The following is a 115,343-nucleotide window of genomic DNA, read 5'->3' as shown; positions in this document are numbered from 1 at the left end:
TATGCAAAGGCCGGTTATGATGCCAGCGTGCAACATGATAGCAGTTCCCTCAGCTACCTCGTTAAACCGAGTCAAAAGACCTGGTTCTTAATGCTCGATTCGGCTATTTATAAGGGCAATTACCAGCAAGGCAGCTCAACTGTCGGTGGCGGGTTTACGGATGGCACCCTAGACTGGATTGCTAAAATTGGCCGTGAAGCTAAAAAGCAACATGCCACTTTAATTCCGGTCATGCACCATAATTTAATGGATCATACCATGATTCATCAAAGCTATACGATTGGCTACGCAGATCAAGTTCAAAAAGTCTTTAGCAAAGCGAATGCTAAACTAACCCTTAGTGGCCACATTCATGCCCAAAATATTAAAGCCACAACCGTCAATGGCACCAAATTAACCGAGATTGCCAGCGGAGCCTTAATCCTAGGCAATCACTATTATGGGACTTTAAAAATCGACCAAACGGCAGGAACTGCGACCTATCATGCTAAGCCGGTAAATGTGGCTAATTACATTAAGGCCAACCAAGGAACCAGTGCCGCTAACACGTATCGAAAATATGATCACGATGTCTTATATGCATCCGGCTATAATGCCGCTTTAAGTCAGTTATATGAAGACCGCTCAGAATCAAAGGTCTCAACTAAAAAGATTAAGATCTTAGCAGCCGGCATGGGGGAAGCTAATATTGCCCTCTTCAGCGGGCAACCCGTTAAAAATAGTGCCAATATCCAGGCTTGGGAAAAGATGCCGAAATCGACTCGGTTACGTCAATTTATCTTACAGACGAAGCACTTACACGGCAATGTTGATTGGTCCGGCAGTGTTCGTTAAAATCACTCGGTTAAATCCTAAGGTACACCATCGAATTGATGGTGTACCTTTTTCATCCATCATTACCCAAAATTAGGTCTGGTATAAAGTCAACCACTACCAGACTTTGTATCATACAGTTATTTAGTTGCTAACTACGAAACAAAAAATACCCGCAACCAACAAAAATGTCGGCTACGGGTATTTCTTGACGTTGTGGTTATATCAGCCTGCAGAAATGATCCTTACTAGCATCTTTTTCTGGTGCAAAACTTATATAACATCTTGAGTATACGATAGAAATATTGCTATTGTTTATTAGTTGAGTTACAAAAAGATTACAAAATTGTAACCGCCAACTAATTTTTCGGCTATGTCGCCCCTTTTTGGTAGTGCTTCGGTGTCACCCCGCCACCCGCAAGTGAGAATTTAATGGTCTGAGCCACGTTCTTGGCAATACCAAGCTTTTGAATCTCTTCAACTGGGGCTGCCGCAATCTTCGTCATTGACCCAAATTTCCGTAATAATTTATTACGAGTTTTGGGACCCACGCCAGGAATTTCATCCAACCGCGAACTTAATGAATGCTTCGTATGCACTTGGCGATGGAACGTAATCGCAAACCGATGCACTTCATCTTGAATCCGTTGTAACAAGTAAAAGCCTTGACTCTTGGGATCTAGATTCAAATGGGCATCACCCGCTGAAGCTAACAAGTCCGCGGTCTTATGATGATCATTCTTAACCATCGCCGCGACTGGTGTATCTAAGCCTAATTCGTTTTCTAAGACATCTTTAGCCGCATCTAGCTGAATATCCCCACCATCCATCAGAATCAAGTCAGGCAGCTTGGCATGCTCTTTCAGTAGTCGTGTGTAACGCCGCCGAATAACCTCGCGCGTTGACGCTGCTTCATCCGCATGATCAACGGTTCGGAGCTTAAACTTGCGGTACAACTTTTTATTCGGCTGGCCATCCGTAAAGACGACCATCGCTGAGACCAAATCGGCCCCTTGAATATGCGAGTGGTCAAATGCTTCAATCTTATGACCTGGTGGCAACCCAAGCGCATCCGTAATTTCCTTCATCGCCCCGGTAGTCTTACGTTCATCTAGCTCCAATAACCGGAACTTCTCTTCCAACACAATCCGGGCATTTTTCTCAGCTAAATCGAGCAAATCCTTTTTCTGGCCCCGTTGTGGTGTCCGCACTGGAATTCCTAGAATATCACTTAACACGGATTTATCTAAACCCGCTGGCACTAACACTTCTCGTGGTAACACATTATTTTTACGATTGTAGAATTGTAGAATAAAACTCGTCATTTCTTCCGGTGCCGTTGACACAATTGGGAATAACCGCTTCTCACGCTTCATTAAGCGTGCTTGACGGATGAAGAAAACTTGAATTGACAACCAGCCTTTATCCAAGTAAAAGTTAAATAGATCCCGCGGCGTATGATCATTTGAAATGATTTTTTGCTTTTCAACTGTCATCTCAATATAAGTGAGTTGATCACGTAATTCAGCAGCACGTTCGAACTCTAAATCAGCCGCAGCTTTAGTCATCCGAGCAGTTAATTGCTTCTTGACCGTTTCAACATGGCCGCTTAAAAAGGCTTTAATTCGTTTAATCTGGGCATCATATTTTTCAGTCGGTACCGTTTGGAAGCATGCTCCGAGACATTGTCCCATATGATAGTACAGACATGGGCGACCCTGGAAGCCGTGACAGCGCCGTAACGGATACACTTTTTGAATAAAGTTGACCGTTTCTTGCGCCGCATAAACATTCGGATACGGGCCAAAATAGTACCCACCATCTTTACGCACATCACTGACAATCAAGATTTGCGGATCACGTTCGTTCGTAATCTTAATGTACGGATAGCCGGTTCCTTTTTTCAACTTAATATTAAAATAAGGTTGATGCTTTTGAATCAACGTAATTTCCAACAAAAAAGCTTCCTTATCGGTGGAAGTGACGATAAACTCAAAATCAGCGATCTCTGAAACTAAACGTGCCGTTTTACCCGTATGACTACTTTTAAAGTAAGAACGCACCCGATTTTTTAAATTTTTAGCTTTCCCAACATAAATAATCTGGCTATTTAAATTCTTCATTAAATAACAGCCTGGTAGATCCGGCAATAACGATAATTTATGTTCAATATGTTCCGAAGCCATCCCGCGACGCCTCCCGTCTTCTAATTCAGCGCTACTAGTATACCGCCGATACTCAGGGTCTGACAAGTAAAGAGCACGTCTGTTCGGTGAATCAGCACGACCAAAAAAACGAGCTTTGACCAATGGCCAAGCTCGTTTTTTCAGCTTACATTAAAATTTTTGAAAGAAAATCTTTGGCCCGATCCGTTTCCGGATTAGCAAAGAATTTTTCTGGTGTACTGTTTTCTTGAATATACCCATCGGCCATGAACCAGATGCGATCCCCAACCGACTTGGCAAAGCCCATTTCATGGGTCACAACGACCATCGTCATCCCATCCTTGGCAAGCTCTTGCATAACGTTCAAGACTTCGCCAACCATTTCAGGATCTAAAGCCGACGTTGGTTCATCGAATAACATCACTTCCGGATTCATCGCTAACGCCCGTGCAATGGCAACCCGTTGCGCTTGCCCACCAGATAAGCTATCTGGAAAGGCATCAGCATGGTCATCCAAACCAACTCGTTGTAATAATTCATGCGCTTGCTTGGTCGCACTAGCATCATCAGCATGTTTAACCTTCATCGGTGCTAACTTGATGTTTTCCAAGACCGTCATGTTTGGGAATAAGTTGAATCCTTGGAACACCATCCCCATTTTTTCACGCAATGAGTTCACACTCTTGGTATCCATGGTCGTTAAATCATGGCCTTCAAAGGCAACTTTCCCACTAGTTGGGGTCTCTAACAAGTTCAAGCAACGCAAGAACGTACTCTTCCCACCACCGGAAGGACCGATCACGACGATCACTTGGCCAGGGTTCACTTGTTCGGTAATATCTTTTAAAACGGCATTGTCGCCAAAACTTTTGGCGAGCTTTTCAACTTCAATCACTGGTTTAGGCATGTTGCATCTTCCTTTCGAAGTAGTTCAAGATCCGGGACGCGGTAAAGGTCAAGACGAAGTATAAGACCATGATGACCACAATTGGCGCAACCCCACGATAAGTGTCAGAACGTACGATGTTACTTTGATAGATCAATTCAGTAACCCCAATGATCGACACGATTGAACTATCCTTGATCAAGGTAATAAATTCATTTCCTAATGATGGCCAGATGTTCTTCAATGCTTGTGGTAAGACCACAAAGCGCATCGTTTCACCGTTAGACATCCCTAAGCTTCGAGCAGCTTCTGTTTGACCAATATCAACAGAATTGATCCCACCACGGATGTATTCAGCCACGTAAGCCCCAGAGTTCAAGGAAATCGCAATAATCCCGGACGTTAACGCTGGTAAATTGACAAATAACCCTAAACCAAAGTAAACAAACATGACTTGTACCATCATTGGTGTGCCCCGAATGAATTCGACATAAGCCGTGGCAATCCAACGTAAGAGGCTCTTCAGGAAGTTTCCTTTAGCTAACCGGGCTAAGGCCAATAAGACCCCAATGATGAACCCAAAGAAGACGGAACAAACGGTAATAATTAACGTATATTCAATCCCAGTTAAGAAGGCTTTCCAGTAATGCCCCATCGAGGTATTAACCGTATTGGTCTTCAAATACTTCCCAGCAGCCGGCAAGTATTCTTTTTTAACTAAGTTTTCCTTTTTAATTTGGTCAACCGTCTTATTAACTTTATTAACTAGACTCGTTGATCCTTTCCGAAAGGCAATCGCGGAACTAGTCGCGGAAGAACTCATACTGAAGTCACTTGGAATGGCAGCTAATTGCTTGTTATTGGAGACATAAGCTTCAGCAGATGGCTTTTCCATGGCAACCCCATCCAACTTATGGCTTTGTAACGCCAAAATCAAATCTGATTGTGAGGTCATCCCTTTAACTTTCGTATTCTTCGTTTGCTTCTTAGCGGCGTTATATTGTGTGGTCCCAGTTTGGGCCCCTAACGTTCCGCCACTAAATGAATCTTTGTTCTTGTATTTCCCTTTATCGGTCTTATTAATGACAATCTCATAACCACCTTTATAGTAGGTATGGGTGAAATCAACATTCTTCCGCCGAGCAGGTGTGGGGTTCATCCCAGAAATGATCATATCGATCTTACCAGTCTGTAACGCAACTAATAAGGAATCAAATGACATGGACTTAATCTTTAGCTTGACGCCTAAATCCTTGGCAACCTTTTCCCCGATCTTAACATCCATCCCAACCACGGCACTCTTTCCCTTGACCGTCGCCTGGAATTCATATGGTGGATAATCTGGGGACGTCCCCATGACTAAGACACCCTTCTTTTGAATCTTAGCTAATGAGTTGTCAGCGGCTTGTACTTGCGTCGGATTACCAAAAACCCCGACCATCATCACGAGCGCTGCCAACATTGCGAGTAGCAACCCTATTTTTTTCTTCATAAGCGTTCTCCTTAATTTCATTTTACAAGAATAAAGTATAAGCGTTTATGATTATTTATGCAAGTATTTTTGATAATTTCTTTATTTTATGCATAAATTAGCCATTTATGCAGTTAATACGGCGTAATTAATGTATAAAATAGTCAAAGCTGACAAAGTCGTCAAAATTTGCTATGATTAGCGGTAATTGAAAGGAATGATTGCATGAGCTTAAAAGTCCAACGTCAAGATAACTTAGATAAACTATTCGATAAATTTGCGATTGGTCCTGATGATAAAGACAAACTGTCAACCAAGGCAATTCAAGAAACCATTGACGAACATTCAAAACGTAAAGCTGATCAAGCTAAAGACGCTAAAAAGAGCAAAGACGCTAAATAATCATTGGCGCTCAAAAAAGCCGTTAACCTGGAATTTTATCCAAGTTAACGGCTTTTGTTATCCTAATTATTAACAGATTTTAGTGCCGATGGTTTGCATCTTTTCACGCCGTTCAGCTTCCGTTTCTGGCGTGACGGTGCGCCAATCGACAACCGATAAGGCGCCGTCCAACATGCCACTGTCATCTTTTAAAGCCAAGGCATTGTGCCGACGGGTAATAGTTAAGCCATTACCCAAGAACATCGCATCGGCGGGTGTCGTGGCCATCTCATAACCGACGTTATTCTCCAATGGGGTTGTATAACTAGGATCAGCAGCTTTCAAAATGACCAATTGGAACTTATTACCAATGGCACAACTCCCACCTAAACTGGAATACTTGTTGGAGCCATCATCAGTGGTTAAGATCACCCGACTACCAGCGGGAATCTTATCAGCTAAATAAGCCTGTGCATCATCTTTGATATTAATCTTCATTATCCAACACCCTTTCGCTTATGACAATTAGATTGTGTGCAACCCTTTTACAATTACTAATATACCGCGTCCAGCACATAAATGCAATTTTACCGTTCCACATGATCAAAAAAAGTGACCTCATCACGTTTCATCACTGATGAGGTCACTACTAGTTGCCCTTATTTAGCTGGTTTACCATTCGGATACTTCTGATTTAGCTTCGCAATATTTTGCTTAGCGACTTCATCGAACGGAATATCTGCCCACTCCGCAACCTGCGATAAATACCATAACACGTCACCCATTTGCTTCGTTAACTGATCCTTATTCAAGCTTTCACCATGAAAGGTGTACTTTTTAACTAAATCCACCACTTGGCCGGTCTCTGAAGCCAAGCCTAACGATAAGTTCGTCAAAACTTGCTCATTCCCATAAAGCGTCCGGTTCGCTAAGGATTGATAGTCATTAAATTCCAAGTTACTTGCCCCCTACTGTGTGCGCCTCAATCCATTGCCAAACCGCGTCTTTACCGTCTTTCGTCTTCGCTGAAAAGGCAATAAAGTCATCACTTGCTTGGAAATGCAGCGCCTTTTTAATTAAACTCTCTTGTTTATTCCACTTACCACGCGCAATCTTATCACTCTTAGTGGCAACCACTAACAATGGCATCTTGTAATACCGCATCCAGTCATACATGGCCACATCATCTTGCGTTGGCGCATGCCGCGCATCCACCAAAATAATCACACCGCGTAACGTTGAACGGTTCGTCAAATACGTCTCGATCATTTGCCCGAACTTTTCGCGATCCTTTTTGGATACCTTAGCATAGCCATACCCTGGAACATCCACAAAGTATAATTGCTCTTCCACCTTGTAAAAGTTCAACGTTTGGGTTTTACCCGGTTGGCTTGACGTCCGCGCATAGCTATTGCGATTGATCAACACATTGATCAAAGACGACTTACCAACATTCGAGCGACCTGACAACGCAATCTCTGGAAAGCCGGTCGTGGGGTATTGGCTGGGCGCCACCGCGCTCATTACTAGTTCTACGTTATGCACTTCCATCAAAATAGCTCCCTTATCAAATAGTCTTTGTCTATTTTAACACATTTCAACTCCTAAACTCTGGAAATGGATTGGCTAATCTTGAAATCCCACCATCCCGTATTGGCCCCGCTAGTTAAGTGGACTGCCCGCAATCACGGCCTAAAAAAAGACATCACGATAATCGCATCATCGTGATGTCTGCCCCAGTCATTTGCCGTTAGCAAACTAACTTAATTTTTATGAGGCTTTTTGATCTTCAAGGACTAATTCTGGTTCAGCATGATCTTCAACGGTAGCCTTATTGATAACCACTTTCTTAACATCTTCCCGACTAGGAATGTCGAACATAATGTCACGCATTGTGTCTTCAATAATGGACCGCAACCCACGCGCTCCTGTATTACGAGCCAGTGCTTCTTGGGCAATCGCTTCTAAGGATTCATCATCGAATTTTAGCTCAACACCGTCCAAAGATAATAGGCGTTGATATTGCTTAACGAGCGCATTCTTAGGTTCCGTTAAAATCCGAACCAAATCATGTTCCGTTAATCGTTCCAAAGCCGTTAAGATTGGTAGCCGCCCGATAAATTCAGGAATCAACCCAAATTGTAACAAGTCTTCAGGAACAACTTGTTGCATCAAACTCTTGGTATCGTCTAAGACCGCATTCTTGCCGTCTGTATCGGAACCAAAGCCAATCGTCTTATCACCCAAACGACGCTTAACAATCTCTTCAATGCCATCAAATGCCCCACCAACGATAAATAAGATGTTGGTTGTGTCGATTTGAATGAATTCTTGTTGTGGATGCTTACGTCCACCCTGCGGCGGCACATTCGCAATCGTACCTTCCAAGATCTTCAAGAGTGCTTGTTGAACCCCTTCACCGGAGACATCCCGAGTAATGGAGACATTTTCACTCTTCTTAGCAATCTTATCAATTTCGTCGATATAAATAATCCCTTTTTCGGCACGCTCAACGTCATAATCAGCGTTTTGCAATAACTTCAAAAGAATATTTTCAACGTCTTCCCCAACATATCCAGCTTCAGTCAAGGTGGTCGCATCCGCAATTGCAAATGGCACATCCAAGATCCGGGCTAAACTTTGAGCCAAGAACGTCTTCCCAGAACCAGTTGGGCCGACTAAACTAATATTACTCTTTTGCAATTCAGGACCATCAGTTGTTTCATCACTATCGGCCATCGCCTTAACCCGCTTGTAGTGGTTATAGACCGCTACTGAAAGCGTCCGTTTGGCTTCATTTTGACCAATAACATATTGATCCAATTCGTCAACAATTTCCTTAGGCGTTGGGATATCTGTTAATTCGTGTGAGCGTTCTTCACTAAACTCTTCATCGATAATTTCCTTGCACAAATCGATACATTCGTTGCAGATATAAACGCCGGGGCCGGCGACAATTTTCTTAACTTGATCCTGTGACTTCCCACAAAATGAGCAGTTAACTGGGCCGTTTGTCTCGGTATTTTCAAACATTCATTCTCACCTCATCGATGTATTTACGTGAATTAATCATAACAGAAAACAAGGGCTAAAACCAGCTATGGCTGGTTAACCTCGACAACTACTATAACATGCAGGTTTGAAAACCTGAAATAATTTGTCTACTTAACTGACTAGCAACTTTCGAGCTAGCCCACTCTAATGATGACTAAGTGGCTTCACTTCAACTTTACTGGCCTGCTTAGAACGCCCAAAGCTGTGTAACCAGAGCACCCTAGTTCCCTTATCAAACAACCATCCCAGTAACAAAGTAAGTCCTAAGACGCTGATAAAATAGCTAACAGGACGATTAACTAGTCCGGTTTGTTGTAAGCCCATCATTGGGATACGTTGTAAGATATAAATTGAGAACATCGCGGGGCCACCAATATACGCTAAAACCGGATTACGGATGTTAAACCGCATGGTGAGCCAGACAAAACAAAAGGCAAACATCACGCCCGCAATTTGATAACTAACCAAGCGAACTAAGCCACTGGTCTGCGCACAAATTAAATAACTTGCAGCAAAAATAACTAACGCACTCAGGCCGACCAACAAATAACGCATCCAATTTCGACAAACGACCCGTTCAATCACTACTTTATAGTGGGCATACCCCATCCCGGCAACGTAACAGAAGACCGTATTGGCATAATATTCTGGCAGTAACCAATTAGCAATCAACATGTAAACTAGACACCCGAGGACGATAAAACCAACGGCTTGGCGATGATTAGTTGGAAATAATTCCCAGGCAAAATACGTTAACACGTATAAAAAGAGAATGATAAAAATATACCAAGCACTGTTACCGATAGTTGCTAGTCCTAAATAACTTAACAAAACATGTGGTAACGTCAATGCCCGTTTAGTCATCAACGCAATCATTAAGTACAGTGTCACCGCAAGGGCAAATTTCGACCATAAAAATAAAAGTCGATGTTTCGGAAACGTTTTTAAATACGGACGCCCACGCTTCTTTAATTGAACGTAAATGCCGTACCCGGAAAAGAAGAGAAAGGTCGTGACAATCAATTGGCCTTTTACCAACATCCAAACTTGCGTTAGCTTCGCAAAGTGCACCGGTAAGGCAATATAGGTCATAAAATGACTAAAGACCACCAACAACAAAAGCAGCCCATTGATCGTCATAGTCGTCTGACGGTCTAAATCTGCTGCGTTAGGCCCACTCGACCGATAACGCAATGACAAGCCAAAGCTTGCCATAATAAGCAACAATATGAAATCCATTTAACTGAGATCCCCCCGTGATGCAGTCGTTTGATGCCAATTTTTCAAAAAAAAGCCCGGGCCCTCAATGAGGACCCGGACTTACCGTGACTAATGTCAACTAATTTCTAAAAATTAGTCTTTATCATCTTTTTTATCGTCAGCTTTAGCATTTTGCTTAGCTGAGTCGGTAATCATATCAACGGCTTGGCGAATAGCGATATCGTGTGACAACATGTCATCAGTCAAAGCCCCGCGAACGGCACTTTCTTCCATGTTGTATTGACCTGCTAAGTCCTTAACTTCGTTGTCGATTTCTTCCTTAGATGGTTTGATATCTTCGGCTTCAACAATGGCTTCTAAGACCAAGTTAGTCTTAACTCGACGTTCTGCATCAGCAGAGAACTGCTTGTGTAAATCGTCTTCTGAAGTCCCAGTTAACTTGTAGTAGGTCTTAGGATCGATACCTTGTTGTTGCATATTAGCCAAGTATTGATCCATTTGACGATGAATATCGTCTTCCTTCATGGCATCAGGAACGGCTTCAATTTCAGCATTGTCAACGGCTTGGTTTAAAGCTTCGTCTTCAATGGCATCATGAGCAGCCTTTTCTTTTTGGTCCTTAAGTTCATCCTTGATCTTAGCTTTTAATTCTTCAAGCGTGTCAACATCTTCGTCAACATCCTTAGCGAATTCGTCGTCTAATTCAGGGAGTTCCTTAGTCTTAACTTCATGGACAGTAACCTTGAAAGTGGCTTCCTTGTCTTGTAAGTCTTCAGCTTGGTAATCTTTAGGGAAAGTTACCTTAACTTCTTTGTCTTCGCCAGCTTTAACACCAACTAATTGGTCTTCGAAGCCAGGAATAAAGGAGTTTGAGCCTAATTCAAGGGAGTAGTTTTCTGATTCGCCGCCTTCGAAAGGTTCGCCATCAACGAATCCCTTGAAGTCAATCACAACGGTGTCGCCGTTAGCAGCTGGTTGGTCTTCTTTCAAGACTAATTCAGCTTGCTTTTCACGCCGTGATTCTAATTCAGCGTCAACGTCCTTAGCGTATACTCGCGTATTTTGACGGGTAACACTAAGTTCTTTGTAGTCGCCTAATTTAACTTCAGGCTTAACGGTAACAACCGCTTTTAAGACCCATGGTTGACCCTTTTCCATGCTATCAACATCGATTTGAGGTTGGTCAACTGGTTCAATTTCAGTATCTTTAATCGCTTCTTCATATGCTTCAGGGAGCACGATGTTCAAAGCATCTTGGTAGAGTGCTTCTTCACCATACATTTGATTGAAGATTTGACGTGGAACCTTACCCTTACGGAAACCAGGGACGTTTAAATTCTTCTTAGTACGTTGGAAGGCCTTGTCGATTCCTTCTTGGATCTTATCAGCACCAATTTCGAATGTTAATTCGCCTTGGTTGCCTTCTTTCTTTTCCCACTTTGCAGCCATTGTATTCCCTCCGAAACATTAATATTTTCTACAATTCAAGTCAATTGCATACTTGATTAGTTTAACCTATCGCTCCAATAAAGTAAACCAGATTGGCTAAAAAAGCGCTAGATACTGCGTTTTATTGTTAGTTTTCTTAAAAAAAAGAGACCTGGAAGAAATCCTCCAAGTCTCTCTTAGATGAATCAATGAAAATCAACTAGAGATTAGTCATCAATTTCAGAAACAACACCGGCACCAACCGTATGGCCACCTTCACGAACAGTGAACTTAGTACCCTTTTCAATAGCGACAGGGGAAATTAATTCAACTGTAAATGTAACGTTGTCTCCAGGCATAACCATTTCAACGCCATCTGGTAATTCGATAACACCAGTAACGTCAGTGGTATGGAAGTAGAATTGTGGACGGTAGTTTGAGAAGAATGGCGTATGACGGCCACCTTCTTCTTTAGTTAAGATATAAACTTCGCCCTTGAAGTTCTTGTGGGTTTGGATCGAACCTGGCTTAGCAAGAACTTGGCCACGAACGACTTGTTCCCGGTTAACACCACGTAACAAGGCACCAACGTTATCGCCGGCTTCACCTAAGTCAAGAGTCTTACGGAACATTTCAAGACCCGTAACAGTTGACTTAAGAACGTCTTCGTGTAAACCAACGATTTCAACTTCATCGCCGACTTTAACAGTCCCACGATCGATACGACCAGAAGCAACAGTCCCACGACCAGTGATTGAGAAGACATCTTCAACAGGCATTAAGAAAGGCTTTTCAGTATCACGAACTGGAGTTGGGATGTATTCATCGACAACGTCCATTAAGTGCATGATAACCTTTTCTTGTTCTGGATCGCCTTCAAGAGCCTTCAAAGCTGAACCACGGATAACAGGAATATCGTCACCAGGGAAATCGTATTCTGAAAGTAATTCACGTACTTCCATTTCGACTAAGTCAACTAATTCGTCATCATCAACAAGATCAGTCTTGTTCAAGAAAACAACGATGTAGTCAACACCAACTTGGCGAGCCAAGAGGATGTGTTCACGCGTTTGTGGCATAGGACCATCAGTTGCAGCAACAACTAAGATCGCACCATCCATTTGAGCGGCACCAGTGATCATGTTCTTAACGTAATCAGCATGTCCTGGGGCATCAATATGTGCGTAGTGACGTTTTTCCGTTTCGTATTCAACGTGCGCGGTGTTGATAGTAATACCACGTTCACGTTCTTCAGGAGCGGCATCAATTGAGGCAAAATCTTGAGCTTCTGCTAAGCCCTTTTCAGATAATACCTTTGTGATTGCAGCTGTCAAAGTAGTCTTCCCATGGTCAACGTGGCCGATAGTACCAATGTTTACATGGGGTTTTGTTCTTTCATAATGTGCTTTTGCCATTAAATGAAACCTCCTGTGATTTTCGCAAGAATAATGTCAGGCCAATTAATGTCCCGACAATTCTTTAGTTAATATTATACTACATCCTAATGAAAAGGCCAAATGTCGCACCCATCACTAGGAATCCTTAAACATTATATATAGTGCCATCTGATTTGTAAACAGATATTATCCAAAAAGTTGAATTTTTGTAAGTAAAAGCTTATTGCTTTCAATTATTAAACTAAATTCTCATTAAATTCACGAATTTTCGCTTGATTTTCAGCCATCTTTTGACCAGCAACCGTTAAATGTCGTGGAATTGACCCACGTTGAGTCGCAATTAATAAATTTATCCAAATTTTAGCATCCGTCACAATTTTAGCCGGCGTTGGATATAAATACATTAATTGCAACGGTAACTCAGCTTGCAAGCCGGCCGCTAAAGTTGCATCAACCTGCCCGGCTTGTCGTTGAATCTCCGCTTGCAATTGTTGACTGACCCGATCACTGCCAATCACTGGCAGCTCAGCTGGCACCACCGTCTGCTCGGTCTGGTCAAACCACAAAAACTGCACCGCATCGGTCGTCCCCAAACCACGCAACGTGTATAATACTTCGACGCGCGACAATTGATGTAAGAATGGATCCACCAATAAGAATTTGGCCGCTGTTAGATATTTAGCAACCGTCAAATGTTGGGCCGCCGCTAGCCGTTCTGCCTGTGCAGCGACCGGTTGATCAGATAAGTGGTAAAACTGTCGCATCGTCGTTGTTAATGTCTGTTGCATCGTTTGCTCGGCAGCTTGTTCCGCTGTCCTGATCTGTTGATCAGCTTCAGCCAGCCAGTTAGCCGACGTCTGCCGACAAGCTTCGGTAATCAAACGTGCCTTAATAAATTGATGACTAGCCAGTAACACGGTCAAGTACAACTTAAACCGGTCAGCTGTGGCTAAATAGTCCGTTTCAAATTCAGCCGCATATGAACTGGCAAGTGTATACTTCTGATCAGCTTTTAGCGCTGTCACTAGTTGCAGGTTCAATGCTAGCGTTTGGTTAGTCTGATAGACCGTTTCGAATAGACTCGCCGCTAAAGACCATTGACCGGCTTCTAATGCTGATTGAGCCTGAGCCAGAGTTGTCGTGGACATGCAACATCCCCTCCTTTTCGATTGTAACCAAAAAGCCGGGACAAAATGCCCGGCTATCATTGGTTTTAAGCTTCAGTTTCCGCTGTTTCAGGTTCATCGCTCTTGGCTTTCTTATGCCGACGATGATGCTGATTAACTTCCATAATAACTGGCAAGATAACAGGGTGACGCTTCGTCTGATCCCATAAATAATGATTTAATTTTTCACGCACGGCTTGTTTCAAGTGCCCCCAATCAAATTCCTTATTATCCAAATTTGACTGAACGGTTTCTTTAACTAATTCCGCGCTTTCTTGCATTAAATCTTTACTGGTCTTGACGTAGACAAAACCACGTGACGTAATCTTTGGTGTTGCAATAATCTTTTTCTTCTTACGATCAATCGTGACTACGGCCACAAAAATCCCATCTTCCGATAAGATCTTACGATCACGTAAGACGATATTGCCGATATCACCGACACCAATCCCATCAATCATGGTATCGCCAATCTCAACTGAGCCTGCTAAGTGCATCTCATCACCGTCATACAACAACTGGTCGCCCTTAGCTGGAATGAAGATATGGTCATCTGGAATCCCCACTTCTTTAGCAAATTCTGCATGGCTATCCAATAATCGGTATTCGCCTTGAATGGGAATAAAGTACTTAGGCTTCATCAGATTCATCATCAATTGTAAGTCGCGCTTCGTCGCATGACCCGATGAATTCATCTCATCAGCAATGGCTTTGACATCAGCATCGGCCCGATAAATCATATCACGCGTCTTTGCCACGACCGTTTCCATCGAATGTGATGGCGTCGTCGTAATAAAGACGAGGTCACCAGACTCAATGTTCACTTTGCCTTCTTGCTTATTCGACATCCGTTGCAAAGCTTTGATGGGTTCACCCATCCGACCAGTTTGCAGAATGACCGTCTGTGACGGATCTAACTTGCTGATTGAATCAAGTGGGACAACCACATCATCCGGCACACGTAATTTACCAAGTTTTAAGGCCGTTTGAATAATGCTTTCAACATCGCCAGGCATTAAAGCCACTTTACGACCAGACTTCTCTGCGGCATCCAACACTTGTTGAATCCGTAAGATATTCGACGCCACTGACGCCACAATAATTCGACCTTCATGGTATTTAAAGGTTTCATAGACGTATGACGCAATCTCACGTTCACTCACCGGTTGTTCGAAGTTTTCTGCACTCGCTGAATCGCTTAAGAGCGCTAAGACCCCTTTTGAACCAATTTCAGCTAAGCGAGCAAAATCAGTCTGATAACTAGCAATCGCCGTCTGATCAAACTTAAAATCACCCGTATAAACAACTTCACCAACATCCGTTTGCACCACGATTCCCATTGAATCTGGAATTGAATGCGTTGTTCTGAAGAATGAGACCGTGACATTACCAAAATCGATTTCAGTCTTTTCATCGACAATGTGGAAGTCATCAAAGTTCTTCGCTTGTGGATCTTTCTTTAATTGAATTTTCGCCAATTCAATGGTTAATTCAGACCCAAAAACAGGGACTGTAAATTCATTCAAGAAATATGGTAAGGCACCAATCGCATCAGCATGACCGTGAGTTAAGAAGACCCCAACAATTCGATCAGCATTTTCCCGTAAATAACTGAAATCAGGAATGACAATATCAATACCAAGCAATTCATTTTCCGGGTATTTTAACCCACAATCTAAAATATAAATGTCACCGTCAACTTCAACAGCGTACATGTTTTTACCGTTTTCACGGACCCCACCCATGGGGGTAATTTGGACTTTACTACTCAATTATTTCACCTTGATTCATTTAATGTTAAGCGTTTGAAATAGCTTATTTTCTTGGGCAGCGGTCAATGGTAAGATTGGTAATCGCGGATTACCAACTAACTGACCGACATGATTTAGAGCCGCTTTAACCGGCGATGGCGATGGTGCACTGAACAATGCCGCCATCTTCGGGGTCAAATCACGCTGATACTTAGCTGCCATGGCAATTTCACCATTGGCAACAGCTTGATACATCGCTGACATTTCATCACCATAGATGTGACTAGCAACTGAAATGACACCAGCACCGCCAATTTCTTTAGCCGCTAAGCTTTGAGCATCTTCACCGGTATAGACTAAAAAGTCGGCTGGTGCTTGTTCCACCAAGGCGCCAAATTCTTCCATTGACGCACACTGCTTAATACCGATAATATTGGGATTCTTAGCCAATTCTAAGACCGTATCCACATCCATCTTAACGATCACACGACCGGGAATATTATAAATAATCACTGGTAAGCCGCCTTGATCAGCAACAGCCGTAAAATGAGCGATCATCCCAGCTTGATTAGGCTTGTTGTAATAAGGTACCACGACTAAAGCCGCGGTAATCCCTTCAATTTGACTAACGCGTTTGGTAAATGCAATCGTCCCAGCGGTACTGTTCGAACCCGTCCCGGCAACAATTGGCACCCGTCCCGCAACAATTTTAGCCGTCTTGGTTAACAAGTCGATCTTTTCATCGTCAGTTAACGTTGGGGCTTCGCCAGTGGTTCCGCCGACAATTAAGCCTTGGGTCCCATGAGCCAATAAGTGTTCGATCAAGCTGTGTAGCCGATCATCAGCTAATTTTTGCTGATCGTCAAACGGGGTGACCATGGCAGTCATTAAATCAACATTTTCAAAGTTCATGAATAAAACTCCTTATAATAAAAATTTACAAGTACCATTGTACTTGCGCCGAATAAGTAACTCACCCCAGTTTACCACATTTCTCAGTAAAGCAATAGCTAGACCACACACTGGCTAGGCCAGGCTGACACCTCGTTAACGTTCAGACCACCCCTGCTGGCGAAAGAAACGCCACCACATGGTTAGGACGCCCATCGCTAATAATGATAAAACTAGAAAAATTGGCTGATAACCCCAACGAGTCGCGATGACTGCCGCTAATCCAGGACCTAACACGTTGCCACAAGCTTGGGCTGATTGATTAAAGCTAAATACCCGACCAAAAACAGTGCGTGGCACCCTTTGGACTGTCAACACTTGAATTGCCGGCAAAAGTGCCGCATCAGCAACGCCTAAAATAAATCTTAAACCAGCTAACTGCCAAACTTGCGTCACTAAACTAGTTAGTAGCAAATCCAAACCACTAATCGTGAAGAAAGCAATCAAGCAACGATCCGCACCAAACTGATCAATTAACCGCCCAATCCGACCAGCCAATAAAATCGTCGCTAATCCGGGGGCGGCGGCCACTACCCCGGTGATCAAAATCAACATGGTCGTTTGACTCGGTAATAATGTTTGCACCAACAAGCTCAAAATCGGCGTGATTGCAGTCGTCGTTGCCTGAATGACTAATAGTGAGGCCAACAACGCGATAAAGAAACGATAGCCTTGCTTTTGAAGCACCGGCCTTAATGGTGGTAGGGCTGCGCGACTAATCGGCGTTACAGTCTCTTGAACGCCCCACAACGTCAAGCCAAAAACGAGTGCCATAGCACCACTAGTGACAACAAACGCCCCACGATACCCGACTGTGCTGGCCAGCACCCCACCAAGCAATGGTCCTAACAACGTGCCACTAATACTCCCGGTAACTAATTTGCTTAAGAGTTGCCCCCGATTCTCAGCTGGCGCACTTAATGAAATCAAGGCATTCGCATTATTGATATAGCCTGAAAAAGCGCCCTGCACGGCTCTTAATATTAGTAGCACCGTGACATTTGGTGCCAATCCCACGCCTAAAGTGGTCATTGTCATCATGCCAGCCGCTCGTAAGCACATCAGCTTCCGACCTTTTTGATCAGCCAAACGGCCCCAAAACGGTGCGGCAATCGCTTTGCACACATACGTAATCGCAAACGCACTCGTTCCTAGAATCGTAACCTGGTTTGTGGTAAATTGGCCTAACGTCTGGATATAGAGCACAATAAACGGTAACGTCATCGCATTACCCAAATCTGTCATTAAGCTGCCAAACCATAAAATATGAAAATTACGTGCCAATCTCGCTGTTACTTGCACCGCTAAACGCCCCATTCATTCGTTAATGAGTTAAGCATACCGAACAAACGTTTGAAAGCTGTAAATTTTATGTATAGATTTAGTATTGTTTACATCGATATGAGGGTATAAAAAAAGCCGCCAGCTGGCAGCTTTCTCAAAATCAATATTAACGACGAAGACCCAAAGCTTGGATCAAATCGCGGTAACGGTTAACATCTTCCTTACGTAAGTATGCTAACAAGTTACGACGATGACCAATTTTCTTCATCAACCCACGTTGTGAATGAAAATCCTTCTTGTGAACACGTAAATGTTCGTTTAATTTGTTGATGTCTTCAGTTAAAACCGCAACTTGAACTTCAACTGAACCAGTATCGCCTTCGTGACGAGCATATTTAGTAATAAGCTCTGTCTTCTTTTCGCGTGAAATTGCCATGTGTGTCAACCACCTTTCGTTTAATTGCCCTAAACTGAGTAAATCGTTGGTGGTCCTCGATAAACTAAGTAAAGGGTTGCTGAACACTTGATACAGTCTAGCAAAGTCATCACTAAAAAGCAAGCTAGAATACATATCAAGATAAATTACTTTACACATAACTGTTGCATTCGAGCCGGGGCTTATGTATAATAGCATTTGTTGAAAAAATGATGGAGGTGAATCTGATGCCAATTATCAAATCCGCTATTGAACGCGTGAAAACAAACAATAAAGCTAATGTTCGGAACACTGCACAAATGAGTGCAATGCGGACTGCCGTTAAAAAATTCGAAAATGCTAAAACTGCCGGCGCTGAAAACGTCGATGCTTTATACTTAGCAGCTACTAGTGCTGTTGACAAAGCAGCTTCTAAAGGCCTTATCAAACGTAACAAGGCTGCTCGTGACAAGTCACGAATGGCTGCTCGTTACGCTAAGTAATGTGCATTCCGAACTCTTAAGCCTTGGCTTAGGAGTTTTTTTGTTGTTTTGATTCCAACCGTAAAAAAATAACCGCTCAGAAATTAAATTTCTGAGCGGTTATTTTTTTATGTCCCATTTAACTTAAGCTGAGATGCCACGTTGACGGTCATTGACAAACTGAACCATAAATAATTCAAACAATAATTCTGGATCACGTTGGGTTGTCTTCATTTGAACCTCAGTCTGGAGTAAGCCTAAATAAGCCGCTCGTAAAGCTGGTTGCTTAAACTGCCGCACCGTTTGCATCGCCAACTTAACACGATACGGATGCACTTTAAGCGTACTGGCTAAGCTACCTTGACTATAACCCGCCCGTTCTAAAATCTTGACCTGCAACAACAATCGAAACTGTCCTAGCAAAATTGCATTGATCTTTAATGGCGCTTCTTGAGCCGTTACCAGATCATGATACAACTCAACAGCCGATTGCGTCTGATATCGTAACACATCCGTTACCAAATTAAACACATTTTGTGTCAATGACCGCGTCACCAGGGCATCCACCGCCGGCAAATCGATACGTTGTGACTGAGCGGCATAAATCATCAATTTAGGCAGCTGTGCCATAATTAAGCCTAATTGACCATCTGTCCGTCCCATCAACTCTTGAAACGCATCCGGAGCAATGGTGATTTGTTTTGCTTGCAAGGCTGCTTGAACATAAGCTTGCGTCTCTCGTTCTGAGACTTGATTAACTTCAACCATCGTGGCTTGTTTTTTTAATGTTTTAACCAATTTCTTACGCGCATCCAGTTTCTCATACGGCACCATTAGAACTAGAATCGTATCTGGCTCTGGATGCTCAAAATAAGTTTGCAACGCGTCTAAATCATGGTCAAGTTTATTTTTTTTAGTCTCACCCGTTAAAAAATACGGATGATTAATAAAAACTAATCGCCGTTCACCAAAAAACGGTGCCGACATGGCATCATCTAAAGCAACTGCCACGGGTGTCGATTCCATATCATAGCTGCCGACATTCATCGTTCGTTCTTCAGCTGGAATCACCTGCAGTAATTGCTGCTTTAATTGATCAGCCAAATAGTCAACCGTCCCTAAAATAACGTAGATTGACGCTAATTGTCCGCCCTTAATGGCTTTGAGTGCTGCTTGCGCGTTGATATAAATTACCTTCCTTCAAAAAAGTCGTCCAAGTCGGTACTGACCAGCCGCCATAGCGATACGTGATCATCCCTTGTTGCGCCGTTGAATACGTCAAAATTCGTTGCTGCCGCAACGTGGCTAACGTCTCCGCATTCGGATGACCATACCGATTATGCCGACCAGCCGAAATAATGCCCCGACGAACCCCCAATTGTTGTAAGACTTGAGGATCCGAGGCGGTCTTACTACCGTGATGTCCTAATTTTAACACATCTACTTTTAACTGCGGGTAGCGTTGAACGATCGCCCGCTCGCCAGCCCGGTCTAAATCACCCGTGAACATAAAGCGTTGCTTTCCAAAACGACCGGTCAGGACCAAGGAATCTTCATTTTCCGCTTTACCCGCTTGAAAAGGATGGACCGCCGTCAAACCATCTGCAAACGTTTGACCGGCCACTGCCTCAATAATTTGTGGTCGCCAGCGAGCCGGAGCCACTAACTTTTGAAACTTGGGTAGCTTAGCCATGCCGGCCGGAACCACCAGGCGGTTTACCCGCATTAAAGTCAGTAACGTCCCCAAATCGCCAATGTGATCAACATCTTTATGCGACAAGTAAACCGTATCTAAATGACTAATCCCTAATTGATGCAAATAAGCCACGGTAATCGTCGTCACCCGTGGCCGAGCTGGCGACGATTGTGCCCAAGCCGGCATGGGAAACTTTAGGCGGCCACCCGTATCAATCAAACTGACCTGGCGATTAAAGGGCTGGCGTAATAAGATCGAATCCCCCTGGCCAATATCAATAAATTGAACCGTTCCAGTTAAGGGAAAGTGAATGATCAGACCGACCGCCGCATAGGCCAATGCCAAACGACGGCGTAACCGTTGCGTTGGTCGACGCAATAACCATAACGTCATCAATCCCAAGCCCCAGCTCAAACTGGCGGGTGGTTGACCGATCGTTAATAACCCTGGTAAAGTCGCGACACCATTAATAACTTGCTGAAAATTAGCCAGGCCCAGTTCGCACAACTGTGCAATCGGTGGCCAAACTAACCCCAAGGACGTGCCAATCAACGTTAAAGGTAATAAAACCCAGCTGAATAACGGCGCGACTAATAAATTAATGCCTAAAGTGAATAAATGCCATTGCGCTGTTGCTGCGAGAATCACCGGTAAACTAATCAGTTGCACCCATAGTCCTAAGCGCCAGGCCGGCCAATCGGGCGCTAAGATTAACAATAAAGCCAAACCATAGCTAAGTTGCCCACCGAGTTGCAATAAAACTAACGGATTCAGCCAGATACCAATTAGCAACGCACAACTCCACCCGGCTAAAGCTCCCTGGGTCCGACCCGTAATTAACCGCCACACAATTGGCAACCAGGCCGTAATCACTGCCCGTTGCAAGCTGTCAGCGCCACCACCCAAAATAAGATAAAGTGGTAATAGTCCCAATAACCAGTAGTCCACTGCTACCGGACTCAACCGGCACCGTAACAGTAGCCACCGTAATAACCCCATCAGTAAAATAACGTGCATTCCTGACAAACTAAACAAATGGAGCAATCCTAATTGCTGAACCCCCGTCATTTGTTCACGAAAAGCACTGGGTCGCATACCAATTAATAAACTGACCGCATACAACTGGACTGTCGGCGGTAACCGGCGTGTCGCTATCTCAAACGACCGACGCCACCCATGTAGTTGATCGATACCACCTTGCCAACCGGTTCGCGGCGCCGGTATGACCTTAGCCACCGATTGAATCGTTAATTGTCGCCAAATTCCCTGACCACGATAATAACTTGGCGCATCAAATTGACCAGGATTGGTCGGCGGTGGTACCGGACTCAGTTCACCGGTCACTTGCCAACGTGTTCGTTGTCGTAGTGCCAATAGTTGTTGCTGGGCTGCTGGTGAAGTTAAACGACCATAGGCAATCACAGCCCCCTCACGACTCGTACCCACAAGTTGATATTGATTGCCCTTGACTTGAATTTGATCTGGTTGAACAGTCACCGTATACGTGCCGGTTTGCGGACTAGCTTGGCGACTAACTTGAAATTGCCGATTCTGCCAACTCAACCATATGGCCATCACACTAACGAGGCCAATCATGAGCCAAAAAACGGGCGGTGCTTTTAAGCGCCACCCCCGAATCAGCCATACACCTAGCAACCCTGCTGCGATCCACTGTTGTCCAATCAGCCAACTACTCAATAATCCGCACGCAATGGCGGCAAAGAATAGCTTTGGCACCTAGTTGCGGTTTAATAAAATTTGATCAAGACCTAATTTATCCAAATCAGTCTGGTCAAATTCAACTTGCTGTAACGTTACATTTTTTCGTTTAATCAAGGCCATCGCGTAATCATCATTATGATAGTTACGCAAATAATGAATCTTCGTGATCCCAGCTTGCAGCAACATTTTTGTGCATTGCAAACATGGAAAATCAGTGACATAGATTTCAGCGCCATCTGTGGCAGCGCCGAACTTGGCACATTGTAAAATTGCGTTCATTTCCGCGTGAATCGTCCGCATACAATGACCATCAACTAAGTAGCAACCCTCATCGATACAGTGCACATCACCCGAAACGGACCCATTATAGCCACCCGCGATAATCCGTTTGTCGCGAACAATCGTCGCCCCAACTGATAACCGTTCACACGTACTGCGAGTCGACAGCAATACCGCCTGCATCATAAAATATTGATCCCATGGAATTCGTTGATCTTTCATTAATTTTGCCTCGCTTTCAATAGCCGTAGTATACCAAATTGCTGCCCATCCGACTAGACCGTTAACTGGTTTCGAAATTTGGCTAACGTCTTATCACCAATTCCAGAAACTTGTTTTAAATCATCGACCGACTTGAACCCATCGTGTGTCTCACGATACTCAATAATCTTTTCGGCCTTTTTTTGACCCACACCGGCTAACTTTTGTAATTCCGTGACATTGGCCGTATTCAGGTTAATTGGGTCCTCATTGGCTGTCTGACTACTAGCGGAACCAGCCGTGGACTGATTCGTGCTGTTAGGTGTAGCGGACTTGGTTGTCGCCACCCCCGTACTATGATGATTGCTCATCACTGGCGGCTTTTCCCCTTTCACGGGCACATAGATCACTTGTTGATCCGTGACTTTCTCTGCCAGATTCAATTGGACACGATCTGCTTTTGGACGTAAGCCTTTCGCTAACGCAATGACGTCTGCCACCCGCATTCGCTCACTAACCTCATAGACACCCGGATGATTGACCGCGCCTTTAACATCGACATACATCGGGCCTTTAGTCGCGTTGCTGCTTTTTGAACTAGCAACTGCACGATTGGTTGTATGCGTGGCCAAGGGACTGCTTGTAGCGACCACTTGACTACTTGCCAATGCGGGATCAGCGGGTGCCGACGATCGATGCAAGGCTAAACTTAGTCCTAATCCCAAGCTCAAGACGCCTAACAAACCTACCACGATGATTACAGCTAGGCGCCGATGTTGGGCCAACCAACTCATCAAAATTTTTTCCATCAAAAATAACCTCCCTTATACTTCTAAGTACGCAGGCGGTTATCAAAAAATGTTATTTATTTGTGAGTTTCTAAGTAATGGACAGCTTGCTTGAACGTTGTCACTGGGACGACTTGCATCGTAGGCGCATATTTTTTAGCTGTCGCTTTTGCCAACTGGTAGTTCGTTTGGTGCTGTTCTTCTAACGCTAATAGCGCTTTGGTCGGTTTCACATACGGTGCAAAGAAGATCGTTGCGCCGGCTTTTTTAGCCGCAATAATCTTTTTATCGATCCCACCAATTTCACCGACTGACCCATCAGCGGCAATCGTACCAGTACCAGCAATCTTGCGACCGTGGCGTAAGTTTTGGGCCGTCAATTGTTGATAAATCTGTAAACTAAACATCAAACCAGCTGATGGTCCACCGATCTCGCCAGGATCAACTTTGACCGGAATCTTAGTTGTCACTTTAACATTATCAGTCAAGGTTATCCCAATTCCAGCACGGTGCGTACTAAGCTTGATCAGTGGGGCGGTCACTTTTTTAGTCGTGTGATTATGCTGATACGTAACCGTTACCTTTTGACCAATTCCTTGCTTCGCGATATAAGTCTGATACCCAGCAGCGTTACTAAAATGGCGACCATTAATTTTCGTAATTGTGTCGCCAACTTTAATTGCTGAATGAAACTTGGACTGTGACTGAACATCTAACACATAAATACCGCGATAAGTCTTATGATAGCTGGCTTTGGCCGCTCGATAAGCAGTCGCAATCGCTTCATTAATCGCACTTTGCATATAAAAAGTTTGCACTTTATTATAAGTTGCATCGTCTTGATTATCCGTCATTTCAGCAGCACTAACGACCGAATAATGCGGATTAAGTTCGGCATACAACCATGTTATCGGTCGCGCCGGCGCTGTTAAGACTGATGTCAACATGAATTTGCCACTGTGATGGTCGGGATGCCCCTTAACCGTCACAAAGGCCTTTAAATTATTAGCGCTACCTGGACCTTCAATATAATACGGTAACGGGATGAAAAATAACGCCAAAATTAGGATGACAGTTAGCAGACCAACCCAATAACGCCGCAAAAAGTCCCGCCACTTATTCATGCGCACTATCCTGCAAACGCCGGTTCAGCTCGGCAGCAACAGCGTCGGGCACGTATTCACTTACGTCGGCCCCCATCTTGGCCACTTCTTTAATTAAACTCGATGAAAAATAAGCATATGGTGGCCGTGCCAGCAAACAGACCGTTTCAATCGAATCGTTTAGTGACTGGTTCATCCACGCAATATCACGTTCGTAACCAAAGTCTTGTTCATTACGCAGACCGCGAATCAATACGGTCGCGTGTTCTTGCGCCATAAAATCCACGGTTAACCCAGTTGCAGCTTTGACTTCCACGTTTTTGAGGTCCGCAATTTCATGACGGACTAAAGCTTCTTTTTCAGCCATCGTAAATAACGGGCGTTTATTAGTGTTAACCATGACAGCCACAATTAGATGGTCAACTAGCCGACTCGCTCGGCGAATGAGATCCAAATGACCGCGTGTCACAGGATCAAAGCTACCGGGAAAAACTGCAATCGTCATGCTAATGCACCTGCCTCTAATTTCTGATAAATCGTCAAATACGTAATCCCATAAGTCTGGCGTCGAATTAATTTAAAGCCCGGAATATCATCAGGTAACTGGGCGTTGGCATCAGTTTCGCAGATCACTCGACAATCAGCATTTAGTAGTCCTAATTCCTGACACTTTAAAATATCCGCAACAATTTTTTGCTTCGCATAGGGTGGATCTAAAAAGACCATATCAAAGCGTTCCTGCTGCATGGCTAGCCGTTCCAATGTCCGTTGCGCATCGCCTTTGATAATCTCAAAGCGATCAGCGGCTTTGGTCACGGCTACATTGTCTTGAATCGTCTTAATGGCTTGGTACTGCCGATCAATCAAAACAGCCCGGTCAATGCCTCGCGAAACTGCCTCGATACTGAGACCACCGCTACCCGCAAACATATCTAGCGACTGGCCGCCATCAAAATAGGGGCCAATAATATTAAATAACGCTTCTTTGACCTTATCCGTGGTCGGTCGTGTCTGCATGCCAGGAACGGCTTTTAACCGTCGACCACCAAAATCACCTGCTACAATTCGCATCCGTTAATCACCAACTTTAATCATCATCCTCGTCTTCATCGTTTTGCGGTTTAAAAAACCCGCGGTCAACTCGTTCACCAAAGTTCATATCAACATCCGGCCGATAAGATGGTTCAACCCGCCGGACAAAATTCAACTTTTTTAATTTGGCGGTCGCTGGTTGGACTTGTGTTTCATCCAAATAAAGCACCACATAATGCATTTTACGTGATTGATATTGAATCGTCCCAAAACGCTTTAGCTGGCGCACTTGTTTCATTGAATGCAAGTACACGATCAGTGCACGTCGGGGGGTCACTGTAAATTCCATCGAACTGCCACCTCTTTCTTACCTTGATTAAGTACAGCTTTATCGCTTACCTATCTTTTAAATGTTAGGCTAGATTGCGACTTTCGTCAACTACCAGTCCGCTAAAGCACGCAAAAAGACCCGCATCCAATGACGCGGGTCTCTAAACACCTTATTGTGGTGCAATTTCAATTAATAAATCATCGGTTTGAATCACGTCACCGCCACTGACATAGATGTGTGCAACCACCCCATCAACGGGCGCTTGAATCGTTGTTTCCATCTTCATGGCTTCCGTAACAATCAACGGTTGCCCTTTCTTAACCGTGTCACCCTTCTTAACTAAGAGCTTTAAGACCGAACCGCTCATCGTCGCCCCAACTTCATTTTCGTTAGTTGGTTCGGCTTTGCGCGTGCTGGCAGCAGTCTGGTGAACCGCGTTATCCTTAACGGTGATTTCTTGACTTTGCCCGTTAATACTAAAGTAAAGGGTCCGGATCCCGTCAACATCAGGATCACTTAATTGGTTCAGCTTAACGATCATCGTCTTCCCTTTAGCAAGTTCGATGTTGACCGTTTCACCCAGCCGCATTCCTTGGAAGAACGTTGGGGTATCGAGTAAGGACACGTGCGCATAGCGTTTGTGTTCTGCTTGATAGTCTAAGAAGACTTTTGGATACAAGATATAGCTTAAAATTTCTTGCATATTTGGCTGATGACCGATTTTCGGTGCCAATTCCGCCGCAACCGCATCAAAGTCTGCTGGTTTGGCTAAACTACCAGGCCGCACGGTTAATGCTTTATGATCCTTCAAAATAATCTTTTGTAGCTTCTTCGGGAATCCGCCTACTGGTTGACCAATATTACCAGCAAAGAAGTTAATCACTGAGTCAGGAAAATCAAACTTATCGCCATGATCATAAACATCTTCCGGCATCAACTTATTTTCCATCATGAACAAGGCCATATCGCCAACAACTTTCGAACTTGGCGTTACCTTGATAATATCGCCGAACATATCGTTGACGGTGGCATACATATCCTTAACTTCCTCCCAACGATCGCCTAGCCCCACGGCTTTAGCTTGTTGTTGTAAGTTTGAATATTGACCACCAGGCATCTGGGTCTGATAAATATCAGTCTGTGGACCAGTCATCCCATTTGAGAAATCTTGGTAATATGGACGAATCCCTTGCCAGTACCGGTTAATCGCTTCAACGTTATTAATATCCACGTTTGGTTGCCGGTCATTATGGGCCAACGCATAATAAAGTGAACTCATTGATGGTTGACTCGTAGTCCCCGATAAGGCACTGGTGGCCACATCGACCACGTCAACTCCGGCAGCGACCGCGCGCGCATACGTAAAGATCCCGTTACCCGTTGTATCGTGGGTATGCAAATGAACCGGCACATCGAGGGCGTCTTTCAACGTGGCAACCAATTCATAAGCCCCTTCAGGCTTCAAGACACCAGCCATATCTTTAATCGCAATGATATCAGCACCAGTCGATTGTAAATCCAAGGCTAATTGTTTGTAATAAGCCAGATTATACTTTTCACGGTTAGGGTCCATAATATCGCCAGTATAACAAATCGTTCCTTCAGCAATTTTACCCGTTTCTTTGACCGCTTGAATACTCTTTTCCATCTGTGGGACCCAGTTCAAACTATCAAAAATCCGGAAAACATCAATCCCACTCTTAGCAGCTTCTAAAATAAATTCACGAATAACATTGTCGGGATAATTCTGATAACCAACGGCATTACTCCCACGGAATAACATTTGGAATAAGGTCCGTGGCATCGCCTTACGTAACTTTTTCAACCGACTCCAAGGGTCTTCGTTCAAGAAACGGTAGGCCACGTCAAAGGTCGCCCCGCCCCACATTTCATATGAGAACAATTGTGGTAAGGCTTTTTGAGACGCCCCAGCAACCGCCAACATATCTTTGGTCCGCATCCGGGTCGCAAATAAACTTTGGTGCGCATCCCGCATGGTCGTATCCGTTAACAAAACTTCTTTTTGTGCTAGTAACCAGCTTTGTAAGCCACTAACCCCTTGGCTATCTAGCACATCCTTCGCCGTGACAATCTGCTTATCGATCGGCTTAAAGTTATCTTGAAACTCGATGTCTGGATAATATTTCTTTGAATGTTGGGCCACATCAGCAAATCCATTAACCGTCACATTCCCGATATACTTCAACATCTTGTCTTCTTGTTGCGTATCATCAGGGAAGTGGAACAATTCTGGCGTTTGATCCAAAAAACGAGTCGTTGCTAAACCAGCTTGGAAAGTTGGATGGTCAATCACATTCAACATAAATGGAATATTGGTCTTCACACCACGAATATCAAATTCATTTAAGACCCGGTGCATCTTGTGGGCGGCGGCTTTAAAGTTCCGCGCTGCCACACAAGCTTTAACTAACAATGAGTCAAAGTATGGCGTCACGACGGCCCCTGAATAAGTATTCCCAGCGTCCAACCGTACGCCGTTACCACCGGGAGAACGGTACGTTTCAATCCGGCCAGTATCAGGCATAAAGTTATTAGCTGGATCTTCAGTCGTCACCCGACATTGAATCGCCGCCCCTTTATAAGTTAAGGCGTCCTGATGTGGCAAGTGCAAGTCTTCAAATAAATCGCCACCTTGGGCAATCTTAAGCTGTGCATGGACAATATCGATTTCGGTGATCATTTCAGTGACGGTATGTTCAACTTGAACCCGTGGATTAACTTCCATGAAGTAGAATTGGTCGCCTTCGACTAAGAATTCAACTGTCGCGGCATTCAGATAATGGACACTCTTCATCAATGCCACCGCGGCATCACAAATCTTTTGCCGTAATTCAATTGGTAACGCAACGGCCGGAGCAAATTCAATCACCTTTTGATTCCGTCGCTGTACAGAACAATCCCGTTCAAATAAATGCATCACGTTGCCATGAGCATCCCCTAAAATTTGAACTTCAATATGCTTAGGGTGCGCAATAAATTTTTCTAAGTAGATTTCGTCATCGCCAAAAGACTGCATGGCTTCTGAACGAGCCCGATCAAACGCTTCCTGTAATTCAGAGGCTTCACGAACAATCCGCATCCCACGACCGCCACCACCCATGGCAGCTTTGATCATAATTGGGAAGCCATACTTTTGGGTAAAGGTCAGTGCTTCATTCAAGCTCGTAACGGGATGCAACGTACTAGGAATCGTTTGTACACCAGCATCTTGTGCAACTTGTTTAGCAGTAATCTTGTCACCAAACATTTCCAACTGTTCCGGTGTCGGGCCAATGAAAGTGATCCCTTCCTCAGCACAGCGCCGATCAAACGTGGCGTTTTCGGATAAGAATCCATAACCAGGATGAATCGCGTCCACATGATTTTCTTTGGCAATCCGAATAATATCTTCAATATCTAAGTACGCGGCAATTGGTGCCAGGCCTTCGCCGACTAAGTATGCTTCATCAGCCTTAAAACGATGAACCGAAAATTCATCTTCTTTAGCATAAATCGCAACAGTTTGTAAGCCTAATTCATGACAGGCCCGGATAACCCGCGTTGCAATTTCGCCACGGTTAGCAATTAATACTTTTTTCACCAGAGTTCCCTCATTTCCAAATTAGATAGACTAGCTTTCTTGACGAACCGATATTGCCCGTTGTCGTTTTTCTCGAGCAGCAATATTGAGAACCAACCCGAGTGACAAGGTCAATACCATCATACTGGACCCCCCATAACTCACAAAGGGAAAAGTGACCCCAGTAATTGGGATTAGACCAACAATCCCACCAACATTAATAAACGCTTGGATAGTCAGATAAGCGGCTATTCCGTAACAAACCAACGTGTTAAACGTATTCGCTGAGCGTACCCCAATATAAATGATACGACCAACAATAACCGCTAACAGCAACATGACCAAGATAACCCCAATCAAGCCAAGTTCTTCAGCGGTGATTGACATGATAAAGTCGGTATTAGGTTCTGGTAAGAACCCTCGCTTTTGCAAGCTGTTCCCAATCCCGACCCCCGTTAAACCACCATTTGAAATTGCATAATAGGAGTTCACTAACTGCGTCCCAGCTCCCGAAGCCGTTGTAAATGGATTCATGAAACCAAGGAAACGCCGCAATTGGTAATACTTACCTAATACATGTTGCGGTAAGTGACTCACAATTGGGATCAATACCCATTCAAAAGCCACAACCGCCGCGGCAAATGACCCCACCCCAATAAAGTAGGACATGCCACTCGCAAATAAGATGACCGCCACAATCGCTAAGTTAATCGTGGCGCCCCCAATATCTGGTTGAATCACGATCAAAGCAATCATCACGGCCATCATCGCTAACTGTGCGTTAAGATCGACCATCTTGACTAACCCATGTTGCCGTTCACGACGCTCAATCGCGGCTGATAAGTAAACAATCAAATACAGCTTACAAAATTCCGCAGGTTGAACGGAGACCGGGCCTAAAACGATCCAGCCAGCCGCCCCATTGATGGATTGACCAAACAACCGTAATCCAATTAAGATTCCAATCATAATAAAGCCCATCCAGCTCCACATCGTTAGTTGCTTAAACACATTCAGGTTGATAGCCAAGACGACCCCAATAAAAACAAACCCGATAACGACCCACATACATTGCCGAATCAAATACCCAGTGGGTGACGACCCGGCACTGGCCGCAACATACGAACTTGCCGAATAAACCATCACGATCCCAATGGCACTTAATATCAAATACGGAATAAAGATTCCATAATCAAGATACGGGATTTGTTGGCGCAAGGCCTTGAACATTCTTGATCCCACCTTAAATAATCTAGCGCTACCATCACTGTTAAATAACAGTTTTCATAAAAGTTTGCTTGCAGTAATTATAGCATAGTCCGAATTACCGTAGCCTGTGAAATGTGTAATTTGTGAGACATTTTTAAAGAATGCTTTGTTGAAACCTTTTAACAGAATTCTTGAACAATTAACCGTTAACGCTTTCAATCCGTTCGTAATCCGGCTGATCGAATGTAAACTCAATTAATTGAAAATTTGTATCAGCTAACCATGACTTGCCACTCTGGTTGGGCCAGAATCGGCTGAAACGTGGTGGCCGCGTTTGGAAGCCAAAGTTCGGTCTTCCAAGCCGGGCTTTATCTAAGTCGGAAAATCACCGACCAAGATAAACGACACCACTGAGCCAATTCTGGTCCGCCCGACGTTAGCTAACGAGAAATAATGATAATCTATTGTCGACCATAAATTTAGCCGAGAGGTTGGGTTCTAAAATGCTCAGCCGTATCGTTGGCCTTAATGCAAGTAGGCTGCTCGGACTTAGGCCAACTCCGATTTCGAAGACCGGATTTGGCTTTAAAATTGCCCATGACGTTCCAGCGTTTTAGGAACCAACTGGCAGGCGACAATTCCAACTAGCACCAAACGTGTTTATTATATTTAGATTGAAGTCATTTCAGTTAGATAACTTTTTTGACCATAACTAACTAAACAATGATCACCAATACTAGCGCAAGCTGGGCTGGATGATGCTCAGTGGTGAAATTTGACTTAGCCGAGGGTTCTTCTCGGGTTAGTCAAAGCCCGGCTTGTGAGACCGCCCTATGGCTCGCAACCGTGGCCACCACGTTCCAGCATCAATCCAGTCCAACCGGAGCAACTATATACCTTCGCTAACCAAATCAAAGCACAAAAAAAGCCCGTCAGCATCTCTGCTAAACGGACTTCTTCATTAATTACTAATTATTTGTGCATCTTAAGCTTCTTAGCAACCTTTTCGCGGGCACTAGTGTTTAAGACTTGTTTACGTAACCGCACGTGTTCTGGTGTGATTTCGCAATATTCGTCACTGTTCAAGAATTCAAGTGATTCTTCAAGCGTCAAATGAGTAGGCGTCTTGATGGTAGCAGTCAAATCCTTGTTAGATGAACGAACGTTGGTCATGTTCTTACCTTTAGTGATATTAACTGAAATATCATTTTCACGGCTGTTTTGACCAACAATCATGCCTTCATAGACATCGGTACCTGGGTCGACAAAGATCGTCCCACGATCTTCAATCCCCATCGTTGCGTACGTTGTCGTCTTACCTTGGTTAATTGAAACTAAGGCACCATTACGACGACCAGGGTTCCAGTTCTTGATAACTGGCATGTACTTAGCATACGTATGGTTCATGATCCCATAACCACGTGTCAATGATAAGAATTCAGTTGAATAACCGATTAACCCACGTGAAGGTGCGATAAAGGTCAAACGAGTTTGGCCGTTACCAGTACTTTCCATGTTCTTCATTTCACCCTTACGTTGTGACAAGGTATCGATGATTGAACCGGTATATTCGTCAGGCGTATCGATTTGAACAGATTCAAATGGTTCGCTCCGAACACCATCAACATCACGATAGATAACTTCTGGACGAGATGCTTGTAATTCGTAACCTTCACGCCGTAACGTTTCGATTAAGATTGACAAATGCAACTCCCCACGACCAGAAACAACCCATGAACCTGGTTCGTCAGTGTCGTCAACTCGTAATGACACATCAGTTTCCAATTCTGACTTCAAACGAAGTTCCAATTGACGAGCAGTGACAAATTTACCTTCTTTACCAGCAAATGGTGACGAGTTGGTCCCAAAGGTCATTTGTAAGGTTGGTTCGTCAATCCGTAAGATTGGTAATGCTTCTGGATTGCTAGAATCAGCGACAGTTTCACCGACGTTAATATCTTCCATCCCAGAAACGGCAACCAAGTCACCCGCATGGGCTTCGTTGATTTCCAAACGTTGTAACCCAAAGAACCCAAATAACTTCGTTACCCGGAAGTTCTTCTTGCTACCATCAAGCTTCATGACAGCAACACTGTCACCAACTTTGATTGTTCCACGGAAAACCCGGCCAATCCCAACACGACCAACATAGTCGTTGTAGTCAAGTAAGGCTACTTGGAATTGTAATGGTTCGTCAGAGTTATCGATTGGTGATGGAATCGTCTTGATAATCGTATCGAAGACGGGTTTCATCGTATGTTCTTGCTTAGCAGGATCTGAATCATAGCTAGAAGTCCCGTTTAACGCTGAAACATAAACAACTGGGAAGTCTAATTGTGATTCATCCGCCCCTAATTCGATGAATAAGTCTAAGACTTCATCCACGACTTCTTCAGGACGGGCACCAGGACGGTCAATCTTGTTGATAACAACGATTGGTGTTAAATGTTGTTCCAAAGCCTTCTTCAAAACGAAGCGGGTTTGGGGCATGGTACCTTCAAAAGCATCGACAACGAGTAAAACCCCGTCGACCATACGCATGATTCGTTCAACTTCACCACCGAAATCGGCATGTCCGGGTGTATCCAAAATGTTAATTTGTTTGTCGCCGTAACGTACGGCCGTGTTCTTTGAAAGGATCGTGATACCGCGTTCCTTTTCAATGGCATTAGTGTCCATCGCCCGATCATCAATCTGGACGTGTTCATCAAGGGTATCCGATTGTTTAAGCATTTCGTTAACCAGCGTTGTTTTACCGTGGTCAACGTGGGCAATAATGGCAATGTTGCGGATATCATCTCTAAATTTCAAAATTGATCTTCCTTTCATCCTTCAAAAGTTCTCACTGTCCAATTGACAGCAGAAATCCTACATATATTAATACAAACTGTCGTTACTATCAAGTGACAAGTGCGCGTTAATCAACTCGTAACGACGTTTTCATTGGCTTTCATGCGTTGGCATAAAAAAACTGTGACGGATGGGTCACAGTCACATCGTTTGGGTGACGATTGCCAAAATTGCACGTTGCGCACGCTTAGTTGCTACAAGTACAGCACCAGATGATAACATATTTACAGGTGTGCCGTCAACTTGACTCACAACTAAGCCCAAGCTTTCAGCTAACACGCGCCCCGCGGCAAAGTCCCACGGCCGTAAATAAGATAGATAACCAACTAATTCACCAGCCAGGACTTGGCTGATTTGAATCCCGGCACTGCCCATGATCCGTGGCCCTAAGCTCGCATCAACGACAGCTTGCATCTGAAACCGATTATGAATCAATAACGGGGCACTGGCCCCAAATAACCCATCGCTTAACGGTAAATCAGCGGGTTTAGCTAACGGCTGACCATTGACGGTAACCCCAATTTGCGGTCCTCCCGCGTACAACCGGTTGCCCATCACATCAAAGATATAACCCAGTGTGGGTTCACCATCGACATAATAACCCGCCATAATCGCAAAGTGATTCCGCTGATGCACAAAATTCATCGTGCCATCAATGGGGTCCACAATCCACACATGTCCGGCTAAAGACGTGACGTGATCGCCTAACCCTTCTTCCGCTAAGATATGGGCTTGCGGATCAAGCTGGCGTAACTGTTGGACTAAAAAAAGTTCATTGCTACGATCAACATTAGTCACCAGATCTTTGCGACTGGTTTTTTCAGCTACGGTCAACTTCTCGCCCATCTTAGTTAAGACGTGCTGTCGTGCTTGTTGAAAGACGGTCTGCACCGCCTGATTGAGCTGTTGTAATGCTTGTTTTTCCATCCTAATCACCTAGCTTCGATAGCGAACCCGTTGCTTTGTTGTCTGCTGTGCTGCTTGCATCGTCTTATAAATGCTATAGCCAGACGCCGCTTCAAATTCACGGCCAATTTGTTTTTCCAATGATTTTGCTGGGACGATTTGCTTAAACGCCTGATAAGCCGCCAGCAATTCCGCTTTGGGCACGGTACTTTCATTCGCCGTTTCGATCAACCGATAAAAGTTGGTCACCGTAATAATTTCACTAGTCGTCCACGTTTCGTCCAGTGGATATTGATAATTCTCATTGATTGCTGTCATTTTGATCAAACTCCCCGGCCGCAACTCGGTCTAAGGATTGACGTACCTCAGCCGCAATTTCGGCATATTCTTTTTGTTCTTCATCGGATAACACCACATCGGCCAAGCGCTTAATCCCGTTGGCACTAATCAAGACTGGCGACGCTAAGCCAACTGGCTGGTCATCACTACCAGTCTGGACATTGGTAACGGTACCAATAAACGGCTGATGCTCATAAAAAGCGCTGAGAACCTGTACTAATGCTAACACACTCAACGTTTGATTGGTAACAATTGCTGGGTCGTCAACTTGGTCTTGATCAGCCGCCATCTCATCGGCGCCAAAGCTAGTATCTTGATTCGCCACATAGGTCAGTACCGGCGCTGGCCCGATGTAAGATCGGCTCCAAGAAATGAGATGGGCATTGGTCGTCCCCACGACAAAGGCCCGCACATCCGCCGTACCAACACTCAATTGATTCTGTAATAATTGTTCCAATAAACGACTTTGTGGCAAAGTCCCTAGTCCTAAGACCCGTTGATGATCGATCCCACTAAATCGAGCAGCTAACACACTCAAAACCGCATCGTTACTACCGGCTAAGAGTAATTTGCCATTAAAACCGGCCGCCATTGCGGCATTAACAAAACTACGAAATAATGGCAACGTGGCCCGTAAATCAGCATCAGCATCCCGATCGGCCGCTAACGGTACAAGGTTTCCGATAATCAAAGTATCAGCTTGCGAATAATCTGGTTTGGCTTTAGCGAGCAACGAAAATTGCCGGCAAGCCGTACTAGCAGTCATTAAAGATTGGTAACGCGGTGTCTCGTCAGCGTCGGTCGCGACGATTAAGGTCAATGGCAAATCTTTCGCCATCGCAATTAAAATGAGTTGTTGTACGAATTCGAATAATCCACGAATAATAACTGTATTGTTCATGAAATCCCTCCCAACTTTCGTTAATAATTGTACCTAAGCTGTCAAGGAATTCAAGTAAATGTTAATAAAAAGCTTAATCTTTTGTAACATAAGCAACGGGTCAGTAGGCAGCACAAGGTTTTTAAATTTGGGTAAAGTCTCAGTTAGTTGGGGGGCTCTGACTTGGTCGACGACTAAGCCCCAATTTGACGTAACCCAAAAAGTTGGCACCATCAAACTCGATGCCAACTTTTAGTTTCTAACCTAGTCCTGTTTAAATCATTAAATATGCGTTGGATAGCCCATTGCTTCATCCGCGGCCTCTTGCACCACTTCACCCAACGTTGGATGGGGATGAATCGTCAACGCTAAATCTTCAGCGTTCAAGCCACCGTTAACAGCCACACTTAGTTCAGAGATCAAGTCACTTGCCCCGGGACCCGCAATTTGGGCACCAACAATCGTGCCTTCATCTTTGGTCGTCACTAACCGGAAGAACCCATCCATTGAGTTTAAGGAAATCGCTCGACCGTTACCAGCAAATGGGAACTTTGATGTTTTTACCGATAATCCGGCTTTTTCAGCCTCTGCCTTGGTCATGCCGACCGTGGCTAGTTCTGGATCAGTAAAGCAAACTGCGGGCACGGAAACATAGTCGTTAGCCGTCTTCTTGCCGCTAATTGCACCAGCGGCTACTTTACCTTCTGCAAAGGCTTTGTGAGCCAAAGCTGGTCCAGCAACAATATCACCAATCGCAAAAATATCTTCAGCGGCCGTCCGACCTTGAGCATCGACTTCGATCAAGCCACGATCGCTCAACTTAACGTCAGTATATTCTAAGCCCATATCATCGGTATTTGGACGCCGGCCAACAGTAACCATCACATAGTCAGCCTTTAAGGTTTGGGCTTCCCCGTCAACTTCATAGGTAACCGTGACACCACTATCCGTTTGTTCAGAGTTCTTTGCCATGGCATTCGTGACTACAGTCACCCCTTTAGCCTTGAAATTCTTCAAGACTAACTGAACCATGTCTTTTTCAAAGTTCGGTAGAATCTGTGGTGTCCCTTCGAGGATGGTAACGTGCGCCCCTAAGTTCGCATAGGCCCCAGCTAATTCAGACCCAATGTAGCCACCACCGATGACCACTAATTCTTTCGGTACTTCTGGCAAGTTCAAGCCACCAGTCGAATCGACCACCCGGCCACTAAACTTAAAGCCTGGAATTTCAACTGGCCGTGAACCAGTTGCTAAAATCAAATGTTTGAATTTGTAAGTCTGACCAGTGTGATCACCATTCATGACCCGCAATGTGTGGTTATCATGCATATAGGCTTCCCCAGTCACGACTTCCACTTTATGCTTTTTGAGTAGCATCGACACACCACCCGTCAAGCGATCAACCACTTGATGGTCCTTCCAGTCTTGAGTTGTCTTAAAATCCAAGACCGGTGCCTGAATATTCTTAATCCCAAAAATCTTACTATCCTTAACTTCTTGTAGCCGATGTCCGGCACTAATCAACGCTTTAGAAGGAATACAGCCAACATTTAAGCACACCCCGCCGATATATTCTTTTTCGACGACCATGACTTTTTGGCCTAATTCAGCGGCCCGAATTGCAGCGACGTAGCCACCAGGACCCGCGCCGACAATAATGGTATCGCGTTCTTCAGCAAAATCTCCTACAACCATTCTGACCTCATCCTTCCATCAATAATAATTCTGGATCATGCAATAATTGTTTCAATAAGTTCATGGCTTTTTGAGCCGTGGCACCATCAATCAAACGATGATCAAAACTTAAGGACAACTTCTGCATCTTGCCGACAACAATCTCATCATCATCGTTGACGTATGGTTCTTTACCAATCCGGCCAACCCCTAAAATAGCGACTTCCGGTTGGTTAATGACTGGAGTAAACCAGCCACCACCAATTGAACCAATATTACTGATTGTAATGGAAGCACCACTCATTTCACTAGCTTTAAGCTTGCCGTCATAAGCTTTTTGCGTATTATCAGTAATTTCCTTAGCAATCGCAAATAGACCCTTGCCTTCAGCGTGCTTGATATTTGGCACTAACAAGCCACGGTCCGTATCAGTTGCAACGCCAATGTTGAAGTAATGTTTGTACACAATCTCTTTATTGGCATCATCAATTGAGGCATTGAATTCTGGAAATTGTTGTAAGACCGCCACTAGTGCCTTCACAATATATGGCAAGAAGGTCAAGTGAATATCGCGATCCGCCGCAATCGTCTTGTACTTCTTCCGATGCGCCATCAACGCACTGACTTCCACTTCATCAAATAAGGTGACATGTGGTGCCGTATGCTTGCTGTTAACCATCGCTTTAGAAATCGCCTTACGAATTGGGGTCATCTTTTCACGAGTCTCCAATTCAGGTGTATCTGAAACGTATGGTTTAACTGGAGTTGGTGCTGGTTCAGCTGCTGTTACCGGGGCCGCAGTTTCAGGCGTGGCGGCCGATTTAGTTGCAGCAGGGGCGCCAGTATAATTATCTATATCTTGTTTCGTAATCTGACCATGCGCCCCGCTTGGCGTCACTAAGGTAATATCGATATCTTTGTTCCGAGCATATTGCCGGACTGATGGCATCGCCAAGATCCGTTTGTTAGGATCAGCGGGCGCCATGGGAGCAGTTTCAGTTGTGGCAGCACTTTCAGCCGGTGCACTTGGTGTGGCTTGCGCTGCTGGTTCTGCCGGTGTGGCAGCGGGAGTAGCGTTATCACCAGAGCCGTCATCAATGGTGACGATCACATCACCAATTTTAGCCGTTTCGCCTTCTGGAATTAAAATTTTAATAATCTTACCATCCACTGGTGATGGCAATTCTTCAACTGATTTATCGTTTTGAATTTCTACTAATGAGTCGTCTTCTTTAACTTCGTCACCAGGTTTAACGAGCCATGATGCGATTTCGCCTTCTTCAAGGCCTTCACCAAGCTCTGGTAGTTTAAACTCGTAAGCCATGCGATAACTTCCTTTCATCACAACCGCGCGCACGGTTGTTACTCAAATGCCGTCAATCTTTAATATGTTAAGATTTCACGGGTCTTCGCTTCGATTTCGTCTTCTGCTGGGAGCCAATCATCTTCTGCTAACCCGAATGGATAAACTGTGTCAGGGGCATACACACGTCCAACTGGCGCACTGAGATAAAGGGCACCTTTTTCAGCGATCAAGGACGCCACGTTGGCTGCGATACCAGCTTGACGTTGGGCTTCTTGAATCGCAACGGCCCGACCCGTTTTTTCAACGGACTTTAAGATCGTTTCTTCATCCAATGGTGAAAGGGTCCGCAAATCAATGACTTCAGCAGAAATGCCTTCTTTAGCCAGCTTTTCAGCGACTTTTAATGATTGGTTGACTTGGGCACTGTACGCAATCAGCGAAATATCGGTTCCTTCACGAACCACGGCGGCCTTATCTAGTGGCACTGTATAGGCTTCATCTGGAATATCCGCTTTCATTGACCGGTACAACTTCAAATTTTCAAGGAAGAAAACCGGATCATTATTGCGAATTGACGCAATTAACAAACCTTTCGCATCATACGGATTAGATGGTGTAACAACCCGTAACCCAGGGATCTGTGCCAAATAACCTTCCAATGAGTCCGCATGCATTTCAGGCGTATGCGTTCCACCACCATATGGTGACCGAATCGTAATTGGCATATGCCGGGTGCCACCCATTCGGAAGCGTTCCCGTGACATTTGACCAGCGATTGAATCTAAGGTTTCAAAGATAAACCCTAAGAATTGAATTTCTGGAATTGGTCGGAAGCCTTCCAATGCTAGTCCAATTGATAAGCCACCAATCCCAGATTCAGCTAATGGGGTATCAAAAACCCGATCTTCACCGAATTCTGCTTGTAAGCCATCGGTTGCCCGGAAGACCCCACCATTTTTACCAACATCTTCACCAAATAGCAAAGTCCGATCATCTGAGCCGAGCTCCAATCGAAGGGCATCCGTAATTGCTTGAATATACGTTTTCTTTGACATGTTACTTCGACTCCTTTGCTTGATATGCCGTAATTTGTTGTTGAATGTTTTGTGGTTGTTCTTCAAAAACATTGCTCAAAAATTCGGTAATTTTTTGCTTAGGGGCATCGTCGGCTTGTTTAACGGCCGCTTTGATGTCAGCTTTAACTTGTTCAACATACTCGTCTTCTTGTGCTTGCGACCAAGCACCTTGTTCGGTCAAATACTTGCGGTAACGAATTAATGGATCGTTATCAAACCAAGGTTGTTCTTCATCCTTTGTCCGATAACGTTTCGGATCATCCCCAGCATTTGTATGTGGGCCAAACCGGTATGTTAACGTTTCAATCATGACTGGACCATTGCCAGCAATCGCATAGTCCCGCGCCGCTTTGGTGACTTCGTGAACCGCTAAGAAGTCCATCCCATCGACTTGGATACTTGGAATCCCAGCTGCCACGGCTTTTTGTGCCAAGGTGCGGGCATTGGTTTGTTTACGCCGTGGGACTGAAATTGCGTAACCGTTATTTTGAACAATAAAGACTGCTGGTGCTTGGAAAGCGCCGGCAAAGTTCATTCCTTCATAGAAGTCCCCTTGCGACGTCCCACCATCACCGGTGTACGTGTACGCCACCTTATCAGCCGTCTTATTCTTCTTAATCCCTAAAGCGACACCGGCTGCTTGGACATATTGAGCCCCAATAATAATTTGTGGTGGCATTGCATGCAAATCTTCCGGATATTCATTACCTAACACATGACCTCGCGACCAAAGGAAGGCTTTATAAACGGGTAACCCATGTTGAATGAGTTGCGGAATGTCTCGATAAGCGGGCATCAACACATCGGTCGACTTCATCGCTGAATTACTGCCCATTTCGCTGGCTTCTTGCCCTTCAGTTGGGGCATAAAAACCCAATCGTCCTTGCCGAGTTAAGGCATTTGAGCGCTGATGCAAAGTACGTTCCCAAATCATTAGTTTTAAGAACTCAACTAGTTGATCATTTGTATATTTAGCGACAATTTCTGGTTTAACGACTTTAGCCTGACCATCAATGACTTGTACGGGTTCAAAGTTTTTTCCAAGCGCATCATGGATTGCACTAAAATCGACAATTGGTTGTTCGTTGTCCATAAATGACACATCCCTTTCATGAACGTACATGTACCGCCTGCTAGCGATTGCACGTAATCGTTTTCATAATCACAAGTCTAATTTACCATTGCCTTTCAATTTTTGCAAGCCCTTTCAAACCCCAATCTATCGGCGTTTTTCGCCCTAATGATTGTGAATTTTTTCATAAACTGAGTTTACTAACACAATTAGATTTTCAAGAAACAGACTACATTTTCAATTTTAGATATGATAGACTTATTTAATGGGTGAACTGCGCTGCCAGTTCCAACTTACAGACTAGTTTTTGGAGGTAATTTGGGTTGATAAAGATGAGAGATATCATTCGCGAAGGTAACGACACGTTACGTGCGGAAGCCAAACCAGTTAAATTTCCATTGAGTGACCAAGATCAACAATTGGCCAACGACATGATGGCTTACTTAGAGAATAGCCAAGATCCAGAATTGGCTAAAAAATACGGTTTGCGAGCCGGCGTTGGTTTAGCTGCGCCACAAGTCGACGTTTCCGAACAAATGGCGGCGGTCTTAGTCCCTGGCGAAGGTGAAACTGCTGAACCAGTCTTTAAAGACGTCATTATTAATCCGGTCATCGTTAGCCATTCCGTTCAACCAGGCGCTCTAACGGAAGGCGAAGGTTGCTTATCAGTTGATCGTGATATTCCTGGTTACGTCATTCGTCATGATCGCATTACCTTGCGTTACTATAATATGGCGGGCGAACAAAAAAAGATTCGGCTAAAGAATTACCCAGCCATCGTGTGCCAACACGAAATTGACCATTTGCATGGCATCTTATTCTATGATCATATCGATGGTAATAGCCCATTCAATGCAGATGATGACTTAGTTTTAATTTCTTAAATAATAAAAAAGGGATCGACTTTTAAAAAGTCGATCCCTTTTTTTATCGAATCTGGGACACCCCCAGACTTTTTTGAAACTTCGAATATTTATAGCCGAAACGTGTGACAACAGGCTACGACAACCTGATTTTTGTTCACTCGCCTTTTTATTGATCACGATTTAAGCGGCGTAAGTCTTCTAGATATTCAAACGTGGCTTCATTCATTAAATAGGCCACATCTAAATGCAATTGACCATCACGCAGCCACGTATCCGTCACACGTAACGCTGGTCCAGCCTCATGCCAAGCACGCAATTGTTCATCTTGCGCGTAGGCCTGTAAATGATTATTTAACACTTTGCGAATTTCATGCAGATCACCAGTCGTCATCCCCGGTGCCTGAATCACATATTCAAACGCCATGACTCCCCGCCCCCACACCGTCGCAACGGGAACCGAGTGTAGTTGACCACTCACTTGTTGCGCCGCGGTCCGACTACTCAGTGCATGTAGCACCGTTGCCATCGCCGTATCCGTAGTTCGCTGACCTTGCAAGCGGATCTTAAGCGCCGTACGTTTCAGTACTTGGCGGCGTAAAACTTCATAAATGAGGACGGCTAAAATCAATCCTACTAAAATGATGAGCCATTTTTGCATTGCGCAACCCCTCTAACTTTTTGTATGGTGCTTCACAATATCTTGCTTTTATCAGCAGGTCTTCTCCAAATAGCATAGCATGATTTTAAAAACTTTTTTACCATGACTCGTTTGTTTTTGAAGAAAGTTAACATTGTATACACCTCTCGCAAATTATGCTAAAATGAAAGATAATTGTTGTGTTTACACAACCAGGTGTACGGATCAAACTTTTATTTTTGCTACTATTTAGAATTCAGGTTCTAAATAAATATTTTTTTATAAGGAGTTTTGTTAATGATTTACAAAGTCTACTACCAAGAAACCAAAAAACGGAACCCACAACGTGAAACTACCCAAGCGCTTTATCTTGAAGCTGATACCGAAGTAGATGCACGCGTGCTGGTCGAAGATAATACCAAGTACAATATTGAATTTATCGAACCGTTAGAAGGTAACTTCTTGGATTACGAACAAAAAAATCCAGAGTTTCAACTAACGGAGTTTAATAAATGAAACGCCTAAACGTTAAAAATAACGAAACCGCTGTTTTTGCAGTCGGCGGTTTGGGAGAAATTGGGAAAAACACTTACGGTGTCCAATTCCAAGATGAGATTATTCTGATCGATGCTGGTATCAAATTTCCAGAAGACGAACTTTTGGGGATTGATTATGTTATCCCGGATTATTCTTACCTAGTTGCAAATCAGCAAAAAATAAAAGCTCTGGTTATTACGCATGGGCATGAAGATCATATTGGTGGAATTCCATTCCTACTACAACAGATCAACGTGCCAATCTATGCCGGTCCCCTCGCCTTAGCCTTAATTAAGGGTAAGCTGGAAGAACACGGATTACTTAAAACCACTGAGTTGCATGAAATCAACGAAGATAGCGTTTTAAAGTTCCGTAAGACACGGGTCTCATTCTTCAGAACGACCCACTCAATTCCAGACACAATGGGGATTGCCGTACAGACCCCACCTGGTACGATTGTGGAAACCGGGGATTATAAGTTCGACCTGACACCAATCACGAATCAGCCGCCGAACTTGCAAAAGATGGCTCATTTAGGGGAACGTGGTGTCTTAGCGCTGCTCTCTGATAGTACTAACGCTGAACGACCAATCTTTACGAAGTCTGAACGCTGGGTTGCCCAATCAATTCGTAAGATCTTTGAACAAGTTGAAGGCCGGATCATCTTTGCTACCTTCGCTTCCAATATCTCACGGATTCAAGAAGCTGCTCAAGTCGCGTTAGAACATCATCGTAAGATTGCGGTCTTCGGCCGTAGTATGGAGGCAGCGATTGTCAACGGTCGCGAATTGGGATACTTAAACATTCCAGATGATGCGATGGTTGATGCGAATGACATTAAATCCTTACCAGCCAACAAAGTCATGATTCTCTGTACGGGTTCACAAGGCGAACCGATGGCAGCCCTTTCACGGATTGCCAATGGGACTCATCGGCAGATTTCAGTCCAACCTGGTGACACGGTCATCTTCTCGAGTTCCCCAATTCCTGGGAATACATTGAGTGTTAACCACGTCATCAATGAATTGGAAGAAGCCGGTGCCCATGTCATTCATGGGAAAGTCAACAATATTCATACTTCCGGCCATGGTGGTCAAGAAGAACAAAAGCTGATGCTCCGTTTGATGAAGCCGAAGTTCTTCATGCCAATTCATGGGGAATATCGAATGTTGAAGATTCATACCGAATTAGCTGAACAATGTGGCGTCCCACTCGATCACAGCTTTATCTTGGAAAACGGTGATGTTCTAGCCCTAACCAAAGATTCCGCTCGAGTCGCGGGACATTTCGGAGCTGGTGATGTCTACGTTGATGGCTCTGGTATCGGTGATATCGGTAATGTTGTCTTGCGTGATCGTCAAGTACTTTCTGAAGAAGGCTTGGTCGTGGTGGTTGCCACCATCAACTTGCAGAAGAAAGAAATTCAGGCTGGACCTGATATCTTATCACGTGGTTTCGTTTATATGCGTGAATCTGGTGATTTGATCAACGAAGCCCGTAAACATGTTTTCCGGACTATTCGCCGCAAGATGAAGAGTGACAAAGCCAGTGAAGCTACGATTCGCAATGCCATCATTGATGATCTGCAAAGCTTCTTATTTGAGAAGACTGAACGGCATCCAATGATCTTACCAATGCTTATTATGAACTAACAACCTGCCGGAACGTACCTGTTCCGGCTTTTTGTGGTGTAAGGGTCAGTCTTGAACTGACGTGAACTTTGTGAGGTGTAACTTTGACGACTGAATACTATATCATCATTAACGAATTAGCTGGGTCCGGTCACGGGAAAGCCGTCTGGGAAACGGTTAAGCCACTGCTCGAACAACGTCAAATTCAATTTGAGTATCGCGTTTCAGCGTATGCCGGCCACACCACTTATCTTGCAACGCAATATGCGGCGGCCCACCATCATCGGCAACCGGGGGTGACGCCTGTCTTATTAGTTATCGGTGGTGATGGCACGTTAAATGAGGCCTTGAACGGCTTAATGGCAGCCCATTTAACCGATCCCATTCCCATTGCCTATATTCCAGGTGGTTCCGGCAATGATTTTGCACGGGGCCTGGGGATGGCTACCGATCCAGCAATCGCCTTAGCGCAAGTTTTAAACAACATGCGCGCCCGTCCCTTAAACGTGGGCTATTATCATGAAACTTTAAAAAATGAACATCGCTATTTCGTTAATAATGTTGGCTTGGGGTTTGATGCCCAGATTGTTGACGATACTAATCGTAGCCAACAAAAAGGCCGCTTAGGTCGTTGGTCTTATCTGAGCAATACCTTAAAAGCATTTAATGAACAAGAGGGCTTCCCATTAGCCGTGCACCTTGATCGGCAACGGGATAGCTATCGCCATGCCTTTCTATGTACGGTCTCTAATCATCCCTATTTTGGCGGTGGCGTCAAAATTTTACCGGACGCCGATATTTATGATGATCAATTAGAACTAATCGTCATTGAAGAACCACATTGGTGGACGGTCTTATGGTTATTCGCCCTCTTATTAATGGGCGGTCGCCATTTGAACTCCCGCTTTGTCCACCATTACCGTGCTAAACAACTGCATCTACTCGTTAATTCAGTAGAAGTTGGGCAAATGGATGGGCAAACAATTGGTAACCGAAATTATGACCTTTACTTCGATACCTTAACCTACCCTTTCTGGATTGACACCAGTGTCCAAGGTCAACATTAGGCCATAAAAAATAGCGCTAAGCTTCCAGCACCCCGTGCTGAGCTTAGCGCTTTATTTTTTGAGCTAACATTGCTTAATCTTCCGAAGCGTTAATTGCTTCCAGAAGCATGTCAAGCTGTTCACATTTCTCCGAAAGATGACTGACCCGTTCGCGTAAATGCGGATAAATCGTCACCACTCGTGAGCGATCCTGTTGTCGGACAACTAACCCCTTTAAGTGATCTAGTTCGGAATTAGCCTGTTGGTATTCCTCCAGAATCTCAAATCTGTTACTCACTTTAACACTCCCTTAGAACAATCTAATTCTTGGCCCCGTCGACCAAATTGTAAGATTAATATAACACGTTCACGTCACTTTGTGAACGCTAAATTTCAGTATTCTGAACCGAAGACCACTTCAGAATTTCAAAACCGATTGTCTCTAATTTGTCACAATCATCGTACTGACATGGCCTTGACACAGTATGTTGGCTTTAAACCCTTAGATTAGCCGTTTAAACCGGCTTTACCTCCATCACTGTGCAATTCTACGACGTTTACACAAAAAGGGACAACCAGCATCTGCTGGCTGCCCATTTTAACAATTTCAATCACTAATTTATTTAACAGTCCCGGCAAAACTTGGTGCGAAGTACGAACTAATTGTTTGAACTTCCACGTTTTGGCCTTCAGTTGGTGCTGCCACATATTGATTGTTGCCAAGGTAGATCGCATCATGATACGTCCCACCACGAGAACCCCAGAACAAAATATCGCCTGGTTGGGCATCCTTAACTGAATGAACAGAAACATAAGCTTCCTGTGCAGTCGTACTATGCGGCAAGGAAATCCCGGCTGCATGTTGGTAAACGTAGGCTACTAACCCAGAACAGTCCATCCCAGACAAGCTACTCCCACCATAAACGTAAGGAATATTCGCACTAGCTAACTTCATTGCTAAACCAGTCACAGAACCAGAGCTTAAGTTAGCCGTGTTAGCGGCGCTCTTAGCACTGCTGCTTTGTGTTTTAGCAGCCGTCGTCGCCGTATTACGCTGCGTCGTCGTTTGCTTAGCTGGCGTTTGTTTAGGCGTTGTCGTACTACTTTGACTGGCACTTGATTGCACCGTGGCAGCACTACTTTGTGCCGTCGTTGAGCTGGCCGTCGTTGCTGCTCGTTTTACAGTCGCTTTACGAGTCGTCCGCTTAACAGCGGTTTGCGTGGTGCTGGCACTCGCCGGCGTCGCAGCTGCCGTACTGGTCGTCGCACTAGTTGAACTAGCTTGACTGGTACTGCTGGACTTAGCAGCCGCACTTGTGGTTGATGATTGGGCTGCCTGGCTCGTTGTTGAACTGGCACTAGCTGGCGTACTTTGAGCAGCCGCACTCGTCGTTGACGTTGATGATTGGGCCGCCGTGCTCGTTGCAGTTGAGCTGCTAGCACTGGTGGCAGTCGTTGAACTACTGCTACTCGTAGATGCAGCCTTTTGAACGCCAACTACAATCCGACTACGTTTAGCGGTCGTTGGGGCCGTTGAGCTGCTCTGACTGGTGCTAACTTGACTCACACTAGTGGTTGAGCTACTAGTGGTCCTTGCTTGGGAGCTAACACTAGCATTGCTGCTAGCTTGGCTCGTTGAACTGGCACTAGTACTGGTTGCTTGACTAGGAGCCATTGCACTCGTTGTCCGAGTTGGTTTGGCACTGCTAGTTGATGAGGCAGCAGTCACCGTATTAGTGGCTGCATCTTCAGCAACGACTTTGTTACTGGTGGTACTAGTAGCGGCTTTCGCCGTTGTTGACTTAGCTGGCTTAGCATCACTTGGTAATACTAATTGTTCGCCAGTCACAATGACATCGCCGCTCATATGATTAAGCGTTTGCAATGTATGGACAGACGTTCCGTATTCATCAGCTAAATCCCAGAGCGTATCGCCAGCTTTAACGGTATATGTACCCTTTTCTGACTGATTGCTTTTAGAATTCTGACTAACTTGTAACTTTTGACCGACAAAGATTAAATCGGTATTGGCATCTAACGCTTTGACTTTATTTAACGTCTCGATACTTTTGACTGAAACACCATGTTCTTGAGCGAGGCTCCAAACGGTATCGTTTTGTTTAACGGTTACCGTAGCAGCATTGGCAGCTTGAGCTGTAGCAAACAGCAAACCAACGGCACCAACCGTACCGGCTAGGACCTTGCCCGTTGTATGTGCTTGTGACATTAACTCCACTCCTTTGGCATAATAACGCGAATTGATTGCCTGAATGACAATAAAAAATTTATAATTTTTAAGAAAAGCTTAACACCTTTTACAAATTATAACTTTATTGTAGCACACTTTAAAAAAATGCAAACTAGATTCACTTATTTTTTTGTAAAACGATTTGTTTATTTGGGTTAACAATTGACTAGATTGTTCGGTCAATAAACGTTGACAGACCAACCTTGCAGCCATATTCACTTAAACTAACAGGCTGATAGGTGTGATCGACTAATGACGACCGAAACCGTTACCAGGACCGTCTTTGACCACTCACAAAAAATTAAGATTTCTTAAACAAAAGACACGCTCACTAGTTGCGTGAGCGCGTCTAATTTGGTAACAATTAGATTCCCGGTGCAAATAAACTGTCGACCGGTTGTTGTTCATGAACTAGCTTAATCGCATCGCCCAATAACGGACCGACTGAAAGTTGTTCGAGTTTCTCAAATTGTTTAGCAGCTGGAATTAAGATCGTATCAGTCACGATCACTTTTTCCAACGCGGAATTTTGTAATTTAGTTGGTGCATCTTGTGAGAAGATTGCGTGGGTGGCACACCCATAAATCTTAGCAGCCCCCGCTTGTTTCAAGGCTGAGGCTGAAACGTCGAACCGTGTCCCCGTATCGATCATATCATCGATCACAATGGCAATACGGTCTTTAACGTCCCCAATAATACTGCTAGGAACAATGTCATCGTCATCAGGATGCCGATTATCGATAATCGCAATCGGTGCGCCTAATAATTCCGCCATCTTCCGCGCCCGTGAAACCCCCGCATGGTCTGGTGACACAACCACTAAGTTATCGGTAATCCCACGATCCTTAAAGTAGCTGGCCAAGATTGGTGCCGCTTGTAAGTGATCAACCGGAATATCGAAGAACCCTTGAATTTGAGCTGCATGCAAATCAACGGTCAAAATCCGGGTTGCCCGGTCTTTTTCTAAGAGGGTCGCAATTAACTTCGCGGTAATTGGTTCCCGTGAACGAGCTTTACGATCCTGACGTGAATACCCATAATAAGGAATGACCACGTTAATTTCACTGGCACTAGCTCGCCGTAACGCATCAATCATAATTAATAATTCCAAGATCGTATCATTGACTGGTTCAGAAATGGATTGAATCACAAAAACTTCCGCACCCCGAATACTCTCTTCAATATTAATTTGAATTTCACCATCGCTAAAGCGTTTCACCGAACTCTTCCCCAACGGGATACCGACCCGTTCAGAAATCTTCTTGGCTAATGGCATGTTAGAATTCAAAGCAAACAATTTAAGTTTGTTAGATGATTCATCTACTGACATAACGACCTCCAAAAATTAATTTCATGACAATTATAGGTTTAATTATAGCAGTATCCGCGCCTAAAAGCAGATAAAAACCGGTTAAATTTCAGAAATTCAACCGGTTTTTTCATCATTTTTTAGTGACCATTCAACAATATACAACAATTTAATGATAACTAAGCTTGATAGTGGCGTCTCGTGCTATCCGCTCAAGCTAGCTTATTTGCTAACTACAATAATCTAGGTTGTCCAACAATTGACACTAACAATCTCAATACACTATGATGATTGCATCATGAAATCAGCTGGCGTCACGCCCGCCATGCCAATCATCGGATCAATGGCCCCATTTTGAACCAAGATCGGTGTCAGACGATAATCAGCTGGTTGAGCTGGGACTTCATTGTCAGTTGCATCGCTTGAATCAGTCGCTGCTGATTCCGGCGCGGCACTACCTGAACTAGCTGGCTCTGTCGTCGTTTCTGTAGTAGGCACTACTTGATCCGCGTCACCAGCAAAGACTTGCTGAAGCCGTTTGGACAAGGTCGTCTGCCGATTGACAGATTCATTGCTGACGCTACGTTGAAAAGCCTGGACATCCCCAACCAAAATTAACATTTGTTCAGCTCGCGTCACCGCCGTATATAATAAGTTACGTTGCAACATCCGGGAAAATTGCGGGACCAATGGCAAGATCACCATTTTAAACTGGCTCCCCTGAGATTTATGAATCGACATACTATAAGCTAGCGTCAGTCGATTCCAATCACTTCGTTGATACGTGACTTCATTTTGCTCAAAGGCAATGGTGATTTGATCTTTTTTCGACTTGTTATGCGGATCTTTTGCCAAATCAATCCCCACGATTTTACCAATATCTCCATTAAAGACATTATCTTCTGGCGAATTAACGAGATGTAGCACTTTATCGCCAACCCGAAAGTTTTGACCATTATAAGTCAATTGCTTTTGCCGGGCTGATTTTAACGGGTTAAAAATACCTTGGACAGTTTCATTCAACTGATCAATCCCAGCTGCCCCCCGGTACATTGGGGCAAGGATCTGCACATCATCCGCTGAGAAACCGCGGCTCTGCGCCTTAGCAACAATTTGAGCCACAATATGATTGACCTGAAAAGCGCTACAGGCAATAAACGAGCGATCCTTTTGATTAACGGTAAAATCATCTGGCAACCGCCCATCTTTAATCGCATGGGCTAACGGGATAATACTTGAATCATCGTCTTGGCGATAGATCGTCGTCAATTCAATCTGCGGTAGCATCGGGCTGATTAACAAATCATGAAAGACTTGACCGGCACCGACTGACGGTAATTGATCTTTATCACCAACCAGAATGACTTGCATATGGCTTGGTACCGCCTGTAATAGTAGTCGGAATAAACTGGTATCAACCATCGACATTTCATCAATAATTAGAATACCACCTTCTAAATCTTTAGTTGGCATTTCTGGTCCGTCTTCACGACCGGTTAACCCCAACAAACGGTGAATCGTACTAGCCGGCAGCCCCGTCGTTTCAGACATCCGTTTCGCCGCACGACCCGTTGGTGCAGCTAATAGGATAGGAAAGGTTTTATCCTTATATTGATTAATATCTAGGGACACATCATGTAATTCTGCAAATAACGCGACTAAGCCGCGAATAATGGTCGTCTTTCCAGTCCCTGGACCCCCAGTTAATAAAAAGAGGTGCGACGTAATAGCCGACTTCAACGCTTGGGTCTGTGACGCATCGTAAGTCAGATTACTGGCTTTCGCCACGTGTTCAATCGCCCGGTCAACGGCCTTAGCCGACAGATCACCGTCATTATCAGCATCATGTAGCCGCTTTAAGTGCTCCGCGATGCCCCATTCAGCTTCATATAGAACCCGTAAGTAAATCCGATTTTCATCGCCGACCACTAAATTGTCCTTCGCTAGCCCAACTAATTGATCGGCTAACTTTTGCGGATCGACTGCTGTATTCCGTGAGGTTTCTAATAATTGCAACGTTGCACTCAGTAGTGGCTTGGCCGTGGTATAGGTGTCTCCATTCTGCGCACAAGTCTCATTGATTTCCGTTAGTAACGCCGCCCGCAACCGACTATCGGCTTGCGGATCAATCTTTAACTGCGCCGCAATTTGATCGGCCTTCTTAAAACCGACCCCTTTGATATCCTCAACTAGCTTATACGGATTTTCTTGGATCACAGTCAAGGTGTCACCCTGATACTTGGCATAAATAGCCGCTGCTAATCGACTCCCAAACCCATATGCGTTTAGACCGATAATGGTTTGTTCGAGCCCATTGTTCACCCGCAACGTATCCAGTAAAGTCTGTTGCACACTCGCTCGTAAGCCGATTGGTTGCAAAACTTTCGGATCGGCCAAGATTTTATCAATCGCATCATTCCCCAGGGTATCGACGATCCGTTCGGCGGTACGTTTCCCAAGACCAGGAAAATCATCCCCCGCCAGATACGCAATCAACCCACTACGTGAAGTTGGTGTTTCATTTTGGTAATTATCGGCTTGAAATTGGGTGCCGTACTTAGGATGTCGGACCGGCTTCCCCGTAAAACGATATGTCGCCTCTTCTTGAATATCGGCAAAGCTCCCAGTGACCACAATCTCATCTTCGGACCAATCAATATTTTGCTCAGTCACTTTAACTAGCAATACTTTATAAAAACTATCGGCACTACTAAAAAAAACGGCCGCAACTTTGCCGACGACAAAATGGGTCACCGTCTGACCTTCAAAATCAGGCGGGAATAAATTAGGTTCCGCCATCAAGACGCCTCCTTTCCTTATTGTTGATGACCTTTTTGATCAGCTAACATGGCTTCAATATCACTTAATTGTTGTTGATGCTGCTTATAATAAGTGGCATCGACTTGTTTGGCCTTAGCAAATAAATCGGCGTACGGTTTGCCAATGACCATGGCTGTCAAACCAGCGTTAAAATAAGCCGCACCTTGCTGGGGATCTTGTTGAATAACTTTTTGATAAAAGTCGTATGCCTGTTTGTTATTGCCTAACGCAAGTAGTATGTCTGCTACCAACAAATTCACGTCAGCCGCGTTAGGTCGTTGCTCTTGCGCCGTCACGGCCCACACTAAAGCATGTTGATAATCTTTCTTGGCCATTAAAGTTTGGGCCATCATCAGATAGGCATCCGTCTGCAACTTGGGATCTTTAATTTTTTGATAGTAGCTGATAGCCCGATCATACGCTTCAGCTTGATAATACACATTGCCTAATGCATACGCTAGTAAATCATAGGCGCGTGCATTCGTTTCAAACCGCCCTAAGGCTTTCATGGCTAATGCTTCAGCTTGCTCATAATCTTGACCGGCTGTTAACAAGACGACCAAATCATAGTACGCTTGATAATCATCTGGATGCGCATCAATCGTCGTTACGAGTTGATGAACCAGCGCTTGTTGTTGGGCTTTCGTCGGTTGACTAGTTTTTTGACTCATCTAATGACCTCCTTAAATCGTATCAGTTGGATCTGGTCGACGTGATAAGTATGACGTATCATTCCACAACAATAACTTGTAGCTCTTCCCCCGATCACGAGTCTCTAAAATTGTCGTACTCGTATTCGATAGGCCGCCACGATCACGTAACCTTGCCAAAGAAGCCCCTAACAACGTATTCACTAGTGCATTTAACGCCGCCCCATGGCTCACAATAATCACGTTATCCTCACGCCGCGGATTAGCAGCAACGATTTGATCAATCGCTGGTAGCATCCGTTTTAATAATTGTGGGAAGCTCTCCCCGTTAATCGCCGTCGGATCATATTGGTCCGGATAATTCCGAAAGTTGGCAAACTCAGTTGGATACTGGGCTTCAACATCGGTAAACTTCATACCTTCCATTTTACCCAAGTTAAATTCCCGTAACCGACTTAAAATCGTCACCGCTAAATCAGCCTGGGGTAATCCTTGCCGTAACGTCATAGCCGTATCGCGGGCCCGCTTCAACGGACTGGCATACACATGACTAAAGTGGATATCGCGTAACGCCGCTGCTAATTGATGAATTTCATCATAGCTGGCGGGCAATAACGGTGAGTCCCCCTGTGAGCCCTGATAGCGGCCCTCTAAGTTCCATTCAGTTTTTCCGTGGCGTACAAACAGCAGTTTTGTCAAAAGATTACTTCCTCATTCCGGCCACTAACGGCCCTTAAAGTTTACTTCTTATTATACCGTTTTAACGTCAGTTTTCAAAAGTGACAATCAGCTTCGATAAATTAGAATTATGTTAACCACACATTGAGAACACATGGCTTTCTCGAGCTTAGATCAAGCTCAGTTTCGAAGCACGTAGCGTGCCTTCAAAAGGTCCAGCCTGTTCGCCAGTTGACCGAACACCAAGTGGGTCAACACTAGCGATTTAAAATAATCTATTTTGCAATTTACCCTAGTCTTTTCCAACTAAACCAAGTAAATTAGAACTTAAGTACACTTCAAGGAGGCCACTAACCATGTCACTCGGGACTACCCTCAAACACGCTCGTCACCAGCTAGGCCAGTCACAAAAAGCAATCGCTACGGGCCTCTGTGCGCAATCAATGCTATCAGCTATTGAAAACGATCACTACACACCGAATGCCAAGCTACTCCTCGCACTTTGTCGGCGACTCGATATTTCACTGGAGGCGATTAGTCTTGCAGACGACTTTGCCATCAGCAACAGCGACCCATTAAACACCCAGATGCAACAACTCTGTAATCAACACCGTTATCAAGACCTGAAACAATTTCTAGGTGATCCCGCAACACTAGCCATGGTGACCACGGCCCAACAAACCCAAGCCTATTATTACTATCTCGGCGTCGCCCAACTCCATGTCGACTCTCAATTAACGGCAGCCACCCAAAACCTCACCTTCGCCATGACAATGACTGAATCACGGCACTTAACACTGTTGACACGTCTTGCAATGGCATCGCTGGCTACGCTTGCAGCCAAGCAACATCATCAACGTCGTGCCAAGCAGTTGATTAATCAAGCGCTAGCCAACATTGACCAAAGTTCCTATGAAGAAAATCTAAATATTATTTTTTACCTAGCCGCGCTAACGGCCTACTTCTTATCTGACAACCAACTTGCTGCTAACCGGCTCCAAGCAGGCATCACTTTTATTACTGCCCACAACTCGCACTATATGTTAGCCAACAGTTATCGACTATTAGCGGAGCTAGCGACACGAGCAGGACGTGCTGATGAGGCCACTATTGCCACTCACAAACAACAGTTTTTAACCGATCTCTTCCACGAAAAAGTACCCAAGGCTTTTTGAACTATCAGTATACTGATTTTTAAAAATCATGTTAATCGCTTAAAGTAAGACCATCCAATCTTAGGAGGTCTTTTTTATGTCCGCTAATCGTTTTCAAACACCAGCCACCATTAAGCCACATGGGTCAATTCAGGCTATTCAGCAACAGAGTTACCAAGGTATCGATGATCTACAACTAACGACTCGACCTGTGCCTAAGCTCAACCCATTAGCCGTGCGTATCGAAACGCGCTACACCCCCGTAATGCCCTATGATATCCTAACTGAAACCGGGCAGCTCCAGCAAATTCGTCCCGTTAAGTTACCCATGGTCCTTGGCTACGGCTTCGGTGGCATCGTTCGAGAAGTCGGCCGGTTACGACAGCCATCATTGCTAAACCAACCAGTAATCGGGATTCAACCATCCGGCAGCCACCAAGAGCAGCTGCTGTCAACGTTACCGCCCTTACTGTTTCGAGTACCGCAAGACGTCTCACTGGCAGCAGCGACGACGCTTATCGGTGGCGCCGATGCCGCTTACTTTGCTTTTAAAAAAAGTCGGCTTCAACCAGGTGACACGGTACTGATAACCGGTGCTAGTGGCAGCGTTGGGACTTACTTGATTCAGCTGGCACACTTATTTGGCGTCCATACCGTTGCGGTCGGTCACACCAGTCGCCACGACTTACTGGCTCGGCTAGGCGCTGAACAAGTCATTGACTATGATCGACCCTTGATTGATCAAGCCAACTCACTAACGACCGTCACTCAAGTCATTGATTTAGCGGGCGCGACGACGCTGCTAGATCGACTCACCCCATATTTGGGGCCAGTCCGCATCTGGTCGTTAGCACAACCACATTATCGCCCTCGCCCACAACAAGTTTTCACATTTATTAGCGGTGCAATCATGCCTAAGGACTACCAATGGTTACTCCGTCAGTTGGCCCAACAAAAATTAACGGCTGTTATTCAAGAACAACACCCGTTTACCGCTGTCAAAACGGCGCAACATCACTTGTTAGACCAACATTCAGCCGGCCGTATCTTGCTGACTTATCATCAGGAGGTGCGTTAACCATGCTGCTAACATTAATGACGAATTGGTCACAGTTGTTTTCATATTTTTTAACACTCTGGGTGCTGATCTGGGGTATACGGGCCGTTTTGACTGTCCTCGTTTTGGGCAGCTTAGTCTGGTTATTTAGGCAACATTATCACGGCCACTGACTCAAGCCTGTGATCACTAACAAATTAAACCCAAAAAACGACCGCCAGCAATTACTTACCTTGCTGGCGGTCGCTTGGTGATCACGACCTATTGCGTTGGCACCACCGCTAAGGTCCACGTTATGGTGCTTTGATACTTCGTCGCACTTGCCAGTGGACTAGCTGCGAGCTCTAGCTTGCTGGCCGTTACATCAAAACTCTGACTTTCGTAACCACTCTGCGTATAAATTGGTGTTTCCGTATTATTAGCGGTAATCAGCTGATCTAACCGGGCATTCGGATCATCTAACTCAAGTTGAGCCGTGCCTAATTTACCATTATCACTGCCACTGGTCGACCCAAATGGCGCAAGGCTAGCCGATAATTGCCAACTGCCGCCCACGGTACGATCATCGGTGACACTTAACGTCCCTTCATTATTGCCATCATAGGCTGGACCGCCGTCAATGGCCGTATCCGTTGTCGCTAACGTTGTGCCCTCACTGAGGGTCTTCAGATCAACGGACCCAAAGTTAAAGTTAGGCACCGCCGTTAAGGTTAAATTGCCACCTTTCGTCACCGTCAGCAACGCCGCATTCGTGGTAACTGTTTTAACACTCCCATTCACGGTATAGTTCAAGGCCGCATAGTAAGATGTCTGATCATCAGTCGCATTCGTCGGACTATCGATCGTATAACTACTTGCCGTCGAGTTTAGCGCTGTACTAGTCCCATCCTTGACGCGATACCAGTTTTTGACAGTCATGCCACTTGGCACATCAGCCAGCGTAAACGTTGCTGCCGTGCCTTCTTGTACCGTGACGTTTTGCAACGACCCAATCGTGATCTTGACACTATCACTATAACCATTAACCGTCCCAGTAATCGTGACCGTCCCATGATCATCCGCGGTACCGCTAGTATCACTAGCCGCCGCAGTTGCCGTCACATCACCATAGCTATCAACCGTGGCTAGCGAGGTATCACTGCTCTTCCAAGTCACGGGATCAGTCGCCTCAGCTGGTGATAAGTCAGCGTAGACCATCGTACTCTCACTATTATTCAACGAAGTCGTATCCGCACTAACCTTAATCCCAGTTGCCGGAATTCGGCCAGGCGTGATGGTAACCGTGGCAATCCGTGACCAATCATTTGAGAATAACCCAATCCCAGTAAAATCATACTCTACTTGGAATAATAACGGTGTTGGCTTAGTCACACTTGGCGCCGTAAAGCTATAAGTTGAACTGTTGGATCCCACTTGGCTATAAGTCTGGCCATCGTCAGTTGACTCCCACCAAACATACTTCCGACTACCAAACGGATTGGTCACCGCTTCTAGTGCGCTCCGGGTTGCGGTCGCCGAAAGCGTAACCGTTTGACCAGCAACTTGGTTGGAATCAATCGGTTGTTGGGTAAAGCCACCGGACAGGTTCAGGCCTAATACCGAACTCGGCGCAGAACTGGCTGGTTGTGGCGCACTAGTAGCTGCTTGGCCGCAAATGGCATAGCCACTCCAGCCTAGTAAAACCAGCAACGCTAACAATAACTTGAACCGCCAAATTTTCGGTTGTCTGCACATCGCCAGCACCTCCTCACTATGAACGCGTGCGCCGTTTACCGAGCCAGTAAGCCCCGGTAATCAACAACAGCAACGCTAAGATGGCAAGGATAATCCACAACCACCAATTAACCGGTTGTTTAACCGCTTTAACGGTCGTATTGTGTTCACGAGTGCGCTGCGCTGATAAACGAAAGTGCTGATTAAAATTCCAAGTGCGCTTACCGCTTGTCAGATGCAACTTTAACGTATAACGACCCGCCGCTAACGTCTTACTTCCTAAAGTGACCCCATAATTAAACCAACTATTGGGCGCCATCGAACCGGCTTTTAACGTTTGGGTGGTCACTTGCTTACCAGTCTGATCTTGAATCACGCGGGCCTTAATCTTTAGTTCACCAAATAACAACGGCGTCAGATTACGAATTTTGGCAAAGACCATTGGCTGATCGCCTTGCAGGCCGACCTTGACCGCAGCTAATTTCAATTGAACCGGCAAAACTTGTTTCGGGTGACACCACAATGAAACGGCGGTTACTTCAGCATAACGATTATCTAGCCGAAAATTTTGCGAGTGCTTTTTCGGTTTCGGCACGGTTGCTTTAACATCTGTCACGAATAGCCCACCTAACACTTGACCACGAAAGCCACCGCTGGGAATCTTCGTCCGAAAAGTCACCGTTTTGCCTTGATGGGGCGCTAACGTGATGGTCACCGCGGGCGTTGTCATCTTAGTAAATGTTGTCTGAGCGGACGAATCTGTGCGATTTGATGGGACATAGACCGCGTTTCCAGCATCAGCCGTCGTCGCATTAATCGGGATTACTTTTAAGGTTCGCGACGTTGCCCCCGGATTGCTGACGGCTAATTTTAACACTTGCGTCGCCCCAGGTGTCACGTGCAAATCATAATAATCCGCTTGCTTGGTCAATTGATTTTTAGGTAATAAAGGCATGGCAGTAAAGTTGGTTGGTTTGCTGGCGGTTGCATGAGCAGTCCCATACCAGCCACCAAACAATCCTAGCAACACGACTAAACCGAACAACCCCCATTTGAACCGTCTATCTTTCATTGTGAGCCCCCCCAGCACTAACGATTAATCAAATTTAATCCGCTCAATCAACTATGACGCTGGCGTTGTCGCGGCTGGCGCATCCTGTAACGCCCAGTACATCGTCGCCGTGTAGGCCCCAGCAGTAATTGTTGGTTCCTTACCAATGGTCAAGGCACTAGTCAATGCTAAAGTAGCACTGTTACTACCTTCACCAGAATTAGCATCAGCTAACCAGAACGTTTCCGGACTCGTTACCCAACCAGAAGTCGTGGTCGACTGTGGTAACGTCAAGCTAATTGGCGCTGCCGTAGTCGTGTTGTCCACTGCTCCAGCCGTCGCATTTAACGCCAAGGACGCACTCGTCACAGTATCCTTGCCAGTCGTGGTAAAGGGCCCCATCCCAACTGTCAATGCCCAACCAGCATGGTTCCCACGATAGTCAGTGATATTTAACGAATCGGTCCCATTGCCATCATAACCAGTCCCACCAGTGGTCGAGCCGGTCACTAATGGTAAGCTTGAGCTCCCAGTGGCAATACTTTTAACACCAATACTGCCTAACTGAATATTAGGCACTGCATTCAAGGTTAATGGACCTGGCGCGACCGTAAACTCAGCGTTTGACTGAGCTTCAGCACTCCCAGTACTATCAGAAACATACCCGGTCGAAACCGTTGTTAAATTGCTAGTAGCCGTCCCAGGGCCAGCCGCCATCGCCGCTAACGGCGTTAAGGCTAAGGTGGCGATCGCTAAGCCACCACCAATACCACTCATCATTTTATTAATTGCACGCATGATATTCTCCTCCAATCTGCATGTTGTGACCCTAACTCATTTGGACCATCATTTATGACCAGTCCGCTTACGGCTGACCAGCCACACCCTAGTTTAAATTATCGTTAACAACATCATCTCTTGTCCTCTGACACCAACCGAAGTTTACCACTTGTGTACAATTAAATGCGACTTTGGATTTTCATTTGGAAGCTTTGCGTACCAACTATTGATTGGTGATTAAATTGCCACTCTGGTTGGGCCAGAATCGGCTGGAACGTGGTGGCCGCGTTTTCGAGCCACAGAGCGGTCTCGAAAGCCGGGCTTTATCTAAGTCGGAAAATCACCGACTAAGATAAACGACACCACTGAGCCAATTCTGACCCGCCCGACGTTAACTACCGGGAATTAATGATTATTTATTAGCGGCCATAAATTTAGCCGAGAAGTTGGTTCCTAAAATGCTAAGCCGTGTCGTTGGCCTTAGTGTGAGCGGTCTGTTCAGACTTAGACCAGGGCTAGTTGTGAAGATCATGGCTTTTCAAAATGACCCATGACGATTTTAGAAACCAACCAGCAGGCGCCAATTTTTAACTAGCACCAAGCCGGTTGCCTAATATGGATCGTACGGCCAAACTTTAACGCCATAAAAAAACGTCCAAGCCATTGCTGACTTGGACGTTCCAATTAATTATTTTTTCAAAGCATCGTCTAGTTTCTCGACCCCTTTGACCGGACCCACAACGGTTAAAACATCATGCAGTTCCATCATATCAGTTGGCTTGGGCGACACATTGATCTTACCGTTATGCTTAATGGCAATCACGGTCAAGCCAAAGCGCTGACGTAAATTTAAATCAATCAAGTTCTGATTAATAAAGGTTGGATCAGTAATTTCAATGGCCGCTAACGTGTATTCATCGCTCAAATCAATAAAGCTTAAAATATGATTCGACAATAATTTACGGACAATGTTATGACCCATATCCCGTTCTGGAAAAATCACTTGATCCGCACCGACCCGTTCGAGCACCCGACCTTGATCACTAGTTTCCGCTTTAGCAATGACTTTTTTAGCCCCTTGCTCTTTACTCAGCATGGTTGTCAAAATACTGGCTTCCATATTATTGCCAATCCCAATAATCACGTAATCAAACGTATCAACGTTTAAGTCTCGTAAAACTTCTTCATCACGCGTGTCGGCAATTAACGTCTGAGTCGCGACTTCCATTAAAGCATTGACGGGTGCTTCCTTGATGTCGACCGCTAACACATCCTGATGCGCCGCAACTAAGGTCCGCACAACACTTTCACCAAAGCGTCCCAAGCCGAAGACGGCAAAACTTTTCTTCATTGTTGATGACCTCTCTAACCAATTAGAATATTTTCTTCCGGATAACGAATTAAGCTAACTCTAGCTTGGCGTTTGGATAACGAGTATAAGGATGTGAAGATGCCGACCCGACCGATAAACATCAACAGCATGATAACCAACTTACCAATCACCGTTAAATGTGGGGTCAATCCCAAGCTGAGCCCCACCGTTCCAAACGCGGACAACACTTCAAAGACCACGTATTCCAGCCCAAATTCTTTAGGAATCGTTTCTGTCTGCGCTAAGATCAGCGTGGCCACCGAAATGACGACACTCGCCAAGAAAATCAATAACAACGCCCGACTAATATTCGACTGGCTAAACCGTCGATGACTGAATTCAACATCTTGCCGACCACGCAATTGGGCAATACTTTGGAGCATTAAAATCCCAAACGTCGTGGTTTTAATCCCACCAGCAGTCGAACCAGGCGTCCCACCGACAAACATCAAGACCATTAGTAAGAACAGACTACCGACCCGTAAGCTTTGGGTTGGAATCGTCGTTAATCCCGCCGTCCGTGGCGTCACACTTAAAAATAACGTGTTAACGGTCCGATTGAACCAACTCGTGCCGGCTGGTAAAATGGCTAAATCTCTTTCAGTAATCAGTAATAAAATAAAGCCTGCCACAAATAAACTAATCGTGGTCACTAAGGTTAACTTGGAGTTCAACGTGAGCCGATGCCGTTCATGGAAAAGCAACAGATCGCGCCAGACTAAAAAGCCCAGCCCCCCTGCAATAATCAGCACCATCGTCACAATCAACACGTACGAATCACTGCGAAAATCCATCAGACTATTGCCGAAAACATCAAAGCCAGCGTTACAAAATGACATGACCGCATGGTACATCGACACATACAGCCCCCGTGACCAGCCAAAGCGTGGCACAAAATCAACCGCCAGCAGGCCGAGACCACCGACTTGAAAGAGTAGTGACAACCCAATCACATAACGCATGACACTTTTAGTATCACTTAAATTTTCTAAGTTGAGTGATTCCTTGACCATCAATTGCGTGGACAATCCAATGTTGCGCCGCATAATATTAAACAGCAACACCGCAAAGGTCATATACCCTAACGCGCCAACTTCTGACAATCCCAAAATCACTAATTGACCAAATGTCGACCAGTGTTCCGCCGTATTGACGACCGTTAGTCCCGTAATACACGTTGCCGAAGCGGCCGTAAAGACGATATTAATAAAGCTCGTTACTTTACCAGTCGCCGTCGCCATCGGTAAACTTAACAAAATGGTCCCGATGACAATTAAAATTACAAAACCTGCGACCATTTTCTTCGATAAGGTATCAAAAAATTTAAACTGCTTTAACCGTTCCATAATCATCCAATCCTAGGCTAACTGGTCCCTAAACCCCTGACCAGTCGCCACCAATATTGCTCACTCCTCTTAGCTTAAGCAACTCAACCTTGAAAAGCAAGCCTGATTTCAGACGACTAGCAATGACACGTTCAGTTAACCCGGTTTGACCCTGTGACCATCAGTTTTTAAGGCAATGTTATTTAAGTTTAACAACTAAAAATGAGTCATTAACGCAAAAAAGCGTCCAACCGCTTATTAGCAGTCAGACGTTCATGGTTATTTTAATTAGATGTATTGCAAGACACGTTCGTCATTGTAAGCCGCATCAATCATCCCAGAACCTAAACATTCCTCACCGTTGTAGAAAACAACGGCTTGGCCAGGTGTAATCGCCCGGACCGGATCATCAAAGGTTACCTTAACTTTAGTATGGTCCTCATTAAAGTGCACCGTGACGCCGGAATCCTTTTGACGGTACCGGAACTTAGCAGTCACATGGAAATCGTTCCCTAGGTCTTCGTTTGTCACAAAGTGCAAATCGGACGCTTCCAAATAGGTCGCGTAGAGATGTGGATTGTGATAGCCTTTGCCCACGTATAAAATATTCTGCTTCAAATCTTTGCCGACCACGAACCAAGGCTCGTTATCTTCACCATCGCCACCGATACCTAAACCGCGACGTTGGCCAATCGTATAATACATCAACCCAGCATGTTCACCCTTAACTTGGCCGTCAAACGTCATCATCTTACCAGGCGTTGCTGGTAAGTAATGACCTAAGAATTCCTTGAAATTCTTTTCGCCAATAAAGCAAATTCCAACTGAATCTTTCTTCTTAGCCGTTGCTAAGCCCGCATTCAAAGCCAATTTCCGTACATCTGGCTTGATCATCTCGCCGAGTGGGAACATCACCTTTGATAACGTCTTAGAATCCAACTGACTCAAGAAGTAGGTTTGGTCCTTGTTACTGTCAACCCCACGCAATAAGTGCATCGTGCCATCTTCATCATGCTGTAAGCGCGCATAATGCCCAGTTGCGATGTAATCTGCACCCAAGTCCATGGCGTAATCTAAGAACGCCTTGAACTTAATTTCCTTGTTACAGATGACATCAGGATTAGGCGTACGGCCCTTCTTGTATTCGTCTAAGAAATACGTAAAGACCCGATCCCAATATTCCTTTTCAAAGTTGATTGAGTAATAAGGGATCCCAACTTTGTCGGCCACTTTGGCAACGTCTTTATAATCTTCGGTCGCGGTACAAACACCATTTTCATCTGTATCGTCCCAGTTCTTCATAAAGACCCCTACCACGTCGTAACCTTGCTGCTTTAACAGTAAAGCGACCACGGACGAATCAACGCCGCCACTCATGCCGACGACGACCCGTGTGTTACTGTGATCAGTCATACTTGTTCACCATCATTTCCAAAAGATTCTGGAGAATCCACGATTTGAAGGTCGTACAATTCCAGTAAGTTCCATTATAACAAAGAAAACGCCGGCTGCAAGCCAGGCGTTTCATGATTAGACCTCAACTAATAATTCACGGTCGATAAATTCTTTAATAATATAGTGTAATTGTTCCACTGCACCTGCATGAGCATCCTTTTTAAAGATGTCCACCCGTTGCATGCCGTTCCCGGTGACCGTGGCCATCTTAAAACCAGTCAGGTCTGCATTCACACCCATTTTAAACTTAAAAGCCGCGTTATATGGCGAAGTTGGGTCTAAAGCCCGTTCGTACGTAAACGCCCCAGATTTCCCCTTTACAAAGCCTAAATCCATTAACGTATACTTCTTAGCCGCAGGACTTAATTGATAAGTCTTAGTGTCGCCAGGTATTTGCACCGTTGTCGAATAAGCCATGGTGATGTCCTCCTTTATTTTTTCAATAACCGTTTAACCGTCTTGGTCAAAACAGTTACAAATTGATCTAAATCTGCTTTAGTCGTGTAACGCCCAAAGCTCAGACGAATTGATTCCGCAACCCGTGGTGAATCTGCGCCAAACATCGCAATTAAAACATGTGATGGTTCCAAGCTACCCGCGGTACAGGCTGATCCGCCTGAAACGGCCACACCGCCGAGATCCAAGTTTGTCTGTAAGGTGTAAGTTGAAATGCCCTTGATCCAGAGATTCAAAACATGTTGTAAGTTATTGGTCCCTAATGAACCGTTAACTTCAAAGTCAATGTCATTCGCTTGTAATTGGTCAACAATATATTGTTTAAAGTCATGATATTTCGCTTGCCGATGGGCCTTTTCAGCCGCCGTCAATTCACTGACCGCTTGCGCAAAACCAGCAATAGCAGGCACATTTTCCGTCCCTGCACGCCGCTTGTCTTCTTGCTCGCCACCCTTGATTAAACTTGGGAAGTTCACCCCATTGCGCCGATATAAGAAACCGATAAACTTTGGCCCATTGATCTTATGCGCGGACGTCGATAACATGTCGATATGATCACGTTCAACATCAATATCTAGTAAGCCATATGCTTGCACCGCATCGGTATGGAACCAGGCTTGATGGTCTTTTAAGAGTTCACCAATTTCGTGAATCGGCATGTGTGCGCCGACCTCATTATTGCCCATCATAATTGAGACTAAGATCGTATCAGGACGTAAGGCAGCTTTAAAATCAGCTAAACTAATATCACCATTTTTATCAACTGGTAGATAAGTGACATCAAAGCCTTGCTTTTCCAACGCCGCTAACGGTTTCAAAATAGCTTGATGCTCAACCGCCGTGGTAATAATGTGTTTGCCTAAGCTTTGACGGGCATGGGCAGTTTGCATAATGGCGGTATTGTCGCCTTCCGTCCCACCACTCGTAAAGATAATATCGTCATCATGAGCATTAATACTTTGCGCAATGATGTGCCGACTATCATCTAAGACTTCTCTGGCAGCCCGGCCAAACGCATGCGTACTGGACGCATTACCGAAATTATGCTGCATCTCATCCATCATCTTGGTGACCACTGACTCAGCCATGGGCGTTGTCGCGGCGTTATCTAGGTACACTCGCTTCATCAAAATACTTCTTTCTACATTAATAGTTTTATTCAGTTAGACACTAGCTTATACGCTTAGTGCTAATGGGATTAGCTTGCCACTCTGGTTGGTCCAGAATCGGCTGGAACGTGGTGGCCACGTTTTCGAGCCACAGAGCGGTCTCGAAAGCCGGGCTTTATCTAAGTCGGAAAACCACCGACCAAGATAAACGACACCACTGAGCCAATTCTGGACCGCCCGACGTTAACTAACAGATATAAAAAAATAACAATTGATTATTCTCAATTCAGTTATTTATCCGAGAAGTTGCGTTCTAAAAAACTCAGCCGTGTCATTGACCATAGTGCGAGTGGTTTTCTCGGGCCATGACCAATGGCGTTCCAGCATTTTAGGAACTAACCGGCAACCAGCAATTTCAACTAGCACCAAGCGTTAACTTATTTATTTTGAGCGGCAAATAAGGCCAATAACATGGCAGCCGATTGCTTGCCAGCAGCTAAAATAAATTCATCAAAGCTAACCCCGGCATCTTCATCACCGACATCAGACATGGCCCGAATGACCACGTAAGGCGTGTTGAATTGATGACAAGCTTGGCCAATCGCTGCCCCTTCCATTTCGCTGGAAAGTGCCTTTGGAAAATGACTCAAGATTTGATCAGTAGCTGCTTTACCAGCGATGAATTGGTCACCTGAAACGATTAGACCAGTCTTGGCATGTAAGCCAGTTGCTTCAGCAGCCGCTACAATTTGCTTGACCCAGTTGGCATCCGTTTCATAATACAACGGTTGTTGTGGTAATTGGCCATATTCGTAATTAAACGCCGTCGCATCAACATCGTGGTAGGCAGTGGCCGTCGCGACGACCACATCACCAACCGCTAAACCTTGGCCAATCCCACCGGCTGAGCCAGAATTGATCACGACATCAACATCAAAGTTCGTGATCATTAAAGCCGCCGTCATCCCAGCTTGAACTTTACCAATTCCAGACTGTACTAAAACGACTTCTTGATGATCAATTTTGCCATCGTAAAAGGTGATGTCTTTAATTGGTTGGACCGTTTCATCCTGTAAGGCTTCCCGTAAAGTCTTGAGTTCTTCTGCCATCGCACAAATAATGCCAAATTTCATTTAAATTGTCCTGCTTTCATTTTATGGTGTAAAAAATAAGATTAAAAATACAATAATAATTGCCAGCGTCAAGCCTAGAATCACCCAATTGAGCTTACGCCCTAAGCGTTTCGTCTTGGCTTCTTCGAGGGCCCTATTATTTTCAGCCGCATATTCACGACGTGACGCGCTACTGGTCTCACCAGCGTCATCGGCGTCACCGGTTTGTTGCCGGTAACGTTGCCGTGTCATTTGATCGTCATCTGCCATTAAGCTTCAACTCCTAACGTAGGGTGACTTTGCCAATACCAAACGGCCATTAGCGTTTTCGCATCGACTAACTTACCAACAGCGACTTGCGCGATTGCGGTCGGTAAGTCTAACTTAACTAAGCGCAATAATTCATCAGGATCTTGTGGTAACGCTGTTTGGACTGGTGACAGTCCCGTCGCCACGTACAACGTCATATACTCATCGGTAAACCCTGGTGACGTATAAAAACCGGCCACTCGTTTTAAATGCGCCGCTTTCAGCCGCGTTTCTTCATTTAATTCACGCACAGCGGCTTGATCAGCCGTTTCATCGGCTTCAACTTTACCAGCTGGGATTTCTAAAGTCACCCCATTCGCCGGTGCCCGCCATTGCTTGACCAATACCAGTTGCTGGTCTGCTGTCACCACTAAGACCGCGACGGCCGCTTGATGGTGAACGATTTCGCGCACCGCCTTAGTCGCGTCTGGCAAGGTGACTTGTTGCCGTTCAACTTGAATCAGCTCACCTTGATAGACCATCTGCTGCTGATCAACCTGTTCTTCAAATGTCATGCCGTAACCCCCTCGGACTCACTTGCTTTAAAACAAGGATACCGATTTTTTTACGGAAATGCAATTTTACCCAGACAACCAGCCAAATCTTAACCGAAGTTAAAAAAACGCTGGCTAGTCGTTGCCGACCACCCAGCGTCATAAAAACTTTTTAAGCGGTCGTTAATGAACCGACAAAGTTCGCATAAGCGGCTTGTTCACCGGTGACCGTCACACTAGCTTGGCTATAATCTGCAGCTAATGCTGAATCCAATGGTAAGCTGACAATCTTCACGAAGGTGGCATTCCCAATCAATTCCATCCAATATTCTTCATCAGCACCTTGGTGAACGATGGTCTTAACCATCCCACCAGGATTAGTGACATGAATTTCTTGATTGAAATCGGTACTTTCTTGATGTAATAAGACATACATCAAGGAAGATGCTGACATCGCCGTCCCGCAAGCATTGGTAAACCCCACACCGCGTTCAAAGGTCCGGACAAAGATTGAATTTTGACCTAAAACTTCGACAAAGCTGACATTGACACCATCTGGGAAGATTGAATTTTTACCATCATTCATCCACTTACCGATGCGACCTAATTCAGGACCAACCAACGTTTCGTGGTCAACAAAGGCGATCAAATGCGGATTTGGTACGGATACTGCTGAGAACTTCAACGTGGTCGATAATTCAGGAATCGTTTCATTGATAATCGTTTGCGCATCATGATTAGCATGCATGCCAATCGTTTGTGCGTCAAATGACACTGGTGAAATTTCAACACTGAAAGCTGGCACGTGATCTGCAAAATCAGCAACTGCTTGAACTTTCAAGTCGGCATACATCGTCTGAACACGGAATGCATCTTGACTGTTTTGGGTACCAAGATAACGGGCAACCGTCCGTAACCCATTTCCACACATGCTGGCTTCAGTCCCATCAGCGTTGATGACCCGCATCCGGCCCAAAGCACTAGGATGTTCAGATTTATCAACGACTAACACCCCATCGGCACCTTCATATAACCCGGCGCCCTCACGTTTACAAATATTAATCGCAAGCTGTTGCAATTGCGCATCCGTCAGTGGTTCTGGAAATTGCGTTTGGTCCAATAAATAAAAATCATTACCGGAGCCATGCACCTTGATCATTTTCACTACCATCAGCATCCTATCTTTTTATAATCTCTGGTTATAAGCTACTTCACTATCATACTTACTTTTTAAACATATTTCAATTACCAAGAACCAAATTACCTGACTGTAGCCATTATTGTTCGAGATTCATTGGTATTACCCACTCTAGTTGGGGCAACGGAGACGGCGAAACAACGATCAAACCAGACAAAAAGAGCTGATAAAACCAACAATCGATTTCACCAGCTCATTAAATCCAATTATCTAAAACAATTAAGCTTCCAAACCAGTTTCAACTGATTCAGGATAGTTCGTCCGCACAATGTTCGCACAGCGCGCACAAAGCATTGGATAAGCATCGTCGCTACCAACATCAGTCTTAGTCATCCGGCAACGTGAACAAACCTCACCATCAGCATGACTAACCTTGATTGCAACATGATCACCGAAAGTTTCGGCGTCAGCAGGTGCATCAGCTAAGACGTGTAAGTCTAACGCTGAGACCATCAACATTTGCCGCACATTAGTATTCAAGCCATCTAACATTGCTTGGGTATCCGCATCGACGTATAAATCTAGATGTGCTTCTAAGGATTTCCCAATCAACTTCGCATCCCGGGCTTCTTCCAAAGCCTTTAAGACATCACTGCGCAAGTCCATGAACTTGCCCCAGCCAGCATTTAAGGTTTCAGCATTAGCGTAAGTTTGCACGGTTGGCATCTCAGCTAATTGCACGAATTCTTCTGGTTCCTTCAAGAATGGCCAGATTTCTTCAGTTGTATGTGGCAACATTGGCGTAAATAACTTAGTCAACGCCACAACCGTGTCATAAAAGACGGTTTGCATTGAACGCCGTGAATGACTGTCTTCAGCATCAATGTACATGATGTCTTTGGCCACATCCAAGTAGAAGTTTGATAAGTCGACCGTCAAGAAGTTCAATAATAACTTGTAAATATCCAAGAAGTCGTAGTGATCATAATGGTCTTTAACTTCACTCACGAAATCGTTCAAACGAACGGCCATGTATTGGTCAACGGTTGCCAAGTCGTCAAAGGCCACGCGATTCGTTTTCGGATCAAAGTCGGTCGTATTAGCCAACATGAAGCGCATCGTGTTCCGGAACTTCTTGTAACCATCAGCAACCTGTTTGAAGCTTTCCATTGAAACCCGCACGTCAGAACTCGTATCGACTGATGAGACCCACAAACGGACAATTTCAGCCCCCATTTGTTTGATCACTTCAGCAGGCGCGATCGTATTACCTAAGGACTTGCTCATCTTACGACCCTTATTATCCAAGGTAAAGCCTTGTGACAAGACTTGCTTGTAAGGCGCATGACCAGAAACAGCCACACTGGTAATCAAACTTGAGTTGAACCAACCACGATATTGGTCAGAGCCTTCCAAGTAAAGGTCCGCTGGATAATCGAGATAATCACGTTCTGCTAAGACCCCTTGATGTGAGGAACCAGAATCGAACCAAACATCCATGATGTCTTGTTCTTTAGTGAACTCGCCATGAGGTGAATGTTCATTCGTGTAGCCTTCTGGCAATAAGTCTTTGGCATCCCGTTCAAACCAAACGTTTGAACCTTCTTTAGCAATTAAATCAGCCACATGATTGATCGTTTCTTGATCCATAATCGCCGTACCATCTTCAGCATAGAAGATTGGTAGTGGCACACCCCAGACCCGTTGCCGTGAAATGACCCAGTCACCACGGTCACGAATCATGTTGTGTAGCCGCTTTTGGCCCCAATCTGGGAAGAATTGTACATCATCGATAGCATGCAAGATTTCATCACGCATATCACCAACAGAAGCAAACCATTGTGGCGTTGCTCGGAAGATGATTGGCTTCTTAGTCCGCCAGTCAAATGGATAACTATGTTCGTATGGCATGTACTTGAGTAACAAGCCAGCGTCTTTTAATTTATCTAAGGCAATTTGGTTAGCATCATCGTAGAAGACCCCAGCAAAGTCAGGCCCAGCTTCTTCAGTCAAGACCCCTTGGTTATTAACCGGTGCGAAGACTGGCAAATCGTACTTCAACCCAACTCGGTAGTCATCTTCCCCATAACCAGGCGCCGTATGCACTAATCCGGTCCCAGCATCTAAGGTAACGAAATCACCAAGCATAGTGACAATCTTACGGTCAGCATCAAATGGATGTTGGCAAATAACCCGATCCAAGTCAGCGCCTTTAACGGTCTTTAAGACTTTGACATCTTCCCAACCAAAGCGTTCCGCATTCTCTTCAACCAATTCTGCAGCTAAGACATACTTGTGGTCATCACCACTGTGTTGAACCACCGCGTAGTCGAAGCCGGCATCAATGGTAATCCCTTCAGATGCAGGAATCGTCCAAGGCGTGGTCGTCCAAACGACCATATAAGTATCGTCATCTAAAACACCCTTGCCATCAATAACTTTTTCGCCAAAAAAGGCCGATGGTGACGTCACATCATGATATTCAACTTCGGCTTCCGCCAGGGCTGATTCTGATGACCATGACCAATAAACTGGCTTTTGACCACGATAGATCAAGTGGCGCTTGGCAAAAGCCCCAAAGACCCGGATTTGAGCGGCTTCAAATTCTGGCTTTAAAGTCAGGTATGGATTATCCCATTCACCAGCAACCCCTAAACGCTTGAATTCATCCCGTTGACGGTCAACTTGCTTTAAAGCATACTCGCGACATAATTCACGGAACGCATTCGTCGACATCTTTTTACGGTCATAACCAGCTTGTTGCAACTTTTGTTCAATTGGTAACCCATGAGTATCCCAACCAGGCACGTAAGGGGCTCGGAAACCATTCATTGATTTGTAACGCACGATAAAATCTTTAGTGATCTTATTCAACGCATGTCCCATATGGATATCGCCGTTCGCGTATGGCGGGCCATCATGTAAAATGAAAGTTGGTTTTCCTTCATTTAACTTTTGACGATGTTCGTAGACTTTGTTTTCTGCCCAAACGTTTTCACGTTCGGCCTCTTTAACAGGTAAATTACCACGCATTTTAAACTTGGTTTTACCGAGGTTAAGCGTTTCTTTAACGCGCATTTGATCACTCCTTAATAATTTTATCTGAATCAATTCATTTTTGGGTACAAAAAAACTCCGCCCGGCTAGGGACGAAGTTATCGTGGTACCACCCAATTTTAGAATTGCTTAGATTCTCTCTTAGCATGGTTAACGGTCATGAACCGGTTGACCTTACTACAAATTCAGGCCGACATTCAGAGACGATCTGCAACAAAGTGAGGGACGACCGCGTTCCCATTATCGGCGGCTCTCTGTGCGTATCACAAAGTTGTTTGCTATTCTCTTCAAAATATTAGATAAATTTAATTGATACCTCTGATTTTAGTCGACTTACTTGTTGCCGTCAACATCATCATCGGGAAAAATCACAACAGTTTGTTGTTGCCCTTGATCACCGCCATCAGCAACTGGCGTTTCACCAGCAACTGCTTCGGTAATTTCAGGGGTTGCTTCTGAGTTTACACTCGCGTTAGCCCCATTGTCAAGGTCGTCATCCTTTAAAACATGTTGAATTTCCGAATAATTAGAGGTATCGGTTTCGCTTAATAGTTGATCCCAATCCTTGCTCTTAACCACTTCCAACTGTGATTCTAACATCACTTGGAGGCGTTGACGGAAGACCCGGGTTTGCTTCTTTAAATCATCCGTTTCAACTGATAGACGCTTAGCCTTTTGCGAAGCTTCATCAATCATTTGGTTAGACTTGTCAGTCGCTTCACTGACAATATCGGAAGCTTGCTTTTGAGCTTCACGGGTGATGATATCCGCTTCCTTCTTGGAATTGGTCTTCACTTTATCCGCAGCTTCTTGCGCAACCAAGATTGATTGGTTCAAAGAATCTTTCAATTCATTGAAGTACTTCAACTTGCCTTCACTAGCGTCTAAACGTTCCTGGAGGTCTTTATTTTGCTTCAAGGTAATCTGATAATCCTTGATAATTTGTTCAAGAAAATCATTTACCTCGTCAATATTGTATCCACGTAATTTCGTGGAAAACTCTTTGTTATGAATGTCATCAGGACTTAACACCATACTAAATTTCCTCCAATATCTATTTACTATGAATAATATTTAAAGTAATGCGCAAACGCGCCTTTTTGGTCTCCCCACCAACTTCAGCCAAGCGTACCCGGCCATAGTGCTTAACACTCAACATATCCAACAAAGCCAATTCATAATCGGCCTTCGTCAATTCAGCCCAGTTTAACCGGACATGCTTGGCTTCGACTGCCTCTTTGGCATGATGCCGAGATAAGTTGAAAGCGGCCTTAATTACACTATCAGCTCGTAATGAGCTAACCGTAGTCGTGATTGATTCCCAATCATTCTGCGGATCAATCACGTCAGCCAAAGCGACCGGTGTCAGATGAATTTTGGTTTTACCAAAACGATCGACTTGGTCACTAAAATAATCTGCTAATTCACTTTCGCAGAAAAACTGCCACGTTTCCCCATCTGAGACAATATCGCCAAACACATCCCGTTCGACACCAGCATTCGCCAACGTTCCTAAAATTTGACCATGTTTTAACGTGGCAAACTTTAACGGATAGACGATATTGAACAAAGTGAGCTGGAAATCAGCCAGTTGCGGTTCATAGTAGGTCGGGTAAAAGAGCACCCGTTTTAATTCAGCGCCCTCATACCCACCATTGGCTCGCATCCGCACATCATCAAGTTGGTTGACCATGGTTTGCGCAATGTAAACTTGCCGCGGATTCAAAAAGGCGGTCAAGATTGGTCGATACTGATCAGCCGCTTGTTGCAACCAACCAGTGACCTGTTCAATAAATGGGGCTTCACTATCGCGAAAATGTTGTTTTAAATTTTCATCTTCATTCACGATACTATCCTCGTTATTTCAAAATTTAAATAAAGCTAACTAAGTAAAATAATCCGCGTTCAGCAAACTCTAACACCAAAAAGGCAATGATCGGTGAAAAGTCGATTCCCGCAATTGCTGGAATAAAACGTCGGAAAATACTTAAGAACGGTTCACAGATGCGCCCTAAGAAACGTCCAACCGCTGTATTATAAGCCCCAGGGAACCAGGACATTAAAATATACACGACCAGCGCAATTTGGTACAACTGGAACAAACGATCAATCAGATTAAAAATAAATGTCAGGGGAAATCACTCCTTACGCTTAGAGGCTATTGGGGTTAAATTGGCTCGTGGTACTCCCAGAAACTTCATAGTTTTCAGGAATACAAAGAAAAATCTCGTCACCGATTCGTTCGATTTCACCATTAATGGCGTAGACCGTCCCCGTTAAAAAGTCGACAATTCGACGCGCCATTTGATCATCAACGTGATCAAAGTTAACGATCACAGCTTGATTTTTCAAGAGTTGCGCGGCAATTTCTTTAACATCAGAATAAATCTTAGGTTCAAACAAGGCAATCTTACTATTAACCGACTTACCGCCTTGCATCGGCACGATTTTGGGAGTCGCGGGATTAGCCGTGTTCGTTGGCATGTCCCGGGTCGGTTGAGCATTGCTGTTGGGATTAGTATCGAGATTGTCCTCGTCACTGACCCCGAAAAAATTATTAAAAAAGCGTCCGGCCATTAGTTATCGCTTCCCTTCAATCGTCCTACTTACGACGCCGCTTAAAGAATGGTGGCGTATCCAAAGGATCATTATGATCCTCATTAGCTTGATCAGCCGCCTGACTATTGTCGTTAAAAACATCAAAATCAGTCTTTTCAACATTTTTAAATTCAGACGAACTTTGACTAGGTTTCGGCCGAGTATTACTTGGATCCCGACGAATATCCCAGTTACCAAACGGATCGTTATGATCCGTATTGGGTTGGTCTTGAGTCGCATTAGCGTTTTGGTTAGTGCCAGCTTGATGTTGATTATCAGCAGGCGTACTGAACATGCCACCGCGTTGCTGTGTCTTTTCACTACGACTGTGTCCAGCTTCTTTTAATTCTTCGCGCTTTTGATCAATCCCGGTCGCAATGACGGTGACCCGAACTTCGTCGCCAAGACTTTCATCGATCGATGTCCCAAAGATAATGTTAACATCAGTCGTTGCCGCTTGTGACACAATGTCGGAAGCAGCTTGGGCTTCATACAAGGACATGTCTGGGCCACCAGTGATGTTCAATAAGACTTGTTCAGCACCATCGATTGACACTTCCAGTAATGGTGATGAAATGGCTTCCTTGGTGGCGTCGGCCGTCCGGTTTTCACCGCTAGCGGACCCAATGCCCATTAACGCTGAGCCTTGGTTTTGCATAACAGTTTTCACATCAGCAAAGTCCAAGTTAACGTAACCAGGTGAGGTAATCAAGTCAGAAATCCCTTGAACCCCTTGACGTAACACGTTATCAGCTTCTTGGAAGGCTTCCATCATTGGCGTCTTCTTATCAACGATTTCTAATAAGCGATTATTAGCAATAACGATCAACGTATCAACATTGTCCTTCATCTGGGCAATGCCTTCTGCGGCGTTACGTGCCCGCTTAGGCCCTTCAAAGGTGAAGGGCCGGGTCACAACCCCGACCGTTAATGCGCCAGAATCTTTGGCAATCTTGGCAACCACTGGTGCGGCCCCGTTACCAGTACCACCGCCCATACCAGCGGTGACAAAGACCATATCGGCCCCTTGTAGGGCTTCAGTTAAAGCTTCTTCACTTTCCTGAGCCGCTTTTGAACCGACATCAGGATTAGAACCAGCACCTAACCCACGAGTTAGTTTCGGTCCTAATTGAATTTTAGTTTCTGCATTTGACGTTTGTAAGGCTTGCACATCCGTGTTAGCCACAATGAATTCGACGCCGTTAACGTCTTCGGCAATCATTCGATTAACCGCGTTACCGCCACCGCCACCAACGCCGATGACTTTAATATTAGCCCCTGAATTCTGGGTTGAATCTAAAGAAAATTCCATAATTTTTCCTCCGTCATTCCTATCCTATTAATCGAAAAAGTGATTAAAGAAGTTTTTAAAGCGACTAAGACCACTTTCCTGATCTGGGTGCTGCTGTTTAGCAGGTTGTTTTTTAGTTGTTTTAGTCGGCGCTGATTGAACTGGTGCAGGTTGCGAGCCAGTTGCCGGTTGACTTGGCGCTGGTTCTGAGAAGTCCAAGGCGACACTCGCACGAGTATCACCCGTTAAAGCACTCTTAACCAACAAGGCCACTTCACTTAAGGCCGCTTGATATTTAATGACTGCTAATGCTTCATCAAATGACGGATGTCTTAAGCCCATTTGATTGGGGGTGAAGACCCGAACGCGCGTCCCAAAAATTTGGCTCGCCAAATCAGTAATCCCTGGCAAGGCCGCAACCCCACCAGTTAAGACGACGCCACCTGGTAAATCTAAGGCATGGATATCATCTAAATGCTGCTTCAACTTATCGAAGATCTGGTCTAACCGCGCTTCAATAATTTCAGCTAAGTACTGTTCACTAATTTGTGTGGGGGTACTTTGACCAACAACTTCAACTGGAAATTCGTCTTCATCAGACGTTTGCTCAGCATCAGCATTACCATAATCACGCTTTAACTTTTCTGCATTCTCAATTGACGTATTCAAGACGACCGAAATATCTTTGGTGATATATTGGCCCCCTTCTTGATCAACGTAAGTATATTTAAGTTGATGATCATGAATCACAGCTGCAGTTGTTTGACCACCACCCATATCCACGATAATCGACCCAAAATCTTGTTCACCGTCATTTAAGACTAATGAACTTAACGCTAATGGGGCAATCACGATTTGTTCAATCTGCAAACCGGCTTTTTCTATCGCTTTGCGCGTATTGTGAATAATCGTTTTTGGCCCTGTAAATAGGGTCCCATGCATTTCGAGGCGCACCCCGACCATCCCACGTGGATCTTTAATGCCGTCAAAACCGTCGACAACAAATTCATCGGGAATCACATCGAGAACTTCACGTTCTGGTGGTAAGCTTTGAACCAAAGCTGCCGCCGCAACATTCTGAACATCCTCATTATTGATTTCTTTTGATTCATCAGCTACCGCAATCATCCCGCGGCAACGTTCGATTTTAACCAAGTTTGCAGGCACACCCGCAATAATTTTCTTAATTTCGATACTTGCTTTTTCTTCAGCTTGGCGTACCGCTGATTTAATTGCGGAAGCAGCCTTGTCAATATCGACAATGACTCCGCGACTCAGACCATTAGAACGTTCGCTTCCCACACCAATAACGTTCATTTGTCCCTTTACACGTTCAGCAACAATGACTTTTATTGAGGTGGTCCCTATATCAAGTCCGACATAAATTCCTGAATTATCCATAATAGAGGAACCTCCTAGTAATTACATAAATATCCAAAGATTTTTGTTAACATATCCAATTATCCCCTAGTTTACCATATCCGCAGGCCTTTTAAAAAGGTCTGAGCCAGCATTCTAATCAATTATGCGACTTTTTAAACGAATATGAATAAGCCCCAACTTCGAGGTTGATGATTCCCGGCTGTTTCATCTTGGTAGCGATACCAGCATAATAACTCATTTTGCTAGCAAACGTGTCGATGGTGGCATACACTTCATTGCCATCATTCATGTATAAATGGACCCGTTCCGCATTCGCCTTATTCGGTGCATATTTAATTTCAGAAATATTATGTTTAACCGCATCAGGTAACTTGGCATATTGGGCAATCATGTGCTGCAAGCGCGTCCCGCTCTTAAAATTCGCGTAGATTGGGTAAGTCCCACTTGGTTGCGCATAAGTCGGCGTCATAATGCGACCGTTTTCCAAGACTTGGCGATACCGATCACCAATACTCAAATAGCCCGCAATCCGAATCTCGCTGACTTTAATCGTCACGTGATTCAGTCCTGTCAGCTTCGTGGTTACCTTGCCAATTTGCTGATTGGTTTGACGAGCGACTTGACTAGTTTGGTGGTCATGGCCAATGATCGCCCAAATAGACGTCCCAGGATTAATCTTAGTTGCCCGCTGAACCTGTTTGGACGTTAACTTTTCAATCCCCGTTACCTGCACCGTCTGCACATGACTCAATGGTGAGATGAAATACCCGGCAATCGCCATCCCCACTAAAAAGCCGCTAATTAAAATAGCGGCCCGTTTAGTGACTAGGCGTTGACGCTGATGTTTCAACTTTGGTAATTTGTCGCCAATCCGAACCCGTTTCCCGGTCCAACTAAAATGCCGTTGCTGTTCAGCTTGACGATTTTCGGCAGCCTTACGTTGATACCGTTCCCAGGGGGTTAGCTGGTCTAAAGGCTTTTGCTGCTTGGGTTGCCGTTTAAAAAAGGCCATCACACCCACCCTTTCACTTTAAATCGACGTTAGCGGTTAATCGCCGTTTCTAGCACGTTTAACAGTTGATCGGCAGCATCAGGCATGCCGAGTTGTTTCGCATGCTTAGCCATCGTCTGACGGGCATCTGCATGCAACATTAAGCTGTCTAAAGCCGTTAGTAACGTTGGCGCCGTTAAATCGGCTTCTTTGACTAGTTGCGCGGCGCCCGCATCAACTAAACTTTGCGCGTTCTTAGTTTGATGATCGTTCGTGACATACGGACTAGGCACTAGAATTGACGGAATACCTAACGCGGTAATTTCGGCAATACTAGTAGCGCCGGCCCGCCCGAGAATGGTCTCAATCTCCGGTAAAATAGCCGGCATATTTTTGATGTATGGTACGATTTTAACATTCGGTGCCAACGGTGTCTGGCCCAGACCATTCTTAATTTTGTCATAGTGGACTTGACCAGTTACGAATAAGGTCTGATAAGGGCGTTGATTTAATTCGGGAATCGCATCAACGGTCGCTTGATTGATCCGTGCGGCCCCCCGACTACCCCCAAAAATCAAAGCAGTTGGTTGATCATCCTGTAGTCCTAATGCCTTTAAAGCCGCCGTTTTTTCGATGTTGGCTACTTGTTGTGCACGGGGGTTACCCGTCATGACAACTTTCTTCGCTGGAAATTGTGACCGCGCACTCTCAAATGAAATCCCAATCTTATCAACAAAATGACTTAAGAACTTGTTCGTCACGCCGACAACGGAATTTTGTTCATGAATGACCGTGGGAATGTGCATTTGGCTAGCCGCAAAGACGACTGCCCCACTGACATACCCCCCAGTTCCGACCACAACATCCGGCTTAAACGCCTTGATATACTTACGTGCAGTCCCAACACTCTTTAAAAATAACCAGACGGTCTTAAAGTTCTGTAAGGACAACGATCGTTTGAATCCTTGAATCTTAATCGTTTTAAAATCAATGCCCCGTTCAGGAACAATCCGGCTTTCAAGCCCACGATGTGTCCCCACATACAAGACTTCGGCCTGCGGATCATGCGCTTTGAGCGCGTCAATTAACGCGAGGGCCGGGTAAATGTGTCCACCCGTCCCGCCGCCTGAAATCATCAGTCGCATTACTTTTCTTCCGCCTTTCCAGTTAAGTCTTCAACCGCTTTAATATACCGGTCGCCACGAATTTCGAAGTTCGGGTATTGATCCCAGCTCGCACAGGCTGGTGATAACATAATAACGTCGCCAGGTGCGCTTAGTTTCCAAGCCGTTGGAACCGCGGTTTCACAGTTTTTACTAAATTCAATGTCTTTAATTCCGGCTAACTTACCAGCATCGGCCATCTTTTGGGCCGTTTCACCAAACACGATCAACGTTTTAACATGATCCTTTAACGCTGGCGCTAACTTTTCAAAGGTATTTCCACGATCCAAACCACCCGCTAATAACACGACTGGTTGGTCGAAACCTTTTAAGGCCATCTCAGTAGCCACAATATTGGTGGCTTTAGAGTCATTATAGAATTGACGGCCTTCATAAGTTTCAACATATTGGGTCCGATGCCGGACACCAGAAAATGTCTTCAACACTTGCACGATGCCAGCAGTTGGCACATCTTCAATCTTGGCCACGGCGATCGCTGCTAAGGCGTTTTCAACGTTATGGTCCCCAGGGATCTTGATATCCTTAGCCGCCATGATGAGTTCATCCTTAAAATACAAGTTACCGTCTTTTTCATAAGCGCCCGTGGTCGTCTTGTCTTGCCGCGAAAATGGGACGACTTGCGCCTTAGATTGTTCACTCAAGCCACGCCATTCTTCTGAATCCCAGTTAACTACAAAGTAGTCATCCGCCGTCTGATTCATCGTAATCCGCATCTTAGCTTTGATATAGTTCGCCCGAGAACCATGGTAGTCCAAGTGAGTTGAATAAATATTCGTTAAGACCGCAATATGGGGATGTAAGGTTTGAATCCCACACAACATAAAGCTCGACAGCTCCGTCACCATCGTGTCCGTTGCTTGGGCCTTTTGGGCGACAGCCGAAGCTGGTACCCCAATATTCCCGGCAACATAAGCTTTACCGGCATTTTGGCGTTGATTCAACATCATCGAAATCAAAGTCGTGGTCGTGGTCTTCCCATTGGTCCCCGTAACCCCAATTAATTCACCGGATAAAATCTGTGACGCTAATTCGACTTCCGTAATGACCGGAATGCCCTTTTCAATGGCACCGGCCACAATCGGGTTCGTGTATGGAATCCCAGGATTTTTAACGACGACTTTAAAATCTTCGTCAAGTAAAGATAAGGGGTGACCACCCGTGATCACTTTGATACCATCGCTCAATAATTCTTGAGCGTCTGGATTATTATCAAAGTCCTTTTTATCGTTAACGGTCACAAAGGCTCCCAGCTTGTGCAACAAGCGGGCCGCGTTCATCCCGCTTTTCGCTAAACCTAATACCAATACTTTTTGATTACGATACTGTTCAACCGACTCCATGTCCTAAGATCTCCCTAAATTTGTTTAGTTAAATATTTTTATTAATGCTTATCGTTTCACCTATAATTTTACTTATTTAGCCACTTATTTAATACAGCAGTTACGTTTGGTGCTAGTTGAAATTGCTGTCTGCCGGTTGGTTTCTAAAATACTAGCCGCCAACGACACGGCTAAATGACTGAACTGAAAATAATCATTCGTTGATTCTTTTATATCCGTTAGTTAACGCCGGGCGGGCCAGAATTGGCTCAATGGTGTCATTTATCTTAGTCGGTGATTTTCCGACTTAGATAAAGCCCGGCTTGGAAGACCGTTCTTTGGCTTCCAAACGTGGCCACCACGTTCCAGCCGATTCTGGCCCAACCAGAGTGGCAATTTAACCCAACTAGCACTAAGTGTAACAATTATTAACGTGTCACTAAATAATCGTGGCAACACTAATAATGGCCGTCACTAATCCAATTGACCAGAAAACGATGTCAATCTTCCATTCGCTCCAGCCTTTCATTTCAAAGTGATGGTGAATCGGACTCATTAAGAAAATCCGCTTCCCAGTTAACTTAAATGAGGCAACTTGTAACATGACTGAGGCTGTTTCGATCACGAAGATCAAGCCAATAAAGAGTAATGATAATTCGTGATGCAATAAGATAGAAACAGCAGCCAAAGCGCCCCCTAAAGCTAGTGAGCCCATGTCACCCATAAAGATTTTAGCTGGCTTATGGTTGTAAACGAAGAACCCTAATAATGACCCGACGACTGCTAAACAGAACATCGCAACATCGAGTTGGTGCTGATGCAACGCAATAATGCCGTAAGCACCAAAGGCAATCGTGGCTTGACCTGCGACTAACCCATCAAGGCCATCGGTTAAGTTGACTGCGTTGGAGAATCCAACTAACCAGATAATGACAAAGATAATGTACCAGATACCTAAAGACCAATCCCCCAAACCTGGAATATGCAAGCCCATTGGCAAGTTTTCATGCTGATAGACCAAGGTGAAAACAATGGCTCCCACAATTTGGCCCAATAATTTCTGCCAAGCTTTTAGGCCTTCGTTTTGTTTTCGCCATAACTTGATACTGTCATCCCAGAAACCTAAAGCCCCGTATAACACAAGAATAAACATCAAAATCCAAGTGGTTGGCCGTAATTGACCTTGCCACCAGCCCACCCAAATCGTCGTGACTAGGATGGACACAATGAAGAGCAAGCCCCCCATCGTTGGTGTACCGGATTTCTTTTCATGCCATTTAGGACCCTCTTCACGGATCATCTGGCCTTCTTTACGTGCCCGGAAATACCGAATCAATGACGGCATCAAGGCAAACACAATAATAAAGCTACTAATGAGCGTAGCGACCCATTCAATTAAACTCAACACAATTCTCCATTCTACAACTTAGTCGTTTACTTTAATTTTACACTTAATCCTTGTTTAGCGTCGATCGGATTGCCAGCCGTGATACTTTGCATATCGACATAACCAGTCCCACTCGTCGCCAACTTCAAGCCAGTCAACGAGGCAAAATCAGCCACTTCACTAGCCGACCAACCGACAACATTTGGCATATACATCTGTCCGTTAGTGACCAGAATTACCCGTTGTTTATTGCTTAAGACCGTCCCAACTGACACTGATTGTTTGACGATCCGTGAGCCTTTACCCACGATAATCGGGGTCACACCAATCTTTTTCGCCGTAGCTTTAGCCGTCTTAGTCGACTTGCCAGTCAAATCTTGCATCTTGACCGACTTCGTCTTAGTCTCACTGGCCTTTTGTTCATCTAAGGCTCGCTGCATGACTGGTTTAAAAATCTCCGCCATGTCATCGGAAGCTGAGGTCGCGCCCAGTGTCGGTTGCTTCATTGTAATATACATAATATATTTTGGATGCTTAGCGGGCGCCATCCCGACGACCGAATAAAGATACGAATCGTTTCCAACCGCATAAGTCGACCCATTACTAACTTGCGCCGTCCCGGTCTTAGCTGCAATCCGATACCCTTTAATTTTAAACGCCGTCCCAGTCCCGTAAGACTTATAGACCACATCTTGCATGTGTTTCAAAACCGCATTCGCGGTCTTAGACGTCACCGGCTGGCTGACAACTTTAGTTTTTGCCTGATAAACCGTCCTTTTCGTATTTGGGTTCACCACTTTCGACACAAAGTATGGCTGTAACATCTTACCATTATTCGCAATAGCCGTGAACCCACGTAACATCTGCATCGGCGTCACTTGAATTCCTTGACCAAATGACGTATCCGCTTGTTCGATCGGATAGGTGAATTGAATCGAGCCTGTCTGCTCATTCGCTAACCCGGTATTCGTACTGGTCCGTAATCCAAACCGTTTAATATATTTCAGCCACGTCTTGGCACCCATCGTTTGTTCCAAATGGGCCATCGCCACATTACTTGAAAGCGCAAACCCCTTCGCATAGGTGATATTCCCCCAACCAGCGGTATTCCAATCAGGAACCGTCTTACCGCCAATCCGGTATTCCCCAGTCGGCACGGTGATGTTTGGGTTATAGTTGCCGCTATCAATCGCGGCGCCCATCGTAAAGACCTTCATCGTTGATCCAGGTTCGTAAGTATCTTCGACGAGTAAATTCCGCCACATCTTTGATAGCCCGGATTGCGTCTGAGCATTAAAGGTTGGCCGCTGACTCGTTGCCAGAACCGCCCCGGTCTTTGCATTAATCAATGTCGCCGTCATCGCTTTAGGATGCACGAGACTATTGACCGTCGACATTTTAGTCTCGAGCAACGTCTGCAGTTTACTATCAATCGTTGTATAGACATTGTCACCATTCTTAACCTTGGTGCCACCAGTAGTTTTACCTTGATAGCCACTTGCTGTAACCGTCTTGTGACCATCTTTACCTGACAACTTATTATTAAAAGCCAGTTCCAGTCCCATTGAGCCTGTCAACCGAGTTTGTTCGGTCCCTTTAATGGCTTTAGAAGTCGTTAAACCAATCAAATGTGAGGCAAACATGCCATTCGGATATAGCCGCGCTTCAGACTCGATAAAATGTAACCCACTAACTTTCGTCGCTTGGATCTTCTCCTTGGTCGTTAATGAAATATTCTTACCGGCCGTTCCAAATTCAACTTGGAAAGTTCCTGACTTGGCCTGTAACGTCTTTAACGCCTTTTTGTAACTAATCGGTAAATACTTAGCCAAGACTTTAGCCACTTTAGCCGGATATTTAACGTATTCAGCCTGACCATCCGCACCTTTTTGATTCTTAGCGACAATCGCATAAATCGTATAGGTACTCGTGTCTTCAGCAATCGCCTCGCCGTTGGCACTATAGATAGTCCCGCGCTTAGCGGCAACCGTCTGATCTTCGGTATATAATTTTTTCGTAGCCTCCGTCAGGTTGACCCCCGCAACGTGGTGCCCGATGGCAATATACGAAAAACGAATGATCAAAACACCAAAAATCGCAATCGCACCAAAGAATAGCCATTGGCCAAAGATGCGACGATTTTGTTTTGGTGACCGTTTCGAAGTCATTCGTTGTTTGTTCTTATTCATTTGTAAACATTCCTTATGCTACCGTTGTTGAGCGTCAACCCGTACTTTTTAGCCACTTTGTTGAGCCGCGTTCGGCTGGAAAGTTCACTGATTTGTTGTGAGGCTGAAGTGTTGCTGGCCTGAACTTTCGTGATTTTCGTTTGTACCGCTTTCAACTGGCTTTGCGCATCCCCGACCGCAATGTTCGCTGAAACTAACGCCAAAGCTAAACTAAAAATAATTAAACTGAAACCGACACATAACACCTTTTCAAACTTTGAAAACGGAACCCGTTGCGTCTGAACAGCGGGGTTCGGCGTTACGACGGTTCTATGTACCGGGGTTGTCGAAACACCGGGGGTCTCACGAGGAAGCTCCCGCGCCAATCCATTTTGGGCCATTGTCATTCACTCCTTTTAAAGCTAATTATGTTTTTCGTTTAAACGTTCAATCACACGTAATCTTGCACTGCGCGCCCGCCGGTTAGCGGCGATTTCTTCGGCACTCGGTACAATCGGTTTGCGACTCACTAACCGATAATCTGGTTGCATCTCTGCTGGGATCACGGGTAAGCCAGGTGGTAATTCTGGTAAATCACTATGTTCCTTAAAAATCGCCTTCACTAACCGATCTTCCAATGATTGGAAAGTAATCACACTGACCCGACCATGGACATTAATCAAGTCAACCGCTTGTTCTAAAGACGTTTCTAAGACCCCTAATTCATTATTAACGGCAATTCGAATCGCTTGAAAGACCCGCTTGGCCGGATGTCCTCCCGTCCGTCGTGCCCGCGCCGGAATCGCTTCTTTAATAATGTCAACCAATTGGCCAGTCGTCTCAATCGGAGCAATCTCACGATGCCGTTCAATCGCGCGCGCCACTTGTTTGGAGAACTTTTCTTCTCCATAGCGATAAAAGATTCGCACCAAATCGGCATAAGGCCAAGTATTGACGACAGTTTGCGCCGTCAGATCAGCACTTTGATCCATTCGCATATCTAAAGGTGCATCATGCTGATAAGAAAAACCGCGAGCTGCATTATCAAACTGGGGTGATGAAACACCCAAGTCATACACGATTCCATCGACCTGATCAATCCCACGGGCGGTCAGCTCAGTGCGTAAGTTAGCGAAGTTACTTTTGATAAAAGTGACCTGACCACTAGCCAAGTAATCAGCGAGATTATCTTGGTTATAATCAATCGCCGTTTGATCCTGGTCAAAGCTGAATAAGTGCCCGGTTGGCCCTAATTGCTTCAAAATTTCACGAGAATGACCCCCACCGCCCAACGTACAATCAACATAAATGCCGTCAGGTTTAATAGCTAGCGCTGCAATGGCTTCGTGTAATAAAACAGTGGTATGTTCAAATGTTGCCACAAGTTGACCTCCTTTCTTGGCTCTCTTTTTTAAAAATCAATCAAATTCTCAGCTAAGTCATCGAAATTAGCGGCCGTCTCCGTCTCATAAGTCTGCCACTTTTCGGCACTCCAGATTTCAAACCGGTCGGAAACACCGACAATCACACATTTCTTCTCTAATTTTGCGTATTGACGCAAAGGTGCGGGCACCATGATACGGCCCTGCTTGTCTAATTCACATTCGGCGGCCGCAGCGTAGAAGAAGCGGACAAATGCCCGTGCATCCTTCTTCGTCAGCGGCAAATCATCTAATTGCGCCTGTAAGGTGGCCCAACGCGCTTGGGGATAGCCGAAGATACAGCCATCCATCCCACGCGTGATCACAAAACTTGGTCCCAATAGCTCCCGAAATTTAGCGGGGATGATTAATCGACCTTTAGCATCCAAAGCGTGTTCAAATTCACCGAAGAACATCGTCGCTGCCAAAGTCAATCAACCCCTTTCATTAAACATAATTAAGTCTACCACACCCCCCCACTTCCTACCACACCGATTTGTTACTTTTCGCAATTGTTAAGAAATATTATAAAAAATCCCCACCTAACGACGTTTCATTAGGTGGGGACTAGTGGGACTTATTTATATTTAGGGGCCAACTTTGGCAAGCACAAAGCAGCCAAACGCAATCAAATAAACCAAAATCGTTACTAAATCGGTCGCCCGCCAATAAAGCCGAAAGAAGCGTCCGTAAAGGATTTCACCCCGTTGTAAGACTTCTAATAACGTCAATCCAATGCCCATAATCATTAACGACAACATTTCATACGGTACAATCGAACTTTCCGTTGCTTGCAACGTCAAATAGTGAGTAAAGATAATTAATAATGGCGGCCAAAAATCAATTAGTAAGAGCGTTTTCGGCCAATGACGTTTAAAGACCCGTTTGAGTCCCCAAAAGATGATGGCCACAACCACTAGCAACCCTAATTGCCCGAGCCAATTTGTAAACAGGTCATGCATTCGACGCCCTCCTATCAGTATCGGTCTTATTATAGGGATTCTAGGCCGACTTTTCAACGTCAGTCACCCGTTCTATAATGGGAGCAATCACTTTACTTAACGGAGGTAGTGCTATGCGACAGACTTTTTCCATCGGCGCCGACGGTTTACTAACGACCGGTCATGCGCAAGCGACCCGCTATTGGATCAACATCGAACGTCCGACAACGGTTGAAATCAATCAGTTAGTTCAGGAATTTAGTTTTCCTCGTGACTATTTAACCGCCGTTTTAGATGACGCCGAAATCTCACGAACCGAACAACTTGATCAACCTAAGCAAACGCAACCAGGCTTAATCATCATGCAATTCCCTAAATTAACCACTAGCGACCTAGGCTACTTGGAATATCAGGTCTACCCATTTGCTTTAATTCTGACGCAAAATGTCGTCTTGACCGTTAGCAACTATCCGGCGAGCTTTATTCAAGATTTTGTCATGGATCCCGATTCGTCGCGCTTGAGTCTTGCCGACCATGAAAATTTTGTGCTAGCCATCATGTGGTACATCGCCCACGCCTATGTGCAGGCTCTGGCCAACATTAATGCCAAAACAAACATCTTAGAACGACACCTGACCCGTGCCACGCGTAATGAAGAAATCTTTCGCATTATGGCTTATCAAAAGTCCTTAATTCGCTTTAATGCGGCGCTCACGCAAAATGCCCCCATTTTAAAAGCCGTGGAAGCTTCGGCAACCCGGTTTAATGCCGCCGACCATCAACAACTCATTACTGACATTTTAATTGAAACACAACAAGCTGCTGACATGACGAAAACCACTAACCAAATCTTGCAACAATACAGTCAAATGGTGAGTGCCGTCATCTCAAATAACTTGAACGATGTGATGAAAGTCTTGACGTCATTAACGATTATTTTAACGATTCCCACCATTATTGGCGGTATCTATGGCATGAACGTCCACCTACCAGGGGCTGGCCTTGTGCATGCCTTTAGTTGGATCATGCTCGGTACGATTCTACTATGCGTGATCAGTCTGGAATACTTACGAAATCATGACTATTTCTAATTGACGATTGAAAAAAACCGGATTCCACGTTAAACTATGAAAGAATTACTAAAAAAGTGTGGTGCATACTAAACTTATGAAGAAGAAGAAATCGACTTTTCAAATTATCACGATGGTCGTTATTTGGTTAATGATCATTTCAACCGTCGGCGCGTTAGTCTTACAAGCGTTATCCGGCTTAGGTTTACTTGAATTTTAAAAAGGTTACTGAAGACAAAAACGGTAGGTCAGCAAACAACGCTGGCCTACCGTTTTATCTTGATTTACTTATTCCGACGCTGGTTCAGCATCGTCAGCACTCGCTTGCCGATAAACTTTCCGCGGCTTGCTTCCTTCTGACGGGCCCACAACCCCACGTTCTTCCATCTCATCGACAATCCGAGCCGCTCGATTATAACCAATTCGGAACCGTCGTTGTAACATCGACACACTAGCTGACTGCTGTTCCGTCACTAATTCAACGGCATCGGCGTAATATTCATCCTCACCATCACGCGGATCATCACCGTCTTCATTGGCTTCATCATCTTTAACCAGCATACTATCATCATATTCGGCAGTCTGCTGATCCTTAATAAAGGTCACAACTTCTTCAACATCATGGTCTGAGATATACGCCCCTTGGACCCGCAATGGTTTATTCATCCCCATCGGTTGATAGAGCATATCCCCACGACCCAACAGCTTTTCAGCCCCATTACTATCAATAATTGTTCGTGAATCCGTCCCACTCGAAACGGCAAATGCCATCCGTGATGGAACGTTGGCCTTGATCAGCCCCGTAATGACGTCAACGGATGGGCGTTGCGTCGCCAAAATCATATGAATTCCAGCAGCCCGCGCCATTTGACCTAATCGAATGATGGCATCTTCCACTTCACTCGAAGTCACCATCATTAAGTCGGCTAATTCATCAACAATCACGACAATATAAGGTAAAGTTGGTCGATTTTGACCATCGGCTTGATTTTGTTTCTGAATATAATCATTGTAACCTTGCATATTACGTTGCTTAGAATCCGCAAAGAGTTCATAGCGCCGTTCCATTTCAGCCACGACTTTATGCAACGCGCGCGCGGCCTTTTTCGGTTCGGTCACAACGGGAGTCAATAGATGCGGAATCCCATTATAGACCCCAAGTTCTACTTTCTTAGGATCAATCAGCATGAACTTCACTTGATCCGGCTTCGTATTCATTAACAGACCAGTAATCATAACGTTAATGGCCACGGACTTCCCGCTCCCAGTGGAACCAGCAATCAACAAATGCGGCATTTTCGCTAAGTCAGCCATGACTAAGTTTCCAGAAACATCGCGGCCCAATGGGACTTGCAATGGTTTCTTTGGGTGTGCCGGCTGTGCTTCCACAATATCACGGAATGAGACCGTCGAAATTTGCTTATTCGGTACTTCAATCCCAATTAAAGACTTCCCTGGAATGGGCGCTTCAATCCGCAGATCTTTAGCCGCTAATGCTAAAGCTAAGTCATCGGCCAAATTAACGACCTTACTAACTTTAACCCCGACCGCCGGATGCAATTCATATTTCGTTACCGATGGCCCTAAGCTGACATTCTTCACTTCGACTTTTACACCAAAACTATCTAATGTCGTCTTTAATTTGGCGGAGTTGGCCTCAATTGTTGCATATTCGGCGCTTTGATCCGTCTTGGGAATCTTCGTTAATAAATCAGATGTTGGTAAGCGATAATCTGAGGTATCGACTGGTGCGGTCCCAGCTAATGGCGTTTCTGCTTTCGCTGGCGCTTCTTGTTCACTAGCCACCACAATTTTAGGCGCTGTTGATACCGGGGCTGCTGAAACGGGAGTGGCCGGAGTCGCTGCTTGTGGGGCTGGAGCTGGTTGTGACTTAGCTACTGGCGCTGGGGCAGTCGATGGTGCTGGTGCTGACTGATTATTTTCCCGGACTTGCTGGTGAACCCGATAACGAGCATATTGCACTCGGACATAGTGAGCCACGGTCTGATAAGCATCTTTAACATGGGCACTCGCCACCATTAACCAGTTACGAATGGCTAAAACTGTCTGATGGAATGGTAAATTAAAGACAATAAAAATCCCAGTAATGATTAAAATAATAGCGACTAAAATCGTCCCTAAATTTGCGACCAATGGATAAGTCACACTATAACCAGCCGCGCCGACTAGCCCCCCACCAAGGTGAATCGAAACACCACCCTTGGCAAAATCATTCTTAATCAGATTCCAAGTGATCGCCCAAAATTCAGTATGCCGATTCAACCGGTTAAACATTGGAATCTCTAGTAGCAGTAAATAACTAAAGAAAATCAAATTGCCACCAAACCAGCGACGCCAACCCAGCCGGGGTAACCGGCCAAAAATCATGACAAAGCCCAGTACTCCGAGTGTTAAAATGGCTAAGAGTTGATAAGCATCACCAGCAATAAGGCGGAAACATTCCGCAAAAAAAGTCCCGATAAGGCCCAGATTAAATAACGCAAAAATGGTGATCAAGACCCCAATCAAGCCCACCACATTACCGGTCATTTGATGTTGCGCAGCCGCTTTCGTGGTCCGTTTAGTCCCGGTTGTCCGCTTCTTTTTAGTTGTTCGTCGCTTTTGCGCCACGTTATAATCGTCCTTTCTATTTAAATAATCACAAGTTTATTTGAACTTAGGTCGTATTAATCGCCTATTAACTTCAGCTTGTCACTCTGGTTGTCCCAAACATAATTATATACGCTTGGTGCCAGTTGAAATTGCCGCCTGCCGGTTGGGTCCTAAAACGCTGGAACGCCAACGACACGGCTGAGCATTTTAGAAATCAACGGCTCGGCTAAATGACTGAACTGAAAATAATCAATCGTTAATTTTTCAATTCCCGTTAGTTAACGTCGGGCGGGCCAGGATTGGCTCAGTGGTGTCGTTTATCTTAGTCGGTGATGTTCCGACTTAGATAAAGCCCGGCTTTCGAGACCGCACTGTGGCTCGAAAACGTGGCCACCACGTTCCAGCCGATTCTGGCCCAACCAGAGTGACAATTTAATCCAACTAGCACCAAACACAATTACATCTATTGTACCAAACCTACGTTCGGAATCCTAACTTTTTCATAACGTCAAAAAACGCGCGGACTCTGCTCAGCCGCGCGTCGTCTGCCTATTTTAGTTTGTCGTTTTCATAATGATGTGACCGTTCCAAACTTAAAAAGTTTTGTTGGCGCAAGGCTTCATAGATCACAATAGCCGCTGAATTGGATAAATTCAACGCGCGGATATGCGAATCATCTTGCGGAATCCGAATCGCCTTTTCTGGATAACGACGCATAAAGGGTTCCGGTAATCCCGTCGTTTCCTTACCAAATAAGAAATAATGATCCTTACTGGTATCACTATAATCGACATCGGTATAGTCATGCTCGGCAAATTTAGAGACTAAATACAAGTTGTCTAAGTCTGGCACGCTAGCTAAAAAGTCCTGTAAATCCGCGTGATATGTAATATTCACACTATCCCAGTAATCTAGGCCGGCGCGCTTTAAATGTTTGTCATCCACTTTAAAGCCTAAAGGTTCAATAAGGTGTAAAGCGGTATCGGTTCCGGCACAAGTCCGCGCAATGTTCCCCGTGTTAGCGGGCATTAATGGTTCAAATAATGCAATATGATTTGTCAAAATAAGTCTTCCTTTAATTGTAATATTATTGAATATCATACCATGACTCAACCAATCTAGCCTAGCCCTTCCCAACAGAAAGCTAATTATTCGTATCTTGAACAAACTTACTTTATACTGATCGCTGTAACTTAGATTAGAGGAGGAATTTAACTTGAAAATCATGATTATTGGGGCAACTGGGATGGCTGGTTCGGCCATCACCGCCCAAGCATTAACACAAGGCCACACGGTCACCGCAATTGGCCGTTCCACAGAAAAATTGGCCAAGTTAACACCAAATGATCACCTAACTACCGTTGCTAAAGACGCCTTTGCCTTAACTAAGGCCGACTTAACGGCTGTCGATGTCGTCGTCGATGCCATGGCAACGCCACCCGCTAAGGCTTACTTGCACGTTGACTTAGCAACTAAGTTAGTCGCCATGTTACGTGACACGACGGCTCCCCGCCTAGTCTTTATCTTAGGGGCTGGGAGTTTGAAAACCGGTGCCGATCAACATCTCTTAGTCGACGATATCGCTGCTGATCCTGCGAACGCGGCGTTTGTTGCCATTCCCCAAAACCAACTTAAAGAATTAACTTTCTTGCGGACAGTTGATGATGTCAACTGGGTCGGCATCTCACCAGTCGCCGACTTTCATGCTGGTCCCGCCGTACCAGCGCACCTTGGTACTGACGACCTGTACGTCAACGATCAAGGTATCTCCGCGACCAACTCTGGCACCATGGCCGTGGCCGTTTTAAATGAAGTCACTCAACCAGCGCATCATCAGATCCGTTTCACAGTTGCTAATCAGTAACCATTTTCAGCTAATTTTAATTACCCCCTCAGTAAAACATGCTATGCTAACTGGCATAACACAGTTCACTGAGGGGGATTTTTTATGAAGACCCGCTTAACCGGGCGTGAAACAGTCTTTATTGGCGCCATGCTCTTTGGCTTATTCTTTGGTGCCGGTAATCTGATTTTTCCAATCTACTTAGGTCAACAAGCTGGTGCACATGTCGGCACTGCAATCATTGGGTTACTCATTACCGGGATTGGTCTCCCACTATTAGGGGTGATGGGCATCGGCTTAACGCGCAGTGCCGGCGTATTCGAACTGGCCACTAAAGTCAGTCGGCCTTACGCTTATTTATTCACATTTGTGCTGTACCTGACCTTAGGACCCTTCTTTGCAATGCCGCGATTAGCGACCACGGCCTTTCAAATTGGCTTAGTTCCGTTTTTGAGCCACTCGCAACAGCCCTTAGCGTTGCTCGCCTTTTCAGCCGCCTTCTTCGGACTAACTTGGCTATTGGCGCGCAATCCAGGCAAAATTATGACTTACGTTGGCAAATGGCTGACGCCGTTATTTTTGATCTTGCTAGGTAGCCTAATGTTAGTAGCCTTAATCAAGCCCTTAGGCAACTTCCAAGTAGCCGCACGTGGAGCCTATCAAAGCCAACCGCTGCTGGCAGGCTTTACAGAAGGTTACAACACAATGGATGCTTTAGCGTCCTTGGCCTTCGGGATCGTCGTCATTGATGCCATTAAAGCACTAGGCGTGAGTGAACCTGGTCAAATTGCGAAAGATACCATTAAAGCTGGAATCATTTGTGTCGTTCTAATGGGCGTCTTATACGGCGTCTTAGCACTAATGGGCACGATGAGCCTCGGTCGGTTCGCCCCGGCTGCAAATGGTGGCATTACGTTAGCCCAGATTGCCAATGCGTATTTTGGGTCCTTTGGTAACGTCCTACTCGCACTAATTGTGATTATCGCTTGCTTAAAGACAGCGGTCGGCCTGACCTTGGCCTTTGGTGATACCTTACAAGCAATGGTTCCAGCGTTCAGCTATCGTTGGCTGATTATCTTTGCCTGTGTAATTCCAGCCGTGCTCGCTAACATCGGCCTCACTCAATTGATTACTTATTCAACGCCAATCCTAATGTTATTGTATCCACTCGCCATCGTTTTAATTGGCCTAGCTTGTTTATCACCGTGGTTAGGGACCTCACGTTGGCTGTATGCCATGACAACAGCTTGGACTGTGATTCCAGCTATTTTAGCCGGTTTAAATGCCCTACCAGCGTCATGGCAACAAACTGGCTGGCTACAGTTGTGCCAGCAGTTAAATGCTGCCTTGCCTTTAGCGCAGCTCGGACTTGGCTGGACAGTACCGGCGTTAATTGGCCTCATTCTAGGGGTAATTGGACAACGTGTCACCCAGCATTAACTTTTTCACGCTTTAATGGTCATTTTCATCAAAGTTAAAGGTCTCAAGTGCAACCTGACATCAGCCAGAACACTCGAGACCTTTTTTAGACCGTAAAAAAACGCAGTATTTCGGTGTGGGCACGGCGAAACGCTACGTTAATGAAGTTCAACTCGGTAGTCACCAACGATGTTGATCGATGTTAGCTACCAAACGATTTCTCAATGGCAATCTTAACACCGGCTTACCAATCATGCAAGCGCCCTTAGCTTACTTTTCCTTAGTCATGGTTAACAAGCTGACATCCACCGTAATTTTAGGTAGACCAGTTTGAACGGCTTGCGCTAAGCTGTCAGCATCAGCCCCCCAATGTAGCGGCGTCATGACCATTAAATCATTGAAGTCAACCGTACTGAGATCAAACTCATAATGGATAACCTGTTGTTGTGCTGTCGGATAATGTTGCTTGAATAAGTCAATCACCCGTTGATTATCATAGTGGTACTGGCGATCAGTCGGCTTAAACAACAAGTGCCGCAATTCAATCAGGTAGTCACTATTCGGGACCACTTTTAACAACTGTCCACCTGGTGCTAAGACGCGTTCAAACTCACGATAAGCTGATGGTGAAAAGACATCCATAATCGCCGTGAACGCTTCATCCGTAAATGGCAACTGCGCCAAGTCAGCCACACAATAATAAGCCGGCGTGGTTAATTGAGTCGCTAAGTTAACGCCAGCTTTACTAATATCAAAGCCAATCCCGACATCTTTTGCATTGGCATGCAGATCTAATAAGTCCGCTAATGGCGTCCCTTCCCCACTCCCAATATCTAAAATACGTTGTGGCTGCGCATTTAGCTGCGCGTTAATTGCCGTTACAATGGGTTTAAAGAACCCGGCTTGTAAAATCCGCCGGCGCGCCGCTAACATCGCTGCGTCATATTCACTTTGAACTTGGTGCGTCAAAAAATATAAGGTCCCTTTTTTAGAAAAATCTAATTCATGCCCATTGGGACACTTGAGGGTATGGTCTTCGACGGCACTGTAGGGTGCGTCACAAACTAAGCAGCGAAATAAGTTTAAATGCTGTTGCACAAACTGACTGCCTTGATCTATTTTCTTCACTATTTTCACACTTTCCAAATTTATCTTAGTCCCACGTTTGGTGCTAGTTGGCTTAAATTGCCACTCTGGTTGGGCCAGAATTGGCTGGAACATGGTGGCCACGTTTGCAAGCCACAGAACGGTCTCGCAAGCCGGGCTTTATCTAAGTCAGAAAATCACCGACCAAGATAAACGACACCACTGAGCCAATTCTGGCCCGCCCGCCGTTAACTAACGGATATTTAAAAATTAACGATTGATTATTTTCAACCCGGTCATTTAGCTGAGCCGTTGGTTGCCAAAATGCTTAGCCGTGTCGTTGACCTTAGTGCGAGTATTTTTCCCGAATTTAGGCCAAGGCCAGCTTTGAAGACCGGTTTGGCTTCAAAATGGTCCATGGTGTTCCAGCGTTTTAGAAATCAACCGGCAGGCGGTAATTTCAACCAGCACCAAGCGTATTATTCCCATCATACCATATGTTCACAATTCATTAGACTGAGGTCGCTGACTCAAGTTGAAACTAAATAGTCGCAATGTCGATTTTACTATGCTATCTTAAATAACGTTCTAAAAAACATTGAAAGTTGCGACAAATTTTTTGTGCGTGAATTGCAAACTCAACCAGTTGCAAAGGAGCAAAAAATTATGGCTAAAAAGTCAAAAATCGCGAAAGAAAAACGGATTGAAGCGACAGTTGCCAAGTACGCCGCCCGCCGCGCAGAATTAAAGGCTGCCGGTGATTATGCCGGGCTAGCAACTTTACCACGGAATGCCTCACCCGTTCGGATTCATCGGCGTGACCATTTAGATGGCCGCCCACACGCCTACTTACGGAAGTTCGGGATGTCTCGATTAAACTTCCGCCGCCTAGCCCATGCCGGTCAAATTCCCGGTGTGCGTAAAGCTAGTTGGTAACCCAATATAACGTCAATTAAAAATGAGCAGTGCCCGCAATTGGTGGCACTGCTCATTTTGTTTAAGGTTCATTTTTAAATTGTTCCAGTTGTTTTAACCCAGCTACAATACTGGCTTTGGAATAATGCCCAGCTTGTAAGGTCGCGTCATCGTAATGATTGAGCGTCTGATAGAGCCATAAAGCTAGCTGAAAGAATTGATCCTCAGTCATCGCATAGCGCAACTGTAACAAGCGCGTGGCCGCTTGTTGATACTGTTGATCATGGATCAATTGCCGCAACTCTGCTTGATGTGGCAATGCCGGTCCAACCGTCCCCGGAAAGACAATCTCCGTATTGGGACTGTCCTTAGCATGGGCCAACAAATAACCAAAGCCTTCTGCCAAAGAATGAATCTGTCGCAGAATAAAATCACTTTCTTCCGCCATCGTCGATCTCACTTTCTTCATACAAACCAGATTGAGCTTGATACCAAACAAATAAATGGGTCACTAAAACTTTTAAGATGGCATAGCCTGGAATCCCGAAAATGACCCCCATTAAGCCAAAGATCTTCCCACTGACTAACAACACAATCAAAATCGTCACCGGATGAATGGCTAGACTACTGCCTAAGACTAATGGCGAAATAACGCGCCCTTCAATCGTCTGCTCGATCACAAAAACAATTAACACTTTCACTAGCATCCAAGGCGAGATCACTAACGCAATCACCACTGACGGCACCATCGCTAAGAAAGACCCCAAATATGGAATCAAATTCAAAATACCAGCTGCAATCCCTAAAGTTAAGGCGAATTTCAAGCCAATAATCCCATACCCAATGGCAAACATCACTGCCACAAAAAATGCGACAGTTAATTGGCCCCGAATATAGTTACTGACTTGTGAATTAATCTCCGTCAGCACTTGTAAAAAGCCGGCCCGACCTTTAGTTGGCACAAACTTGGCCAAATACTTTGGTAATTGATGGCCATCTTTTAATAAGTAAAACAGAATAAACGGCATCGTAATCAGACCAATGACCACCGTCGTGACCGTGCTGACCACACTCGTGATGGAAGAAACCGTTCCGGTTAAATACTTGGTAACCTTACCACTTAGTAACTTGCTGGCATCGGTATTCCACTGATCCAATTGATCACGAAAGACGGATAGCTTTGGATCATTCATCCAATGATTGAGCTCGTTACTGGCATTGTGCCAATAAGTTGGCCAGTCGTTAATAATGCCTAAGGTCTGCGTGCGAATGACTGGAATCAAGGCAACAATCCCCCAAATAATCAGGCCTAGTATCAGTACAAACAACCCAATAATCGTCCACGTCCGGCGAATATGATACTTTTTTTCCAACCAATCTACCAGCGGGTTCATCAAGTAATACAAGACCCCAGCTAAGATAATCGGAAAACCCACAATACTAAAGAACTGCTGCACTGGCGTTAGCAGCCAAGTCACCTGTTTGCCTAAAAAGGCACAGGCTAACACTAATAAAATAATGATCAAAACCCGAATCGTTTTTTGCCCCGTCCAGCGGGCTACGGTTGGTTTAGTCTTCAAAAAATGCACCCCCGGTTACTAACGGCCTATGCTTGATACGTGATAACACTGCCAACTTTAAGTTGTGGCATGGTCGCTGGTGCTAAATAAATCCCGTTTTGCATCGGCTTTTTGGGTACAGCCGTAAAATACAGCGTGGCATGCCCAATTGAATTTAAGTTGGCATTAACAAGTTCGCCAGCATACGCGACCGTATAGGCTTGGTCATCAATTTTAATGGTACTGCCAATCGCCACTGTCATCGGTTCATGTGTAGCTTCAAACGTTTGAATCACCGCAATATTTTGAATTGCCGCGGTCGCTGTTTCGTCGAAGAAAATTAAAATGGGTTCGTGCTCAGAAATTGCTTGGTCCCCAATAGATTGTACGGTTGCACTCACTGCCATGTTTACAGAACTCCATTCTTTAATTTAAGTTGGCTTAATTGTAGCATAGCGCCCCGCCCTTTCGCCACTTTGGGACCGTTTTCAGTTAGGTGGTTTATGCTATAATTAACCTTAGGACTGATTCAACCATCAGTCATCTGTCACTCAAGGAGGTTGAGCGTCTTATGCAAGAACCGCTCTTATTTGGAACCTATACTAAAAAAACAAGTCAAGGCATCTATGCCGGGACTTTAGATACAACTGAAAAAACGTTAACCATGACCGGGCTGGTCACCAAAACAGCCAACCCAACTTACCTCGCCTTATCAGCCAAGAATCGCCTTTACAGCGTTGTCAAAGCTAGTGATGACGAAGGTGGCGTGGCAGCCTGGCAATTAGCCAATCAAACTGCTACTCGCTTAAATGAAGTGATTGCCCCCGGGACGCCACCTGCTTACGTTGCCGTTGACGAAGCCCGGCAATTGGTCTACAGCGCTAATTACCATAAAGGCACTGCCAGTGTCATGCACATCGCGACCAATGGTGAACTCACTTTGGTCGATCAAGTGACGCATACTGGCAATGGGCCCCGGCCAGAACAAGATGGCTCACACATCCATTATACGGACTTAACCCCAGATAACCGGTTAGTCGCCATTGACTTAGGTAGCGACACGGTCTATGTCTACAACGTTAGCGATACTGGCAAGCTCAGTGCCCAGTCAACGTTAAAGATGGCCCCAGGTTTTGGTCCCCGGCATCTGGTCTTTGCCCCCGATGGTCAACACGCCTTTTTAGTGGGCGAATTATCCAGCAACGTCGCGACCTTAGCTTATGACCCAGCGACCGGTAGCTTCCAGCAATTAGACGTTGTCACCACCATTCCAGCTGATTACACTGCTCATAATGGGGCTGCGGCCGTTCGTTTGAGTCGTGATGGGCAGTTCCTTTATGTGTCTAATCGGGGCTACAACTCCTTAGCCGTCTTCCAAGTGCAAGCAGACTTTAAGTTGACCCTCATTCAACAAATCAGTACTGAAGGCGACTTTCCTCGCGACTTTGCGTTAGACCCAACCGAAGCGTTTATCGTTGCGGTTAACCAGAATACGGATAACGCCACTTTATATGCACGTGACCTTGAAACTGGTCAATTGACGTTACTTCAAAAAGATGTTACCGTCCCAGAAGGCGTTTGCGTCTTATTCTCAAAGTAAAGGATGACAATTTAAATGGTCTTAAAAGAAGTCGCATTAGAAAACTACACAAATATCCCGGCCGCTATCGCTGCGGGAGCCCAACGAATCGAGTTAAATGACAATTTAGCCGTGGGTGGGACCACCGTTAGCCGTGGCGTGATGGCCGAAGCCGCTAAGTATACCCAAGAACACGGCGTTACTTTGGTTACGATGATTCGCCCACGCGGTGGTAACTTCGTTTATAACGATACTGAGTTAAAAATTATGGAAGCCGACTTATTGCAAGCCCAAGCGTTGGGCGTTGACGGCGTGGCATTAGGGGCCTTAACCAAAGATGGTCAACTTGATACTGAAGCCATGGCCCTCCTCGTGGGTGCGGCTGGTGGCATGAGCGTCACTTTCCATATGGCCTTTGATGCCTTAGCTGCTGATCAACAAGCTGCGGCCATCGATTGGTTAGTTGCCCATGATGTTGAACGCATCTTAACCCATGGTGGACCATTAACCACGCCAATTGCTGATTGTTTACCACAATTACAGGCCACCATCAAGTTAGCAGCCGGTCGGATTCAAATCTTACCTGGCGGCGGTATTACAGCAGATAATGTGGCTCGTATTACCACGGCGCTGAATGTACCTCAAGCACATGGGACCAAGATCATCGCCTATTAGCTTAATTTCGACTTAATTGATCAAAAAAGACGCTGAAAACACCCTTAAATGAGTGTTTTCAGCGTCTTTTTAGACTGTTTTACCGCATTAAATCAACAATATCTTGTGGTAACGGTGCAAAAGTCGTTAAGTCTTTCTGTAAAAATGGATCATAAAAGCTTAATTGCATGCAATGGAGCGCCTGACGATCAATCCAGGGATTACGGGGACCCCCATACAACCTATCGCCAATCAACGGATAGCCCGCCGCCGCAAAGTGGACCCGAATCTGATGAGTCCGCCCCGTGTGTAAGCGCACTTTAACCACGGTTCGATCAGCTAGCCGCCGCACGACCCAGTATTCCGTTAAGGATGGGCGACCATCTGGCGTAATCGTTCGCTTGATAAATGACCCCGGCGCACGACCAATCGGCTGATCTAACCAACCATGATCCGCGGGCAAGACACCACTGACAACCGCCAGATACATCTTACGCATCGCATGGGTCTTGAGCTGCGCATCGATAATCGAGTGGGCAAAGTGATGTTTGGCAAATAACACGATACCACTCGTATCTCGATCCAGCCGCGTCGTTATGTGGACGACTTGATTTTCATAGGCCCGCGCTTGGTAGTACCCCTTGACCCGATTAGCCAAGGTGTTTTCTGGCAGATGATGCGCTGGCACGGAAGCAACCCCGGCTGGTTTATTCGCAATCAAGTAATCACGATCTTCATACAAAATATTCAGCGGTAAATCAGAGCCACCCAAAAAATCGTTACCGATCTCAACGGGGGTCACCATGGTCACCTTTTCGCCACCAGTCAACACATGAATCGCTAAGACCGGCTGATCATTGACCAAGATAGCCCCGCCATGATATTTCACTTTTTTTAATAAACTACGCGTCACGCCATGTTGTGACAACAACGTCTTGACCTTCATCGGTGCCGTTGCGGTATTCTGCCACGTAAATCTCATTGGTCTTCTTCCAAACCAATGAAGGACGTCTCAACCCGTTGCCAGAAACGATTATGCCGATGTTGGGCAAAGGCAATCCGGCGATTCGCAATCGAGTAGCGAATTTGTTGAATCGGACGTGGCTGCGTATCCATTTGATCGGCCGTAAAGATAAAATGCGACTGCTGCTGTGGCTTAATCGTAATGGTTTCGTACGGTGCGACAATCACGGGCGACCCTAACGTTCGGAACACTCGGTTATTGATCGAGGCAATTTCAGCCATTTGTAACGCATCTAAGCGCGGATGAATGACGGCGCCACCAACGGATTTATTATAAGCCGTTGACCCCGTGGGCGTTGAGACACACAGTCCGTCGCCACGGAAACGTTCGAATAATTCATCCTGAATATACACATCCGCAACCATCGTACTACCAAGTTTCTTTAACGTGGATTCATTTAACGCTAAATAATGATCCGTTTCACCCGTATCCGCGTACGTAATCTCAACGGATAAGAGCGGATACGTCACACTCTGGCCATTATCATCCTTCAACCCAGCAATGAGTTGATCGATTTCATAGTCGCGCCAATCGGTATAAAAGCCCAAATGCCCCGTATGCACACCGACAAAACGAACTTGATCAACCATATCACTATAATGATGGAACGCTGATAACAGTGTGCCATCGCCCCCGACTGATAAGACGAGATCTGGTGCGTAGTCGTCAATTTCAAAACCAGCCGCAGTCAACTTTGTATGTAGCTCAGTGGCGACTTTTTTGGACTTTGGGTTAGAATTCGCATAAATCGTTACTTTCATCATGAGTCTTGATCTTCTTTCGTTGCGCTATCATCATCGGTTTGAGCCCCTTTACCGTAAGAAAACAAACTCTGCGCTTCTTGGATTTCTTCACGAATTTCTGACATTTCTTTATCTAAACTAAAGGCCGCCTCCGCCGCTCGCTGTAACCGCTGGCTAAGGTTTTCTGGAAAGTCACCTTGATATTTGTAGTTTAACGAATGTTCAATCGTCGCCCAAAAGTTCATTGCTAATGTCCGGACTTGAATTTCCGCTAAAATCTTCTTTTCACCACCGACCATCTGCACCGGATATTCAATCACAATATGATACGACCGATAACCAGATGGCTTTTCGTTACTGATATAATCACGTTCTTCTAAGATCGTCATATCAGTCCGCTTCCGTAATAAGTCGACCACTTGATAAATATCCTCGACGAATTGACACATAATGCGCAACCCAGCAATATCTTGCATATCTTGTTCCAAGCGATCAGCCTGAACCTTACGCCGGAGCATCTTTTCTTTAATGCTATCAACCGGTTTCACGCGCCCCGTTACAAACTCGATCGGTTCATGCTGGTTCAAATCGCGAAACTGTTTCCGCATTCCCCGTAGTTTAACTTTCAATTCATCAACGGCTTGTTGATAAGGTAATAAAAAATGGTTCCAGTCTTCCATCAGGGCACCTCCGTTTCAAATCCATACCTTTAAAATTTTACCATATTTTCCCAGAATAAAAAGCAATCGCTTCCTGGTTTAACAATTCACATTAACAACTTAACCAACAGCGCTTTCAAGAGCAAATTACTTTACGAATGGGGTAAATCGGTGCATGATGACAGTCGAAGGTTTAATTCAAATGACCGCTTAACAGGCCATTATTAAGATAAATGATGAATTTAAAAACTTGCAAATACTAAGTAACCTTGGTATTCTGCACTATGACGCGAAAAGAGAAAGTGGAGGAATTATGACGTGTTAGAAGTGTATTTATTTGTAAATCCGCTAGGAGAACAATGTGTCCGTGATGAACAAAATGTCTTACGCCTGGCCAACGATTCGGATAAGCAAATTCAATTCCAATTCGTACCATTATTGAATATCAATATCATCCAAAAAGCCATGCAACGCCAAGGATTAAAAGCAACTGACTGGCAAGCGCAAAATCACCAGTCACAACAGTTGTATCGTATTATTTTGGACTATAAAGCTGCCCTTTTTCAAGGCAAAAAACGCGGCCGCAATTTCTTGATTGCGATGCAGGATGCCCTTTTAAAAGCCGGCCAACGTTATTCTGAAGATTTGGTCACGGCAGTTGCGGAACGCTGTAAAATTGACTTAGATATGTTTATGGAAGACCGCAATAGTGATTTAGCCAAGCAAGCCTTTCATGCCGATCAACGGCTGGCTTCTGAGATGAACATTACCGCTGCATCATCAGCAGTGGTCTTCGACTGCGATCATTACGATTATGGCGTTTTGCTGGAACACTTTAATTACGCGACCTTATTTGACCTCGTTAATGGTCAATTAGATCCATTTGATGAATTAGCTCAGCATACCAACTGTGCTAACTTAGATGGTACACAATTGCACGTCTTATAGGTCACCTTATCGTACGACCCGTTATTGCAATTATTCTGACATAATAAAAAGGACCCGCTCATAGCAGCGGGTCCTTTTTTGACTAGATACAGCCTTAATTCGTCTTAATTAACTGTTCAAATTCTGTTAACCGTTGTTCAAATACCTTAAAGGCATCGGCCAAATAATCGGTCTTGGTCATATCAACGCCAGCATTACGCATCACTTCAATTGGGAACTCTGATGAGCCGGCTTGTAAATAGCCCAGATACTTTTTAACTGCCCCCGGTTGTTTCGTCGAAATACCATGTGCTAATGTCGACGCAGCGGCAAAGCCAGTCGCATATTGATAGACATAGTAGTTGTAATAGAAATGCGGAATCCGCGCCCATTCATCCGCAATCTGGGGATCACTAACAACGGCGGTGCCGTAATACCGTTGATTCAATTGCAAATAATAAGTCGACATGCGATCGGCAGTTAAGGGCCGACCTGCCGCAGCCTCCTCATGAATCCACTGCTCAAATTCAGCAAATTGGGTCTGCCGGAACAAGGTTCCTTTGAAGCCATCCAAATAATAATTCAAGACGTAGGCGCGGACTTTCGGATCCGTCTCAGTGGCTAATAAATAATTCGTCAGTAAATTTTCATTCGTCGTTGAGGCAATCTCAGCCACAAAAATCGAATAGTCGCCATACTGATACGGTTGATGATGTGTGGTTTCGTATGAATGCATACTATGACCCATTTCATGTACCAGCGTATACAGGTTATCAATATTGTCTTGCCAATTTAATAACATATATGGCGCCGTATCATACATTCCTGAAGAATACGCGCCACTGCGTTTGCCTTGGTTTTCGACCACATCGATCCAGCGTGAGTTAAAGGCCGTTTTGACATGTTTAATATAATCAGGGCCTAAAACTTTTAGTGCTTTTAAGGCAGTTGCTTGGGCTTGTTCATAGGTATAAGTCAATTCCGGCTTACCAGTCAACGGTGTGTACAAATCATACATATGCAAGACATCCACATCCATGATTGACTTACGCAGCGCCACGTAACGATGTAATAAATCTAGATGTTGGTCCACAGCAGTTACTAGTGAGTCATAAACCGTGGTCGGAATCTGATTAGCTGCTAAAGCAGCGGTCCGTGCATCGGGATAATGATGTGCTTGGGCGACGAAATTATGCACCTTCACTTGACTCGCTAAGGTCGAAGCTAAGGTCCGCCGAAATTGGTGATAGACCGAATACAACGCCGTAAAGGCTTCACGCCGAATGGCTGGTTCCGCCGACTCTAACAAGACGCTATAGACCCCTTGTGACAGCTTAACTGGCTGACCTTGTTCATCCTTCACCACCGGAAACTCAAAATCAGCATTATTTAAAACCCCAAACGTTTTGGCCGACGCATCAAAGATGTCACCGGCACCGGCTAATAAAGCTTCTTCATTTTCCGACAGGACGTGCCCTTTTTGGAGTCGAATCGTATCCAATAAGTGTCGATATGCCCGTAACTCAACGTTATCATCCAAATACGTATCCAATTGAGCGGGGGTCAATGTCAAGATGGCCGGTTCTAACCAAGCCGTGGCGGCTGACACTTGAGCCGTTAAGCTACTGGCTTGTTCGTCTAATGCTTGATTCGTACTGTTACCAGTATCCTGATCACTCTTTAAACTTGCATAGACGGCGACCTTTTCTAAGCGACGATATAACCCCAAAACGCCTTCGATCCCAGCTAAGACCGTGGCGGCATCGGTCGTAAAATCGGCTTTCAAGTCCGTCATTGTCGCTAAGTCCGCCTTAACTTGGGCGACATCCGCCTCATACGCAGCTTGATCCGCATAAATCTTCGTTAAATCCCAGGTCAGTGCTTCAGGAACGGCTGACCGCGTTGGTAAATGTTTAGTTGCTACCATGCTAGTCTTGGCTACCGTGCTTAGCGACCTTGACCACTAGGTGATCAGGGGGTGGCATCACGGTAGCGCTCCTTTCAATTTTAGTTAGCGGTGGTTACCGCCGACAACGTGTCTGGTCCATTCATCATCGCTACTTGCCCACCCGATGGTCAACCAAACACGGTTCATATTACTTAGATTAACACATTATCGACCGTTCGCGCTGATTGACCATCGCATTTAATGCCGTTTCCAGCGCAATTGTTGGCTATTCAATCGCCAACCAGTTGGAACTGCCGTAATCACTTGTCGCGTTACTAATTCTGCTAATAAGTCATGCACAAGCTGCTGTTGCAAGGCATCGGCCCCATTTAAACAACTGACGGGCGCTAACAAGGGCGTTAATTCTGCTTGCAATAGCTGTTGCAGCCTCACTGTTGATAAAATTAACGGTTCCAATCGTAACCGAACAAACACATGTAAATACCAACTCAAATAAGGACCGGCCAAGATTGGTACCTTAGCTATCATTGGATAGACCCAATCAGGCATCGTTGCGACAGTCCCACCATGCTGATAACAAAAACGCTGTAAAGCTACGACTTGCGGTTGTTGGCCTAACCTGCCTAGGGTTAAGCGGCGCTGATAGGCCTGATAGTGATTGGCCACAACTGTTGGTATTGTGAGTTGTGGCCGATAATGCAGCAAATCCGGCACCGTCGTACGTTGGACTGGAAAGTAGTGGCGTTGCAAATGCAACGGATCACCATCACAACTCAATAAGTTTAAATCTAATTGTAATTGCGGCCCCGTCACATCCCAAAAGACCAAATAACAGCCCCACTGCGGTGAATATTGCAGAAACTTTAAGGCTTTGGCATGGGACCGCAGTCGACCACTAACATGATACGGTGACCCCAATACCCATAAAACCCGGTAACCATGTTGTCGATACCCCTGCGTCCGTTCAGCCAACCGCGTCACACTCAGCGGTGAGCATTGGAATTCTAAGGCTAACGGCGGTTGTGAACCTTGTTGGACGAGGACATCTGGACGCTGATGCAATGCTGGCAAGGCCGCTTCAATCTGGACGGTATACCCGCTAGCTTGGAACCACGCCGCTAATTGTTGCTTCCCGAGTAGGTGTTCAGCCGTCTCCCCTTCAGAAAAAGTCTGGCAGGCTGCCGCTTGATGCGCAAAGTGGGCAGCCATCACGCGGCCACGCTTTAATCGAACCATTCCTTGGCAACCCGGACAACGATACTTAGCCTGCCGCGTTGCATCGGCCGCTAAGATTAAGTGGTCCTGCTGATCTTGAGCCATTAACATCTGAACCTCACCGCCTTTTACTACTAGTTACGGTAAACTTGACCGTCTCCTGTTAAAAAAGTAGCATAAAAAAGCCGCTACCAATTAAGGTAACGACTTAGGCCATTATTTAAAGTAATGGCGTACGGTTTCTAAAGCGGCATTGGACATGACTTTTTCACCATGTTCCAATAACACATCCGCAGTGACTTTCGTTTGATGCGCATATTCCAAAGCAACAGCCACATCATCTTGAATCACCCCAGTTGAGGATTGATCAACGAAAAAGACTAGTTCTAAGTAGTATTTATCGCGATACTTAAACAAGTTGGATGCTAACCCATCGGGCCGGAACATTTGTGCTAACGAAATCACATCTTCAAAGCTGTCAAACTGTAGCACAAATTCTTTAGTTGGTGTATCTGGATCTTCGATATAAGGATCTAAATCATTCGTATCCTTAGTCTGATTATGTTGTACACCCTGAGACTGATCACTACTATCGGTGTCAGTCTGCATTAATTTTCGTTTCAAATAATCTGAAACATCATCTTGCATACTTTGATCCGACGATTGATTAGGCTGGGTCGCCTTAGCAATCGTGTCTTGCAAGTTTTCACTATTCTTACTGATAAAAAGTTCCAAGCCATTCCGATTTGGTAAAACTTGGAATGTAACCGCATCATTATCTTGAAATTGATGATCAACATCAACTTCCTCTAAGATGCTATAAAAAAAGCTTTCAATTTGTTTATGATTCCCTAGTAAATCCAACACGCGAATGCCGCGTTCATTGAGATCATCGTTGCCGATCAGAACTCGAATCGTATCTTCATTGATTCGTTCCATCTCCATTACAGATCCACCCCTTTCTAAGTGTCAAGGGCCATAATCACTATCACAATTCTAACTTATTTCAGCGGATTGTAAAGTAATCTATCTGAAAACTAAAAAATTGACTAGGTTCGTCACCACACTAGTCAATTCAGTACTTAGATGCTGGCCAAATGCCACACTTTTTCTAATTCCAATGTTCGAACCCGGCGTGGTAAAAAGCGGCGGATTTCATCCTCATTATAACCGACCTGTAGCCGTTTATCATCTAGCATGATTGGCCGGCGTAGGATGCTCGGTTCCCGACTGATTAAATCATAGAGTTGCGTCAACGATAAATCATCAATATCAACATTCAGGCGCTGAAAGGCCTTGGAACGTGTCGAAATAATTTCTTCAGTCCCATCTTCGGTCATTTGTAAAATGCCTTTAATTTCATCGATTGAAAGTGGTGTGGTAAAAATATTCCGTTCTTCAAAGTCAATGGCATGCAGCCGTAACCAAATCTTTGCTTTCCGACATGACATGCAGCTTGGTGATGTATATAAAGTAACCATAAAATTAGTTTCCTCCTTATTGCGTCGCCAACATTACAACTTTGCTTCAAATATTATTATATATTATTTACTAACGTTTGTGAACACTTTTTTAAAAACTAATTTAGACTTATTCTAACCACTAATAGACAATTATTTATTTTATGTTTCTTTATCTATACATATAGTTATATTTGAGCAAATTACGTCGCTTACTAAGTAGTGTGCAATTTAGATTTTGCTTATTATTTTTATAATTGTAAGTCCCCTAAAATGTAAAAAAAGAGACTAAGTCCACTTAGTCTCTTAATCACCCTTATAATGTTAATTGTAAATATTTCTGTGCCACCACAACCGTGACCCCGGTACCAGCTGTTGTTTGGGCCTCATGCCGTAACTGTTCAAAATCAACATCTTGTGGCAAGTGTGTTAACAACAATTGCTTAACGTGGGCAGCCTTGGCAATTTCACCAGATTGAGCGGAGGTCATATGCCAGATTTTACCCGTTTTATCGGCGCCAAAGTTCGTATCGGTCATCAATAACTGTGATCCTTCCGCAAAAGTGGCCAGTTCTGGGATATAAGCCGTATCAGCTGAGAACGTCAACTGTTGCCCGGTTGCCCGTTCCACAATTTTCACTGCAAATGCGGGGACCGGATGTTTCGTCTTGAGAAAAGTCACATCGAACGGTCCAATCTGATTCACAGCAGCTGGATCATAAGCACGGCCAACCGTTGCGCCAGCCCATGTTAAGGCCCCAAAGTTTAAGGGATCCTCAGTATGCCCATAAATTGGCAAGATTGGCGTTTTACGATCTCCTTGGCGTAATTGCCAATAATATTGTAAGACCCCCACATCGGCAGTATGGTCGTGATGATAGTGACTCAATAAGACGGCATCTAATTGTAAAGGATCTAAAATTTCTTCTAAGGCGTTCAAAGCCCCGGACCCACAATCGAGCAATAATTGATAGCGTCCCGCAGTAACAAGATAAGCGCTCGTCCCAACGCCATCATACGGATACCCACCGTAATAACCTAAAACTGTAACTTTCATCATGAAACCTCCATTTGAATGCAAACAATCAAAACCGGATTGCCAACGACTTACCTTCATTTTAACCCAATCTAAAAAATAATTGAAACCGTTCAGCGACTTGTTTTCAATTATTTTCGAAAACACGTATAATGATAATTGTAATAACTAAGGAGTGATATTTGATGAGTGGAAAGATTTCAGCAACTTTTGGGACGCGTAAAATTTTAACCATGATCCAACAAAAGCATGCGGACCGTGATTTATTATTAATGCAAGCCAATGCCACTGAAGATCGTTACATGTTACTCGACTTGAGCGGTGAAAAGTCCGTCTTTTCAAGTCCAGTTTCTTATGATGTTTTATTGAACAAAGGTACTGCCGATTGGCATGGCATAACCAGTTTTATTTTTATGGACTTACCAATTGAAGAACAAAAAGTCTTTAATTCTAAGTTCAGCGCTTTCCGAACCGAATATGAAAAGCCTAATGGGTTAAAACATTTCATGATCTTACGGGAAGCCAAAAATGACGCCGCCTTTGTCATCGTCACTAATTGGCATAGCGATTCTGAATATGCCGTCTGGTTACGGAGCGCTTCATTTAAGCCATTCGCGAAGTACACCACTGCTGACTTTGACTACCACGAAAGCCGTTACGCCTTCGTTCGGTCCTTAAAATCATAGCCTTGACTTAATGCAAGGTTGTCTAAAGCTATCTTGAAATTAACTTTCAAGGTAGTTTTTTTTATGTAGACGAAGCTTGGTGCTAGTCAGCTTAAGTTGCCACTCTGGTTGGACCAGAATCGGCGTTAATTACCAGATAGTTATCTTTTAGCCAACCGGCAAGCGGCAATTTTAACTAGTACCAAGCATATGTATGCGAGCTCAACTGCAGCTTCAATTGATTTGAATGATTAACGATCAGCTGATGACGATCAACCAAAAAGTGCTAATGCGCAATGAATTTCTTTCATTGGCATTAGCACTCACTGGACTGAATAGAATCTGACGGACTATCTGTGGTCATGATTTTCACTTCCTTATTTACTTGTTTGCCTAATTAATCGCTAGCATTTGCGCTAAACAATCAGCCGGCATATTTAATTCGCGCAACCGCAGTAAGGTTTGCATTAACTCAACATACTCGGTTTCTGTATAAAGTCGATTTTCAATATTAACTTGGTAATCATCGGCAATCGTTACGAGGTCCTGTCGCAATCGGTGTCGTACTTCATCAGCAGTTAGCATCACACTCACCTCCATTACTTACTCCCTATCATAACATACAAGGTTGCTGACAAAAGTCGGTCACCACCCTTTGATAATTGGTGACTTGTTTCTTTTGGTGCGTTCAATCCCGTTGGTTCGCACTTTGAAGCTGGTTTTAGTTAGTTAAAATTGCATGAGAATTATTATTCTGATAATTTATTAAATCGTTTTAATAAATTTCCCACCAGAAACCAGTCATAATAATATTTAATAACGATTATAATGTTTTTTCGGCTACCTGCACGCAGGCCTGTCCTCATCACCTTTTCATAAAAGTTGGCTAATTTTCTCACCTGTTCCCCATCAAAATCTGTGCTATACTGCAACTAACTTAATTATCGGAGGTGGGAAGGTTGCCAATAAGTCAATATATCGTGATTTTTTGCTTGATTGTCGTCATTAGTCTAATCGTCTATCTGCAGTACGCCCTAGGAGTGACGAAAGCTTCAGTCCGCAGCGCAGCCCTCTTACCGATTGGCTATGCCAGCTTCATGCTAATCATGACTGGTATCGTCGCTGGCTTTAATGCCAACAGTCTCTTATTCATCATCAGTCAATGGCTCGTGGCTTACTGGTTATACTGGCTCTACGAATGGGGTACTAAGCATCCCCAACAAGCCCGGCCAACAGCCTTAACGCTGATGCTTAAGAAACAAAAATAACTCAAAAATAGCGCCTTCGAATCAGCTGGTTAATCAGTTGATCCGAAGGCGCTTATTTAGGCTCATCACGACTTAGTCCGTCGTCGATTCTTGCTGGTTGTCGGCATCTTCATATTTAACCGTTTGTAAGTAACGATAAACACTCGGATCGGACACTTTAATAATTTTAGCCACTTCACTAACAGAATCTTTTAAAAGAAAATAACCTTGGTGATACAAATTTCGGACAATTTCAAGCTTTTCATTTTGCTTTAAATATTCCACCGAAACCCCATATTCGGCACAGACCGCCTGCGTCACTTCGCGAGCCAAGTCAGTGATTGAGGTCGTCAGATGTTCTGGCGCCACGGGAGACTCATGTGGTTCATCTGCATGGGCTTCTGCTTTCGGGGTGTTGCGATGGGCAACATTTAGATGTTTATAATCTTGCATAATTTTAGTCACTTGTTGCTGTAGCTCATCTAAGTCACTTTCATCCGTATTAATACAAATCATCCCAACAATTTCACCATCTAGCCGCAAGAAATACGTCGATGACCGCATTGGATATTTGCCATGAGTCACACCTTTATAATTCGCTAAGTAGTCGCGTTTCTCGGCCCGGCCAGCTTTCATCGTGCGTAAAGCCAAATCAGTCGCCGGATCGCCAACTTGCCGGTGTGAAATATGTGAATTGCGAATAGCGACGACCGAATGATCCAGATCTAATAAGTCATTCAACACGACCTCACTATTAGGCCCCAAAATATCGGCTAAAAAGTCCACGAATGGAATAAATTCTCGAATATAAGCTTGTTTCGCTGATAACGTTTTTTTCATGTCACTCACCTCACTAAAGATAGCCCCCACCTGATAACTCAACCATGACTGTCAATCATATGATACTATTTTATCACAATAATAATGTTAGCGTATACAACGATAACTAACAAAAAAGACCATGACCACTAGATAGCCACCGTCTTTCCACTTGGATTAAGCTTTAGCTTGGGCTTTACCAAAAATCTTTTCTTCCATACGAATGGCAGTTGGCGTTGCTGCTAAGCCCCCCAGGCCGGTTTCCCGTAAAGCTCTAGGCAAGCCCTTACCAACTTTATCCATCGCCATAATCACTTCATCGGCTGGAATCTTATTGGTACAGCCCGCCAATGCCATATCAGCGGCAATTAACGCATTGCTAACCCCGATAGCATTCCGTTTTACGCACGGTAATTCAACTAAGCCAGCGACTGGATCACAAACTAGCCCTAATAAATTACTGATGGCCATCGCCAAAGCTTCGGCACTCTGTTCAGCGGTCCCGCCAGCAATTTCAACCGCGGCCGCGGCCCCCATCGCTGAAGCACTACCGACTTCCGCTTGGCAGCCACCCGTGGCACCAGCAATACTAGCGTTATTAGCAATCACCATACCATAGGCCCCCGCCGTAAATAAGAACTGAATCATCTGATCACGGGTCAAGTCCAAGCGATCTTGCAAAGCAAAGACCACGCCAGGTAATGTCCCAGTTGAGCCAGCAGTTGGCGTTGCACAAACCACCCCCATCGCCGCATTGACTTCATTCGTTGAAATCGCGTTTTGAACGGCTTGCATCATCACGTCACCAGATAAGGTGTGCCCGGTTTGCCGATATTTCTTTAGTAATACCGCTTCGCCACCCGTTAAACCGGTCGTCGAATAAACCCCGTCACCCGCAGCGCCTTTTTTAACAGCGGCTTCCATGACGTCTAAGTTACGCCCCATCGTATGCCAGACTTCTTCTCGTGTACAGTTCGAAGTCGCCATTTCTTGTGCAATCATTAATTCATAGACCGGTTGGTGCTGGGTCATTGATGCTGATACTAGTTCAGCGATACTCATATACATGTTCGTCACCCCTATAAGTAAACCATCGTCGTGTGATTTTCGGCCAGCTTAGTAATTTCTTCGTGTTTTAAGCGCCGATCCAAGTCGTATTCATACATATTGCCACGGGCAGTCTGATAACGTTGTTGATCATTCACTTTGGTCAAATCTGCCAACTGTTTCGTCACATTTTGATGATCATTTTCACCGCCCTGGACTAATAAGATTGGGAGTGGCCCTTTCGGCTTAATATCAAAACCGTCCATCTTAATCTCACGAATTTCGATTGTCCCACCACCGATTGAACAACCCGCGACTGTCACTTTCTTACTATCATTTTCCAGATCAACAATCGCGGTATTCGGATGCTTGATTGGACTATCGCCGGCTTCTTCAATAAACGTAATGGTAATTCCTTGATCCCGGGCTAGCCCAATCGCGTAAGGCACGCGACTGTCATCCGGATCAAAGCCTAATACGCCACTGATAATCGCATAATCGGTACCATGCCCTTTGTGCGTCTGGGCAAATGATTCATAATAATGAATGACGATTTCGGTCGGTTTATCTTTAAAAATACTGTTGGCAGCGCGGCCAATGGCACAGGCCCCGGCAGTATGCGAACTTGAGGGTCCAATCATAATTGGCCCAATAATATCAAAAACACTTTTATAATTAACTGTCATTGTTGTCAACCTCCATTTAAATCATGCCTTGGTCTATTAAGCTTTTGCTGGTGCTGCCGCTGCTGGTGCCTCGACTTGATCAGTAGCACGGACTTCAGCGACGGTATGAATTTTAAAGTTTTTAAAGATCCAAGCGCCAATGTAGGCCCAGATCGTACTGTTAATAAAGATCAAACTAACGGCAATTAAGACTTTCACGACGGAATTCATCCCAAAGGCGACAATCAGTCCAGCCCACGGGGTTGCCATCCCGGTCACATTGATGACCAAGCCTAACGCGGTCACGATAATCCCATTAACCGCTCCCGCCAGTGCGTTGGTTACAAAGATTGGCACCGGATTCGCCGCAATCACATCAATCTGCGTTAACGGTTCAATCGTAACGGCCAAAGTCGTTGATTTGTCACCAAACTTCATCTTCCGAAAGAAGCTAAGGTTTAAGAAAGAATTCCCCGTACACCCTAGTGCCCCAATCGCCATCGGTACCCCGGTCAAGCCAATCAAACTGGTTAAGACCATCGAAGATAGCGGCGTCATCCCGACTAATGGAATGATTGCCCCTAAAACGGCCCCCATGACATAAGGGTTACCTTTTGTAGCTGTTATAATTGTCCCACCAATCGTGTTCAAAATCATTAAAACTACCGGTGAAATTAGCCCCGCAACGAAATTTACTAAGATTGGCCCAACCAACACGATGATAATCAGGTCTAAACCGTCTGTCACGCGCTTTTGAATTTCTTTAATTAAGAAAGAAACCAAATAAGCGGCAATAAAAGCAGGTAATAATTTAACTTTCAATAAGGAAACCCCGAGTAGGATGGCAAAAACTGGATTAATCCCAAAAGCTAATGGCACTAACGCTCCAGCCGCTAAGCCGCCTAACGACCCCATCGTATCACCAATTTGTTTGACAAAATCCAGATGGAACACCCCACCAATGGCGTAGCTGAGAAACGCTTGCGGTAAGAACGTGGCACAAGCTGCCCCCGAAAGTGCACTGACTGCCTTTTGACCTTGGGGTGCTTTAAATGTAAATAACGTCATCACCGCGATCACACTGAGTAATACTAAGACGCCTAAAATTATTTGCATGATAAATCCTCCTCATTTATGAATCCCATTAACGTTGAAAAATTGCTAAAGCTTTAATAATTTGTATTGTCGTTGATGGAAGCCCTTTCATTTATGATAAAAGATTATCATCAATATAGATTTTATGCATGTGAAGTTTATGTCAATTGCTCATTAACTAAGCCCCTAAATGAAAACAAAGTGAGCAATTGATTAATACAATCGCCCACTTCGTTGATATTAAAGGATTTGTTGTTTAATTAAGTTACTAAGATAATAATTTATTCTCATAATAAATTTATTTCAGTTAAACCGTTTGTATAGCGTTGCAGCACCTTAGGAATCTTGACCGAGCCATCTGCTTGTTGATAGTTTTCTAAAATAGCCGCCACCGTCCGGCCAACCGCTAGTCCTGAACCATTCAAGGTATGCACATATTCAACACTTCCATCTGCTTTACGGTAGCGGATCATCGCCCGGCGCGCCTGGAAGTCCAAACAATTAGAACAAGAACTAATTTCCCGGTACACCCCTTGCTCTGGCATCCAAACTTCGATGTCATAAGTCTTAGCCGCTGAAAAACCGGTATCGCCAGTTGATAATTTAATAACATGGTAGGCCAAGCCTAATTCCCGTAAGACTTCTTCCGCATTATCCGTTAATTTTTCGAGTTCGGCTGCGGAATCTTCAGGTTTGCAATATTTCACCATTTCAACTTTATGGAACTGATGCATTCGAATCAAGCCACGGGTATCGCGACCGGCACTTCCCGCTTCAGAACGGTAACATGGGGTTAGCGCGGTAAAGTATGTTGGTAATTGGGCTTCTGTTAAAATTTCATTCGCATAATAATTAGTCAACGGCACTTCTGCCGTCGGAATCAATGTCATACCAGATGATTCCACCGTGTAAACATCTTCTTTAAACTTAGGAAATTGACCAGTCCCATACATCGTTTGGGCGTTCACCAAGTATGGCGGAATCACTTCATGGTAGCCCTGCTTTTGAGTATGCAAATCTAACATAAAGTTATAGACTGCTCGTTCTAGCAAAGCCCCAGCGTCCTTATAATAGACAAATCTAGCCCCCGCGACTTTTGCTGCCCGATCAAAGTCCAAGATACCTAAATCTTCACCAAGTTCCCAATGTGCTTTCGGTTTAAAATCAAATGTTGGAATTGTCCCATAGGTGCGCATCTCGACGTTGCTAGCTTCATCTGGCCCCACTGGCAGATCATCAGCCGGCAGATTAGGAAAACGAACGGCTAGATAGTTAAGCCGTTCATTCAGCTCGCTTTGGGCAACTTCTGCTTGTTTAATCTCAGTATTCATCGTTTTAACTTCAGCAATTAACGCCTGCCCAGCAGCGGTCTTAGGATCATTTTGGCTAACTTGCTGTGTCAATTGATTTTTCTGGCGCTTCAGACCTTCTATTTTAGTAATCGCCTCGCGATTTTGTTGGTCGAGGGCAAGATAAGTATCGACTTCAGCCGGATCAACCTTCCGTGTTTGCAACTTAGCCTTAACTAAGGCTGGATTTTGACGAACAAATTTAGCATTTAACATAATATAACTCCTCCTCATAAATAAAACGTCCCATAGTCTTGTTTAGACTATGGGACGTTGCTTAATCAACGTGGTACCACCCAATTTAATGCATACACATGCGCTCACGAGTATAACGTCTCACCGTGGCTTCTTATCTCGAAACCATGCGCTAAATGGTGGATTCACCAACCTCAACTTAACTAACTCCCACTAACCGTTAGCTCTCTAAATAAGTCCGTTGCTTACTGGCCATTATGATTGCGCTTTCATTACTCTCTTAATTTAACGTAACTAGTTATTAAAGTCAATAGAATTTTATCACTAATTTAAATAATTATTATCATGGTAAATCACTATCAAAGCTTTGTTATCAATTATGAGTGACTATTATAGTCCCTCAAACGCTAAGTCTAAATTACTGATTGAACCAAAGTTCTTCCCCGTACCACGCTGCTAAGAATTAAGTAAACCGCTTTTATCTGCTGAGATATGCTTACCTGATATTAAGGATTTTAATGCCACTTACACCCTTTCACTTAGCTCACTAAATTAACAGCTAAGCTTTAATATCTATCCGCATTCGACGCTAATTTAGATCGCACACTGTTGATCAAACAGGCTTCATTCAATTGCAGTTAGCAACTCACAGCAGTGTGTCAGTAAGGGGCTACATTGCTCACTATCGGCCCTGTTAGTTGAGAGAGAGTTACAACCAATCCCAATCAGTGGTCGTTTACTTCCTTGAAAAACCTGCTTAAATCTTATTTAGCAACGTTTAAGTCGCACTCCTATATCAATTACCCTACCGTGATGATAAGATGATGACCATGGTTAGGTCTTGATAGCTCACAATATTTTGGGTATGACAGATAACTTGGTTCTACAATATTTGGTGTTGATGGATTTCCCATCAACACCAATTTTTGTGTAAACTAAAAGGACACATCCTCA

At 44.8% G+C, this 115,343-nt stretch carries 107 protein-coding genes and 2 other annotated features (1 of these 109 running past the window's edge); of the genes, 19 read left to right on the top strand and 88 right to left on the bottom strand.

Features of this window, described 5'->3' with window-relative positions:
• Positions 1-834, top strand: partial view of a metallophosphoesterase gene (locus FFM77_RS06095; protein WP_137634873.1) — the 3' portion only. The gene continues 489 nt to the left of window position 1, outside the view; the window shows 834 of its 1,323 coding nt (coding positions 490-1,323); the start codon falls outside the window, past its left edge; the stop codon is at positions 832-834.
• Positions 835-1,184: 350 nt separating this feature from the next.
• Here the strand turns inward: FFM77_RS06095 and uvrC are convergent, their stop codons facing one another.
• From uvrC to FFM77_RS06080, 3 genes are all read right to left on the bottom strand, one after another.
• Entirely contained in the window at positions 1,185-2,999 is a 1,815-nt protein-coding gene (gene uvrC / locus FFM77_RS06090) for an excinuclease ABC subunit UvrC (RefSeq protein WP_137634872.1), read from the bottom strand.
• 145 nt (positions 3,000-3,144) lie between these two features.
• Positions 3,145-3,885 carry an amino acid ABC transporter ATP-binding protein gene (locus FFM77_RS06085; protein ID WP_137634871.1) on the bottom strand — a complete coding sequence of 247 codons (741 nt, stop codon included), beginning with the start codon at positions 3,883-3,885 and terminating at the stop codon, positions 3,145-3,147.
• A complete protein-coding gene (locus tag FFM77_RS06080) occupies positions 3,878-5,356 on the bottom strand; it encodes an ABC transporter substrate-binding protein/permease (protein WP_137634870.1) in 1,479 nt (492 codons plus the stop codon). Before FFM77_RS06080 ends, FFM77_RS06085 begins: the two co-directional genes overlap by 8 nt.
• 204 nt (positions 5,357-5,560) lie before the next feature.
• Between FFM77_RS06080 and FFM77_RS06075 the strand changes: the two genes are divergently transcribed.
• The gene (locus FFM77_RS06075) at positions 5,561-5,737 is read left to right on the top strand and encodes an SPJ_0845 family protein (protein ID WP_137634869.1); all 177 of its coding nucleotides are present in this window, start codon (positions 5,561-5,563) and stop codon (positions 5,735-5,737) included.
• Positions 5,738-5,806: 69 nt separating this feature from the next.
• Here the strand turns inward: FFM77_RS06075 and FFM77_RS06070 are convergent, their stop codons facing one another.
• The 12 genes from FFM77_RS06070 to rpsO all read right to left on the bottom strand — a co-directional run bounded on the left by FFM77_RS06070 (position 5,807) and on the right by rpsO (position 18,404).
• Positions 5,807-6,214, bottom strand: coding sequence for an iron-sulfur cluster biosynthesis family protein (locus FFM77_RS06070; protein WP_137634868.1), 408 nt, complete (start codon positions 6,212-6,214; stop codon positions 5,807-5,809).
• A 161-nt stretch (positions 6,215-6,375) separates the two neighbouring features.
• Positions 6,376-6,672: a nucleoside triphosphate pyrophosphohydrolase family protein gene (locus tag FFM77_RS06065; protein ID WP_137634867.1), complete on the bottom strand. Its 297-nt coding sequence runs from the start codon at positions 6,670-6,672 to the stop codon at positions 6,376-6,378.
• A gap of 1 nt (position 6,673) precedes the next feature.
• On the bottom strand, positions 6,674-7,267 hold the full coding sequence (gene yihA, locus FFM77_RS06060) for a ribosome biogenesis GTP-binding protein YihA/YsxC (protein WP_137634866.1): 594 nt from the start codon (positions 7,265-7,267) through the stop codon (positions 6,674-6,676).
• Between the two features lie 219 nt (positions 7,268-7,486).
• Entirely contained in the window at positions 7,487-8,749 is a 1,263-nt protein-coding gene (gene clpX, locus FFM77_RS06055; protein ID WP_137634865.1) for an ATP-dependent Clp protease ATP-binding subunit ClpX, read from the bottom strand.
• A gap of 165 nt (positions 8,750-8,914) precedes the next feature.
• Positions 8,915-10,009: an acyltransferase family protein gene (locus tag FFM77_RS06050; RefSeq protein ID WP_137634864.1), complete on the bottom strand. Its 1,095-nt coding sequence runs from the start codon at positions 10,007-10,009 to the stop codon at positions 8,915-8,917.
• Positions 10,010-10,123: 114 nt separating this feature from the next.
• Positions 10,124-11,440 (bottom strand): trigger factor, encoded by a 1,317-nt coding sequence (gene tig / locus FFM77_RS06045; RefSeq protein ID WP_137634863.1) that lies wholly within the window; start codon positions 11,438-11,440, stop codon positions 10,124-10,126.
• A gap of 206 nt (positions 11,441-11,646) precedes the next feature.
• On the bottom strand, positions 11,647-12,834 hold the full coding sequence (gene tuf / locus FFM77_RS06040; protein ID WP_137634862.1) for an elongation factor Tu: 1,188 nt from the start codon (positions 12,832-12,834) through the stop codon (positions 11,647-11,649).
• A gap of 218 nt (positions 12,835-13,052) precedes the next feature.
• On the bottom strand, positions 13,053-13,964 hold the full coding sequence (locus FFM77_RS06035) for a hypothetical protein (protein WP_137634861.1): 912 nt from the start codon (positions 13,962-13,964) through the stop codon (positions 13,053-13,055).
• A gap of 65 nt (positions 13,965-14,029) precedes the next feature.
• A complete protein-coding gene (locus FFM77_RS06030) occupies positions 14,030-15,754 on the bottom strand; it encodes a ribonuclease J (RefSeq protein WP_137634860.1) in 1,725 nt (574 codons plus the stop codon).
• A gap of 15 nt (positions 15,755-15,769) precedes the next feature.
• The gene (dapA, locus tag FFM77_RS06025) at positions 15,770-16,645 is read right to left on the bottom strand and encodes a 4-hydroxy-tetrahydrodipicolinate synthase (protein WP_137634859.1); all 876 of its coding nucleotides are present in this window, start codon (positions 16,643-16,645) and stop codon (positions 15,770-15,772) included.
• Positions 16,646-16,780: 135 nt separating this feature from the next.
• Positions 16,781-17,986 (bottom strand): MFS transporter, encoded by a 1,206-nt coding sequence (locus FFM77_RS06020; protein ID WP_137634858.1) that lies wholly within the window; start codon positions 17,984-17,986, stop codon positions 16,781-16,783.
• 148 nt (positions 17,987-18,134) lie between these two features.
• Positions 18,135-18,404 (bottom strand): 30S ribosomal protein S15, encoded by a 270-nt coding sequence (rpsO, locus tag FFM77_RS06015; protein WP_137634857.1) that lies wholly within the window; start codon positions 18,402-18,404, stop codon positions 18,135-18,137.
• 227 nt (positions 18,405-18,631) lie between these two features.
• Between rpsO and rpsT the strand changes: the two genes are divergently transcribed.
• Positions 18,632-18,886 carry a 30S ribosomal protein S20 gene (gene rpsT, locus FFM77_RS06010; RefSeq protein ID WP_137634856.1) on the top strand — a complete coding sequence of 85 codons (255 nt, stop codon included), beginning with the start codon at positions 18,632-18,634 and terminating at the stop codon, positions 18,884-18,886.
• Between the two features lie 123 nt (positions 18,887-19,009).
• Here the strand turns inward: rpsT and holA are convergent, their stop codons facing one another.
• The 18 genes from holA to pdhA form a co-directional block, all read right to left on the bottom strand.
• Positions 19,010-20,050: a DNA polymerase III subunit delta gene (holA, locus tag FFM77_RS06005; RefSeq protein WP_223876791.1), complete on the bottom strand. Its 1,041-nt coding sequence runs from the start codon at positions 20,048-20,050 to the stop codon at positions 19,010-19,012.
• On the bottom strand, positions 20,019-22,259 hold the full coding sequence (locus tag FFM77_RS06000; RefSeq protein ID WP_223876790.1) for a DNA internalization-related competence protein ComEC/Rec2: 2,241 nt from the start codon (positions 22,257-22,259) through the stop codon (positions 20,019-20,021). The genes holA and FFM77_RS06000 overlap by 32 nt, the downstream gene beginning before the upstream one ends.
• A 39-nt stretch (positions 22,260-22,298) precedes the next feature.
• Positions 22,299-22,784, bottom strand: coding sequence for a ComE operon protein 2 (locus FFM77_RS05995; protein WP_137634853.1), 486 nt, complete (start codon positions 22,782-22,784; stop codon positions 22,299-22,301).
• 53 nt (positions 22,785-22,837) lie between these two features.
• On the bottom strand, positions 22,838-23,572 hold the full coding sequence (locus FFM77_RS05990; RefSeq protein WP_137634852.1) for a helix-hairpin-helix domain-containing protein: 735 nt from the start codon (positions 23,570-23,572) through the stop codon (positions 22,838-22,840).
• A 56-nt stretch (positions 23,573-23,628) separates the two neighbouring features.
• Positions 23,629-24,675, bottom strand: coding sequence for a SepM family pheromone-processing serine protease (locus tag FFM77_RS05985; protein WP_137634851.1), 1,047 nt, complete (start codon positions 24,673-24,675; stop codon positions 23,629-23,631).
• Positions 24,668-25,159: a pantetheine-phosphate adenylyltransferase gene (coaD, locus tag FFM77_RS05980; RefSeq protein WP_137634850.1), complete on the bottom strand. Its 492-nt coding sequence runs from the start codon at positions 25,157-25,159 to the stop codon at positions 24,668-24,670. Before coaD ends, FFM77_RS05985 begins: the two co-directional genes overlap by 8 nt.
• On the bottom strand, positions 25,156-25,725 hold the full coding sequence (gene rsmD, locus FFM77_RS05975; RefSeq protein WP_137634849.1) for a 16S rRNA (guanine(966)-N(2))-methyltransferase RsmD: 570 nt from the start codon (positions 25,723-25,725) through the stop codon (positions 25,156-25,158). The genes coaD and rsmD overlap by 4 nt, the downstream gene beginning before the upstream one ends.
• 16 nt (positions 25,726-25,741) lie before the next feature.
• On the bottom strand, positions 25,742-26,035 hold the full coding sequence (locus FFM77_RS05970) for a YlbG family protein (protein WP_137634848.1): 294 nt from the start codon (positions 26,033-26,035) through the stop codon (positions 25,742-25,744).
• Between the two features lie 151 nt (positions 26,036-26,186).
• A complete protein-coding gene (locus FFM77_RS05965; RefSeq protein WP_137634847.1) occupies positions 26,187-29,618 on the bottom strand; it encodes a pyruvate carboxylase in 3,432 nt (1,143 codons plus the stop codon).
• Between the two features lie 30 nt (positions 29,619-29,648).
• Positions 29,649-30,827: an FtsW/RodA/SpoVE family cell cycle protein gene (locus tag FFM77_RS05960; protein ID WP_223876789.1), complete on the bottom strand. Its 1,179-nt coding sequence runs from the start codon at positions 30,825-30,827 to the stop codon at positions 29,649-29,651.
• Positions 30,828-31,778: 951 nt separating this feature from the next.
• The gene (typA, locus tag FFM77_RS05955; protein ID WP_137634846.1) at positions 31,779-33,617 is read right to left on the bottom strand and encodes a translational GTPase TypA; all 1,839 of its coding nucleotides are present in this window, start codon (positions 33,615-33,617) and stop codon (positions 31,779-31,781) included.
• A gap of 180 nt (positions 33,618-33,797) precedes the next feature.
• Positions 33,798-34,583 (bottom strand): inositol monophosphatase family protein, encoded by a 786-nt coding sequence (locus FFM77_RS05950; protein WP_137634845.1) that lies wholly within the window; start codon positions 34,581-34,583, stop codon positions 33,798-33,800.
• 9 nt (positions 34,584-34,592) lie between these two features.
• A complete protein-coding gene (locus FFM77_RS05945; protein ID WP_137634844.1) occupies positions 34,593-34,880 on the bottom strand; it encodes a UPF0223 family protein in 288 nt (95 codons plus the stop codon).
• Positions 34,864-35,802, bottom strand: a complete 939-nt coding sequence (locus FFM77_RS05940; RefSeq protein WP_137634843.1) for a lactate dehydrogenase — start codon at positions 35,800-35,802, stop codon at positions 34,864-34,866. The genes FFM77_RS05945 and FFM77_RS05940 overlap by 17 nt, the downstream gene beginning before the upstream one ends.
• A 261-nt stretch (positions 35,803-36,063) precedes the next feature.
• Complete coding sequence (gene lpdA, locus FFM77_RS05935) at positions 36,064-37,476, bottom strand: dihydrolipoyl dehydrogenase (RefSeq protein WP_137634842.1); 1,413 nt, start codon at positions 37,474-37,476, stop codon at positions 36,064-36,066.
• Between the two features lie 7 nt (positions 37,477-37,483).
• Positions 37,484-38,779 carry a 2-oxo acid dehydrogenase subunit E2 gene (locus tag FFM77_RS05930; RefSeq protein ID WP_137634841.1) on the bottom strand — a complete coding sequence of 432 codons (1,296 nt, stop codon included), beginning with the start codon at positions 38,777-38,779 and terminating at the stop codon, positions 37,484-37,486.
• Positions 38,780-38,838: 59 nt separating this feature from the next.
• Positions 38,839-39,816, bottom strand: a complete 978-nt coding sequence (locus FFM77_RS05925) for an alpha-ketoacid dehydrogenase subunit beta (RefSeq protein ID WP_137634840.1) — start codon at positions 39,814-39,816, stop codon at positions 38,839-38,841.
• 1 nt (position 39,817) lies between these two features.
• A complete protein-coding gene (pdhA, locus tag FFM77_RS05920) occupies positions 39,818-40,930 on the bottom strand; it encodes a pyruvate dehydrogenase (acetyl-transferring) E1 component subunit alpha (RefSeq protein ID WP_137634839.1) in 1,113 nt (370 codons plus the stop codon).
• Positions 40,931-41,232: 302 nt separating this feature from the next.
• Between pdhA and def the strand changes: the two genes are divergently transcribed.
• Positions 41,233-41,793 (top strand): peptide deformylase, encoded by a 561-nt coding sequence (gene def, locus FFM77_RS05915; RefSeq protein WP_137634838.1) that lies wholly within the window; start codon positions 41,233-41,235, stop codon positions 41,791-41,793.
• 148 nt (positions 41,794-41,941) lie between these two features.
• Here the strand turns inward: def and FFM77_RS05910 are convergent, their stop codons facing one another.
• Positions 41,942-42,433 carry a hypothetical protein gene (locus FFM77_RS05910; protein WP_137634837.1) on the bottom strand — a complete coding sequence of 164 codons (492 nt, stop codon included), beginning with the start codon at positions 42,431-42,433 and terminating at the stop codon, positions 41,942-41,944.
• 276 nt (positions 42,434-42,709) lie between these two features.
• Here FFM77_RS05910 and FFM77_RS05905 point away from each other — a divergent pair, with 276 nt between their 5' ends.
• The 3 genes from FFM77_RS05905 to FFM77_RS05895 all read left to right on the top strand — a co-directional run bounded on the left by FFM77_RS05905 (position 42,710) and on the right by FFM77_RS05895 (position 45,647).
• Positions 42,710-42,928, top strand: coding sequence for a DNA-directed RNA polymerase subunit epsilon (locus FFM77_RS05905; RefSeq protein ID WP_137634836.1), 219 nt, complete (start codon positions 42,710-42,712; stop codon positions 42,926-42,928).
• Positions 42,925-44,601 (top strand): ribonuclease J1, encoded by a 1,677-nt coding sequence (rnjA, locus tag FFM77_RS05900; RefSeq protein WP_137634835.1) that lies wholly within the window; start codon positions 42,925-42,927, stop codon positions 44,599-44,601. Before FFM77_RS05905 ends, rnjA begins: the two co-directional genes overlap by 4 nt.
• 83 nt (positions 44,602-44,684) lie before the next feature.
• Complete coding sequence (locus FFM77_RS05895; protein WP_137634834.1) at positions 44,685-45,647, top strand: diacylglycerol/lipid kinase family protein; 963 nt, start codon at positions 44,685-44,687, stop codon at positions 45,645-45,647.
• 73 nt (positions 45,648-45,720) lie between these two features.
• Here the strand turns inward: FFM77_RS05895 and FFM77_RS05890 are convergent, their stop codons facing one another.
• The 6 genes from FFM77_RS05890 to FFM77_RS05865 form a co-directional block, all read right to left on the bottom strand.
• Positions 45,721-45,924, bottom strand: coding sequence for a hypothetical protein (locus tag FFM77_RS05890; protein WP_137634833.1), 204 nt, complete (start codon positions 45,922-45,924; stop codon positions 45,721-45,723).
• Positions 45,925-46,245: 321 nt separating this feature from the next.
• Positions 46,246-47,853 (bottom strand): LysM peptidoglycan-binding domain-containing C40 family peptidase, encoded by a 1,608-nt coding sequence (locus FFM77_RS05885; RefSeq protein WP_137634832.1) that lies wholly within the window; start codon positions 47,851-47,853, stop codon positions 46,246-46,248.
• A 385-nt stretch (positions 47,854-48,238) separates the two neighbouring features.
• Positions 48,239-49,204, bottom strand: coding sequence for a ribose-phosphate diphosphokinase (locus FFM77_RS05880; protein ID WP_137634831.1), 966 nt, complete (start codon positions 49,202-49,204; stop codon positions 48,239-48,241).
• 261 nt (positions 49,205-49,465) lie between these two features.
• Positions 49,466-51,982 carry an SF1B family DNA helicase RecD2 gene (recD2, locus tag FFM77_RS05875; RefSeq protein ID WP_137634830.1) on the bottom strand — a complete coding sequence of 839 codons (2,517 nt, stop codon included), beginning with the start codon at positions 51,980-51,982 and terminating at the stop codon, positions 49,466-49,468.
• 17 nt (positions 51,983-51,999) lie between these two features.
• A complete protein-coding gene (locus tag FFM77_RS05870; protein WP_137634829.1) occupies positions 52,000-52,674 on the bottom strand; it encodes a tetratricopeptide repeat protein in 675 nt (224 codons plus the stop codon).
• A gap of 12 nt (positions 52,675-52,686) precedes the next feature.
• Complete coding sequence (locus FFM77_RS05865; RefSeq protein ID WP_137634828.1) at positions 52,687-53,352, bottom strand: histidine phosphatase family protein; 666 nt, start codon at positions 53,350-53,352, stop codon at positions 52,687-52,689.
• A gap of 335 nt (positions 53,353-53,687) precedes the next feature.
• Between FFM77_RS05865 and FFM77_RS05860 the strand changes: the two genes are divergently transcribed.
• Together FFM77_RS05860 and FFM77_RS05855 are read left to right on the top strand one after the other, a co-directional pair.
• On the top strand, positions 53,688-54,506 hold the full coding sequence (locus FFM77_RS05860) for a helix-turn-helix transcriptional regulator (protein ID WP_137634827.1): 819 nt from the start codon (positions 53,688-53,690) through the stop codon (positions 54,504-54,506).
• Between the two features lie 76 nt (positions 54,507-54,582).
• A complete protein-coding gene (locus FFM77_RS05855) occupies positions 54,583-55,563 on the top strand; it encodes a quinone oxidoreductase family protein (protein WP_137634826.1) in 981 nt (326 codons plus the stop codon).
• A gap of 240 nt (positions 55,564-55,803) precedes the next feature.
• Here the strand turns inward: FFM77_RS05855 and FFM77_RS05850 are convergent, their stop codons facing one another.
• The 28 genes from FFM77_RS05850 to FFM77_RS05715 form a co-directional block, all read right to left on the bottom strand.
• Positions 55,804-57,276 (bottom strand): Ig-like domain-containing protein, encoded by a 1,473-nt coding sequence (locus FFM77_RS05850; protein ID WP_137634825.1) that lies wholly within the window; start codon positions 57,274-57,276, stop codon positions 55,804-55,806.
• A 16-nt stretch (positions 57,277-57,292) separates the two neighbouring features.
• Positions 57,293-58,327 carry a WxLIP family cell surface protein gene (locus FFM77_RS05845; RefSeq protein ID WP_137634824.1) on the bottom strand — a complete coding sequence of 345 codons (1,035 nt, stop codon included), beginning with the start codon at positions 58,325-58,327 and terminating at the stop codon, positions 57,293-57,295.
• A gap of 51 nt (positions 58,328-58,378) precedes the next feature.
• Positions 58,379-59,104, bottom strand: a complete 726-nt coding sequence (locus tag FFM77_RS05840; protein WP_137634823.1) for a WxL domain-containing protein — start codon at positions 59,102-59,104, stop codon at positions 58,379-58,381.
• 670 nt (positions 59,105-59,774) lie between these two features.
• Complete coding sequence (locus FFM77_RS05835; protein WP_137634822.1) at positions 59,775-60,437, bottom strand: potassium channel family protein; 663 nt, start codon at positions 60,435-60,437, stop codon at positions 59,775-59,777.
• A gap of 14 nt (positions 60,438-60,451) precedes the next feature.
• The gene (locus FFM77_RS05830; protein ID WP_137634821.1) at positions 60,452-61,810 is read right to left on the bottom strand and encodes a TrkH family potassium uptake protein; all 1,359 of its coding nucleotides are present in this window, start codon (positions 61,808-61,810) and stop codon (positions 60,452-60,454) included.
• 261 nt (positions 61,811-62,071) lie between these two features.
• Positions 62,072-63,196, bottom strand: a complete 1,125-nt coding sequence (mnmA, locus tag FFM77_RS05825) for a tRNA 2-thiouridine(34) synthase MnmA (RefSeq protein ID WP_137634820.1) — start codon at positions 63,194-63,196, stop codon at positions 62,072-62,074.
• A 117-nt stretch (positions 63,197-63,313) separates the two neighbouring features.
• Entirely contained in the window at positions 63,314-63,655 is a 342-nt protein-coding gene (locus tag FFM77_RS05820) for a DUF1831 domain-containing protein (protein WP_137634819.1), read from the bottom strand.
• 14 nt (positions 63,656-63,669) lie between these two features.
• Positions 63,670-64,821, bottom strand: coding sequence for a cysteine desulfurase family protein (locus FFM77_RS05815; RefSeq protein ID WP_137634818.1), 1,152 nt, complete (start codon positions 64,819-64,821; stop codon positions 63,670-63,672).
• A gap of 419 nt (positions 64,822-65,240) precedes the next feature.
• Entirely contained in the window at positions 65,241-65,936 is a 696-nt protein-coding gene (locus tag FFM77_RS05810) for a 5'-methylthioadenosine/adenosylhomocysteine nucleosidase (RefSeq protein ID WP_137634817.1), read from the bottom strand.
• A 21-nt stretch (positions 65,937-65,957) separates the two neighbouring features.
• Entirely contained in the window at positions 65,958-66,185 is a 228-nt protein-coding gene (locus FFM77_RS05805; protein WP_137634816.1) for a hypothetical protein, read from the bottom strand.
• Positions 66,185-66,739 carry an NUDIX hydrolase gene (locus tag FFM77_RS05800; RefSeq protein ID WP_137634815.1) on the bottom strand — a complete coding sequence of 185 codons (555 nt, stop codon included), beginning with the start codon at positions 66,737-66,739 and terminating at the stop codon, positions 66,185-66,187. The genes FFM77_RS05805 and FFM77_RS05800 overlap by 1 nt, the downstream gene beginning before the upstream one ends.
• A 151-nt stretch (positions 66,740-66,890) precedes the next feature.
• Entirely contained in the window at positions 66,891-67,889 is a 999-nt protein-coding gene (dapF, locus tag FFM77_RS05795; RefSeq protein WP_137634814.1) for a diaminopimelate epimerase, read from the bottom strand.
• A gap of 246 nt (positions 67,890-68,135) precedes the next feature.
• Complete coding sequence (gene ileS / locus FFM77_RS05790) at positions 68,136-70,934, bottom strand: isoleucine--tRNA ligase (RefSeq protein ID WP_137634813.1); 2,799 nt, start codon at positions 70,932-70,934, stop codon at positions 68,136-68,138.
• Between the two features lie 64 nt (positions 70,935-70,998).
• Positions 70,999-71,213, bottom strand: a binding site (T-box leader).
• 33 nt (positions 71,214-71,246) lie between these two features.
• Positions 71,247-71,948, bottom strand: a complete 702-nt coding sequence (locus tag FFM77_RS05785; protein ID WP_137634812.1) for a DivIVA domain-containing protein — start codon at positions 71,946-71,948, stop codon at positions 71,247-71,249.
• Between the two features lie 19 nt (positions 71,949-71,967).
• Complete coding sequence (locus FFM77_RS05780) at positions 71,968-72,759, bottom strand: YlmH family RNA-binding protein (RefSeq protein ID WP_137634811.1); 792 nt, start codon at positions 72,757-72,759, stop codon at positions 71,968-71,970.
• 25 nt (positions 72,760-72,784) lie between these two features.
• The gene (locus tag FFM77_RS05775) at positions 72,785-73,045 is read right to left on the bottom strand and encodes a YggT family protein (protein WP_137634810.1); all 261 of its coding nucleotides are present in this window, start codon (positions 73,043-73,045) and stop codon (positions 72,785-72,787) included.
• Positions 73,046-73,064: 19 nt separating this feature from the next.
• Positions 73,065-73,490 carry a cell division protein SepF gene (locus tag FFM77_RS05770; protein ID WP_137634809.1) on the bottom strand — a complete coding sequence of 142 codons (426 nt, stop codon included), beginning with the start codon at positions 73,488-73,490 and terminating at the stop codon, positions 73,065-73,067.
• Positions 73,491-73,515: 25 nt separating this feature from the next.
• Positions 73,516-74,823 (bottom strand): cell division protein FtsZ, encoded by a 1,308-nt coding sequence (ftsZ, locus tag FFM77_RS05765; protein ID WP_137634808.1) that lies wholly within the window; start codon positions 74,821-74,823, stop codon positions 73,516-73,518.
• 27 nt (positions 74,824-74,850) lie between these two features.
• Positions 74,851-76,203: a cell division protein FtsA gene (gene ftsA, locus FFM77_RS05760; RefSeq protein ID WP_137634807.1), complete on the bottom strand. Its 1,353-nt coding sequence runs from the start codon at positions 76,201-76,203 to the stop codon at positions 74,851-74,853.
• Between the two features lie 118 nt (positions 76,204-76,321).
• Entirely contained in the window at positions 76,322-77,197 is an 876-nt protein-coding gene (locus tag FFM77_RS05755) for a cell division protein FtsQ/DivIB (protein WP_137634806.1), read from the bottom strand.
• 29 nt (positions 77,198-77,226) lie between these two features.
• The gene (murG, locus tag FFM77_RS05750; RefSeq protein ID WP_137634805.1) at positions 77,227-78,321 is read right to left on the bottom strand and encodes an undecaprenyldiphospho-muramoylpentapeptide beta-N-acetylglucosaminyltransferase; all 1,095 of its coding nucleotides are present in this window, start codon (positions 78,319-78,321) and stop codon (positions 77,227-77,229) included.
• The gene (murD, locus tag FFM77_RS05745; RefSeq protein ID WP_137634804.1) at positions 78,321-79,700 is read right to left on the bottom strand and encodes a UDP-N-acetylmuramoyl-L-alanine--D-glutamate ligase; all 1,380 of its coding nucleotides are present in this window, start codon (positions 79,698-79,700) and stop codon (positions 78,321-78,323) included. The genes murG and murD overlap by 1 nt, the downstream gene beginning before the upstream one ends.
• 418 nt (positions 79,701-80,118) lie before the next feature.
• The gene (mraY, locus tag FFM77_RS05740) at positions 80,119-81,084 is read right to left on the bottom strand and encodes a phospho-N-acetylmuramoyl-pentapeptide-transferase (protein WP_137634803.1); all 966 of its coding nucleotides are present in this window, start codon (positions 81,082-81,084) and stop codon (positions 80,119-80,121) included.
• A 29-nt stretch (positions 81,085-81,113) separates the two neighbouring features.
• Positions 81,114-83,255 carry a penicillin-binding transpeptidase domain-containing protein gene (locus FFM77_RS05735; RefSeq protein WP_137634802.1) on the bottom strand — a complete coding sequence of 714 codons (2,142 nt, stop codon included), beginning with the start codon at positions 83,253-83,255 and terminating at the stop codon, positions 81,114-81,116.
• A complete protein-coding gene (gene ftsL / locus FFM77_RS05730) occupies positions 83,252-83,635 on the bottom strand; it encodes a cell division protein FtsL (protein ID WP_137634801.1) in 384 nt (127 codons plus the stop codon). The genes FFM77_RS05735 and ftsL overlap by 4 nt, the downstream gene beginning before the upstream one ends.
• Positions 83,636-83,656: 21 nt before the next feature.
• Positions 83,657-84,616 (bottom strand): 16S rRNA (cytosine(1402)-N(4))-methyltransferase RsmH, encoded by a 960-nt coding sequence (gene rsmH / locus FFM77_RS05725; protein ID WP_137634800.1) that lies wholly within the window; start codon positions 84,614-84,616, stop codon positions 83,657-83,659.
• Positions 84,617-84,645: 29 nt separating this feature from the next.
• Positions 84,646-85,071, bottom strand: a complete 426-nt coding sequence (gene mraZ, locus FFM77_RS05720; RefSeq protein ID WP_137634876.1) for a division/cell wall cluster transcriptional repressor MraZ — start codon at positions 85,069-85,071, stop codon at positions 84,646-84,648.
• A 171-nt stretch (positions 85,072-85,242) separates the two neighbouring features.
• Entirely contained in the window at positions 85,243-85,617 is a 375-nt protein-coding gene (locus tag FFM77_RS05715; RefSeq protein ID WP_137634799.1) for a DUF3397 domain-containing protein, read from the bottom strand.
• Positions 85,618-85,730: 113 nt separating this feature from the next.
• On the opposite strand from FFM77_RS05715, the gene FFM77_RS05710 reads away from it, so the two are divergent.
• Both FFM77_RS05710 and FFM77_RS05705 read left to right on the top strand, forming a co-directional pair.
• Complete coding sequence (locus FFM77_RS05710) at positions 85,731-86,687, top strand: magnesium transporter CorA family protein (protein WP_137634798.1); 957 nt, start codon at positions 85,731-85,733, stop codon at positions 86,685-86,687.
• 76 nt (positions 86,688-86,763) lie between these two features.
• Positions 86,764-86,886 carry a DUF4044 domain-containing protein gene (locus FFM77_RS05705; protein WP_137634797.1) on the top strand — a complete coding sequence of 41 codons (123 nt, stop codon included), beginning with the start codon at positions 86,764-86,766 and terminating at the stop codon, positions 86,884-86,886.
• A 68-nt stretch (positions 86,887-86,954) separates the two neighbouring features.
• On the opposite strand, the gene FFM77_RS05700 is transcribed toward FFM77_RS05705, so the two are convergent.
• Positions 86,955-89,297: a DNA translocase FtsK gene (locus tag FFM77_RS05700; protein WP_137634796.1), complete on the bottom strand. Its 2,343-nt coding sequence runs from the start codon at positions 89,295-89,297 to the stop codon at positions 86,955-86,957.
• A 531-nt stretch (positions 89,298-89,828) separates the two neighbouring features.
• Entirely contained in the window at positions 89,829-90,341 is a 513-nt protein-coding gene (locus tag FFM77_RS05695) for a tRNA (cytidine(34)-2'-O)-methyltransferase (RefSeq protein ID WP_137634795.1), read from the bottom strand.
• Positions 90,342-90,495: 154 nt separating this feature from the next.
• Between FFM77_RS05695 and FFM77_RS05690 the strand changes: the two genes are divergently transcribed.
• Together FFM77_RS05690 and brnQ are read left to right on the top strand one after the other, a co-directional pair.
• On the top strand, positions 90,496-91,143 hold the full coding sequence (locus FFM77_RS05690) for an NAD(P)-dependent oxidoreductase (RefSeq protein WP_171001566.1): 648 nt from the start codon (positions 90,496-90,498) through the stop codon (positions 91,141-91,143).
• Positions 91,144-91,227: 84 nt separating this feature from the next.
• Positions 91,228-92,562, top strand: coding sequence for a branched-chain amino acid transport system II carrier protein (gene brnQ, locus FFM77_RS05685; RefSeq protein WP_137634794.1), 1,335 nt, complete (start codon positions 91,228-91,230; stop codon positions 92,560-92,562).
• Positions 92,563-92,811: 249 nt separating this feature from the next.
• On the opposite strand, the gene FFM77_RS05680 is transcribed toward brnQ, so the two are convergent.
• Complete coding sequence (locus FFM77_RS05680) at positions 92,812-93,669, bottom strand: methyltransferase domain-containing protein (RefSeq protein WP_137634793.1); 858 nt, start codon at positions 93,667-93,669, stop codon at positions 92,812-92,814.
• 624 nt (positions 93,670-94,293) lie between these two features.
• Between FFM77_RS05680 and rpsN the strand changes: the two genes are divergently transcribed.
• Positions 94,294-94,563, top strand: a complete 270-nt coding sequence (rpsN, locus tag FFM77_RS05675; RefSeq protein WP_137634792.1) for a 30S ribosomal protein S14 — start codon at positions 94,294-94,296, stop codon at positions 94,561-94,563.
• A gap of 61 nt (positions 94,564-94,624) precedes the next feature.
• Here the strand turns inward: rpsN and FFM77_RS05670 are convergent, their stop codons facing one another.
• The 3 genes from FFM77_RS05670 to FFM77_RS05660 are packed head-to-tail and all read right to left on the bottom strand — an operon-like array spanning position 94,625 to position 96,508.
• Positions 94,625-94,990 carry a DUF6483 family protein gene (locus FFM77_RS05670; RefSeq protein WP_137634791.1) on the bottom strand — a complete coding sequence of 122 codons (366 nt, stop codon included), beginning with the start codon at positions 94,988-94,990 and terminating at the stop codon, positions 94,625-94,627.
• Entirely contained in the window at positions 94,974-96,122 is a 1,149-nt protein-coding gene (locus tag FFM77_RS05665) for an AI-2E family transporter (RefSeq protein WP_137634790.1), read from the bottom strand. Before FFM77_RS05665 ends, FFM77_RS05670 begins: the two co-directional genes overlap by 17 nt.
• Positions 96,123-96,148: 26 nt before the next feature.
• On the bottom strand, positions 96,149-96,508 hold the full coding sequence (locus FFM77_RS05660; protein WP_137634789.1) for a PTS glucitol/sorbitol transporter subunit IIA: 360 nt from the start codon (positions 96,506-96,508) through the stop codon (positions 96,149-96,151).
• A gap of 164 nt (positions 96,509-96,672) precedes the next feature.
• On the opposite strand from FFM77_RS05660, the gene FFM77_RS05655 reads away from it, so the two are divergent.
• Both FFM77_RS05655 and FFM77_RS05650 read left to right on the top strand, forming a co-directional pair.
• Positions 96,673-97,701 carry a lactonase family protein gene (locus FFM77_RS05655; protein ID WP_137634788.1) on the top strand — a complete coding sequence of 343 codons (1,029 nt, stop codon included), beginning with the start codon at positions 96,673-96,675 and terminating at the stop codon, positions 97,699-97,701.
• Between the two features lie 15 nt (positions 97,702-97,716).
• Positions 97,717-98,355 (top strand): copper homeostasis protein CutC, encoded by a 639-nt coding sequence (locus tag FFM77_RS05650; RefSeq protein WP_137634787.1) that lies wholly within the window; start codon positions 97,717-97,719, stop codon positions 98,353-98,355.
• Positions 98,356-98,434: 79 nt separating this feature from the next.
• Here the strand turns inward: FFM77_RS05650 and FFM77_RS05645 are convergent, their stop codons facing one another.
• The 3 genes from FFM77_RS05645 to yjbM are packed head-to-tail and all read right to left on the bottom strand — an operon-like array spanning position 98,435 to position 100,784.
• The gene (locus FFM77_RS05645) at positions 98,435-99,316 is read right to left on the bottom strand and encodes an RluA family pseudouridine synthase (protein ID WP_137634786.1); all 882 of its coding nucleotides are present in this window, start codon (positions 99,314-99,316) and stop codon (positions 98,435-98,437) included.
• The gene (locus FFM77_RS05640; RefSeq protein ID WP_137634874.1) at positions 99,313-100,119 is read right to left on the bottom strand and encodes an NAD kinase; all 807 of its coding nucleotides are present in this window, start codon (positions 100,117-100,119) and stop codon (positions 99,313-99,315) included. Before FFM77_RS05640 ends, FFM77_RS05645 begins: the two co-directional genes overlap by 4 nt.
• Positions 100,119-100,784, bottom strand: a complete 666-nt coding sequence (yjbM, locus tag FFM77_RS05635; protein ID WP_307722455.1) for a GTP diphosphokinase — start codon at positions 100,782-100,784, stop codon at positions 100,119-100,121. Before yjbM ends, FFM77_RS05640 begins: the two co-directional genes overlap by 1 nt.
• A gap of 294 nt (positions 100,785-101,078) precedes the next feature.
• On the opposite strand from yjbM, the gene FFM77_RS05630 reads away from it, so the two are divergent.
• Positions 101,079-101,708, top strand: a complete 630-nt coding sequence (locus FFM77_RS05630) for a DsbA family protein (RefSeq protein WP_137634784.1) — start codon at positions 101,079-101,081, stop codon at positions 101,706-101,708.
• 94 nt (positions 101,709-101,802) lie between these two features.
• Here the strand turns inward: FFM77_RS05630 and pepF are convergent, their stop codons facing one another.
• The 5 genes from pepF to FFM77_RS05605 all read right to left on the bottom strand — a co-directional run bounded on the left by pepF (position 101,803) and on the right by FFM77_RS05605 (position 107,328).
• Positions 101,803-103,614, bottom strand: a complete 1,812-nt coding sequence (gene pepF, locus FFM77_RS05625) for an oligoendopeptidase F (protein WP_137634783.1) — start codon at positions 103,612-103,614, stop codon at positions 101,803-101,805.
• 219 nt (positions 103,615-103,833) lie between these two features.
• Positions 103,834-104,916 carry a competence protein CoiA gene (locus tag FFM77_RS05620; protein WP_223876787.1) on the bottom strand — a complete coding sequence of 361 codons (1,083 nt, stop codon included), beginning with the start codon at positions 104,914-104,916 and terminating at the stop codon, positions 103,834-103,836.
• Between the two features lie 111 nt (positions 104,917-105,027).
• Positions 105,028-105,756, bottom strand: a complete 729-nt coding sequence (locus FFM77_RS05615) for an adaptor protein MecA (protein ID WP_137634781.1) — start codon at positions 105,754-105,756, stop codon at positions 105,028-105,030.
• Positions 105,757-105,893: 137 nt separating this feature from the next.
• Positions 105,894-106,292 (bottom strand): transcriptional regulator SpxA, encoded by a 399-nt coding sequence (gene spxA / locus FFM77_RS05610; protein ID WP_137634780.1) that lies wholly within the window; start codon positions 106,290-106,292, stop codon positions 105,894-105,896.
• A gap of 295 nt (positions 106,293-106,587) precedes the next feature.
• A complete protein-coding gene (locus FFM77_RS05605; protein WP_137634779.1) occupies positions 106,588-107,328 on the bottom strand; it encodes an MBL fold metallo-hydrolase in 741 nt (246 codons plus the stop codon).
• A gap of 164 nt (positions 107,329-107,492) precedes the next feature.
• On the opposite strand from FFM77_RS05605, the gene FFM77_RS05600 reads away from it, so the two are divergent.
• Positions 107,493-107,993 carry an antibiotic biosynthesis monooxygenase gene (locus FFM77_RS05600; RefSeq protein WP_137634778.1) on the top strand — a complete coding sequence of 167 codons (501 nt, stop codon included), beginning with the start codon at positions 107,493-107,495 and terminating at the stop codon, positions 107,991-107,993.
• Positions 107,994-108,365: 372 nt separating this feature from the next.
• On the opposite strand, the gene FFM77_RS05595 is transcribed toward FFM77_RS05600, so the two are convergent.
• Positions 108,366-108,557 (bottom strand): hypothetical protein, encoded by a 192-nt coding sequence (locus FFM77_RS05595; protein WP_137634777.1) that lies wholly within the window; start codon positions 108,555-108,557, stop codon positions 108,366-108,368.
• 374 nt (positions 108,558-108,931) lie between these two features.
• Here FFM77_RS05595 and FFM77_RS05590 point away from each other — a divergent pair, with 374 nt between their 5' ends.
• Positions 108,932-109,240 carry a hypothetical protein gene (locus tag FFM77_RS05590; protein ID WP_137634776.1) on the top strand — a complete coding sequence of 103 codons (309 nt, stop codon included), beginning with the start codon at positions 108,932-108,934 and terminating at the stop codon, positions 109,238-109,240.
• A gap of 72 nt (positions 109,241-109,312) precedes the next feature.
• Here FFM77_RS05590 and FFM77_RS05585 read toward each other — a convergent pair whose 3' ends face one another.
• From FFM77_RS05585 to serS, 5 genes are all read right to left on the bottom strand, one after another.
• Positions 109,313-110,059, bottom strand: coding sequence for a helix-turn-helix transcriptional regulator (locus tag FFM77_RS05585; protein ID WP_137634775.1), 747 nt, complete (start codon positions 110,057-110,059; stop codon positions 109,313-109,315).
• 156 nt (positions 110,060-110,215) lie between these two features.
• Entirely contained in the window at positions 110,216-111,106 is an 891-nt protein-coding gene (gene sdaAA / locus FFM77_RS05580) for an L-serine ammonia-lyase, iron-sulfur-dependent, subunit alpha (RefSeq protein ID WP_137634774.1), read from the bottom strand.
• A gap of 11 nt (positions 111,107-111,117) precedes the next feature.
• Positions 111,118-111,771: an L-serine ammonia-lyase, iron-sulfur-dependent subunit beta gene (gene sdaAB, locus FFM77_RS05575; RefSeq protein WP_137634773.1), complete on the bottom strand. Its 654-nt coding sequence runs from the start codon at positions 111,769-111,771 to the stop codon at positions 111,118-111,120.
• Positions 111,772-111,807: 36 nt separating this feature from the next.
• Entirely contained in the window at positions 111,808-112,866 is a 1,059-nt protein-coding gene (locus FFM77_RS05570) for a PTS sugar transporter subunit IIC (protein WP_137634772.1), read from the bottom strand.
• A 266-nt stretch (positions 112,867-113,132) separates the two neighbouring features.
• Positions 113,133-114,410, bottom strand: a complete 1,278-nt coding sequence (gene serS, locus FFM77_RS05565) for a serine--tRNA ligase (RefSeq protein ID WP_137634771.1) — start codon at positions 114,408-114,410, stop codon at positions 113,133-113,135.
• A gap of 47 nt (positions 114,411-114,457) precedes the next feature.
• Positions 114,458-114,660: a binding site (T-box leader), on the bottom strand.
• Positions 114,661-115,343 lie beyond the last annotated feature (683 nt).

Origin of the sequence: Lactiplantibacillus songbeiensis, from assembly GCF_005405125.1 — a bacterium.
GTDB classification, from domain to species: domain Bacteria; phylum Bacillota; class Bacilli; order Lactobacillales; family Lactobacillaceae; genus Lactiplantibacillus; species Lactiplantibacillus songbeiensis.
Note: the sequence above shows the minus strand (reverse complement) of the source record. Positions and strands in the feature narration are given on the sequence as shown.

What these genes read in the sequence shown, in the direction of transcription:
- uvrC (WP_137634872.1), bottom strand. Translation starts at nt 2,999, where the DNA reads ATGGCTTCGGAACATATTGAACATAAATTATCGTTATTGCCGGATCTA.
- FFM77_RS06085 (WP_137634871.1), bottom strand. Translation starts at nt 3,885, where the DNA reads ATGCCTAAACCAGTGATTGAAGTTGAAAAGCTCGCCAAAAGTTTTGGC.
- FFM77_RS06080 (WP_137634870.1), bottom strand. Translation starts at nt 5,356, where the DNA reads ATGAAGAAAAAAATAGGGTTGCTACTCGCAATGTTGGCAGCGCTCGTG.
- FFM77_RS06075 (WP_137634869.1), top strand. Translation starts at nt 5,561, where the DNA reads ATGAGCTTAAAAGTCCAACGTCAAGATAACTTAGATAAACTATTCGAT.
- FFM77_RS06070 (WP_137634868.1), bottom strand. Translation starts at nt 6,214, where the DNA reads ATGAAGATTAATATCAAAGATGATGCACAGGCTTATTTAGCTGATAAG.
- yihA (WP_137634866.1), bottom strand. Translation starts at nt 7,267, where the DNA reads ATGGAAGTGCATAACGTAGAACTAGTAATGAGCGCGGTGGCGCCCAGC.
- clpX (WP_137634865.1), bottom strand. Translation starts at nt 8,749, where the DNA reads ATGTTTGAAAATACCGAGACAAACGGCCCAGTTAACTGCTCATTTTGT.
- FFM77_RS06050 (WP_137634864.1), bottom strand. Translation starts at nt 10,009, where the DNA reads ATGGATTTCATATTGTTGCTTATTATGGCAAGCTTTGGCTTGTCATTG.
- tig (WP_137634863.1), bottom strand. Translation starts at nt 11,440, where the DNA reads ATGGCTGCAAAGTGGGAAAAGAAAGAAGGCAACCAAGGCGAATTAACA.
- tuf (WP_137634862.1), bottom strand. Translation starts at nt 12,834, where the DNA reads ATGGCAAAAGCACATTATGAAAGAACAAAACCCCATGTAAACATTGGT.
- FFM77_RS06035 (WP_137634861.1), bottom strand. Translation starts at nt 13,964, where the DNA reads ATGTCCACGACAACTCTGGCTCAGGCTCAATCAGCATTAGAAGCCGGT.
- dapA (WP_137634859.1), bottom strand. Translation starts at nt 16,645, where the DNA reads ATGAACTTTGAAAATGTTGATTTAATGACTGCCATGGTCACCCCGTTT.
- rpsO (WP_137634857.1), bottom strand. Translation starts at nt 18,404, where the DNA reads ATGGCAATTTCACGCGAAAAGAAGACAGAGCTTATTACTAAATATGCT.
- rpsT (WP_137634856.1), top strand. Translation starts at nt 18,632, where the DNA reads ATGCCAATTATCAAATCCGCTATTGAACGCGTGAAAACAAACAATAAA.
- FFM77_RS05995 (WP_137634853.1), bottom strand. Translation starts at nt 22,784, where the DNA reads ATGAAAGATCAACGAATTCCATGGGATCAATATTTTATGATGCAGGCG.
- FFM77_RS05990 (WP_137634852.1), bottom strand. Translation starts at nt 23,572, where the DNA reads ATGGAAAAAATTTTGATGAGTTGGTTGGCCCAACATCGGCGCCTAGCT.
- FFM77_RS05985 (WP_137634851.1), bottom strand. Translation starts at nt 24,675, where the DNA reads ATGAATAAGTGGCGGGACTTTTTGCGGCGTTATTGGGTTGGTCTGCTA.
- coaD (WP_137634850.1), bottom strand. Translation starts at nt 25,159, where the DNA reads ATGACGATTGCAGTTTTTCCCGGTAGCTTTGATCCTGTGACACGCGGT.
- rsmD (WP_137634849.1), bottom strand. Translation starts at nt 25,725, where the DNA reads ATGCGAATTGTAGCAGGTGATTTTGGTGGTCGACGGTTAAAAGCCGTT.
- FFM77_RS05970 (WP_137634848.1), bottom strand. Translation starts at nt 26,035, where the DNA reads ATGGAATTTACAGTGACCCCCCGACGTGCACTGATCGTGTACTTGCAT.
- FFM77_RS05960 (WP_223876789.1), bottom strand. Translation starts at nt 30,827, where the DNA reads ATGTTCAAGGCCTTGCGCCAACAAATCCCGTATCTTGATTATGGAATC.
- FFM77_RS05950 (WP_137634845.1), bottom strand. Translation starts at nt 34,583, where the DNA reads ATGGAAAAACAAGCATTACAACAGCTCAATCAGGCGGTGCAGACCGTC.
- FFM77_RS05945 (WP_137634844.1), bottom strand. Translation starts at nt 34,880, where the DNA reads ATGACAGCAATCAATGAGAATTATCAATATCCACTGGACGAAACGTGG.
- FFM77_RS05940 (WP_137634843.1), bottom strand. Translation starts at nt 35,802, where the DNA reads ATGAACAATACAGTTATTATTCGTGGATTATTCGAATTCGTACAACAA.
- lpdA (WP_137634842.1), bottom strand. Translation starts at nt 37,476, where the DNA reads ATGGTTGTAGGAGATTTTGCTGAAGAACGCGATACCATTATTGTCGGC.
- FFM77_RS05930 (WP_137634841.1), bottom strand. Translation starts at nt 38,779, where the DNA reads ATGGCTTACGAGTTTAAACTACCAGAGCTTGGTGAAGGCCTTGAAGAA.
- FFM77_RS05925 (WP_137634840.1), bottom strand. Translation starts at nt 39,816, where the DNA reads ATGTCAAAGAAAACGTATATTCAAGCAATTACGGATGCCCTTCGATTG.
- pdhA (WP_137634839.1), bottom strand. Translation starts at nt 40,930, where the DNA reads ATGGACAACGAACAACCAATTGTCGATTTTAGTGCAATCCATGATGCG.
- FFM77_RS05910 (WP_137634837.1), bottom strand. Translation starts at nt 42,433, where the DNA reads ATGCAAAAATGGCTCATCATTTTAGTAGGATTGATTTTAGCCGTCCTC.
- FFM77_RS05905 (WP_137634836.1), top strand. Translation starts at nt 42,710, where the DNA reads ATGATTTACAAAGTCTACTACCAAGAAACCAAAAAACGGAACCCACAA.
- rnjA (WP_137634835.1), top strand. Translation starts at nt 42,925, where the DNA reads ATGAAACGCCTAAACGTTAAAAATAACGAAACCGCTGTTTTTGCAGTC.
- FFM77_RS05885 (WP_137634832.1), bottom strand. Translation starts at nt 47,853, where the DNA reads ATGTCACAAGCACATACAACGGGCAAGGTCCTAGCCGGTACGGTTGGT.
- FFM77_RS05880 (WP_137634831.1), bottom strand. Translation starts at nt 49,204, where the DNA reads ATGTCAGTAGATGAATCATCTAACAAACTTAAATTGTTTGCTTTGAAT.
- recD2 (WP_137634830.1), bottom strand. Translation starts at nt 51,982, where the DNA reads ATGGCGGAACCTAATTTATTCCCGCCTGATTTTGAAGGTCAGACGGTG.
- FFM77_RS05870 (WP_137634829.1), bottom strand. Translation starts at nt 52,674, where the DNA reads ATGAGTCAAAAAACTAGTCAACCGACGAAAGCCCAACAACAAGCGCTG.
- FFM77_RS05860 (WP_137634827.1), top strand. Translation starts at nt 53,688, where the DNA reads ATGTCACTCGGGACTACCCTCAAACACGCTCGTCACCAGCTAGGCCAG.
- FFM77_RS05855 (WP_137634826.1), top strand. Translation starts at nt 54,583, where the DNA reads ATGTCCGCTAATCGTTTTCAAACACCAGCCACCATTAAGCCACATGGG.
- FFM77_RS05850 (WP_137634825.1), bottom strand. Translation starts at nt 57,276, where the DNA reads ATGTGCAGACAACCGAAAATTTGGCGGTTCAAGTTATTGTTAGCGTTG.
- FFM77_RS05845 (WP_137634824.1), bottom strand. Translation starts at nt 58,327, where the DNA reads ATGAAAGATAGACGGTTCAAATGGGGGTTGTTCGGTTTAGTCGTGTTG.
- FFM77_RS05840 (WP_137634823.1), bottom strand. Translation starts at nt 59,104, where the DNA reads ATGCGTGCAATTAATAAAATGATGAGTGGTATTGGTGGTGGCTTAGCG.
- FFM77_RS05835 (WP_137634822.1), bottom strand. Translation starts at nt 60,437, where the DNA reads ATGAAGAAAAGTTTTGCCGTCTTCGGCTTGGGACGCTTTGGTGAAAGT.
- FFM77_RS05830 (WP_137634821.1), bottom strand. Translation starts at nt 61,810, where the DNA reads ATGATTATGGAACGGTTAAAGCAGTTTAAATTTTTTGATACCTTATCG.
- mnmA (WP_137634820.1), bottom strand. Translation starts at nt 63,196, where the DNA reads ATGACTGATCACAGTAACACACGGGTCGTCGTCGGCATGAGTGGCGGC.
- FFM77_RS05820 (WP_137634819.1), bottom strand. Translation starts at nt 63,655, where the DNA reads ATGGCTTATTCGACAACGGTGCAAATACCTGGCGACACTAAGACTTAT.
- FFM77_RS05815 (WP_137634818.1), bottom strand. Translation starts at nt 64,821, where the DNA reads ATGAAGCGAGTGTACCTAGATAACGCCGCGACAACGCCCATGGCTGAG.
- FFM77_RS05810 (WP_137634817.1), bottom strand. Translation starts at nt 65,936, where the DNA reads ATGAAATTTGGCATTATTTGTGCGATGGCAGAAGAACTCAAGACTTTA.
- FFM77_RS05805 (WP_137634816.1), bottom strand. Translation starts at nt 66,185, where the DNA reads ATGGCAGATGACGATCAAATGACACGGCAACGTTACCGGCAACAAACC.
- FFM77_RS05800 (WP_137634815.1), bottom strand. Translation starts at nt 66,739, where the DNA reads ATGACATTTGAAGAACAGGTTGATCAGCAGCAGATGGTCTATCAAGGT.
- dapF (WP_137634814.1), bottom strand. Translation starts at nt 67,889, where the DNA reads ATGGTAGTGAAAATGATCAAGGTGCATGGCTCCGGTAATGATTTTTAT.
- ileS (WP_137634813.1), bottom strand. Translation starts at nt 70,934, where the DNA reads ATGCGCGTTAAAGAAACGCTTAACCTCGGTAAAACCAAGTTTAAAATG.
- FFM77_RS05785 (WP_137634812.1), bottom strand. Translation starts at nt 71,948, where the DNA reads ATGGTGTTAAGTCCTGATGACATTCATAACAAAGAGTTTTCCACGAAA.
- FFM77_RS05770 (WP_137634809.1), bottom strand. Translation starts at nt 73,490, where the DNA reads ATGGCCGGACGCTTTTTTAATAATTTTTTCGGGGTCAGTGACGAGGAC.
- ftsZ (WP_137634808.1), bottom strand. Translation starts at nt 74,823, where the DNA reads ATGGAATTTTCTTTAGATTCAACCCAGAATTCAGGGGCTAATATTAAA.
- ftsA (WP_137634807.1), bottom strand. Translation starts at nt 76,203, where the DNA reads ATGGATAATTCAGGAATTTATGTCGGACTTGATATAGGGACCACCTCA.
- FFM77_RS05755 (WP_137634806.1), bottom strand. Translation starts at nt 77,197, where the DNA reads ATGGCCTTTTTTAAACGGCAACCCAAGCAGCAAAAGCCTTTAGACCAG.
- murG (WP_137634805.1), bottom strand. Translation starts at nt 78,321, where the DNA reads ATGCGACTGATGATTTCAGGCGGCGGGACGGGTGGACACATTTACCCG.
- murD (WP_137634804.1), bottom strand. Translation starts at nt 79,700, where the DNA reads ATGGAGTCGGTTGAACAGTATCGTAATCAAAAAGTATTGGTATTAGGT.
- FFM77_RS05735 (WP_137634802.1), bottom strand. Translation starts at nt 83,255, where the DNA reads ATGAATAAGAACAAACAACGAATGACTTCGAAACGGTCACCAAAACAA.
- ftsL (WP_137634801.1), bottom strand. Translation starts at nt 83,635, where the DNA reads ATGGCCCAAAATGGATTGGCGCGGGAGCTTCCTCGTGAGACCCCCGGT.
- mraZ (WP_137634876.1), bottom strand. Translation starts at nt 85,071, where the DNA reads ATGTTCTTCGGTGAATTTGAACACGCTTTGGATGCTAAAGGTCGATTA.
- FFM77_RS05715 (WP_137634799.1), bottom strand. Translation starts at nt 85,617, where the DNA reads ATGCATGACCTGTTTACAAATTGGCTCGGGCAATTAGGGTTGCTAGTG.
- FFM77_RS05710 (WP_137634798.1), top strand. Translation starts at nt 85,731, where the DNA reads ATGCGACAGACTTTTTCCATCGGCGCCGACGGTTTACTAACGACCGGT.
- FFM77_RS05705 (WP_137634797.1), top strand. Translation starts at nt 86,764, where the DNA reads ATGAAGAAGAAGAAATCGACTTTTCAAATTATCACGATGGTCGTTATT.
- brnQ (WP_137634794.1), top strand. Translation starts at nt 91,228, where the DNA reads ATGAAGACCCGCTTAACCGGGCGTGAAACAGTCTTTATTGGCGCCATG.
- rpsN (WP_137634792.1), top strand. Translation starts at nt 94,294, where the DNA reads ATGGCTAAAAAGTCAAAAATCGCGAAAGAAAAACGGATTGAAGCGACA.
- FFM77_RS05670 (WP_137634791.1), bottom strand. Translation starts at nt 94,990, where the DNA reads ATGGCGGAAGAAAGTGATTTTATTCTGCGACAGATTCATTCTTTGGCA.
- FFM77_RS05660 (WP_137634789.1), bottom strand. Translation starts at nt 96,508, where the DNA reads ATGGCAGTGAGTGCAACCGTACAATCTATTGGGGACCAAGCAATTTCT.
- FFM77_RS05655 (WP_137634788.1), top strand. Translation starts at nt 96,673, where the DNA reads ATGCAAGAACCGCTCTTATTTGGAACCTATACTAAAAAAACAAGTCAA.
- FFM77_RS05650 (WP_137634787.1), top strand. Translation starts at nt 97,717, where the DNA reads ATGGTCTTAAAAGAAGTCGCATTAGAAAACTACACAAATATCCCGGCC.
- FFM77_RS05645 (WP_137634786.1), bottom strand. Translation starts at nt 99,316, where the DNA reads ATGAGATTTACGTGGCAGAATACCGCAACGGCACCGATGAAGGTCAAG.
- FFM77_RS05640 (WP_137634874.1), bottom strand. Translation starts at nt 100,119, where the DNA reads ATGAAAGTAACGATTTATGCGAATTCTAACCCAAAGTCCAAAAAAGTC.
- pepF (WP_137634783.1), bottom strand. Translation starts at nt 103,614, where the DNA reads ATGGTAGCAACTAAACATTTACCAACGCGGTCAGCCGTTCCTGAAGCA.
- FFM77_RS05620 (WP_223876787.1), bottom strand. Translation starts at nt 104,916, where the DNA reads ATGGCTCAAGATCAGCAGGACCACTTAATCTTAGCGGCCGATGCAACG.
- FFM77_RS05615 (WP_137634781.1), bottom strand. Translation starts at nt 105,756, where the DNA reads ATGGAGATGGAACGAATCAATGAAGATACGATTCGAGTTCTGATCGGC.
- spxA (WP_137634780.1), bottom strand. Translation starts at nt 106,292, where the DNA reads ATGGTTACTTTATATACATCACCAAGCTGCATGTCATGTCGGAAAGCA.
- FFM77_RS05605 (WP_137634779.1), bottom strand. Translation starts at nt 107,328, where the DNA reads ATGAAAGTTACAGTTTTAGGTTATTACGGTGGGTATCCGTATGATGGC.
- FFM77_RS05600 (WP_137634778.1), top strand. Translation starts at nt 107,493, where the DNA reads ATGAGTGGAAAGATTTCAGCAACTTTTGGGACGCGTAAAATTTTAACC.
- FFM77_RS05595 (WP_137634777.1), bottom strand. Translation starts at nt 108,557, where the DNA reads ATGCTAACTGCTGATGAAGTACGACACCGATTGCGACAGGACCTCGTA.
- FFM77_RS05585 (WP_137634775.1), bottom strand. Translation starts at nt 110,059, where the DNA reads ATGAAAAAAACGTTATCAGCGAAACAAGCTTATATTCGAGAATTTATT.
- sdaAA (WP_137634774.1), bottom strand. Translation starts at nt 111,106, where the DNA reads ATGTATATGAGTATCGCTGAACTAGTATCAGCATCAATGACCCAGCAC.
- sdaAB (WP_137634773.1), bottom strand. Translation starts at nt 111,771, where the DNA reads ATGACAGTTAATTATAAAAGTGTTTTTGATATTATTGGGCCAATTATG.
- FFM77_RS05570 (WP_137634772.1), bottom strand. Translation starts at nt 112,866, where the DNA reads ATGCAAATAATTTTAGGCGTCTTAGTATTACTCAGTGTGATCGCGGTG.
- serS (WP_137634771.1), bottom strand. Translation starts at nt 114,410, where the DNA reads ATGTTAAATGCTAAATTTGTTCGTCAAAATCCAGCCTTAGTTAAGGCT.